Consider the following 115,343-nt stretch of genomic DNA (forward strand, 5'->3'; position numbering starts at 1 on the left):
ACAGGCAGGAGTAAATACAGATAAGGTAATTATCGGAGAAATAGGGTATTACAAAGATTTCGATAAACTGATCAATGCTCAGAACCTTCCCGTAATCAAAGATTATCTGAAATTCCACATGATTCACGGAAGTGCAGCTTACCTAAGCGAAAAGCTGGGAGATATGAGATTTGCTTTCTATGGCAAATATTTAAGAGGCCAGCAGGAGCAGAGAGCTTTAAACAAAAGAGGTTTCGAGCTTATCAATGGAACTCTTGGTGAAGCTTTCGGAAAATTATATGTTGAAAAATACTTCCCGGCAGAGGCAAAAGCCCAGATGGTGGAACTGATCGACTATTTAAAGAAAAGCTTTGCCGTTCACATCAATAACTTAGCATGGATGTCTTCTACAACAAAGGAAAAAGCAATGCAGAAATTGAACAAATTCACTGTAAAAGTTGCTTATCCGGACAAATGGAAAGATTATTCAAAATTAGATATCGTTCCTGAATCCAAAGGAGGAACATTATACTCAAACCTTCAGAATATCTCTGGATGGCAGTACAACAAAGATTTAGCGAAAATCGGGAAAGCTGTTGATAAAACAGAATGGGGTATGACACCGCAAACGGTTAATGCTTACTACAACCCGGTAAACAACGAGATCGTATTCCCTGCCGCTATCCTTCAGCCGCCTTTCTTCAATCCTAAAGCAGATGCTGCTGTGAATTTCGGAGGAATCGGTGCTGTTATCGGTCACGAAATGAGCCACGGATTTGATGATTCAGGTGCCCAGTTTGATGCAGACGGAAACCTTGTAGACTGGTGGACACCGGAAGATAAAGCCAACTTCGAAAAAGCTACAAAAGCGCTTGCCGCTCAGTATGATAAATATGAGCCTGTAAAAGGAACTTTCGTAAATGGTACTTTCACAAACGGTGAAAATATCGCTGACTTAGGCGGAGTAAACATTGCTTACGATGCCCTTCAGATGTATTTGAAAGATAAAGGAAACCCGGGACAGATCAGCGGATTCACACAGGATCAGAGATTCTTCCTAAGCTGGGCAACCGTTTGGAGAACTTTATCCAGTGAAAAATATATGGTCAACCAGGTGAAAACAGACCCGCACTCTCCGGGATATTTCAGAAGCTTCGGTCCGCTCATCAACGTTGATGCCTTCTACAAAGCATTTGATGTGAAAAAAGGAGATAAACTGTACAAAACTCCGGAAGACAGAATCAAAATCTGGTAATCATTACCAAGAAATAACAAAACCGTTCAGCAATGAGCGGTTTTTTGTTTTACTATGGCAGGTTGCAAATGGTTGATCATAGGCTATAGGGATTTAAATATTTAAATAATTAATTTTAGTTTGAATAACTGTTCTCTGCACTCCCAAGCTCTATTACACTCTAACCCTAAAACTCTCCAACCCGTAGTTATTTATCAATTATCGTTAATCACCTATCATTAAAGTTCGTATATTTGGTAAGTTTGTATACAATCAAAAATTATCTTTAATGAAAAAGCTAAATATTGGAATACTTGCCCTTTCCGGCATTGTATTTTTAAACTCATGCGGAACGGCCAAAACGGCAGGTACAGAAACCAAAACTGAAACTACGGCAGCTGTTGCAGAACCTGTAAAAGAAGAAGTAAAAGAAGAGGGGATCAATTTATCATATATGGATAAAAGTGTTCGTCCGCAGGATGATTTTTTTAGCTATGTGAACGGAAATTGGGTGAAAACTACCCAGATTCCTTCAGACAAAGCGAGCTGGGGTTCTTTCAATGCTTTGAGAGAAAATGTAGATGATGCTTCTCTGGATATCCTGAACAAAATTTTATCAGAAACGTATTCTGCAGGATCTGAAGGACAGAAAATCCAGAATCTGTACGCATCTTTCATGGATGTAAACAAAAGAAACGCAGAAGGATTAGCTCCGATTAAAGGAGACCTGGCAAAAATTGATGCCATTAAAAACCTGAATGACCTTCAGAAATACCTTCTCGAAGCTACAAAATTAGGCGATAATTCATTTTATGGATGGAGAGTAGGAGCAGATATGAAGAATTCCAACATGAATGCCGTATACCTTGGAGGTCCGGATCTCGGATTGGGAAGAGACTATTATCAGAAAGTAAATGAGGCCAATACCAAAACCCTTGCAGAATATCAGACTTATGTAGGAAAACTGTTTGATATACTGGGAAATAAAAATTCGGTACAGGCTGCTCAGAATGTGGTAAACTTTGAAAAACAGCTTGCCAATTACTTATTGACTCTGGAACAGAACAGAGATGCCAATTTAAAATACAACCCTAAAAATGTATCTGAACTTTCAGGACTGGTTAAAAATATTAACCTCGCAAAATATCTCAAGGATGCAGGTGTAAATACAGATAAAGTAATTGTTGGCGAATTGAAATATTACCAGAATATGGATCAGTTCATCACAGAAAAGAACCTTCCTTTGTTAAAAGATTACCTGAAATATCATTTAATTAACGGCAACGCCAGCAACCTGGATGATAAACTTGAACAGATCAGGTTTGATTTCTATTCAAAATACCTTCAGGGCCAGAAAGAACAGCGCCCGATGGACAAAAGAGGTCTTACCCTGGTAAATGGTGTTCTTGGTGAAGCTTTCGGGAAACTATACGTTGAAAAATACTTCACTCCTGAGGCAAAAGCCCAGATGGAAACCTATATCGATTACCTTTTGAGATCATTCAAGCAGCATATTAATGATATCGACTGGATGTCTCCTGCCACAAAAGTAAAGGCTCAGGAAAAACTGTCTAAATTCACCGTAAAGATTGCCTATCCGGACAAATGGAAAGACTATTCCCAGTTAAAAGTAGAATCTCCGAAAGAAGGAGCAACATTATATTCCAACCTTCAGAACGTATCAGCATGGCAGTACCAGAGAAGTCTTGATAAAGTAGGAAAACCGGTGGACAAAACAGAATGGGGAATGTCTCCGCAAACTGTAAACGCTTACTACAGCGGATCAAACAACGAAATCGTTTTCCCTGCAGCCATTCTTCAGCCTCCTTTCTACAACCCTAAAGCTGATGCAGCCGTAAACTTCGGAGGTATCGGGGCAGTTATCGGTCACGAAATTTCTCACGGCTTTGATGACAGCGGTTCACGTTTTGACGGAGACGGAAACCTGAACAATTGGTGGACAGATGAAGACCGTAAAAACTTTGACGCAAAAGTAGGACAGCTGGCTGCCCAGTACAGCGCTTACGAGCCGGTAAAAGGAAGCTTTGTAAACGGTAAATTTACAAGCGGTGAAAACATCGGTGATCTTGGTGGGGTAGCAGTAGCTTATGATGCCCTTCAGATGTACCTCAAAGATAAAGGAAACCCTGGAAAAATTAGCGGATTTACCCAGGATCAGAGATTCTTTATGAGCTGGGCAACAGTATGGAGAACAAAATCTACAGACCAGTATATGATTAACCAGGTGAAGACAGATCCTCACTCTCCGGGAGTGTTCAGGGCATTCGGTCCACTGGTGAATCAGGATGCATTTAATAAAGCATTTGATATAAAACCTGGAGACAAAATGTATAAAGCCCCTCAGGACAGAATAAAAATTTGGTAGAACAGCCAAAAATTGTTAGAAAAGAAAAACGCATCAGAAATGATGCGTTTTTTATTTATTTTTTCATAGTTTAGTGATATCGTAAAGTCATGATTTTACGTTACATATATTAAAGGTTAAATTAAATATTTCAAGAAAAATCTTTACAAAATTTTGTATGTTACAGTTTTTTTTTAAATTTAAACATTGGATTGGTAATTTATTCGAATCATCGGTAAATTACTCAAAAACAGATCCAAACCAAAATCAAAAATCTCAAAATAATAATAATATGGCAATGTTTAATTATGGTGTTGGCGGCAACGAGGTAAAAGTGGACGCTAATGAAGCGATTCAGGAAATACAGGAAAATAAATCGCTGATAGTGAGCCAGCTTACAACAGAGGAATCTTATACCCCTGAAATTGTAACAGGTTTAAAAACAGTAGATGATGTCTTCAGGCATTTTCAGCCTTCTGTAGCTGTACAGCACGAAACAGAAGACGGTGGTGTAGTAGAGGAAGAATTCCGTTTTCAGAATCTTGCAGACTTTACACCAAAGAATCTCACTCAGAAATCAGATTATTTACAGCAGCTCAGCATGGAGCAGGAGCAATATAACAAAATTGTACGCCAGCTGAAAACCAATAAAATTCTGCGTAATATGCTTGAGAATGAACAGACAAGGGCTGCATTCATCGAAGTATTGAAAGATGTGGCACAAGAACTTGAAAAATAATTATTTACACTAAATCAAATCATGGATAGCAAATTACAGGCACAAGAAAGCCAACAGCAGGGTCAGCAGCAACACTCAGGGCAGCCGAAAGGTAACCCGCTTGCAGAGCTTAATAAAATGGGAGGTTTTGGCTTTGTTGAATCCGTTGTAGACGGTATCGCCAATATGAACCCAACAAGAAAAGCAAGGAAAGAAATTTTCCTGACTGATAATAATAAATCTGACGAAAGAAAAGAACTCCTTCAAAAAATAAACCTTTGGGTAAGTCTTTTGGAAGGAAACGAATCTGCAGATAAAATGGCAGATACATGCAAAACCAAAGCACAGGCTGCCGATCAGAATTTAAAAACCAATCTAAAAAATACACTTGACTCAGTACGTTTACTGGAAACCAACTACAGAACTGTAGCCCAATTCTATAAAAATACGGAACTGGACAAAGTGGATAACGTAAGCATCGTTAATGCAAGCCTTGAACAGGTTTCGGATCTGGATAACCCATTATTCATCGATGCTATTTCCGAGGAATTCAAAAATTATTATGACCGTTTAGATCTTAGAGATAACTATTCCATCCTGGCAATACCCGGATATTTAGGCTCAAACAAAGTCATTGAAAAATGGGCTAAGATCTGTAACGAGAACAAAGTAATGATGGTTACCGACTTCGCTAACCTTGATAAGCCGGATGACGTTGTAGATTTATTCCATTCCGCAAACCTTACCGGAGGAGAGCTGCATAGAAGTAATGTTATTATGACATGTAACTGGCTTGTAGGCAGAGGAAAAGCTGAAGAAGTAGGAGAAGAGGAAAACGTAGAACTTCCGCCTTCCACTTCACTGGCAGGAAAAATCCACAAAACTTTAATGTCCCAGGTAGCAGCAGGTAAAAAGCACGGGAACATCAACGAAGTGGACGCAGTAAAATTCGAACTGAAGAAAAGCGAAATTTCCCAGTTGGAAAAAATGGGTCTTGTTCCGATGGTTAACGAATACGGTAAGATCATGGCATTCTCTGCGAAAACATTGTTTACAGGAGATAACATCGGTCTTCAGACTTATTCCGTAGTACGTGTATTCGACTATGTAACCAAAGTTTTACTGGACTTCCTGAACAGAAGAGCCTTCGAAAACTGGAATGCCAAAAATGAAGACGATTTGAGAAGACAGATTGTAACCTTCCTTGACAATATCAAAGGACCGGATAAACTGATTGAAAAATTCAAGATCGTTCGTTTCGAGCAGGACAGAGTAAATAAAGACAGAGTATGGCTTGATATCCGTATGACCCCTTATTTCCCTACAAAAAGCTTCGTTATTAAATTAGACGGGCACAAAGGAGATGACGGTAACGAATGGGATGCACAATATACTCAGGAATAATAAGAAACCAAATTTAAATAAAAAAACCGATGCATTTTTACATCGGTTTTTTACTTCCAAATCATATGAAAATTAATGTGATCAATAAAAGATTAAGCTTTATTCTGCCCTTATTCCTGCTCATTATCTTATCAGCATGTGAAAAAAAATACCAGGCACCGGATCACTATGCTGTAGATCTTTTTAAAGACGAAAGGCAGCAGGGAACAGCCTATATCATGAATGAAGAAGAGTGTTTTGATGGCAGCGAGCTGGTTATTGCAAGTTCAGAGGTAAAGCTGGCCGACAGTTCAAAAGGAAGAGGCAAAAACTTCTTTCTCTATAAAGTAAGATCCGGAAAAGTTCTGAAAACGATAAGAGATTCAGTGGCAGATTATCCTTTCATGTTCCTTTCCGATCAGAGGCTTAAGCTTAAAAATGATTCAGTTTACCTTTACCTCAAAAAGCTTGAAGGTTTCCGGTTCATTGCGGCAGAAAGAAATCTCAAATATCAATGGCTGAAGGCAGCTCCGGTGTATTCTGTTAAAAAGGATAAATAATTTTATCTTTGCATATTGTGAGTCCGGAGTCTATCAACTTTTTTAAGAATAGGTTGTAAAGAAAAATATGCTTCGACTCCGCTCAGCATGACAATCTTTAATCATACCGTTGTAAAACTGTTAGTATTAGGCTTGTCATGCTGAGCGGAGTCGAAGCATTTGAAAACCATTCGTTGAAACTCCCGCAACCATTTTAAACAGATAATTTTTTTGAAAAAAGATAATAGAAGCTCAGATTTTCTCCATATAGGAAACAAACTCCTGAGCTGGTACGGAAAAAATGCAAGAGATCTGCATTTCAGACAGACAAAAGATCCCTACAAAATCTGGATCTGCGAAATTGTTTTTCAGCAGACAAGGATTAATCAGGGGCTTAATCACTATAATAATTTCATTAAAAGGTTTCCCGATGTGAAGACTTTGGCTGAGGCTGAAGAAAATGAAGTTTTGCTTTACTGGAAAGGGCTGGGATACTATTCAAGAGCCATTAACATCCATAAGGCTTCACAACAGATTATGAATGATTATCATGGCGTTTTTCCTGTTGAGTATGAAGAGATTCTAAAATTAAAAGGAGTGGGGAAATATACGGCAGCAGCAGTTTCAAGCATCTGTTTCGGAGGCAAAATGCCGGCTGTTGACGGGAATTTTTACAGAGTTTTAAGCCGTATTTTTGCTGACGATTTTGATATTTCAAATTCAAAAGCCTTTTCTTATTTCTCCCAGCTTGCAATGTTGGTCATGCCGGAAAATGTAGGTGATTTTAACCAGGCTATGATGGATCTTGGTTCAGAAATCTGCAAACCTAAAAATCCTCTCTGCGGCGAATGTCCTGTAAATGATGACTGCCTCGCATTCTCACGGGGAAAAACATCAGAATATCCTGTAAAAACAAAAAAAGTGAAGACAGAAGACCTGTCGTTGAAGTATTATTTTGTGTGCAGAAACGGACAGTTTTTAATCAGACAGAGGAAAGATGATTTCATCTGGAAGAAATTGTTTGAATTCCCTACCACTATTTCCAGGGAACTTGAACCGTTTATCACAAATGTTAAAACCTTTACCCATAAGCTTACCCATAAGAATCTTACCATAGAAATTTTCAGGGTTGAAGTTGATTCAGAAGCTATTTGGAACACTTTTACAGTTAAAAACCAATACATCATTACAGACTTTGAGGCTTCTCATGATAAATCTTTTCCCAAGCCTTTGGAAAACTATATCCAAAACTCACTGAAAGACTGAAATTTGTCTCCCAAAATCTGAAATCTAATTTGTACTTTTGCAAAATGATAAAAAACGTCATTTTTATTTTTGTATCACTGCTTTTAATTTCGTGCGGAAAAGACCATGTTCCGAAACCTTACGGGGAACTCCGCCTGGAGTATCCGCAACCGAAATATCAGAAGTTTGAGAATAACTGTGCCTATACCTTTGAATATTCAGATTTTGCATCCATTTCTGATGCTAAAAAGCCTTGCTGGTATTACATAAATTATCCGAAAATGAAAGCAAAGCTCTTTGTGACCTACTATCCGATACAGAATGATTTTGCAGATCATATCAAAGAAGCCGAAAAAATGGTCTACGAACATACCATTAAAGCGAGTTCTATAGATACCAAATCATTTGAATACCCGGACAAGAAAGTATACGGGAACTTCTATGAGCTGAAGGGGCAGAGCGCTTCCAATCTTCAATTTTACATTACAGACAGCACAAAACATTTTGTGACTGCTTATTTATACTTTAATACAAGGCCAAAACCGGATTCTCTGGCCCCGGCAGTAAACTATATCAAAAATGATATGAAACACCTGCTGGACACTTTTGAATGGAAAAAATAATTGACTTTAAAATACATTGAAAAATATATGAAACTTTTAGTTGTAGGAAGCGTTGCATTTGATGCAATCGAAACGCCATTTGGTAAAACTGATAAGATTTTAGGAGGAGCAGCCACTTATATCGGTATCACTTCTTCTGTTTTAGGCGTTAAATCTGGTATTGTTTCCGTTGTTGGAGGAGATTTCCCGCAGGAGCACCTTGATATGTTCACAAACAGAGCAATAAATATTGAAGGAATTGAGATCGTAAAAGAAGGAAAAACATTCTTCTGGTCCGGAAAGTACCACAATGATCTGAATACCAGAGATACTTTGGCTACAGAAGTGAACGTTTTAGAGAATTTTGATCCGAAAATTCCAGATTCCATGCAGGATGCGGAAATCCTTTTGCTTGGTAACCTACACCCGGGCGTTCAGTTGTCCGTACTGGAAAAAATGAATAACCGTCCTAAGCTGGTAATTCTTGATACCATGAACTTCTGGATGGATTCAGCATGGGATATTCTTATGGATATGATTGCTAAAACTGATGTGATTACCATTAATGACGAAGAAGCAAGACAGCTTTCAGGAGAATACTCTTTGGTAAAAGCAGCTAAAAAGATCCATACAATGGGTCCTAAGTATGTAATTATTAAGAAAGGAGAGCACGGAGCTTTACTTTTCCACGACAATAAAGTATTTGCTATTCCTGCACTTCCGCTGGAAGAGGTTTTCGATCCAACCGGAGCAGGGGATACTTTTGCAGGAGGTTTTGCAGCTTACCTTGCTAAAAAAGGTAAAGTTGATTTCGAAACAATGAAATCCGCTTTAATTGTAGGTTCTGCAATGGCTTCTTTCACTGTTGAAAAATTCGGAACAGAAAGAATTGAAGAAGTAAACGAATCCGATATGTTCAACAGATTGAGACAATTCAAAGAATTAACAACATTCGATGTTGAACTGCAATAAATAAGTCTTTTTAAGAAATATTTATAATAAAAAATTTAGACTGATTCGTTAAGAATTCTAAATTTGCAACTTGTTTAAAATAGTAAAATGACAAATAAACTAAAAATCACTTTTCTTCTTGGGATTTTCATGATGATATTCTCTTCAAACATGAATGCTCAGCTAAAACCGGGAGAATTAGTGGATGGTATTGCTGCTGTTATCGGGGATGAAATTGTTTTGGAATCAGATGTAAATGAGCAGATGAACTATGCCAAACAACAGGGAGCCTCCGAAACTGATAAATGTGACTTCCTTGAAAACCTGATCAGTAACAAACTTCTTGTTTACGAAGCCAAAAAAGATACATTAATTGAAAACCGTTCTGCAGCTATTAAAGAGCAGGCCAATGCAAAGTACCGTCAGCTGCTTTCCCAGTTTCCGGACGAAAAAACAATGCTTGCTGCCTATAAGTTCAGAAACGGGTATGAAATGAAAAATGCTATCGAAAAGATAGATGTAGACCAATACTACGGACAGGCAAAATACCAGCGTATTACTGAAAAAGCAGACGTAACCCCTAATGAGGTTACCGACTTCTACAACCTGTATAAAATGCAGCTTCCGGAAGTAAAAGATGAGATCTCTTTAGCACAGATTATGATCTATCCTAAACTTACAGATGCCCATAAGGAAGACCTTATCAAAAGACTGAAAAAAATAAAGGCAGACATTGCTGCTGGAGAAACTTTTGAAAGCCAGGCCAGGATCTATTCAGAAGATGAAGGATCTGCTGCGAACGGAGGACTTTATAAAAACATTTTCAAAGGGCAGATGGTAAAGCCATTTGAAGCAGCTGCACTCAACCTTCAGGAAAATGAAATTTCAGATCCTGTTGAATCTGAATTCGGATATCACATTATACAGCTGATCAAGAAATCAGGGAAAGTGTACGATGCAAGACACATTCTGTTAAAAGCTACCCCTACCGATGATGAAATCAAAACCGCAAAAGCAAAACTAGACAGTATCAAAGGTCTTATTATTGCCGGAAAGATTACATTTAAAGATGCGGCTTTTAAATTTTCAGATGATAAAAAAACAAAATTCAACGCGGGAATCATTTCCGGTGCAGACGGTTCTGATAAAATTGAAAGAGAAAGTATTCCGGGATCTATCACTTACGAATTAGCAGGTCTGAACAAAGGAGATATTACTTCTCCCTTTGAAGACGATGATAATAAGAGAAAAGTTATAAAGATCATTAAAATGGAAGATGTTATTCCTGCACACCAGATCACACTGGAAACAGATTATAACAGGATCAAGCAGATGGCTCTCAATAAAAAGCGGAATGAAATGATTGAGAAATTTGTCAACTCTAAACTGCCAACAACATTCATATCCATTGACGGACGTTACGACAGCTGTAATTTCAAAGCCAACTGGAAAAAAGAATCAATCAAAAAATAAATACAAAACCTTCAGAATTTCTGAAGGTTTTTTTGTGCTGAAATTTAAGAAAACTTCTTATTTTTGATAGAAACGATAAAGAATGGATTATCATTTTTACAGGAAAAACTTTGAAGAAGCGGCAGAAGATATTTTCTTCAGGCAGTTTGAAGATCTTGGTCTGAAATTATCCGTTGAAGAAGTTTTGCAATCCGTTGCATTGAAAATTTATAAACCTGAGTGGTCAAATGATTTTAAATCTCAATTAAACTCAAAAAGCAGAATATTTTTTTCGGTTTGGGTAAATGATAAAAGCATTAAAGAAGGAAAACTATATTATAATATTCATGCTTTAAAACTTCGTGAGCTGAAAGGCTATAAAATTTCAAGCAGAAATTTCGCCGGAATATTCAGAAATAAATTTATTGAATATCAGAAAGAATGGAAAAACGTAGATGTAAATTTCGGCCCGTTAACTTTAATGGAAGGCTGGATCCATTTGAATATCGAAACCATTCAAAATGATATTATTGATCTGGCCCGGAATTTTTTAAAAATAAGTCCTGTTATTGATGATACTCTGGATATATTTAAAATTTAGTAATCCTTTATTTAAAACGATTTTACACATTTTTTATTCATTAAAAACAGCTGTTTTTAGTATTTTTACGCATGAGCAATTTTATAGATTTCAATTCGGCAAAAAAACTTCATGACATGAAGACAGATCAAAATAGAATTACAGAGCTTTTCAACATACAGTATCCTATTATTCAGGCCGGAATGATCTGGCATTCAGGATGGAGGCTGGCTTCGGCGGTTTCTAACTGTGGCGGATTGGGACTGATCGGGGCAGGAAGCATGTATCCTGACATCTTAAGAGAAAATATTCAGAAATGCAAGCAGGCTACAGATAAGCCTTTTGGCGTTAATGTACCGATGTTATATCCTAACCTTGAAGAAATTATCCAGATTATACTGGAAGAAGGGGTAAAGATCGTTTTTACGTCTGCCGGAAATCCTAAAACCTATACGGAAACCCTTCAGAAAGAAGGAATAAAAGTAGCCCACGTAGTATCTTCTACCAAATTTGCGGTAAAATGTGAAGAGGCCGGAGTAGATGCTGTTGTAGCTGAAGGTTTTGAAGCTGGGGGGCACAACGGAAGAGATGAAACCACTACCTTCTGCCTGATCCCGAATGTGAAAAAGCATATTTCCAAACCATTGATTGCTGCAGGAGGAATTGCATTAGGCTCACAGATGAAAGCCGCGATGATTTTAGGTGCAGACGGCGTACAGATTGGTTCCCGTTTCGCTGCTACCGTTGAAGCAAGTGCCCACGAAAACTGGAAAAAGAAAATTACAGAGCTGAATGAAGGAGATACCCATCTTACCTTAAAAGAACTGGCGCCTGTAAGAATGGTCAAAAACAGGTTTTTCAATGAACTGGAAGACATTTACCTGTCAGGAAGAAATAAAGAAGCTTTGGTAGCCTCATTGGGAAGGGCAAGAGCCAAACGCGGAATGTTTGAAGGAGATATGGAAGACGGTGAGCTGGAAATAGGTCAGGTTTCTGCTTTGATCAACGATATATTACCGGTAGAAACCGTTTTCAGTAATTTATTGAAAGAATTTAAAGAAGCAAAAGAACCGGGCTTATAGAAATCTGAATTACATGGAAGAGAGAATAATTGAAGTAAGAAATCAGAAACTTTATATAACATACAACAATACATTTGAAGGAAAGCCTGTTATCATTTTCCTCCACGATTCCCTGGGCTGTGCACAGCTTTGGAGAGATTTCCCGTTAAAATTGTCAGAAATGACGGAATGTAATGTTCTGCTGTATGACAGATTGGGATATGGAAAATCCGGGCCGATGCTTACCCACGAAAGACCGGTGAATTATATGGAACTGGAAGCCGATCTGCTGAATGATCTGTTGACCGAACTGAATATAGATAACGTTATTCTGTTCGGGCACAGTGATGGCGGAACCATTGTCCTCATCACCGCTGCCAAATATCCTGAAAAGATAAAAGCCGTAATCTGCGAAGCAGGACATATTTTTGTAGAAGATGTTACTTTAAAGGGCGTTTACGATGCCTGGGATGCCTACAAAACAACCAGCCTTCCCGAACGGCTGGCAAAATATCATGGTGATAAGGTGGAAGTACTTTTCAGAGCCTGGACGGAAACCTGGACCCGTGAAGATTACAGAAGCTGGAATATTGAATACCTTTTAAAAGATATTCAATGCCCTTTATTTTTTATTCAGGGAGATGCTGATGAATATGGTACTCTGGATCAGGTTGAAAAAACAGTTTCTCAGGTAAGCGGCGCGGCAGAAAAATTTATCATTCAGGAAGCAGGGCACACACCGCATAAAGAGTTCCCGGAACTTGTTCTCGGTAAAGTATCGGAGTTTATTGGAAAAATATATAGTTCAAAATAGTACTAGCATCTTGGTTTAGCAGGGTGCTTTTTTAGTTGGAGTAATGAAGAATAATAGCTGGAAATTCTATACAAATTGTACAGCTTATTTTTTTAGCATATAAAGTGTACATGTTTTTATTTTGATAAGCTTCAGTTTCAGATGCCTGTCATCAGATTAATGTAGTTTTTATATTGCATCATGTACAAGTTTTGATGAAAATATGAAAATAAATTGTTTATTTTTTGGTAAATTTTAAAGTAATTATTTTAAAATTATGAACCTTTTTTGATTAGGTTTTTTTCATGGACTGCAGATATTGTTTGCTCATATTTTTCCATAAAAATTGCATGAAAATTACATTCAAAATCACTGTAATGTGATATTTTATTATCTATTTTTGAAACATCAAACAGGGATGCAGAAGATTCTAAAAACAGATTTGATGAAAACATTCCCCACCCATAAGAGATCTCTGAAGTTCCCCTTATGTTTTTAGTAATGAATAAGTTGTGTTTGAATGAATGGAATGATTCCATGTGGAGATGTAGCTTGGCTGCATCTCCTTTCTGTATTAATGAGTTACAGAAGCTTAAGTTCGGCAGTTAAATTCTCCTTTGCCTGTTTTTCATATAATTCCTGGAAAGGTTGAGTTTTAAAAATAGGTTCAAGTTCCAGGAAATGTTTCAGTACTTTTTTTCTTCCAGGCTTGTAAAGAATATCAGGATATATGGAATATTCCTTCCTGATTTTCCGTGTATAATCAAAATAAACTGCAGAATCTTTCCCCAGAACAGAAAGGTCCGCATCCAGCAGATAGTTCGTGTCTTCGTCATCTGATTTCTGGTGGGATTTTGTTGCCAGGATCCTGCTTTCTGTTTTTGAAATCATATCCTGACTCACATTTATTTTTTTAAGTCGCTCCGCAGCATATAATGCACTTTTCTCTTCATTGGATTTTGAGGTAGCATCATAAATAACATCATGATAAAAAACAGCGAATGAAATACTATGATAATCCTCAATATGTATTTTCACATTTTCCAGTTCTGTGAACATATTTTCCAGGTGCAAAAGATCATGATAATATCTGCCTTTCCCGGAATATTTTGTTTCAATTTCCTGCCACAGGCTTTCAATAAGAATCTGGTCCTTTGTAAAATGAAGACAGAGATCCGTAAACTTTTCCTTTAAACTCATGATGGGGTAAGTAAAAAAGGAACTTTTAAAAAGTCCCTTGATTTGCTTCCAGTACTGCTTTCAGTTCAGCCCAGCCTCCGCCGTTATAGCCTTCTTTCAAGCCTTGTCCGTTAAGATATTCCAATGCTTTTCCGCTTCTGTTTCCGCTTCTGCAGAATAAGATAACCGGCTTTTCAACAGATAAAATCTCTTCTTTTCTGTCCTCCACTTCTCCTAAAGGAATATTTTGCGCACCTTCAATATTTCCGTCCATTTCAAGCTCCATTGGCTCACGAACATCAATTAATTCATAATTTCCAGACTTTATAACTTCTATTAAAGACATAACTGTTTAATTTATTTAGATTAAAAAATAATAACGAAAATACGTAATTTTTTCCTTAAAAAATACCCTGTTAAAACTTAAATTTTCACAAAAATGCTTAAAAATTACGATCTGTCCATCTTTTATCCAAAAACAGAAGATTGGTAAATTAATCTTAATTTTGCAGAATGGAAATCCTGAATACCGGTGCCGAAAAATATTCCCAGCTCATAAAGTCCAAAGCAGAACATTTTGGATTTCAGAGCTGTGGTATCTCTAAAGCAGGATTTTTAGAAGAAGATGCTCCAAATCTTGAAAAATGGCTTAAAAATAATTTCCATGGCAAAATGAAATACATGGAAAACCATTTTGATAAAAGACTGGATCCCAGATTATTGGTAGAAGGATCAAAATCTGTTATTTCATTATCCTATAATTACTTTCCAAAAGAAAAGATATCCACACTGGACAATTATAAGATCTCAAAATATGCCTATGCAGAAGATTATCATGAAGTGGTAAAAGAAATTCTCCGCGAAATGGTTTCTGAGCTTCAACAGGAAATAGGAGAGTTTGGGTTCCGGGTTTTTGTAGATTCTGCGCCTGTTTTGGAAAGGAGCTGGGCAAAAAAATCAGGAATTGGCTGGGTAGGAAAAAATGCCAATCTTATTACCAAACAGAACGGTTCCTTCTATTTCCTGGCAGAAATTATCTGTGATCTTGAATTAGTTCCCGACCATGCCACTACAGATCATTGCGGGACGTGCAGAAAGTGTATTGATGCCTGTCCTACAGATGCCATTGTTTCAGAGAAGATTATTGACGGGAGCCGTTGCATCTCTTATGCAACCATAGAACTCAAAAACGAAATCCCGGACTACTTTCAGGACAGGATGGAAGACTGGATGTTCGGATGTGATATCTGCCAGGATGTGTGTCCCTGGAACAGGTTTTCTTCACCCAATCTTCAGAACAGGTTTATTCCGAACGAATCATTGAAAAACTTTAAAAAAGAAGAATGGAAGGAAATTACCCAGGAAATATTCTCCGAGATCTTCAGGAAATCTCCTGTAAAAAGAACAAAATTTGCAGGTTTGAAACGAAACATCGAATTTCTGGAACGTTCTTCGGATAAACTTTAGGATAAATTTTTGGTGACAAATCCTTTTCTGGAATTGTAGGGTTCCAAAACTTGGGAGGATAATCAGCCATCCTTTAAGTAGCAAGCCTTAAGGAGGATAAGATTTAATTCAATAATAATTTTCTGAAAACTTTTCCTAAAAGAAAAATTGACTTTCAGGAGACCAATGTCCCACAGAAAATCAACGTTTTTTTTGTACTCTTTTTGGAGCTGTTTTTACTCTTATTTTAAATCTTTTTTGGGATTTTGTATTTTTACGCATATTTGTGAATATTTCGTAACTAAATTTAATCATTTTTTCGATTAAAACAAATACTTTTACAGAAAATTGAAGATTAAATTTTATTAAAACATGACTGTGAAAATTGCATTATTATATGTCCTGAAAACCATAGGAATTATCCTGGGAATTGTTGCCTTATATGTTATTATGGCGCTTTTGTTGCCGCTTATAGAAGTTTCTGCGGATCATACTACACAACCGAAAGACATCCCGATTTATATTTACACCAACGGCGTGCATACAGATATTGTCATGCCTGTAAAAAACGACCTTCAGGATTGGAGCACAAAAATTCCGTTTTCCAATACAAAATCAAAAAGTACAGATTATAACTATATAGGAATAGGATGGGGCGACAAGGGTTTTTACCTGGATACTCCAACCTGGGCAGATCTGAAGTTCTCTACTGCCTTTAAAGCCGCATTCTGGTTAAGTGATTCAGCAATGCACTGTTCTTATTACAAGACCATGAAAGAAGCTGAAGACTGTAAGATGATTATGATCAGCAGGGATCAGTATAAAGATTTAGTGAAATTTGTAGAAGATAAATTCGACAGGGATCAGAACGGAAACTTTATTCTCATTCCTACCAACGCTGTTTATGATGTAAACGATGCATTTTATGATGCTAAAGGAAAGTACAGCTTCCTGAATACCTGCAACACCTGGGCAAACGATGCACTGAAAGCTGCAGGACAAAAAGCCGCATGGTGGACCCCCTCTGATGTTGGGATTTTCAGACATTACAAATAATTTTTAATGAAATTTTTCACTGTAATGCTCTCAGCTTATCTTGTGCTTTCATGCAGTAATGAGACTAAAAAAGTTCATTATGCTGTAGAAAATTCTGTGGTTCAGGCAAAAAGGCCGGAAGCGGATTTGCAGGAAGTTAAGGTAAAAGCAGAGGAAGCTCTGAAATTCTGCACTTCAAAAAAGCTCAGCACGGATTTTTGTATTCTGATTGATATGAGCCTTCATTCCGGTATTAAAAGGTTTTTTGTATGGGATTTTAAAAACAGGTCCGTCAGCAAAAAATATCTTGTGGGACATGGCTGTGGCTCAAATCCGTGGAGTTCAGACGGTTCAAGGGACAATCCGCAATTCAGTAATGAAGACGGAAGCCATCTTTCATCCTTAGGAAAATATAAACTGCAGGGAAGAGGCTACAGCGAATGGGGAATTAACGTAAAATATCTCATGCACGGTCTTGAGGAAACAAACAGCAATGCTCTAAAAAGATATATCGTTTTCCATTCCTGGGATAAGATGAGCGATGATGAAGTTTTTCCCAAAGGTTCCCCGGAAGGCTGGGGCTGTCCTACCATTTCCAATAATGCCATGAAGGAAATTGATCCAATGATTCAAAATTCTGAGAAACCGGTTTTGATGTGGATTTATAAATAATTTTCAAAAAACTGTTATATAAAAAAATAAGGAGCCGCGAGGGAAACGGCTCCTTTACTTTTCATCTTTTTTTCATTTGTGTTTTTAGAATCGTATGTCGAAAAATGAATAAATATCAATTTTGTTTTTACGTAGATGAAAAGAATTAACAATTATAAAATAATCCTTCTAAATAGGAAGAGAATCCTGAAATGGGAGTTAAGTTAGGATTGATCGTTCTTATACCTACCGGTGCTTGGAATATATCTGGAAAATATATTTCGGTTGAGAATAATTTTTTTCATTGGATAAGGTATTTATTTTTTTTGTTTGTGTTTTATTTTAATGTATGATCCGGAGAAAACTCTGCTGAATCTGATTCATATGCCAACAGGCATTCAATCCGTTATTCATTATTATCTTTGTCAATCATTTTGTTTTTTAATCTAAATTTTATATCAGATTTTAATCTTTAAAATTTTAAGAAGCGATCATTTAAAAAGAATGAATATATTTTATCATGCTAAATGTGAATTATTCTCTTCTCAAATTCTGGTGCAAACTTATTTTATTTATTTTTTTTACAGAAAAAATCAGATATGACATAGATATTACATGTGCTTAACTATTTGTTTTTCAATGATAAATAATTTAATACAAGCTGGAAATATTTTATCCGAATTTTAATGTAACATCTATTTGAATATATTTTGATTGTACAGGTTATGTTTTTTTTTATTTGTGAATAAATAGAATATTATAAATGAAATAAACTAATTGTTAGATTAAAATACATTAATGCTCTTTTGAAAAATATGTATCATTATATTTAAATTATATAAAATTTTTAATGCTGAATTGAATGTATGTTTATCAATTCCATCCCAACTTTATATTAATAATTCAATTTTGTATGGAAAAACAATGAATTGGTACTCTTTCTGATATACTATTTATATGAAACACCGCCTTTACCGCGAGCAGCAGCTCCACTGCAATATAGAAACCGCATGGAATTTTTTTTCCTCTGCCAATAATCTTTCAGAGATCACCCCAAAAGACATGAACTTTATTGTACTGACGGCAATGGAAAATGATAAAATTTACGAAGGAATGCTTATCGATTATTACGTTTCACCATTATTGGGGATAAAAATGAAATGGCAAACAGAGATTCTCAAAGTGGATTTCCAAAAGAGTTTTATAGATTTTCAGAAAAAAGGCCCTTACAAACTCTGGCATCATCACCATGAATTTATTCCCAACGAAAATGGAGTTTTGATGAAAGATACCATAAACTATGAGCTTCCAATGGGGTTTTTAGGGGAAATAGCCCATTCCCTTCTGGTGAAAAAGAAGCTGGAACATATTTTCAATTACCGGTTTGCGGTACTGGAAAAAATATTCGGTGAAAAATAGATGTAAGGGAATTCAGGAAATCGGGTAATGTTTTTTTAAATTCCGGTTCCTGATTCATCTCAAAGATAAAAGCCACCCTTACGGATGGCTTTTTTTATTGTTTTACAAAATCTGTGATTATAAAACAGATCTGTTATTTTATCAGTTCAATATTAACTGCGGAAAATCCTTTTGGAGATTTTTCTTTCTCGAAAGAAACTTTGTTTCCTTTTTTTACAGGATGTGCACAGCTGTTGTTGTGAAAGAAAACATTTTCTTTGGTATTGTCTTCCGTAATGAATCCGTATCCTTTTTCACTGTGGAAAGTAATGATCCCGGACTTTCGGATATCTTCCTCAATAATCGGAGCTGCACCAAGCTGAATCTCATCAAGGCTTACTTCCTGTCTTTCCCTATCTTCAGGAGGTGTAGAGGTAAGTCTTCCGAACTCATCCACATACATGAAAACATCTTCCGATCCTTTATTGTTGTTCGTTTTACGTTCTTCGCGTCTCAGCGCTTTTTCTTTTTGCTTTTCGATTTTTTTCTTGAGATTTTCTTTTTTAGAAAAAGAGTCTGCCATAAATTATTGTAGTATTTAATTTTAAATTGTAATATCTGTTTGTCTGATCTGCCTGTGTTTTTACTGCAGTTATCCGTCCGCTCTTCTTTATGAGATCAAATATAAAAACCAGTTTGTTTGGTTATTCATCAGTAAAAAAGAAGAGATTTTAAAAAATGAGGCGGCTGAAAAAGCGGAAACTGAAAAGAAAGAATTACTATACTATTACAGATGGCAAAGCCAGTGACCTATTAATTAATATACAAATATACGAAAATAAACCGGATAAACCTATTTTAAATCATTGATTATCAAAAATGTATTTTCTTACATAAGGCAGAATAATCATTTATCATTCGGGATATAATAAAAAAATCCCCAGCGTACTGAGGATTATGAAAAATAATATATTATAAAAATGAAGTGGTGTATAATATGGTTCATAAAGCAGCAAATGCTATGCCTAAAACTCACTTATTTTGGATTTTCTTTACGAAAATGCCCAATTTCAGAGCCTTTTACGGCTGTATCCGGCTGGTATGTAACGGGATATATCTATTATGTGGTAGGACTGTTTTTTTTAATTTAATTTCGGGTTTTAAAGAAATAAATGCAGGAATTCCGGAATTTATAACAACTTCCGTTTCTGGCTCCGTTCTTTTATATACACTTTCAAACCTTTTATATGTAAGAATTACGCTTCTTTTTTGTGAATCTTTAATTTAGATTCATGAAAAAGAATTTCTACCTCCGTTCAGCGCTTTCAGTTATTTTACTGATGCATAGTGTGATATCTGTTTTCAGTGGGGATGTCAATAATTTTGGGCGTCTTTATCTTGATACCATTGGTTTCAGGCCTTTCGGGCTTTACCTGGCCTGGGCTGTGAAACTTATTCATCTTTTTTCCGTATTCCTGATCTGGTCGGACCGGTATATTAAAGCAGTTTCCATCTGCAATATGTTCATCCTGATTTTAGGAATTTATTTCATCCACTGGCAAAATGGCTGGTACGTAGTAGGAGGGGGTACTAATGGCATCGAATTCAATGTTCTTTTAATATGCTGCTTTCTTCAGCTTATCTTTACTAAACAGGAGGAAAAGTGCTGTTCATAGACCATTATAAGGGTTTGGCTGCCTGAATTTTTATTTTCCGCCGAAAGATGGTATTTTGCATAGCAAATCCTATTACCCTTGAAGCCAGGCAGAAAATCAAAGTTATATGTCCATCTGCTCTTTTGGATACTGTACTATATTCTGGAAGTTTATCTGGACTTTTACTGGTCAAGGTATCAGTTTCCTGATGTAGAATGGGGAATCAGACTCCGGAATACAATTATTCTGGAACTTGGATATCTTTTGGTTAAAATTCCACTGGCATATGCCCTGCTGTATATATACGAGAGAACAGATATAAAAAGAATCCTTACTTATTTTCTCTCCGTTGTTATTATCATTGCTGCCGTTCTTGAGCACAGATTCTTCACCCATTACATAATCTATCCTTATATTTATGATATTGCTGAAACACTGGACGGAAAACAGTCTTCAGGATTTATCAACGGGCTTGTAGCATTCAATTCCTTTATGGATCTTATCTTTATGGCAGGTCTTATTTTTGGAGTCGAAATTACGAGGCAGAAAAATTTGCTGAAAGAGCAGATATCACAGTTAAAATCAGAAAAACTGGATCAGGAGCTTACCATGCTCAAAGCCCAGATCAATCCTCATTTTTTATTCAATACGCTGAATAATATTTATGGAATGGCCCTCAAAAAAGCTGATGAAACACCAGATGTAATCCTGCAGCTTTCCAAAGTGATGAGATACAACATTTATGAAGCGTCTGAGCGGTATATTTCCATAGATAAAGACATAGAAAATATTAAAGATTTTCTCCAGATTCAGAAGATCCGCCATTATAACCTTGTGATACGGTTTAATGAAGATATTGATCATCCTTCTCAGGAAATTTCACCGCTTATTTTGATTCAGTTTGTTGAAAATGCTTTTAAACACGGAGTATCTGAAACTTTAGGCCAGGGTTTTATTTACATTGATATTAAACTGAATAACGGAGTTCTTCGTTACCGTATTGAAAATTCAAAAGAAGAAAAGCCCCACGGAAACTCCACAAAAATAGGATTAAAAAATATCCGCAGACAGCTCGAACTGCTTTACCCGAAGCATATTCTCACCGTTGAAAGTACAACCGAAAAGTATATTGTAACCCTAATTATTGACCTTAATGACAACTTCCGCATCTAAAAAATACAGCTGTATCATTGTAGAAGATGAACCGATAGCAGCAGAAATCCTGGAAAATTTTGTTTCAAGGGATGAAGAACTTCAGCTTATCGCAAAATGTTCCGATGCCGTTTATGCCGGAAATCTCCTGAACAGACATACTATTGATCTGATGTTTCTGGATCTGCATCTTCCGGTTATAAAAGGTTTCGACTTCCTTAAAAAATTAAAAAATCCACCTCTGGTCATTGTAACTACTGCTTATCATCAATATGCTGTGGAAGGCTATGAGCTTGATATTGTGGACTATCTAATGAAACCTGTTCCTTACGACAGGTTTACCAAAGCCGTTGAAAAATTCAAATACCTCATGTGTGCTGAAGAAGCATTGCTGGAAGCTGCGGACCGTGAGCATATTTTTATCAGCAGCGGTAAAAAGCAGATTAAAATTGTTCTTCATGACATCTTTTTTATTGAAAGCCTGCGGGAATATATCCACATTCACACCAAAGCCGGAACAATTACTGTAAAAATGGCGATCAGCAGGATAGAAGAAAGCCTGAATCCCGAAATGTTCGTGAGGATTCACAAATCCTATATTATTTCCAAACCGAAGATCGAAGTACGCTCTGCCGGCATGGTACAGGTAAACGGTAAAAAACTTCCGATTGGCAGGACCTATAAACCGTCTATTGAATTATAAACCTTCATAGACCAAAAGCCTTATTTGATAGCTGTTTCTTTTATCTTCATTTAATTTTAAGCAACTTTGGTTTGTTAAACATCAGTACATAAAAATTTGAAAAAAGAATAACCGATTACGATAATTAGAATATATGTGGATGTTAGTATTCTGGCTGTAGAATACGGATTGGCTTAATGATCTTAAGCCAGTTTTTGTTTAGTGTAATTCAGGAAAAACCCTCTGAAATTATTAATTTCAGAGGGTTTTAATATTATTTTTTAGTGTCAGGAAACTTTTATTTCCCTTTTGTCCCGGATACTTTTAATAATAAAGAACAGTCCCAGGAATAAAAACGGAATACTTAAGATCTGTCCCATGTTCAGGCTCATTCCCTGTTCAAAATCAACCTGGTCTACTTTTATAAATTCAACAAAAAAACGGACAATGAAGATCAGCAAAGTGGTAATCCCGAAATAAAAACCTTTTCCGGCTTTGAAGATATTTTTCTTATAAATAGAATATACCAGAAAGAAAATGATCAGATAAGAGATTGCCTCATATAGTTGGGCCGGATGTCTTGGAATATCGTCAACATGCCTGAATATAAATGCCCACGGAGCATCAGAAGGTGTTCCTATGATTTCAGAATTCATCAGATTGCCCAGCCTGATAAATGCTCCTGCCAAAGGTGTTGCAATAGCGATAACGTCCAGAACAGTCATGAATTTAATAGAGAATTTTCTGGCATAGATCAGAAGCATGATAATGAGCCCGATTCCGCCACCGTGGCTTGCCAGGCCCGCATACCCTGAAAAATGATAGGCTCCGTCTGGCCCTTTCTGAATGGGAAGGAGTATTTCAATAGGATGCTGGGAATAATATTCAAAATCATAAAAAAGACAATGCCCCAATCTTGCACCCACTAAAATCCCAATGAAGGCATAAGAGAAAAGAGCTTCATGAGCCTGACTGCTCAGATTTTCTTTTTTATAAATAGATTTTAAGATCGTGTAGCATAAAACCAGACCGGCAAGAAACAACATTCCGTAATATTTCAGGGGAAACCCGGCAATATTGAAAATTTCAGGACTTACGTCCCAGTTAACATATAATAAGTTCATTGAAGATAATTAATCGAATTATTTTTTCAGGCAAATATAGCGGGATATAGCCGTTTTTAAGGAACAGAAGTGAAACTTTAGGATATTTTAAGGGAATATATCATGTTTTGACATAATTTTCATTTTAAATCTGAATAAGGATAATGTGATAACTTTCGTAAATTGGGATAATTTTGTTCTGTACAATTTTCCCGGAACAGTAATATGAAACATTATGCAAACAATACTAGGCGCCAACGGACAGATTGGTGAAGAATTGGCAAGAGAACTTAAACGGAACTATACATCAGATATCAGGATAGTCAGCAGGAATGCTGCAAAAGTGAATGCTACGGATACTGTATTTTCAGCAGACCTTTCGGACAGGGAGAAGGCGATTGAGGCTGTAAAAGGGAGCGAAGTAGCTTATTTTACCTTAGGATTACCCATGAATTCGGATGTATGGGAGAAACGGTTTTCAGTAATTTTAAGGAATGTAATTGATGCCTGTAAGATCAACGGAACGAAGCTTGTGTTTTTTGACAATACTTATATGTATCCTCAGAACAGTACGGTTCTTACGGAACAAACTGCTTTTTCGCCTGTCGGAAGAAAGGGAAGGGTGAGACAGGAAATGGCAGATATGCTCCTGAAAGAAATGAAAACAGGACAACTGGAAGCCGTCATTTGCCGTGCCCCTGAATTCTACGGACCGGGCAAAACGCAAAGCATCACCAATACTTTGATCTTTAATAATATCAGGGATGGGAAAAAATTAAAAGTTCCCCTGAAAGATAACACACTGAGAAGCCTGATCTGGACACCTGATGCCAGCAGGGCAACTGCGTTGATCGGAAATACTCCTGATGCATTCGGGCAGACATGGCACCTGCCGGTAGATCAGGATAAACTTACTTATAAACAATTCATTGCCTTAGCATCCCGGATTTATGGCAGGGAGCTAAAGTACTCTGTCATTCCGGAATTTATATTTAAGATAGGTGCTTTCTTTAATAAACAGGCAAAAGAACTTCAGGAACTGCTTCCAAGGTATGGCTATGATAATATTTTTGATGATTCTAAATTCAGAAAACGCTTTCCGGATTTTAAAGTCACATCTTACAGGCAGGGAATAGAGCAGATAAAAGAGGAACAGCGGGCAAAAATGCCATAATTTTATTATAAACAAAAACCTCTTACAACGGGGTAAGAGGTTTAGCGGGTATCATCAAAAATAGAAAATTGTTCTGTTTAAATAAGTGCCCGTTTAAACGGTATATTCAAATTATGCCAACTTTACGTTAACTGCATTTAAACCTTTGTCGCTTTTTTGTACTTCGAAAACTACTTTATCGTTTTCACGGATAGATCTTGTGTCTAATCCTGAAGAGTGTACAAAAATATCTTTCCCTCCGTCTGCTGGAGAAATAAATCCGAAGCCTTTTGCTTCATTGAAAAATTTTACGGTGCCTTCTTGCATTGTAATAAGTATTAAAAATTATTGTATTAATTATTGAGGATTTTTTCTGAATTTTTTTAGAGAAACAATCCGTCTATATGATTTCTATTGGGTTTTTCAACATGGTATCCGCAAACTTCCGTATGTTGAACGACATGGTTGCGGAAAAAAATAGAGTTTGTCTTTTTAGGGGAACCAGTTTTAAAATTTTTTTTACATCTTCTGAAAATCCCATATCAAGCATTTTGTCAGCCTCATCCAGAACCAGTATTTCTATTTTGGACAGGTCGATATGTCTTTGGCTTACTAGGTCCAGTAATCTTTCGGGGGTTGCGATAAGGATATCCACTCTCTTTCTCAGGGCTGCCAGCTGGCTTCCCGATAATACGCCTCCAAAAATGGAAAGCTGCGATAATGGTAAATATTTACTGTAGATTTTAAAACTTGCTTCCAGTTCTAAAACAAGCTCCCGTGTTGGAGCTAATATTAAAATTCTTATTTCTTTATGATCTGATGTATTTCTTTTTAGAATCTGGAGTATGGGCATTGCAAACGCCGCCGTTTTTCCTGTACCGGTTTGAGCGTATCCTACAATATCCCTTCCTGCTAAAATGTGTGAGACAGCCATGTACTGTATCTCCGTAGGTTTGGAATATCCGGCTTCTGTAACAGCCCGGACTATGGGATTTATTAAATTTAAATTTTTAAAACTCATTGTATTCTACCGGATATCCGGTTCTGAGTGGCCAAATCGGTTAGGATCTGAATTGTTGTCCTGTATTAAGAATAATGAATATCAATTCAGATAATCTCTATTTTTAATTTGTTATTTTACTTTGCATTAACCTGGACAATAAATTCAGCTGGGGAAAATATTTGCTGAGCTTTGCAATATCATATCGTTCTTGTTCTCAAGCAGGATCTTTACAAACCCATACCGTTTTTGAGCTTTATAATTACTTTTTTACCCTGAAAATCAGGAAAGTAGTACTAAAAAATATTTTAAAATAAATTTTAATCGGGTAGCTGGAAAAGCAAAACTGAAAGAGAAAAATGATGATTTTAAACTATGACAGAATAGCAAAAGGCAGAGACCTGTTTTTATAAATGCATTGCAAAGCTACAATAAAGAAACTGAATAATAATGGGTTTAAATTGTTGATTATCAAAAATTTATTCGTAAATACCGCACGCTTATTCATTTAATCAGCAGTTGTATCTGAAAATTAAAAGAGAACAGGTCTGTTAAAGGATAAAAATATATGAACTAGATTTCGCCCATTACATACATGTTTTCCATGGTAGGAACTGCACTGCCGCCCTGTTTTTCCAGGGTTATGGCAAATGCCTGTGCTTTCGGAATACTCGCAAGGGCTGTTCTGCTGTCTTTTTCTTCCGTATACATTCCGGCACTTACAGGTTTTCCGTCTGCAATAGCCCATAACTGGTACTGCATGCCTTCCGGTGCTTTTGGTAAACTTTCGGCATTGAGATAAACTTCTTTTGTTTTTTTATTCCAGAAAACCATTGCTTTGGAATCCGTGTGCTTTTCCACACCTTTCAGCATCACCATCTGCATATCAGGATTGGAGAGCATACTGATTTTCTGATTCATTTTTTGAATAGCAAGTTCCTGTGAATTTTTATCAGCCTGTATTTTTGCAATTTCTTCTTTCGTTTTTGCCTGACTATTCATCCAGAAAAGATTTCCGGCAGCACTTACAAGGAATAATACTGAAGCAGCAACCGCATACGTTTTCCAGTTGCTTTTTCCTTCAGTCCTCATTTCTTCCTGAGGTCTTACGACAGGAATATCAGGAATAATTGGCTGTTTTACTTCGTCAGTCTGCTCCTTTTGGATCTTATCCCAGATCTTAGACTTTAAATCTGGTGGTGGTGCTACGGCCTGGCGTGATGCCAAATCTTCCAAAGTTTTTTGCGCTTCTTCAAAAGCTGCTTTTACCTCTGCATTGTTTTTCATCACACACTCCAAAATCCCTGCTTCTTCGGGAGAAGCAAGACCTAGAATATAAGATTCTATAATTCCGGATGATATGTATTCTTTTGTGTTCAATTTATTGATAATCTTTTAACAAATCCTTTAATTTCATAAGTGCATTCCGCATTTTGGTTTTCACCGTTCCCAGGGGTATCTTCAGCTTTTCAGATATTTCATTCTGGGTATATCCCTGGTAATAAGCCAGGTTAATAAGTTCCTGTTTATCAGTTTCCAGACCTTCAAGCACATTGTTGAATCCGATAAAGTCAGAAGAGTTATTGGTCGTTGAAAGTTCTGCAGAATTATATACGAAATCCGGAAGCGGCTGGTTTTTAAGTTCGTTTTGAAAACCTTTTGATTTTAAATAATCTATTGCCGTATTTCTGGCAATATTAATCATCCATGTGTAAAACCTGCCTTTTGATGAATCATACTGGTGAACAGCATTCCAGATTTTAACAAAAACATCCTGAATAATTTCTTCCGTATATTCTTTTGACTGTACAATTCGGAGGACTACACCATACAGTGCCCCTGCATAATGATCGTATAAATAATGAAAGCCTGATTCGTTTCTTTCTTTAAGTAATACGATAAGCTCTTCTTCCGAATAGGTTGTTTTAATAGCGTGATATTTTCATGTCAAATGTAATAAAATAAAACATATTACAAATAACATCCGAAAAATCTTTTATATCGTAAATGTTTTTATGGATTAAGTTAAAATTATCCAATACAAAAAGATCATACACTTTTTATGCGGTACTAAAATTCAAAACAAATGAGCGGTTTTAAAATATTTAATAAAAAAATCAAATTTTTAAATCTGAAACAAAACCAACCTCGTAAATGGTAGATAAGAACACAATTCAAATAGATATTAATTTAAAAAATCAACACATGGACACAAGATCAAAAATCGCAGTTCTGGCAATGATAACTTTATCATTTGCTTTCAGCGGGAAGGTAACTGCACAAACGATGAAAGAAAAAACAGTGATGGTAGGCGGTGCAGCAATGTATCCCTCCAAAAATATTATTGAAAATGCGGTAAATTCTAAGGATCATAAGACTCTGGTAGCTGCTGTAAAAGCCGCAGGTTTGGTAGAAACCTTGCAGGGGGCAGGACCTTTTACCGTATTAGCTCCTACCGATGCAGCCTTTTCAAAACTTCCGAAAGGAACCGTTGAAACTCTGGTAAAGCCTGAAAATAAAGAAATGCTTACCAAAATCCTGACATATCACGTTCTTGCAGGAAAATACAGTGCAAAAGATATCTGGGCTGCTGTAAAAGCAGGAAACGGAAAAAGTATGATGAAGACTGTGGAAGGCGAAGGATTAACATTTTGGACCAAAGGAAAAGACCTTTATGTACAGGATGCCAAAGGAAAGAGTGCAAAAGTGACGATAGCTGATGTGAATCAGTCAAATGGTGTAATCCATGTGATTGATACGGTGCTCATGCCGTAATGTTTTAGTTTTCAAACAGCATAAATCTTTATGCTGTTTTTTTTCTCCTTTTTAAATAATCCTAACACTTAAATCTATAGTATTATGAAAAAAACTATTAGTGTTTCTAACCAGGGAGCAACCCTGGATACAAGCAGAAGAAATTTTTTGAAACTGGGAGGTATAGGCCTGGCTATGGCAGGGCTTACACTCATCGGTTGTGATGATGATAATGACTTCGAATTCATGGATGATAAGATTTTTGATCTTGGAGCGGGAGACGTAGGAGTTCTGAACTACGCCTATGCACTGGAACAGCTGGAAGCTGATTTTTATACCAAAGTAGTCAATAATTTTTATTCCGGAATCTCGAGTGCTGAAAAGCAGGTCTTTACAGATCTTTATCATCATGAAGTCATTCACCGGGACTTTTTTAAAGCAGCTATCGGCGGAGTAACCGCGAATATTTTGCCCACTCTTGAATTTCAATATCCCAGTGTGAATTTTAATGACAGAAATTCTGTTCTGGCTACAGCAAAAGCATTGGAAGATACAGGAGTAGCCGCATACAACGGTGCAGGAAAGTATATTACCAATCCGGCTTATCTGGTAATTGCCGGAAAGATTGTTTCTGTAGAGGCAAGACACGCTTCTGCAATCAGAAATATCATCAACCCGGGATCAACAGATTTTTCAGGTGATGATGTAATTGATGCCAACGGACTGGACCTTGCCAAAGAGCCTAAAGATATTGTTATGGCGGCAGGAGGGTTTATAAAAACTCCTTTCACATGGAAAGAAAGAGGAATCAGCTAATTATTCATTTTCAAAATCTACAGTTATGAACATTCTTAAATTACTCGATAAGCTTTCTAATGATAAATTTTTTACCAAAGAAGCAACAAGATTAGAAACCCTTACCAATATTTCAACATTTGGAAAAAAAACTGCCGTGGCTGCTATTCCGTTAGGATTGGGAGCGCTAATGACAACTCCCGCCAAAGCGGAAACTTTAGACAGTACAGTTTCCGGAAGCGTTTTTAAAAATGCCCTTACAGATGCCTTACAACTGGCATTGGTGCTGGAATATCTGGAAAATGAATACTATGCAATGGGACTGGCAGCAGCAGGGTTGATTCCCAATTCAGACCGGCCTGTTTTCATGCAGATCTCTAAACACGAATCGGCTCATGTTGGATTTCTGAAAAGTACACTGACTTCTTTAGGAGAAACTCCGGGAGCAAAACCAACCTTTGATTTTACCGCGGGCGGAAGTTTCATGCCTTTTACAGATTATAATCAGTTCCTTATCCTTGCCCAGGCCTTTGAGGATACCGGCGTTCGTGCCTATAAAGGGCAGGCTGGAAATGTAATGGCTAACAAAGCTGTTTTGCAGGCAGCACTGCAGATACACTCGGTAGAGGCAAGACATGCTTCACAGGTAAGAAGAATGAGAGCAAATAAAGGCTGGATAGAATTGGCGGATGGAGGAAATATGCCCTCTGCAACCAATCCTGTGTATGCTGGTGAAGATAACGTAAATCAGGCCGGATTCAATACTGGAACTGCCTTTGGAGCAGCAGCAGGATCTGCGGCCTATGATGAAATTTTAACAGGAAGTGAAGCTCAGGCAATTGCAGGCCTGTTTATTGTCTGAAGTGATTTTTTTATTATTTTAGGTGTGAATCCTATCCTTAGACTTTTTGAGGATAGGATTTTTAGGATACAGTGATTTTTAATCTAAGAATAGTGCCTAAAAGTTTATTTACAGAACAAACGATCTTTTGGATTAAATGAAAAACCTCTGAAAATCAAATGATTTCAGAGGTTTTTTGTACCCGGAGCCGGGCTCGAACCGGCACGGTTTCCCACTGGTGTTTGAGACCAGCGCGTCTACCAATTCCGCCATCCGGGCTGCTTTAAATTGGTGTGCAAATATAGAAACTTTTTTTAATGTTCAAAAGCTTTTTAAGAGAAAAATTTTAAAATTCTATCTCCAGACCGTCGTAAGCCAGATGCATTCCTTCCGGAAGATCCTTATCTTCAATATCATGCAGTCCGAGATGGTGACTGATGTGTGTTAAGAATAGTTTTTTAGGCTTAAGCTCTTTAAACAGGGCAATTACATCAGGAAGAACAAAATGGGCAGGATGCGGATCGAATTTTCTGATGCAGTTTAGAATCAATACATCCAGATTTTGGAGTTTTTCCTTTTCCGTATCCGAAATAAAATTGGCGTCCGTAATGTATGCCAGGTTTTTAAACTTATATCCGAAAACTGTAATTTTGTAATGAATCACTTCAACAGGAGTGATTTCCGTATCTAAAACTTTAAAAGGTTTATTCTCAATTTCGTGAAGCTCAAAAGCGGGGGCTCCGGGATATCTTACATCAGTGAAGGCATAGGGAAAACGTTTCTTGATCTCTTGTCCGACTCTGTGATAGCAATAGATAGGCATGTCTTTTCCGCTTTTAAAGATCAGAGGGCGCATATCATCAAGCCCGATCACGTGATCATTATGTTCGTGGGTGAGAAGCGCAATATCAACATTATTTTCATGGTTGAGAAGCATCTGTTCCCTGAAATCAGGTCCGCAGTCGATCAGTATTTTCCGGCTTTCCTCTGTAGTAATCATTACTGAGGAGCGGAAGCGTTTGTCTTTGGGATTTTCGGAAGTACATACTTCACATGTACAGCCTATAACGGGCACACCCTGGGAAGTACCGGTTCCTAAAAATTTCAACTTCATTTTCTTTTGAGGTTGGTTTAATTTTGGTAAATTTACGAAAAATTTTACGTCCTAATGTATCAGAAACTTACTCCGAAACAAAAAGCATTGACAATTAATCTAGATCCTACTATTTATGGTACTTTCGCGGAAATTGGAGCAGGGCAGGAGACTGTTCGTCACTTTTTTAGAGCAGGAGGGGCTTCCGGTACAATTGCTAAGGCAATGTCTGCTTATGACAAAGATTTCAGTGATGCCATTTACGGGAAAGAAGCAAAAAACAGGTATGTTACCCAGAACCGTCTCCGTAAAATGCTTCGTTATGAAGTAGCATTGATCGAAGAAAGGATTTCAAGGGACAATAACCCGAACAGAAAATTTTTCTCTTACGCGAATACGGTAACCACCATTAATTTTGATAAAACATTAAAGGGCCACGGCTGGGTAGGAATCCGTTTTCAGACAAAGGAAAATGAAGATTACAATGAGATCGTGATCCACGTAAAATTCAAAGAAAATGATGCTACCTTACAGCAGGAAACTTTAGGAAACCTTGGAGTAAACCTCATTTTCGGAGCTTTCCATTACTACGACAACCCAAGAAATTTAATTGAATCTTTATACGATGACATTGCAAAAGACGGTCTTGAAATTGACATGATCGATTTCAGCGGTCCTGCCTTTGACTATGTTGACAACAGGTTAATGTCTCTACAGCTTGTAAAGCATGGAATGACAGATGCAGTGATCTTTAATTCCCAGGGAAGCAATATGCTGCCTGCCGATGTTTTATACAAAAAAAATATATTTGCGGTAAGAGGAAGCTTCAGGCCGGTAACGAAAGTGAATATCGACATGCTTAAAAATGGCCTTGAGATGTTCCAGAAAGATGCAACATGCACTCATGAAGAGACGGAAGTGCTTATTGAAATTACTATTTCAAACCTTAGGGCAGATGGAGATATTGATGAAAGGGACTTTATGGACAGGGTAGATATCCTTGGCAAACTTGGTTATACCGTAATAATTTCAAACTTCTCGGAATATTACAGGCTGATCGATTATTTTGCGTCCTATACAACCGAAGATATCGGTGTTGCTATGGGGGTGAATAACCTTTTGATGGTATTCGATGAAAAATATTACCAGGATCTTTCAGGCGGTATTCTTGAAGCATTCGGGAAATTTTTCAGAAACGGAATGAGAGTTTATCTTTATCCTTATAAAGATCCTGAGACCCATGAATTGCTGGATTCTTCAAATCTTAAAGTAGAAGAAAATTTAAAAGAGCTTTATAAATATTTCAAACACAATAACCGTATCGTAGACATTATCAACCATAATCCGGAGTTCCTGGAAATTTACTCAAGAGAAATCTTAAGAAAAATTGCAGGTTGCATTAAAGGTTGGGAAAATCAGGTTCCCGAAGGTGTTGCAGAAATGATAAAAGAACGTGGAATGTTCGGCTATAAAGAAGAACTTTCCTTTAAACAATTCTCCTAAAAATAAATAAAATGTCAGAAATAAAGAAAAGACTTTCTTCCATCCTTGAAAGTCCAAAGCATAATACAGAAGAGAAGCTTGAAAAAGTTTGTCACTTGCTGGATCAGGAAATCTCTTACTTCAACTGGACGGGTTTCTACTTTAAAAACGGAGACAAAGACGAGTTGATCCTGGGCTCATATGCAGGAGCGCCTACAGATCATACCATTATCCCTTACGGAAAAGGAATCTGCGGGCAGGTGGCTGTTTCCAATGAAACATTCGTAGTTCCGGATGTTCATCAGGAGAGCAATTATTTAAGCTGTTCCATTGATACAAAGGCCGAAATTGTTGTGCCAATTTTCAAGGACGGTAAAAATATTGGCCAGATTGATATAGACTCCCATACTATAGATCCGTTTACGGCTGAAGACCGTGAATTGCTGGAGTGGCTTTGTAATGAGGTTTCTAAGATTTTATAACTGAATTTTCAGATTAAAATATAAAAAAATAGCTCCGGTTTCAGACCGGGGCTTTTTATTTTAATCTGGTGGCTGAGGCTCTCGAAGCCACCAGTTGAGTGGGTTGAAGTGTTTTTTTTCAAAGTTGGGATTTTTTTGACCACCCCGTCAAATCTTCGATTTGCCACCCCTCCACGGGAGGGGAATTCTGATCTGCGAATGTATATCGGTGTGAAAATCTTTGATTTTGGAAAAATTAAATACTCCTCTTCTCTTGCGGTAAAATTATCGCTGCATGGCATGAATATCAGCCAATAATTCCCTAAAATAATCTCCACATTTTGCAATATGTGTTCCGTACCATGAAAATGCTTCTCCATCCACGATTATGATTTTTTTGTCGGGATAAAAAGTTTTCATCTCTTCAATATGTTTTTCTTTAAAAGGAAACGGTTCAGAAGAAAGCATAATAACATCTGCATCAGCAAGATCTCCCATCCGGATTTCAGGATAACGGGTTTTATCTTTACATATATTTTCAAAGCCTATTTCTGTTAAAATTCTATGAATAAAAGTATCCGAACCGATCGTCATATAGGGATTTTTCCAGATGAGGTAAGCTGCCTTTACTGTTGAATGAAGTTTAGCCTGCTCCAGAACATCATAAATTTTGAGGTTAAACTGTTGTGCTCTTTCTTCTTTGTTAAACAGATTTCCGAGTGCTTTAAGAAGGTAATAATTATCTTCAATGGTTTCAATATTGGTTACCAGAACTTTGAAATCTTCCATCAGCATTTCCACCTGCTCTTTGATGTTTTCCTCTTTATTGGCCAGTATGAGATCCGGTTTTAATGCTTTGATCTTATCAATATTGATATTTTTTGTTCCGCCGATAACCGGTACGTTTTTTACTTTATTTTCGGGATGAATACAGAATTTTGTCCTGCCGATGACTTCATTTTCGGTAAGACCTAAATCGAATAAAGCTTCTGTAACAGATGGAACCAATGAAATAACCCTCATGTCAGATTTAGAATGTTTTGCTATGTATCCCAAATTTAAAAATAAAAAGATAAAACAATTCATTCATAGGTTAAATCTTTAGAATGATTATTTGTTTTCTATAATCGCAGGCTCATTCTTTTTATTAAAAATAAATTTTTCTCTAAGATTCGTTGTAGGTACTTCAAAGAATTTATAAAGGATGATTGAAAATGTAATCGTAAGTGCCCAATACAGAAAATAGAAAATAGGGGATATAATATTATAATTGGTTGTAAAATCTCTCCACGGGATATTTTTTAAAATAATTCCTTTTATAAGGGCCATGTGCGTCAGGTACATTGAATAGGAAATAAGGCTGATAATGGTGATCAGATTTCCGATTTTGTACTTTGATTTTTTTAAATTGGAAAGGTAAGGAAGCAGCAGTAATGTAGCTATTGAAGTCAGGCTGTAATCAAAGACTACATTGTAAAGGTGTAGTGGTTCAGGGAATATTGCCGACAAAAAAATCCATTTTTGGATCAGGAATATAGAAATACCGGATATTAATAAAATAATTGGGATGGATTTCCACAGTTTTGAATAATAATAACTTAAATACGCGCCGATAACTCCATACATAATGCTGTCCAGTCTGAAAAGTACCTGGTGATTGAAAGTCAGCGCCTTTTGAAGATCTTTTTCAGCATGAATAGTATATCTTAAAAAAGTAATGAAAAACAGAACGGCCAAAGCCGTGATCAGTACTGAAGTTTTAGGTTTTAATTTAATGAAAATAGTCAGAATGAAAATTAAAAAAGGAACGGTAAGATAAAACCATTCTTCTACACTCAGGCTCCAGGATTCTGTAAAGTAACCGGGAGTAGGGTAATACAGGTTCTGACAGAAAATATAATAGCTTTTTATAGTCCCAAAAGAAAATGCGGGATCTGTAAGGCTGTAGCAAACAGTGAGGATGCTTAAAATTAAAAAATAGGCAGGTAAAGTTCGGAACCATCTCTTTACCCAAAAATCCAGCAGTAACGAAAATTTAGGGGTATTGTTTTCTAACTGTTTAATTAAAATACCGCCGATTAAAAAGCCGCTTAACACAAAGAAAATAGTAACACCGTCAAATACGATATAGTTAAGAAAACTGTCTGCCTTTTCAGAAAATATAAATCTGCCGTGAGAGATAATAACCGTAGTGATTGCAAAAAATCTGAGTATATCCAGTCCGAAAATCCTGTTGTGATTGAGCTCTTTAGAGAATAGAGAATACAGTTTATCCAGTTTAATTGTGTTAAAAAAACTATTCATCATTCGTATTTGTGAGTTATTAGTAAATAAGTTACAAATTAACTAATTTTTTGATAAATATCTATTTAATTTTAATGAATATTAATTAATTGTAAATGTTTATTATTGTACCGGTTCCTACAGTTGCATATTATGATTGATTAATCATAAATTATTCAATTGATTGTGTAATAATTTAATAAAAATTAAAATTATAAAAGTTTCCCGGTTAAGAAAAGCCCGGCAACGGAAAAATAAATAATAAGCCCGGTAACATCTACAAGGGTTGCTACAAACGGAGCAGAAGAAGTGGCAGGGTCCAGGTTTAGTTTTTTCAGAATAAAAGGAACCATAGAACCGGACAGTGTTCCCCAAAGAACGATCATCACAAGAGAAACGCCTACGCTTAAACCTACATAAGGCCAGTATTCTCCATAATTGAAAAAACCTGCCTCATGCCAGATCATAATTCTTAAAAAGCCGATAACTCCAAGAATACCACCGAGGAATAAACCGGTGAAAATTTCTTTTTTCATCACATACCACCAGTCTTTAAGGCCAATTTCCTGAAGCGCCATAGCCCTGATGATAAGGGTTGCAGCCTGGGAACCGGAATTCCCTCCACTGGAAATAATAAGCGGTACAAATAAAGCAAGTACCACAGCTTTCTGAATTTCATCTTCAAAATAGCCCATTGCAGAAGCGGTCAGCATTTCCGAGAAAAAGAGAATAATCAGCCATGTTCCTCTTTTTTTCACCATCTCCATCAGGGAAGTCTGCGTATAAGGATCATCCAATGCTTCAAGACCCCCGAATTTCTGGATATCTTCCGTATTCTGCTGTTCAATCTGGTCAAGGATATCGTCAATAGTCACAATACCTACAAGAACACCTGCTTCCGTAATAATGGGAAGGGCAGTTCTGTCGTATTTTTCGAAATAAGTTACCGCATCTTCTTTTGAGGTAGTGGTGGTTATGGCAACAAAATGATTGTCTGTTATATCTGATATCAATGTGTCTTCTTCAGCTAAAAGCAAGCTTCCCAAAGCAATATCATCAATCAGGCGGTTTCTTTCATCCACTACATAAAGGTGGTTCATGGTTTCCACTCTTTTACCAACCTTTTTGATCTGCTGGAGACACCTTTTTACCGTCCATTCCTTACGGATCTGGATATAATAAGGGGTCATCAGACGGGCAATAGAGTCAGAATCATACCCTAAAAGCTTCAGGGCGATCCTTCTTTCCTGCGGGTTAAGATGATTGATGGAATATTTAATCAGTTCATCCGGAAAATCTTCAAAAAGAGAAGTTCTGTCGTCCGGAGTCATTCCGTTCAGGATTTCAGAAACTTCCTCACTTCCGATACTTCTGATGGTATCTTCTTGAAAATCAGGATCAAGATGGGAAAAAACTTCCGCTTTGTATTCTTTCGGAACCTTTAAAAACGCCAGTAGCCTCTCGTCAGCAGGAAGGTTGCTAAGAGTTTCGGCAATATCGGCAGGATTAAAGATAAGTTCGTCTCTGGAATTCAAAACGTGAAATTTTAGGATATGCAAAAATAATCCAAAAATTTAAGACTGTAAAGGAAAGCGGTAAAATTAAGGATTAATTAAAGTCTGAAACAGGATATAATGTTCTCATGAAATAAAAAACACCCGCTGGTGCGGATGTTCAAAAATTAAATTTAGTTCATAAATACCTATAGCCGGACTGGCTCTAAACATTTAAATGGGGAGCATTTCCCATTACAACAAAATCCGACAGAACAAGGTCTTGTTGGTCCGCATTGGCTATAGTCAACTCCGCCATTGATCTGTCTTTGTTGCTCTCTGTTGAGTTTCTTCAAATTTTTCATTATGTAGTTTTAAATTGTAGAATTAGGAAAGAACATTATTTATCATAAAGTACCTATATTAATCTTGAATAGGTCCGCATAAAGGATAGGGGGAAGGTAGACATGTTTTTCCTTCACAACATTCACCTGGCCAGCATTGTGATGAAGTGTCACATCTTCTTTCGATTCCACTTCCTTTGATTGTTTTCTGTTGCTTTCTGCTAAGCTTTTTTAAATTTTTCATATTATATAAGTTTTAATTTGTAGAACTAAAGTAATAAAATTAATTTAATTATTCACCAATTGATGAAAATATTTATTCAATAATTACTACATTTTGAGTGAGTTACGTGAATAGAATGAAAAAATACAGTTAAATAAAGATTTGAATGAATGCTTTACACTTCTGGAATGCCGCAATCTTTTACACGACTAATTTCTTTTGATTATATTAAAAAAATAACCAAAATGTATTGAGAAAATGGGTCGTTAAAAACGGTTAATGTAAGCAGTGAAATGTGAATTGCCAATTTTATAAACAGCTATAAATTGGCTTGTAAGGCAAAATTAGTTCTTAACTTATAGTTCTGCCCCGGTTGAAGTCTTAAGCTTTCTGAGTTTTTTCAGAATATCTTTTATTGCACCCTCGGTTCCTATTTTAATGGAATTTTCAGTGGAGCCCAGAAGACGCATATTTTTCCGGTACGTATCATAATCTGCTTCTGTAATCAGGTTTCCTCCTGAATCAAAAAGCTTCATGCTTACCACCACCTGATTGGAAAACACATATTTGCCGATTCCTACCTTGAAATATCTTACTTTGGGAACAACGGCAAAATCTGCATCGTTATTCATGCAATAATCGGTAATGGTTTGTTTTTCAATACTGTCGAAAGGGATCTGTACTTCTGCTCTGAGCATTTTATTCTTTCTTCCGCTGAAATTATCCGAAACGGCAGTGAAAAAAGCAAGATTGGTAGGTTCCTTAATTTCTTCAATATCAGGTTCTACCTCAGGATTGAAGTATAGGATTTTTTTTGTTTTACTGTCTGCATTTTTCTGCGCTTTCACCGAAATAGCACCGATAAGTAAAAAAGTGCTGACAGTTGTAAAAAGTATAATTTTTCTCATTGTGTAATTCGTATGCAAAATTACTGCCTTTTCACCGGATGACATACAATTTATTAAGAAATTTTTAACATTTTTTTCTATCAAATTTGATACATGGAATCAATAATGTTTTGCTGAATAAAAAAATAGTTGTAATTTTGCAGCCGTTACATAATAATCATTAAACAATATTGGAATGTACTTAACAACAGAAAAAAAGCAGGAAATTTTCGCAAAACACGGAAAATCTGCAACAGACACAGGAAGTGCTGAAGGACAAGTTGCACTTTTCACTTACAGAATTAACCACTTATCTCAACACCTGAAGGCTAATCGTCATGATTTCGCTACAGAAAGATCTTTGGTAAAATTGGTAGGTAAAAGAAAAAGTTTACTAGATTACCTTAAAAATAAGGATATCGCAAGATACAGAGCGATCATCGCTGAACTAGGTTTAAGAAAATAATCTACAAAGATTGTCAAGATAAAGCAGCTTCGAAAGAAGCTGCTTTTTTTTATTTGGGGAAATCTTCTATATTGGAAAAAAAAATAATAACTATGAAAATACGTTTTAAAGATGAAAAACGGACAATATCGGGAAAATTGCTCAAGGATGAATATAGAGTTGTAGCCAGAGAGGAAGATCTCGAAGGTGGCTATACCTATGTTTTCTTTGATGAAAACTTTCAGGACATGAGAGTTAAAGATATTGCGGTGGAAATTATCGATAATGATATGTCCGACATGGTTCAAAGAAATGATCTTTCATATGGAAGAGATCTGTATGTTAATGAATTTTTGGCAGAGCTCCTGGAACTGAAAAGAGGACATATTATCAGCGTACAACATATTCGGGCGGCAAGTAAAGCCTTCAGGTATTTTGAAAAATATAATTATGAAATTCCCGATCATTATAAGAATACAGCCCTGAATGAAAACTATAAAATGAATCTGATTGAAGGCTTTCTGATGGCAGTAAACCCCTATATTGAAAGAAAGTTTATCGGCGGAAATTATTTTGAAAGCTTTGAGTTTTATAAAGGAAATGCAGTTTCAGAAATAGAGCTTAAGCCGGGGGAAACTATTACTGAGCTTGATGTTACCGGATACAAAATGCTTTTGAAAGACTTTATTGAAAGTACTTTACATGATACAGATTCTAATGAAATAAACTCTAAAATGTTTTCGAATACACTTTTTGGTTTAATTGATTCTCTTTTTATATACGATATCAGCCGGATTTTTTCCTATAAAACTTTCTATAATAATTTTTTTGTGATAGAGCACAGAAACGAATATTATTACCTGAATCAATTTTGGTGGGGATAAACAAAAAACCTGTTAGAAATAACAGGTTTTGTATTTTGTAAAGGTTAGCCGTAATTAATGTCCTGATTTGGATTCAGTAGTTTCTACATGTCCTAAATACTTACTGCAGTAGGCCCCAAAAATCAGAATCACCAGATAGCAGAACACCGGAATGATAAACGAATGCTGTACCCCAAACTGGTCCGCCAGGTATCCCTGGAAAATAGGAACAATAGCGCCCCCTAAAATAGCCATTACAACCAAAGATGATCCCTGGCTGGTATATTTGCCCAAACCTGAAATAGCAAGTGTATAAATATTGGAAAACATAATAGAATTGAAGATCCCGATTCCCAGAATACTATACATCGCCAATTCACCATGATTAACCATTGCAGAAATAAGAAGTACAACATTTACAGCTGCAAAAATAGATAATGTTCTTGCCGGAGCCGCTTTACCGATAAAGAAAGCAACAAAATTAAGCGCAATAAATACAAGGAAAAAACTGATCTGTGCAAAACTCAGATCTACAATACTGAAAATAACAAGGAAAACAGCTGTTGCTGCACCCAGCATATATATTGCCTTTTTCCCTTGGCTTAAGGACTGATTTAACGAAATAGCTCCAAGAAAACGCCCGATCATAGCGCCTCCCCAATATAGCGAAAGGTAGTTTTTACTGATCGCTTCATTAAAATTCATCGTTTCTTCAAGAAAACTGATGATAAAACTTCCCACTGCCACTTCGCCACCCACATAACAGAACATGGCAAAAACCCCGAATTTCAGATGATTGTACTTCAAAGCACCCCAGCCCTGTACAGTTTCTTCAGATTCCGTCTGGAATGACGGTAATTTCACTCTCGAGATTAATAAAGCTACCAATAAAAGGATTCCGGCAAAAATAAGATAAGGAATTCTTGTTGCTACCGCGCTGAAAGTTCCGTCCGGCTCAGAGAAAAGCTCGAAGATCAGATGGCCTCCCAAAACCGGAGCTATTGTTGTTCCGAAAGCGTTGAAAGCCTGAGTCATATTAAGGCGGCTGGAGGCAGACTCTCCGCTGCCAAGCAATGAAACATAAGCATTGGCCGTAATTTGAAGAACTGTAAAGCCCAGTCCAAGAATAAATAAAGCACCTAAAAATAACGGATAATAAGAAAAAGTTGCTGCCGGATAAAACAAGACACAGCCAAAAGCTGCAAGGAAAATACCGAACATGATTCCTTTTTTGTAACCTGCTTTATTAATAGGGTCTCCCTTTGAGATCGAGATCAGGAAATAAATAAGCGAACCTATAAAATACGCTCCGAAAAAACAGAACTGCACCAGCATTGACTCGAAAAAGGTGAGCTTAAAAAGCTGTTTCAGATAGGGGATCAGAATATCATTCATACAGGTGATGAATCCCCACATAAAAAAGAGCAGTGTTATTGTCATTAAAGGAACCGTGTAATTCCTGCTCTGTGTTTTTACTTCTTTATTGATCATAAACATTTATTTATTTTGAAAAGAATTATTAAGCTCTTTCGGTTATTTTCGTGTGCTGTATCTGTAGTTTGAGAAGCAGGGCAAATAATAAGACAGCGACCCGCTTTTCTGCAAACAGTATCCTTTATTTAGTATAAAGATTCTATTTTCACTTTTTGAGACAATAATACGAAAATGACCGGGTTCTTTGATGAATTTTCTTTGAAAATAATTTTTATCAGTAACGAAATTGGATAAATAAGAGGAATGTTCTGTAGATAATGTTTACATCTTTGATAATAAAGTGCCCGATCTCATCATCCGGAATGCTATTTCTGAGGCTGAAAATTTAATATTTCATTATTATATATTACCTTTGCAGACGAAAATTTAAAGAGTTTAAATATTAATTCATACTCAATACGGAGTATTAAGACGACAAATTTATGAGTATACCTCAAGCGTTTACAGAAACGATTACTCTTGCAGACGGCAGAGAAATCACTATTGAAACGGGGAAATTGGCAAAACAGGCTGATGGATCTGTGGTAGTAAAAATGGGTGGAACAATGCTTTTAGCAACTGTTGTAGCCAATAAAGAAGCAAATCCTGGTGTAGATTTTTTACCGTTAACGGTAGATTACAGAGAAAAATTCTATGCAGGTGGAAAAATTCCCGGAAACTTCTTCCGTAGAGAAGCAAGACCTTCCGATCAGGAAATTTTAACAATGCGTTTGGTAGACAGAGTTCTGCGCCCGCTTTTCCCTGAAGACTTCCATGCTGAAGTTCAGGTAATGATCTCCCTTATCTCTTACGACGGAAAAGCAATTCCGGATGATTTAGCCGGTTTGGCTGCTTCTGCGGCAATTGCTATTACAGATATTCCTTTCAACGGACCAATGTCTGAAGTAAGAGTGGTAAGATTTGACGGTAAACTGGCAATCAATCCAACCTATGAGCAACTGAAAGATTCTGAGCTTGATATTATGGTAGGAGCTACCAAAGACTCTATTGTAATGGTAGAAGGAGAAATGAAGGAGATTTCTGAGCAGGAAATGCTGGAAGCCATCATCTTCGGTCATGCTGAAATCAAAAAACAGATTGAAGCTCAGGAAAGATTAGCTGAAAAAGTAGGTAAAGCTTTCCCGAAAAGAGAATACAGCCACGAAGATCACGACGAAGCTATTCGTGAGAAAGTTTGGAAAGAAACGTACGATAAAGTATACGAAGTAGCAAAAACTCCATCCGGAAAAGATGAAAGAGGAGAAAAATTCAAAGCGGTTCGTGAAGAATTCCTTGCACAGTATGCAGATGATGCAGAAGAACTGGAAAGAGTAACCCCTTTCGTAAAAGTATATTATCATGATGTAGAAAAAGAAGCAATGCGTCAGATGATCCTTGAAGACAATATCCGTCTTGATGGCCGTGATCCTCAGACGATCCGTCCGATCTGGTCTGAAATTGACTATCTTCCGGGAGCTCACGGTTCTGCAGTATTTACAAGAGGTGAAACCCAGTCCCTGACTGCCGTAACACTTGGTTCCGTAAAAGATGCAAACATGGTGGACAGCGTTATCTCTCAGCACGACGAAAAATTCTTCCTGCATTATAACTTCCCTCCATTCTCAACCGGTGAAGCAAGACCTTTAAGAGGAACTTCAAGAAGAGAAGTAGGACACGGAAACTTGGCTCAAAGAGCATTACAGGCAGTTATTCCTGAAGAAAACCCATATACCATCAGAATTGTTTCCGATATCCTTGAATCAAACGGTTCATCTTCAATGGCAACAGTTTGTGCAGGAACACTGGCATTAATGGATGCAGGTGTACAGATTACAAAACCGGTTTCAGGTATTGCAATGGGGCTTATTACAGATACAAAATCAGGTAAATTTACCGTACTTTCCGATATTTTAGGAGACGAAGATCACCTTGGAGATATGGACTTCAAAGTTACAGGTACTGCAGACGGTATCACAGCTTGTCAGATGGATATCAAAATCCAGGGACTTTCTATGGATATCATGGAAAAAGCTTTGATGCAGGCTAAAGACGGAAGATTACACATCCTGAATAAAATCACCGAAACTATTGCTGAGCCAAGAGCAGATGTGAAACCTCACGCTCCGAAAATGGTAGTAATGGAGATCTCTAAAGACTTCATTGGTGCAGTAATCGGACCTGGTGGAAAGATCATTCAGCAAATGCAGAAAGATACGGATACCATTATCGCTATTGAAGAAATCGGAGAGATCGGACGTATCGAGATTGCAGGAACAGACAGAGAGAAAATCAATGCTGCTGTTGCTAAAATCAACGAAATTACCTTCGTTCCTGTAGTAGGAGAGGTTTACAAAGGAAAAGTAGTGAAAGTAATGGATTTCGGAGCTTTCGTAGCCATTGCGAAAGGTACTGAAGGACTTCTTCACATCTCTGAAATTGAGTGGGCCCGTCTTGATAAAGTTCCTTATGCAGAAGGGGATGAGGTAGAAGTGAAATTCATGGGTTATGATGACCGTAAGAAAATGAAGCTTTCAAGAAAAGTACTTTTACCAAGACCTCCAAGACCGGAAGGAAAACCAAGACCGGAAGGCCAGGGAAGACCTGACAGACCGGCAAGAAATGAAGGAAATGCACAGCCGGAAGGTGAAAAACCTGCCGTAGATCAGCAACCATCAAATGAAGCTTAAGATTAATTCTTATATATAATAAAATCCCTCAAATTGAGGGATTTTTTTTGTCAGGCTGAGCGGAGCCGAAGCCTTTTCAGTAGTATTATTTACCAGATTTTTACCCTTTCTTCAGGTTTCTTATAAAGCTTATCACCGGCCTTTAAGTCAAAAGCTTTATAGAACGCTTCCGTATTCACTAAAGGTGCAAAAGCTCTGTACATCCCTGGTGTATGCTCATTAGTTTTGATCTGGTTTACCAAAGCTGCTTCCGTATAAAGCGATCTCCAAACCGTTGCCCAGCTCAGGAAAAATCTCTGATCCTGACTGTAACCACTTATCTTTCCAGGGTTTCCTTTATCCTTTAAATACATCTGCAAAGCATCATATGCTATGTTTACACCTCCCAGATCAGCAATATTTTCCCCGTTGGTAAAGGTTCCGTTTACAAAAGTTCCTTTTACAGGCTCATACTTGTCATATTGTGCTGCAAGAGATTTTGTAGCTTTTTCAAAGTTGGCTTTATCCTCGGGAGTCCACCAGTCCGTAAGATTTCCCTCTGCATCAAACTGTGCTCCGGAATCATCAAAGCCGTGGGTCATCTCATGTCCTATTGCCCCTCCGATACCTCCAAAATTCACCGCAGGATCCGCTTTTGGGTTAAAGAATGGCGGCTGAAGAATAGCGGCAGGGAAAACAATCTCGTTGTTTTGTGGGTTGTAATAAGCATTTACCGTTTGCGGAGACATACCCCATCTGGATTTATCAACCGGCTTTCCTACTTTGTCAAGAGCCTGCTGGTACTGCCATTCGGAAATATTCTGAAGGTTTTTATATAAACTTCCGCCCTGTGCTTCAGATAAGATAGTAAGCTTGGAATAATCTTTCCATTTGTCCGGATAAGCTACTTTTACAGTGAACTTATTAAGTTTCGTCAATGCTTTTTCCTTTGTGGTGGAAGACATCCATGTTAAATTATTGATATGCTGGGTAAAACTTTTCTTCAAATAATCAATCAGTTCCACCATCTGTGCTTTGGCTTCGGCAGGGAAATATTTTTCAACATATAACTTCCCGAATGCTTCTCCCAAGCTTCCATTAATTAGTTCATAGCCTCTTTTGTTTAAAGCTCTCTGCTCTTTCTGGCCACGAAGATATTTGCCATAGAAACCGAATCTCATTTCATCCAGCTGCTGTGTCAGGGAAGCTGCATTTCCGGATAAGAGATTGAATTTTAAGTAATCTTTGATTACATTGATGTTCTGTGGTACAAGAATGTTGTCAAGATTTTTATAATAATTAAGTTCCTCAATAATTACTTTATCTGTCTGTACCCCGACTTTTTTAAGGTAAGCAGGAAGGTCTGCATTTTTAACCAAAGCAGAAAGTTCAGCCATTGTTCTCGGATTGTTCTGAAGATTGATATCGCGGATCTGTTCGTTAGTGAGCAGAGTTTTGGCAATGGATTTTTCAAAATCAACGATTTTTCCGGCGGCTTCCTGGGAATTTTTATACCCCAGAACATTCAGCATTGAAGCTATATATATTGTATATTCTTTAATGGCTTCCGTATTCTTTTCATTGACTTTCTGATAATAGTCACGGCCCATTCCCAGGGCACCGCCACCAAGATATACAGCATTCATTTTAGAGTCTGCAAGATCTGCGCTCACTCCCCAGCCGTAAAAAGGATTGTCACCCTGTTTTGTAGCTGCTGTAAGATATTGGTTCAGATCTGCAACAGTTTTAATGGCATCTATTTTAGAAAGATTCTCTTTTAAAGGAGAGATTCCGTCCTTATTTCTTTTATCCATATCCATATAGGTCAGATACAGATTCTGTATCTTTTTGCCTTCACTTCCATCTGCAAACTTATCTTTCAGAAGCGAATTTAAAATAGAGATTGCATTATTGTCCGTACTTTCTCTAACCTGGTCGAAACTTCCCCATCTGGAACGGTCGGAAGGAATTTTGGCTGTTTTCATCCACTTTCCGTTTACAAAATTATAGAAATCGTCCTGCGGACGTACCGATGTATCCATAAAGGATATGTCCAGTCCCGGATCATTTCCGGCAGAGGCTACCGATGTTGCATTAGGCCCGGATTTTTGAGCCTGAACTGTTTCAAAGGCTAATAAAGAGGCAATAGCCAATAAGGTGATGTTAAGTTTTTTCATAATGCTGTTCTTTATTGTTAATTTTTATTTTTCCTGAGCGATTTTATTATCAATTATGCTCCGATTCTCTGTTTCAGATCATCTGCGCCACCGGTTTTTCTTGGCTGCCCGTTTTTAGAAGAACCGAAATTGTAGGTATAAGAAATGGTTGCTACACGGGAATCCCTTTTCACCACAAAGTTTTCCACATAATTATTGAAGGTTGTCTGTGCCTTCGGATTGCTTGTGAAGAAAATATCATTGAAAGAGAATTTCAGTGTGCTGTTATTTTTAAATTTCTTCTGAGCCCCGATGTTCAGGTACCAGTTCGGTTTTACATCCATATAAGCATATATTTCCCTTGCCTGGTAATTTCCGGTAAGCTCTGCGCTGAAACCGTTTCCAAGTTTAAAAGAATTGATGCTGTTAAGGCTAAAAGTAAAATTCCCTTTATTGTTGATCTGTGTTCCCGAAACATTTCCTGTATAAGACCCGTAGTAAAAATTGGCGCTGTTGTTCATATCCCACCACCTGGCCACTTTTACCGGAGCAATCAGGTAAAGCCCGAAATACGATGCAGAATTTAAGTTTTCATTCGTCTGAACTGTGATATTTTCCCCGTTTTCCGTAACGGGTTTAATCACGTCTGTAATGTTGTTTTTCGTTTTACTGTAGCTTAATGTCGCAAAATATTTACTGTTCATGCTGTAGGTCAGCTCATAATTCATTGTTGTCTGCGGGTTCAGATCAGGATTTCCTGCCTTATAGGTGGTAGGGTCCAGGTAAAATTTGAAAGGATTCAGCTGATTGTAGCTTGGCCTTGTAATTCTCCTGCTGAAATTGATTTCCAGGTTGCTTTTATCAGTTACATCATAAGAGAAAACTGCACTTGGAAACAGTTGCGTGTAATTCTTTTTGTTCACCTGGCTGGTGGTGAGCTGTGTTCCCGTTACATTGGTATTTTCAGCCCTTAAGCCGAATGTAGCACTGAACTTTTCCCATTTTTTAGAAACATTTCCGTACAAAGCATTAATATTTTCCTCGTAGATAAAATGATTGGTTTTGTTAAGATCCAGTTCCGGAACGCCTGAACTTGCATTGAAGAATTTCAGGTCATTATCTGCTTTTACAAAACTCGTTTTGATGCCGGCTTCCAGTTTCCATTTGTCTTTAAGATTTTTCGTTAAATCAGATTTTAAAGAATAAATATTCAGGTTTCCATCAATATCACCCTGCAGAATATCAAGGGTCTTCAGATTTGCGGATTTTTCATAATTCCTTGTTTCAAAATTCTGAAGTGAAGCATTTGAGTAGTTGATATAGTCAAAATCCGTGGTGATTTCTGATCCCAGAGAATCAATTGTATATTTATGATTCAGGTTGAATGAAATATTCTTCCAATGGTCATGAGAACGGTTCTTTGTGGTAAAACTGCCGTCAGGAAGATGATCATTCCCCAATATTAAGCTTGAATTATCACCTTTCGGATCAAATTTATTGCTTACAAAACCTATGGAAAAGCCTAAGACATTTTTATCATTCATATAATAATCCATTCCTGTTTTGGCAATGTGATTCCTGAAATTGAATTTTAAAAAGTTATCCTGCAGATAGGCTTTGTCGAAAGTATCACCGGTATAAAAATTCCTGTCCAGAACAAGATGATTATAAAATTCCCTGTACGCAAAACTGTAATTTGCAAAAATGTTCACCTTTTTATTTCGGTGGTTAATGCTGAAACTGTTATTATTTTTGATGAATTTTCCCGTTCCCAGGGAAGTTGAGATACTTCCGTTTGTTCCTTTCCGCTGGTCTTTTTTTAATTTGATGTTAATGATGGAAGTTCCGGCCGCATCATATTTTGAAGACGGATTGGTGATGAATTCTATTTTTTCTACGGTTGATGAAGGAATTCCGCGCAGATACGCTGCCAGATCAGTTCCCGTCATCGGTGTGTTTTTTCCATCGATCTGTACCAGAAGGTTTCCTTTTCCCCTGAGGCTGATGTTATCATTGCTGTCCACATTAACTCCCGGGGCTTTCTCAAGTACCTCAAAGGCAGAGTTTCCGGTACTGGCAATGCTGTTTTCAACGTTAAGGATCATTTTGCCTTCCTGACGTTCAATATAAGGCTTTGTTTTTGTGATGGTTACTCCTTCAATAGATTTTACATTAAGATCAATAGGAGCGAGCGTTTTGTTTTCCGCTATCTGGATATTATCCGATTGATAGACTTCGGTTCCGTTTTTACTGATCTTTAAACGATAGCTTCCTTCTTTAAGATCATTAAAGGTGAATTTTCCATTCTGTTCCGCAATTTCTGTTTTTACCAGTGCATTTCCGGAATCAAACAGGTTGATTTCCATTTGCTCGGTTTTTTCTCCGTTAATATTTCCCGACAGTGAAAAATTTTGTGTACCCTGTGCTGAGAACAGGCTGCTGAAAAAAGTCAGTGTCAATGTTAGTAAAAGTAAAAATATTCTGACCATTGTGTTTATTTTTTAGGGTTGATACAGTTTTCGGATATTTTGAGCAAGGCATTATTCATAATTTCCAGCTCTTCTTTTGTTATGTTGTCTAAGGCTTTTTTTCTGTTGCCTTCTACAATTTTTTGCACATCTTTAATGATCTTTACTCCGGATTCTGTTACCTCGAGATTGGTTTTCCTCCGGTCTTCAGTATGGGTTTTACGGATCACATATTGCGATTTCACCATGATGTCAATAATCCTTGTCACCGAAGCATTATCCTTAAAAACCAGATCTCCTATCTCATTCTGAGTAATCCCCGGGTTTTCCAAAATTGCTTTGATGATCAGCCATTGGTCAATTGTAATAGTAAAACCGTTAGCTTTAAGCTGGCGCTGTGCATAATTTCTGTATGATCTGATTGCTTTATCTATATTGTAGAATATGATTGAATTTAATTTCTCCATTTTTTTATTTAAATTAAAATGATTAATCAATAATTGATGTATCAACTAATTTGTAATAGATTTTTTTACTTTGTTACAGATTATTAAAAATATTTTTTTGAAAAGCAGAAAAAACTTGAAGCCGCTCAGCTTGAATAGTAGAAAAAAGAAATCTGCTCCATCTGCTTAATCCGCGAGGAAATATTTAACCTTTCGCAGATTAAGCAGATGGAGCAGATGTTTGTGTAGAATTTATTTGAATGATTTTATTGATGAATCATCTATATTGTTTTAAACAATATATCAACCTGTTTTCTTGTATTCTCATCAGGGCAGACTTTATAAAATTCTTTAAGAAGATCCAATGAGGATGGTTTTTTAGGATACTGATTGTTTTGGAGAAAATTTTTCAAAGCTTCATTCACTTTTTCTTCCCCAATCAGTTCGCTTAATTTTACCATAGCCACAGCTCCTTTGGAATAGGAAATATGAGGGGTATCCCCTATAGCTTTATAGATCGGGCGGTTCTCAGAAAGTCCTTTTTCGTTATCATAAATCTGTTGGTGTACTTTTATTCTTTCCATCATTTTTTCCTTGCTGTGCATTTTTTTGTACAGCATCATTTCAGTGTACATAGCAAGAGTTTCTGTAAGCATTACGGCACCTTCTCTGTCATCAGGATTAATCTGACTGTTTCCCCACCACAGGTGAGAAAGCTCGTGCCCCGCAAGCTCATTAATTACATCCTGTTTCTTATCTGCATGAATATTGGCATGGAAAACCATATCTTCAGGCATAAAAACCGCAGATGGGTAGGCCGTTGCAGCAAATCCCCTGGTAAAAGATGAGATTTCAGCAAAATTGACGGTTTTAAATGGATATTTTCCAAAATTCTGAGTACAGTAATCCAGTGTGATTTTTGCATTTTCAAGCAGGTGGTTTACATTTTCAAAGTGCTTTTTGTGATAAAATACATTCACTGCAATGCCTTTGTAGAGAACACTTTTTACCTCATAATCTGCCGAAGAAACTGCAAACCGGAATGGGATGCTTTCTGCTTTATACTGAAAATAATTACGTCCTGATTTGGTCCATTTTTTAACCAGATCTCCGGTGCCTATGGCGGTTTGGCTTCCTTCTGTGGAAACAGTCATGTCTAAATTGATAAAATCTTTTCTGAAAACTTCCGGGGCTTCCGGTTTTTTCAACTTTTCCAATATTCTGATGTGATTGTCTTTACGCAATTTTTCATCCTGAATTTCTTCATCTTTCTGATATCCTATTACCGGATAATACCTGCTGATCCTCATAAAAGAACCATTTTCTATAATAGCATTAAAAGACTGGTGCCCGTTTACAGCATACCATTTATATGATAGTTTGAAATCAAGATAAGCGGTACCGTTGGGTTGCATGGGTTGCCTTAGTTTAATTTCTGACACATCTTTACTTATTTTTATTGTTTCAGAATTAGCTTGCAGAGAAGCGGATTCCATCTTAAGGTCAGGATTGAAATGAACCAGGATTTTATCAATCGGCTGATCTGTAACATTGGTCAGCATATATTTCCCGGTAATCTCATATGAGTTTTTGGAAGGGTATAACCTGATTTCGGTAACAACATCTGAAATTTCAGGGTGAGGCATATTTTCATATTCCTTAAAATTCTTTTCGTACCGAACAGCTTCTATGACTGCTTTTTCTTCATTCTTCGGAATATATCCTTTCATAAAGAAAGTTCCGGCAAAAACTCCTGAAAGAAGTAAAAAAAAGCTGGAAATAAGTAAAATAGGATTTCGTTTTTTTGTTCTGAAAATTTTATGAATCATCCATAAAAATGTAATGATTCCGGAACCAAACAGAAGTCTTTCCACGAAAGCAAAAGCATATGGTCCATATCCATTAAAATCACTGTAGGAGCCTTTGAAATCTGAAAAAATTCTTAACAGCGGATAGGGAAGTATTTTCCCCGAAGCGGGACCTGTCAGAAGAAATACGGCTAAAACGGAAACTCCCAGAGCGATAAATTTATTTCTGATATTATGATTGACCAGCAGGATAAACCCTGAGAAAAGCATCAGCGGAAAAGTATTAAAAAGGAAAACGGGCAGATAAGCTTTCCAGTCGATATGAAAATATTGGTAAACTGCCTGAAATATAATGCCTTCAGTAATTAGAATTCCGGTAAAGAAAAAAAGAAGGATACTAATGGAAATAAAATGTCCGGTAAGTTTACTTTTCGAAAAAAAAGTGGTGTTTTCGATCATGGAAAATCCTGATGAGTGACTTCTCCAGTAAAGATCATTAATAAAATATGCCACAAGCAAAAAGCCGAACAGAGGGAAATTTTCTGAAATTGTAGTGGCCATAAGACCTGACCCTGCATATTTCTGGGGAAGCCGGATTCCCTTCTCTATCTCAGCAAACATTTCCATCCCGATGAAAAAGAGTAACAGTATAGAAACCGCAGGAATAGTAATGCTTCTGAAAAGATAAATAAGATCAACCCTTGCAAAGGATAAGATGGATCTGAGTATGTTTTTCCAGCCAAAATCTGTCTGCGATACCCTATAAGTAAAAGTTGGAATACGGATAACTTCAGATTCTGGGATGGCTTTTTTGCTCTTTCGCTTTGAAATATCGGAGAAAGAAAACAAACGATAGGTAAATAGCAGAAATACTGCAGAAATGATCAGGAAAATAATACGGTTAAGCAATAAATAACCTGAAAGAGGTATAATTAAAGTGTTTTTTTGTTGAACAGAAAACGCTCTTGCCTCAAAAAAATAAGCTGATAACCCGAACGGATCCAAAACAGAAGAAATATGCTGTGTTTCTACTGATTGTGGTAAGCTTCCGGCCATAAACGGTGAATTGGAAAAAACCAAAACCACCATATACAGAACATACAAAAGCAATCCGCCTACTACAACCATAAGCTTTTTCTTAACAGCCAGCGAAACGAAAAACAGGAAACTGCATACAAAAAGGCAGTTGATAAACCCAAAAATCAGCATTGGATACAAATAGTATCCTATATTGAAGTAAGACTGCATTTCACTTCCTGTCCGTAAAATCTGACCAACAAGAAATCCTGTCATTAAAAGGGAAAAGCTTAAAAAAGTCTGCAGGAAATAAGTAATGAATTTCCCGCTTAGATAAGTCCATGTAGAAAAGGGAAATGAGAATAGAATAAGATCAAATTTTGAATCCTGATCCTTAAAAAGCAACTGTACAGCAAAAATTACAGCAATAAACAGGATTGAAAGACTTAACATTCCTGTCATAAAACCGATGGTATAGGGAGAGTTCAGGTAAATACCATCTCCTGCCGTAAGATTGAACTGATTACCGCAGAAAACACCGATGCTTACTAAGATAAAAGCAATAAGATAAGCAGGCCAGCGCTTGGAAATGCGTCCGGCTTCAAATAAAAATATAGCGTTCATGATTAAGGTTTTTGTGTGAGAGTATGGAAATAAACGTGCTCCAGAAGTGGATTTACAGCATCAAAACCCTCAGGCTTTTCTTTTGAAAATACCGTAATGTTAAGCTCTCTTTCAATCAGTTGCCGGCTGATGATCTCGTGGCTGGACTGATAATTTTCCAGTTCACTTTTATCTATCGGTTTTGACCATATTCTGTTTTCCAGTTCAGAAATCAATTCTGCCGGTTTTCCTTTTCTGAGGATCTGCCCTTTATTCATAACTGCCATTTCTGAACATAGATTTCTGACATCTTCCACCAAATGGGTGGAAAGGATAACAATAACGTCCTGACTGATTTCGTTCAAAAGGGAATTGAAGCGGTTACGTTCCTCAGGATCGAGGCCGGCAGTAGGTTCATCCACAATAATGATCTTGGGATTTCCCAGCAAGGCCTGAGCGACACCAAAGCGTTGTTTCATTCCCCCGGAAAAAGTATGGACCTCTTTTTTCCTGAATTCTGAAAGATTGACTTTTTCAAGCAGGTTGAGAATCTGATTTTTACGCTCGGTTTTATTGGTAATTCCTTTTAATATGGCAATATGCTCCAGAAGATCATAGGCTGAAACTTTAGGATAGACCCCGAAATCCTGTGGAAGAAAACCCAGATTCCGCTTGATGTGGTCAGGATCTTTTGAAACGTCTGTCCTGTTAAAAATAATATTTCCGGAAGTCGGTTTTTGCAGTCCTACAATGGTTTTCATTAATGAGGATTTTCCGGCACCATTCGGACCAAGCAGGCCGAACATACCGTTTGTGATATCAAGCGATATATCTTTAACCGCCTGATAACCATTTCTGTAAGTGAGGCTGAGGTTGTTGATTGTTAAGGTATTCATATGATGAGGTTTGGATAATAGATGGATAAGGCAGACCTGTATGGCTGCTTAAAAGAAGGAAGTTGGAAGAAGGAGGATGAAAGTTATTGAGGAGGAATCAGGATTTTAGATTGAGGTTAAGATTGATATGTTTTCAAATTTTAGACCTCGAAACCGTATCCCGTAACTCAAAAACTATTCCCGGTACTCAAGAATATCACCCGGCTGGCATTCCAGGATTTTGCAGATGGCTTCAAGGGTATCGAAGCGCACTCCTTTGGCTTTGCCGGTTTTAAGAATAGAGAGGTTAACGGGTGTAATTCCCAGTTTTTCTGCCAATTCTTTACTCTGCATTTTTCGTTTGGCCAGCATGACATCTAAGTTGACTATAATTGGCATGTTATATAAATAGGTCTTGTTCGTTTTGCAAATGTAGTCCTTGCTTGAAGATATTCGCAAGAAACAGACAGAAAATTCCAAGCATGAAATGGATAAAAACCAGTCCCCAGATAATACTTTCAACTTCCACAAAAAAGCTTGCTGTAACTACCACAGGCAATGGAATGAAAATATTATACATGTAAAATCTCTTAAGCTGAAGTATATTTTCTGTTGTAAACAGTTTTGACTGAAAAAATACTTTGAAAACTAACGCCGAAAGCCAGAAAAAAATTCCATAGGAAATTAAAACCAGTAAGAATGAGAAAATGATATACGGATAATTATTTTCAATGTTCAAAAATGGTTGCTCCGTAAAAGGATAATTGATGTGAAGAAACTGACCGTTCTTGTAAGGTGTAACAGCAAAACCTGTAATCAAAGAGAACATGGAGTACGCTAAAGTAATCAGGTAACCTGCTGATAATACGATGCAGATATAGTACAGGATTCTCGAAATAATTTTGGTCTGGTTCATGGCAATAATTATTTAACTATTGCAAATGTATAATTAATTATCGTAAAACAATAATTATTTTAAATAAAATTTTATTTTTGATATAGTTTCAGAAGAAATTAAATCTCTCGAGAATTGGCATTTCCAGTTAAATTTAGTGATAAAATAAGGAAACATTTGTGTTTCAACTTATTGCTGTACAGTTTCTTGATAAACATTCGGTTACAAAAGATGCATTTTATTATATTTACCATTATAAAACTGAACTTTTCATGAAAAAAATACTTTACTTTTTATTATTTACACTATATTATACAAGTCTTCACTCCCAGGCGCCTTCCATTCAGTGGGGAAAATCATTGGGAGGAAGCCTTGGTGATTGGGCTTATTCTGTAGAACAGACTTCAGACGGCGGTTATATTGTTGCCGGAATGTCTAACTCCGTAAATGGAGATGTTACAGGCAATCATGGAGGTTCCGATTATTGGGTTGTAAAGCTTGATGCTTCGGGAAATATGCAATGGCAGAAGTCTCTGGGTGGAAGCGGTGCTGATACAGCACAATCTGTCCGGCAAACTTCAGACGGCGGATATATCGTAGCCGGATATTCTCTGTCTGCAGATGGGGATATTACAGGAAATCACGGAAATTTTGATTATTGGATTGTAAAGCTTGATACTTCAGGAAATATACAATGGCAGAAATCGCTGGGTGGAAGCAGTAATGATTCAGCACAATCTATCCAGCAAACTTCAGATGGCGGATATGTTGTAGCCGGATATTCTATGTCTGCAAACGGAGATGTTACGGGAAATCATGGAGGCTCTGATTACTGGATTGTAAAGCTTGATATTTCGGGAAATATACAATGGGAAAAATCATTTGGAGGAAGTGGTGAAGATGAAGCCATGTCTATTCAGCAAACTGGTGATGGCGGATATATTGTTGCCGGCTCGTCTGTTAATTCTACAGATGGAGATGTTACAGTTAACCATGGGAATTATGACTACTGGATTGTAAAACTGGATACTTCAGGGAATATACAATGGCAGAAATCATTAGGCGGAATAGGCAATGATATTGCACGTTCTATTCGGCAGACCTTTGATGGAGGCTATATTGTTGCCGGAATCTCTTCTGATTCAATAATTGGAGAAACTCCCACTTATCCGGGCATTCCTGATTACTGGGTTGTAAAATTAGACGGAGCAGGGAATGTACAGTGGCACAAACTTTTCGGCGGAAGCGGGCACGATAATGCAGAGGCTGTCCGGGAGACGGTGGATGGAGGATATATTGTTGCAGGCTGGTCAGTGTCTACAGACGGACATGTTACCGGAAATCATGGTAATCGTGATTACTGGATTGCAAAAATTGATAATCTGGGCAATCTTCAGTGGCAAAAATGTCTGGGAGGGTCCAATGTTGAATATTTAAGCTCTATTGAGCAGACTAATGATGATGGTTATATTATTTCAGGAGGTTCTTTTTCTACCAACGGAGATGTTTCGGGAAACCACGGATCGCTTGACTTCTGGATAGTAAAATTACATCCGGCTCAACTGGGAGTTTCTGAAAATACTCTGATTGATAAACCTCTTCTGTACCCGAACCCGGCAAAAGATCATGTGTTTCTTGACCGCCTTCCGGGTGAAACCGTTGTAAGTATTACCGATAGGTCCGGAAGAAAACTTTTCAGTCAAAAATACAATGATGAAAAGATAACTGTGCATACTGCGCAATTTATAAACGGAGTTTATTTTGTTCAGGTTCAGCATAAGGGAGAAATCATTCTGTCTGAAAAAATAATTATAGAGAGATAATCTCAATACATCAGGTTACATTTATAAACAAAAGCACTACAATGGCTTATAGTATTGAACTGGCGGACAGGATTTGTGAACGGCTTTCAGAGGTTTCTGGTATTGATATTCAGGAAAAGAAAATGTTCAGCGGATTGTCCTTTTTGGTTAATGGCAAAATGTGCATCAACGTAAGCCATGATAACATGATGTGCCGTTACCATCCCGATCTGGAAGAGGAGGTTTCAGAGAAAACAGGATTTCTTCCGATGATGATGAAAAGGAAACAGCTTAAAGGATACTGCTATGTGGAACCTGCGGGATTTCAAAAACGGGATGATTTCGAATACTGGATTAAAATATGCCTGGATTATAATATAGTTGCCAAAGCTTCAAAGAAAAAATAATCTTACTATTCTTAACTAACTTCTGATATTTTGAAATGTAACCATTAAGGTCAGTTGAGTTGTTAAGAATACTAAGATTAACTGTACAATTTTTCCCGTATTTCTATTAAGATTTTCTCTGTCTTTTCTGCATCCGGATAATCGGGAAGAGTAGAAATGGAATGATAATATTCTATAGATGCTATCAAATCCTCTGCTTTTTGCATAACGGATTCATAAGACCAGTTTCCGGCTTTGATTTCCAATAGTTCATCCCTGTTATCTACACGGATCTGCAAAGAATTTGTTTTGAATATCTGTTCACAGGACTGCAGTAAACGGATGGTATGCATCATGTTTTTACTGTCATAGTTCTGTCCGTGCTCCTGATTGACATTGTAACGGTCTTCATTACGTTCGGAAACCCATTTCCAGTATTCCCTGTAGTCTTTGCAGTAAGTGGAGTAGGCATCCAGATTGCAGAAGAGATACGCTGCCGGCTTTTCGTCTTTCGGAACGGATGATACGGAAACCTGGTTGGCTTCTTCATGCTGTATAATTCCTTTATAACCAAAATTTCCGGATTCATCATAAAACAGGGCATACATTCCTTTGGTATTCCCGATATTGGTGAGTCCACATTTTTCCTGTATTTTACCATTCTCTGAAAGCCATTTTTTCAATGAAACCGAACCCTGATCTTCAAGAATATAGCAGAAATCAAGCACAGATTTTCTTTCTTTTTCTATTGGATTAAGGATCTTTTTGTTGAGTCCTTTGGCTTTCCTGATCTGTGAAACAGCGTATCCGGCAAAGGTATCTTTACATAATTTTGATAAGAAATCTTCAGTCCGGAGAAGATTCATCAGGGGATTTTTATAAATAATACAGTCTTCCGTACTCGCCAGCACTTCCAGGATATTAGGATTGTTTTTTTGTAACAGTTCCACAAATCTTCCGATCTCGTAATAAGTAATATCATTCGTTTCATTGGAGATCTGAGGAATATAATTCAGTCCGAAAAACTGATCTTTGGGAAGATAATAAACCCCACGTATATCCGTGTCGGAATTTTCCGTTGCAAGTCCGAAAGATCTGCTTCCAGAAATGGTTTCGAGGAGGATGAGGTTATTGTTTTTTAGAAATTCAATAGTCATAGTTTCATTTTTATAGATTCTTCACACAACTTTCCACAATCACTTCCAAAGCCTTCTCCGCATCACAGGCATATAAACCTGAACACCATGCCGGATTCGCTTCAATTAAAGCCCAGCCTTTTCCTTTGATCATTCCAAAATCAAGAACGATGGCTTTTGGAAGAGTTTCAGAATATTGCTTAATGAAATTATTGAAAAATTCAGACAAATCTTTTTGCTCGGTTTCAGAGAGCGGACCTGTGTTGAAACTGTTGTTTCGCCAATATGAAGAATGGGTCTTTATTTCATTGTTTAAAACAAAGCATCTTACTTCCAGTTCCCATTCCACAATTTCTGATGTGAAGACCATGCTGTTCAGATCCAGGGAATCAAATCCTTTGATATCCGTTATTTTTTCATAGACACCGGCTTTGAAGCTTTTAAAATCAGAACACTTGATAAAAATATTTTCCTGATCGATATTTTGCTTCAACTGACCATAAGAAATTTTGCGTTTTGTAAATGTTTCAGAAATTAAGGAAAGCCAGTTGTCATCAGGTTTCAAAAGCGTCAGTCCACACTGGTCCGAAACAATTTCCGCATAAATATCTTCGCCATACACAGCAATAACATCATCCCGGAACTCTTCCGGAACATTCCATTTGGCATTGAAACGATTCAGCTCGTAGGGCGAATTAATCGATGCTTTTTTCAGGTTATTGCTGTCTTCCGTATACATAGGCGAAAGCGCTATTATATTTTTCATTGGATGTGTTTTTACATGGTATGTTTTTTTAGTATCAGTTCACTTACCAAACGGTAATGATTTAATATTTTATATTGTATTTCCGCTCCGTTGAATACTATTTTTTCACTCATTCCATGATAGCATCCTCCGGAATATCCCTTTTTATCGCTGGTAAGAATCAGGTATTCTGCGCCTCCGCAATCAGAATAAACATCCATTACGATCATGAGTTCCTCCTGATTTCTGCCGCGTTCTTCATAACATTGATCAAGGAATGACAAATCTATATGTTTGGCTTCGAATTTATTTTCTTTAATCATAAACTCGCATTCTCCTTCTTCCATTATTTTCTGAAGCCATTCATAATCTGCTTCTTCTCCGAATGTCTCATAGAATCTTTTGACTATATAATTCACAAAATCTTTTGTATAAAAGATGATTTCATAAAGATAATCATGTCTTTCTTCCCAGAAAACCCGGTAATAAAAATTAGTTTCAGGAACCTTGTATTTGGTGAAAAACTCTTTATAAACGTCAGGCACAATCAGTCCGTATTCTTCCTTAAGATATTCACATCTTTTGATGAAAGGATGATTTGAAAAATCTGGAACAGTAATTTTTCGCTCAGGGATTGAAGTGTTTTTCTTTTTTAAAAAGTTAAATAGTTTCATCTTTTTTATTTTATTATTTCCCGGAATATCCTCTCCATTTCACTCTTGTCGGCTTTTCCTGCGGTAAGGTTTTTAGACCTCTCTTCATTTTCCAGAACAGTTTTTTCCAGGAATCCAAAGAGTTCCCAATCGTTCGGATGGTAATAAGATTCTCCTTTGGTAGCTTTCAGCGCGACCAGATTTTCTATCTTTTTTCGGGTATAATCATCTGTCAAAACTAATAATTTACTGAATAAAACCGGTGGTACACTTCCTTTTTCTATGATCCATTTTCCGGTCAGTGCCGTTCTGAGGCAGTAAAAATAGCTTTTCAGTTTTACTTCATCGCTTCTGCAGGCTTCCAGATACTTTTTGCTCATGCTCAGATAGTGATAAGAAACTGCTATGGGTGAAAAGCAGGCATCTGCCAAAGGCCTGAAGAGTTCAACAAATTTTTTATTCTCTTTATACACGATAGGAGAATAAAACCAGCTCAGTAAGGCTGCGTTAGATTTCAGTAACAGATGAAAAGTCTTACGGAGATCCCACCCGGAACCGTCCAGATCATCTTCAGTCATGAATTCTATGGTTTCATCTTTATCCCACGGAGAAAGGTACCAGTCTTTTTCATGCCTGTAGATAAAGCGTATATCATAATCGCTGTCCGGAGATGCAAAACCCCAGGCTCTGCTTCCGGATTCTACTGCCAGAAGGATTTCCACGCTGCGTGTTTCCTCTATTTCTTTTATTTTGTCCAGTATTTTTGGTGTCATTTTGTTTTAATTTTAATGCAAAGTAAGAGGGTAAGTGCGTAGTCTTTTTGCGTAGAAAAATAAGCTGTGGAGATTTTAGGATTGAAGAATATCGAAACTTAAAATAAAAGCTATAGATGAACAACAAAAGCAATTATATATAAAAAGAGACTGCACATATCTATGACAGTCTCTTTTCAATAAAATTAAATTCTAACTACTTCTACGTTTAAGCAGTAATCTGCTTGGGTTCTTTTCCTTTATCTTCTTCTTTTTTATCTAATTTCTCAGATATTTTTTTTACAATGTATTCTATTGCAATAGGTGCTATAATGGCAATCAATGCTTTAAATATTCTTGATTTCATAGTATGATTTTTTTAATGTCATAATTAATACAATTTCCAAGCCATTTTGAAAATACTGCTGGTGGTGGGTGTTGCAGAGGGCAGGAATGATGAGGTTTGATTTTTTTATCACCCCGCCAAATCTGCGATTTGCCACCCCTCCTGAGGAGGGTAATTCCGATTCTATTGCTTTTAATCATTATGGAAATCAGAAATCTTCACAAAACTTATATGATCTTCTTTTCACAAATTTTGTCACTTAAAATAACTTAAGTGCTAAAAACTTTTGTGCCTTTTGTGGTTAAAAAATCAGTTTTCATCCGGAACAATTAAATTCTCATAGTTCCTGTGTCCTGCCTTGAATTTATCCTGCAGCCTCAATCTCAGATTTTTAGGCTTATGAACAATCAGGCAGTCTCCAAAGCCCAGAAACAGTCTTTCCAGTTCAAAATTAATTTGAACGCAGATTTTAAACAGGGTACCTTCTTCACTTTCGCTTATAATTTCCTGGCTTTTGTGAAGCGGTTTTGTTTTTACATAGGGTGCATTTGAGGAATCTACAAAAAAGACAACATTCCTCGGAGCCATAGTTTCGGAAACTGTAACACCAACAATATCTTTAAAATATTCATCGCCATCCAGGTCTTTGTCAATATACTGGATATTTTCCTCTACATCAATCTTTTCCATCCTGTCCAGGGCTAAATTATACATTTTACCCTTATGCAGGCAGATCAGGAACCATCTGTTATTAAATTCCTTCAAAAGCTGCGGATGAACAATATAATTACTGGATTCTCTGGCGGTAAAACTGCGGTAAATAATATTCAGCACCTTTTTATTTGAAATGCTTTCATACAGGATATCAATATGTTCAAGTCCCTTCAGCTGCTCATTTTTATCCAGATGAATGATAGATTTCTGTCCTGTGGAATGGATGGAATCTTCCAGTTTCTGAATCACTCCGTTCATCTCTTTGAACATGGAGAAATCTTTAAACTGCTTCAGGATCTGAACTGCATTATTCATGGCTTTCAGGTCGCTTTCGTTCACAGAGATATTATGAATGCTGTATTCCGGGTCGCTGTATCGGTAATATTTTCTTTCATATACCTCAATGGGAGCTTCATAGCCGAATTTTTCACTCCGCATATTCTGCAGGTCGAGCTGAACTGTTCTCCTGCTTACATAAGATTCTTTGCCTTCAAATTCAAACAGGGCATCGGAACATGCATCGATGAGATCTTCCAGGGTATATTTCCGGTATTTGTTCTTAAGACATTTATCTAATGTTTTGTAGCGGATCAGGGCATTTTTATTGGATGACATGGCGTTTGTGTTTTGGATAAAGTGAATGGTGAGTAGTCACTTGCGCAGCAAAAATTCACCATCGATTTATATTATTTCTCTTTCAATGCTTCTCCTTCAAAGGAAATTCCTTCCCATCCGTATGTTATAAAATTTCTGATATTCTGATGGTCTGTTCCTTCAGGATTATTTAAAACATCTTCCCTGTAAAATTCTCCAAAAAGAGAAAGCGCCTCTTCTTTTGATAATTCCTTAAGTTTTGCAAAACTGAAAACCTTACATGAACCGTTATTCTGACCAGCTTCATTTACTGTATCTCCATTTTTAAATGAAGTTGGTTCAAAATCATAATGTTCATCAATATAACTAATAACTTCTTTGAATTGAATAGTTTCAGGATTGCTTTTTAATTGTTCTAATAACATATTTTTTTAGTTTAAATAATTGTGTTATAAAATAAATAGGGTTAATTCTGCTGGAAATCAAATGAATAAGTCGGTTTGTGCGTTTCGGCTTCCTTCATTTTTCCACTTTTTTACAAAAATAATTAAAATAATTTTATCTGCGCAGAAATATTGCGTACTTGTACTCTTACTTTGCACTATCAAAAATGAAAAGACAAATGGAATTTAACGGAAATCACTTAATTGAATTAGGATACAGGCCAGCCAAATGGTTTAAAGATGCTATTACCCATATCAACGAAAATAATCTGGATGAAATTCAGATCAGAGAATACCTGGATCAGTTCAGACAACCGGATATTATCCCGCTTCACGAAACAGCAAAAGATTTTATCATCAACATCAGAGCTGAACACGAAAGTGAAAACGATAACGTAGAGAAAGTAATCAATACCATGAAAGTGCTGATGAAAACACCTACATTAACTAAAGGAGCCTTGATGCCGGATGCTTGTCCGACAGGGCCTGAAGGATTGATTCCGGTAGGTGGAGTAGTTGTTGCAGAAAATGCAATTCATCCGGGATTTCATAGCGCAGATATCTGCTGTTCTGTGATGCTTACAGATTTTGGAAAAACAGATCCTAAAGATGTGCTGGATGCAGCTCATTCAGTAACGCATTTCGGATACGGCGGAAGACCGAGAGGAGAGCAGATGCCAATGTCTCAGGAACTGATGGATGCATTCAGAGAAAATGAGTTCTTAAATGATGAAAAGTTGATCAGTATTGCCCGTTCTCATATGGGAACACAGGGAGACGGAAATCATTTCCTGTTTGTAGGTAAATCTAAAAATACAGGAAATACTATGCTGGTGACTCATCACGGTTCAAGAGCTCCGGGTGCAGCGCTTTATGATAAAGGAATGAAAGTGGCTAACCGTTTCAGACAGGAAATTTCCCCTGAAACTTTAAAAGAAAATGCCTGGATCCCTTTCAATACGGAAGAAGGAAAAGCATATTGGGAAGCACTTCAGTTAATAAGAGCATGGACCAAGGAAAATCATACCAATATCCATGATGCTGTTTTGAATAAACTGGGAACGGAAAAACAGGATAGATACTGGAACGAACATAATTTTGTTTTCAGGGATGGTGATCTGTTTTATCATGCGAAAGGAGCCACTCCGCTGGATGAAAAATTTATGCCGGATATCACAGGACCAAGACTGATTCCTCTGAATATGTCAGAACCCGTTTTGATTGTTCAGGGAAAAACCAACGGAAGAAACCTGGGATTTGCCCCTCACGGAGCCGGAAGAAATTTCAGCAGAACACAGCATAAAAGATCATTGGCCCATAAAACGGTTGAAGAAATTTTCAATGAGGAAACCAAAGGACTGGATATCCGTTTCTTCTCCAATGAAATTGATATTTCCGAGCTGCCAAGCGCCTATAAAAGTGCTAAAAACGTGAGAGCACAGATAGAAGAATATGGACTTTGCGAAGTTCTGGATGAAGTGATGCCTTACGGATGTATTATGGCAGGTGATGTAGGGAAAAATGCACCCTGGAAGAAAAAGAAGAAATTCAGAAAAGCATAATTTTTAATTTAATATAAATCTTGAAGGCATAAAACCTGAAAGATTATCAAAAAAACTAATAACCCAACCTTACAGGTACAAAAGCCTGTAAGGTTAATGAAAACTATTTCATAACGGAAGGGGCAGTAGCTCAGATGGTAGAGCAACAGAATTACTTTTCGCTGCAGGCAAATAAAGTTCCTATGAATCCCAATTGTGTGTCACAGGTTCGAGTCCTGTCTGCTCCTCAAAACAAAGAAAATGCTTATATTCACGTATCAGTCATTTTCATATATTAAAAAATTAAAGGCAAAGAAAATTCCTATAATTTAGAATTACTTTCCGCCTTTTCACAAATTATAAGGCAAAGGGAGTTCCTATATTTTTTGGATAAATTACTCCCCGCTTTTTATAAACTATAGGTAAAAGGAGTTCCTGTATCCTTCACTTTTAATGATTTTACTCCTCACTTATTTTTTAAACTTAAAACAATGAAAACACTACAATTATTCAATGCTGTAATAGCCAGAAAATCCGGTGAAAAGCCATTCATCTCTAATGAAGGTTTTATCATTGAACCAGATGCTGTATGGGCGAAAAATGAGATCATATCTTATTATGCAAAGGAAAAATTAAACGGAAATGATCTGAACAAAACCTTTCATAAATCCTGGGAGAAAATAAAGAATACCTCCAGAATTGAGTTGCTTTTTGAACAGATCAGACATTATATTTCAACGTATGGAAGCAATTTCCAAAGTGAAATCTATATTCCTGATGAAATACTGAATGTTCCTGATATGAAGCTGGTTTTTAAAGTTATAAAAGCCTATTCTGCAGAAGAAATGCAGGAAAAGTGCCTTTCTCTTTTGAGATCAGGAATTGCCTTAAAAGAAGAAACCATTGATGAACTGCTTTATATTTTACATACAGAGCTGGAATACGATTTTACAGGAAAAGAAAACATCAGAAATAAAGAAGCTGTTATAAAAATAGCCGATCTGTACGATATCTACCCTGAAAATCCTGTTGAGTTTTTCCGTTACGTTATTTATAAAACGACCAATACTACACTTTTAATCAAAAGTGATGATCTGATTGATTTGATCAGGCAAAGTAAATTTAACCCAACCTATCTGTTCGAAAGCTTCGGAATGGAAAAGATGGCGGAAATTTTTAACAGATTCAAGCCGTTATTCCTTGCTTACAAAAACAGGGCGCCTAAAGCGATCAATAAAATTTCAAAGCTGTCTAAAGTACATCATAAACCATTGATTTCAAATCCGTTGAATGATGCTACGAATACACTATTGGAAAACAGCGATTGGCACTGGCTGGACAATGCGACACCGTTTGCATTATTCAAAGCACTGTCAGCATGTTATTCAAGAATGTATGGCCAGGATACGTTTGTTTACAGGGTGAGAAATGGAAAGTCATGGGTTAAAAAAGGTAAGGAAACTTACGTGAATCAGTTCAACTATGATTTTATTCTGGATTATCTGAAGCTGAAATATGAAAACCTGTCCGGAAAGAAATTCTATTTCCCTGAGAATGTAGAATTTGCATTGCCAACTTCTGAAAAAATGTTCGTTGGAAATATTCCTACCGGAACCCGTTTTTATGGTGAAAGACTGGCTGTAGGTATTTATTGGGAAGATCAGTGGGGTGCCCGTGACCTTGACCTTTCAGGATTGAATATTGCCGGAAAAATAGGCTGGAATGCAGCCTATAATTATGGTGACGGACAATTGATGTACTCCGGAGATATGACTTCCGCTCCTAACGGTGCCGTTGAATATCTTTATGCCAATAAAGGACTGTCTACACCAACCCTTATCATGAATAACGTTTTCAGCGGAGATGCAAACTGTGGATATAAAATCGTAATTGGAAAAGGAGATAATATTTCCTATGATTATATGATGAACCCTAACAGTCTCTTTGCCGAGGCCAGATGTAACTCCGTCCAGAAGCAAATGATCCTGGGAATGCTGGTGGCAAAAAACGAAAAGCAATGTTTCGTACTGTTGAATTTTGGGGCCGGACATTCTCATGTGTCAGGAAATAGCCAGGTTTCCATGATGGCAACAAGTGCATTGTATCAGCAATGGTACGAAGCCATGTCGTTCAATAACCTTATAAAAGAGCTTGGAGCGGAGATTACAACGGAAAAAACAGAAGCCGATTTCGATTTCTCACTGGAAAGCCTTGAAAAAGATAGTTTCACAAAGGCTTTTAAGTAGAATAAAATATGAAATAAATAGTATAATGATATCTACTTAAACAAGCATTTAATTTTTATATGAATTAACATATTGATATTCATCAATTTATAAAACTTCTAAGTGTTAAAATCAAATAAAATGCTTCTCTTGGCACGATTTTTACAGCCTATTGCATTAGTAAAATTTAAAATTAGAGTTATGAAAATGTTAAAACAAGCAATATTACTGGCTGGAATCTTAACAGCAGGTATCGCAAGTGCACAGAGCTCAAAGATGAATAATATGATCAAGGTAGGTGCAAATGCTGGTTTGGCAGTTCCTGCGGATAATCTTTCTGCAGCTGTAGGGGTAGATGTATCTTATCAGAATTTGATCACTCCGGGATTTGGGTTAGGTATTGCAACAGGATATACTCATTATTTTGGGAAAAGTAACAACGGTTATGATAACAATGATGTAGGAGTAGTTCCTGTAGGAGCTTTAATAAGAATTTATCCTAAGCAAACCGGTTTCTATTTTGGAACAGACCTTGGTTACGGGTTCCTTGTAGGAGACGATAAAGTGGCTTCCAACAGTTCTGTCGCCAGACCGGACGGAGGTTTCTACATCAAGCCGGAAATCGGGTACCACAACAGGGATTGGAATTTCTTTGTACAGTATCAGAAGGTTTTCGTAGGTGATAAAGGAGATCTTGCCGGACAAGACTATAATGTGGGGAACATCGGAGTAGGATTCGGGTACAATATACCATTAGGAAAGTAGTTAGATTTATATATAAACAATTATTAACCAAACCTTTTTATGAAAATAAAAAGGTTTTTTGCTTCCCTGCAGGATTTACGAAAACTATTATTATATTTGATAAAATTTGAGGTTATGATTTTGAATCCAAAATTTCCGCTTTATTTACCAGGAGTAGAGAATACCAGTAATGATAATGTTACGATTATTGGTGCGAGTCTCCGTGAAGATATAACAATCTTAGGCTATTTTGTTTCCGGTAGCGGAGGCCTGGAGATAAAAACTCAGAATGAATATGTTACCAAAGAGTACACTTCATTTTCTGAAATATTGAGAAAATTCATTCAGGATAATCAGCTTGCCGGTGTGAAGCGCCTGGCTGTGGCTGTTCCCGGACCTGTAATTGATGGTAAAAGTAGTCCTGCAAGATTAGGCTGGGACTTAGATATTGAAGAATATACCAGAGAGTTTGGATTTGAGAAAGGAGATATGCTGAATGACCTTGAAGCATCCGCTTACGGAATGGCGCTTCTTGAAGACAGTGATCTGGACCCGATCTATACCAGCGGGCATCTTGAAAAAGGAAATGTAGCGATCCTGGCTCCCGGAAACGGACTGGGTGAAGCAGGATATTTCTTTGACGGTAAAAACCTGAGGCCTTTCGCAACAGAAGGAGGGCATTCGGAATTCTCACCGAGAACGAATGTTGAAGTAGAATTTTATCAGTTCCTGAACAATATTTACGGTATTGTGAGCTGGGAAAATGTACTTTCCAAAACAGGACTTTTCAATATTTACCGATTCCTGAGAGATGTGAAAAGGCATCCGGAGCCGGAATGGCTTGCAGAACGTTTTGCAGGAGGAAACTTCGTTGAAGAGCTTTACAAGGCTGCTGTAGAAGAAGATGTACTCATCTGTAAAATTGCTTTGGATACCTTCCTGGAATTCCTTGCAAGAGAAGCAAACAACCTTGTGCTGAAGCTTAAAGCTACCGGAGGGCTATTGATTGCGGGAGATATTCCGCAGGCAATCAGGGAATATATAGACAAAGGAAAATTCTACGACAAGTTCAAGATCAGCGACAAGATGGAAGGACTGCTGAAAAGCACACCGATTTATCTGATTAAACAGAACCACACCGCATTAAAAGGTGCCGCACTGTACACCGCTTACTATCAGAATTAAAATACAGAACTCCGGAACTCCGGAGTTTTTTTATAGGATGATATTATTCATGAAAATAATTGGTTTTATTGATATACATCAATGAAATCTATCAGATAAGTTGGCTACATTTGCACCATTAAACAAGTAAATAACTTTATTCAAATGAAAAAAATATTCTTATTAGCAGTTTTAGCTGGTGGTCTTGCATTCGGACAGTCAAAAAAAGTAGTGGCATCTGATGTTCACTGGTGGGGATATAAAGTGGCAAAATCTGAGGCCAGCTCTCACGACGGAACAGTGAAAGTAAAGTCCGGAGACATGGTGATGAAAGGAAACAACCTGGTAGGGGGAAGCTTTGTACTGGATATGACTTCTATCAACTCAACTGACCTTTCAGGAGAATATCAGCAGAAACTGAACGGGCACCTTAAGAACGGTGACTTCTTTGAAGTTGAAAAATTCCCGACTGCTTCTTTCAAAATCACTTCTGTAAAGAAAAACAGCGATAAGATCTATAATTCTTTAGTAACAGGAAACCTTACCGTAAAAGGAAAAACAAACACAATTACTTTCCCTGCGAAAATTGCTTACAGCAAAGGTGTAGTAAGTCTGGTTTCAGATAAATTCTCTTTCGACAGACAGAAATTTGATGTTGCTTACAAGTCTACAATGCAGGATGTTTTTGTGAAAGATGACATCGAAATGCTTGTAAAGGTAACTGCTAAATAATTTAATCAAAAAAAGATTATTAAAAGTGTAGAAGTTCTACACTTTTTTTTATTTTTGTTGAATTGTAAATAAAAAAGAATGAAAAGATTACTATTGTTTGCTATGATGTGCGTAAGCATATCATTTGTTTCTGCACAGAAGAAATTTGATAAGGTTTCAAAAGTCACTTCATCAGAGATCAGGTGGTGGGGATATAAAGTTGTAAAAACTGAATCTTCTTCACATTCAGGGACGGTAAAGCTGAAAAGTGGAAAGTTCAATTTTGATAAAACGGTTCTGGTAGACGGAGAATTTGTTATTGATATGAGAAGCATGATGGCAGGAGATGTTTCAGATGAAGATCAGGTAAAGCTTACCAATGATCTGAAAAGTACCAATTTCTTTGAAGTTAAAAAATTCCCGATTGCGAAATTTCACCTGACTAAAATTATTCCTTTAGCAAACAGTGAGTATAATTCAACGGTATACGGTGATGTAACTATCAAAGGCGTAAGAAAAACAATCACTTTCCCGGCGAATGTATACGTAACTCAATTTACAGTAGTGGTAGAATCTGCCAAGTTCTCACTGAACAGAAGAGACTTTAAGGTATTCTACCAGTCTTCCCTGAAAGATTACTTTATCAAGAATGAAATGGATATCCAGTTCAAAGTTTCTACAGAAAAGCTGGATAACGATAACAGAGTTCCTGTAAAGAAAAAGAAATAAGTAAAATATACTTTAAAATATGATGGACGGTTTTTATAAATCGTCCATTTTTTATGAACGAATACCAGGTTTTTTATAAATTAGTACTATGAAAATTTATGTAGTAAGCGGTCTCGGAGCAGACTTTAAAGTATTGGAAAGACTGGAATTTCCCGAGAACTGTGAATTAATTTTTATAGACTGGCTCATTCCTGAAAAAAACGAGCCCTTTCATTCCTATGTTGAAAGAATGGCTGAGAAGGTAGATATTTCCGAGCCGTTCAGTCTGCTGGGGTATTCCTTTGGCGGTATTATGGTACAGGAAATCAATAAGCTGAAACCTGCACAAAAAGTGGTGATCATGGGAAGCATCAAATCAGATAAAGAAAAATCTAAATTTATCAAGACCGGTGAGATCACAAAAATACCCAGAATATTTCCTGTAGGGATGTTCAACGATAAGGCTGCAAACGTATATTCCGTGGTCAGAAAGCTCTTTGACCCTAAAAATCCTAAGATTCTCCAATACTTCAGGGTAAGAGATCCTTATTACCTGAAATGGTCCGTAGAAAAGGTTTCAGAGTGGAAATTTGAAGAAACGCCGGAAGTCATCCAGATATTGGGAGATAAGGATATTGTTTTTCCTATTAAATATTCAAAGCCCGATTATGTGATCAAAGGGGGTACCCATCTTTTTCCTGCCACAAAATATAAAGAAGTATCCAAAATATTGAAAGAAGTATTTGTTTAAAGTGGTAAATTTGCATTTTGATATAATTTTTTAAGGGGTATTTTGTAAAATTATACGTTTTTATAAAATTTATATTTAATTTTGATAGGGTTAAATGTAAATTATATGAAAGTTGGTTTAAAATGGGTCGTTTCATTCTCCGTTATTACCCTTGTGGCATTTGGAGGATTATTCTGGAGTCCTATTGCAGATTTTCCCAATACGGGAGAATTTCTCAGTGAAGATAAAATCGTAGGTGCAGATGTAGCATGGATTCTTGCCGCAGCTGGCCTTGTACTTCTGATGACACCCGGACTGTCATTCTTCTACGGAGGAATGGTGGGGAAGAAAAATGTGATCTCTACCATGTTGCAGAGCTTTATTGCACTCGGGGTTATTTCTATTTTGTGGGTTGTTATTGGGTTTTCCCTGTCATTTGGAGATTCATTAGGCTTTGAGATCAATGGAGTACACTACGGAATTATCGGAAATCCTTTGAGTTATCCGTTTTTTAGCCGTGTGGGTGTACTGCCTCATAAAATGATGGCCTCTACTATTCCTTTCGTGCTTTTTGCCCTTTTTCAGATGAAATTTGCCGTTATTACCCCTGCGCTTATCACCGGTTCTTTTGCTGAGCGGGTACGCTTCATCTCTTATCTGCTGTTCATGGTACTTTTCAGCCTGTTCATTTACACGCCGCTCTGTCATATGGTATGGCATCCGGACGGTCTTTTGAATAAATATTTTGGCGTAAAGGATTTTGCCGGAGGAACAGTAGTTCACATGAGTGCAGGCTTTGCTGCTTTGGCAGGAGCTTTAGTCCTTGGAAACAGGAAAAATCCGCATCATGAGCCTTCCAATATTCCTTATGTTCTTCTTGGAACCGGAATGCTTTGGTTTGGATGGTTCGGGTTTAATGCAGGATCTGCTTTAAGTGCCAATGCCTCCGCGGCTGTAGCTTTCGGAACTACTACCATTGCTTCCGCCTCTGCCATGATGACCTGGATATTCTTTGACCGTATCAACGGAAGAAGCGTCTCTGCACTGGGAGCCTGTATCGGAGCTGTAGTAGGGCTTGTAGCCATTACTCCCGGCTGTGGTTTTGTAAGCATACCGGAAAGCCTTTTTATTGGTTTTATAACCGCTATAGTTTCCAACCTGATGGTCAACTGGAAAGCCCTGAAAAAAATAGATGATACCCTTGACGTCTTTGCCTGCCACGGAGTAGGAGGAATTATGGGAATGATTCTCACCGCCATTTTTGCCCATGGTGAAAATGCCAGCCTTCTGCATGGAGGAATTGAAGTTTTTGCCCATCATATGGCTGCCCTGGTACTTGTTTCAGCTTTTACATTCTTTGGCTCGCTGCTTTTATATAAAATTACAGATTCAATGATCACTCTCAGAGTTTCGGAAGAGTCTGAAAATAAAGGGCTTGATATTTCCCAACACGAAGAAAGCTTAAAATGGTAAATACCAATCATTAAATAAATGATAAACCTGATTCCAGACTGGTCCTATTAATATTTTATCACGTATCTTTGTTAATAGAGGAAAATGTGCTATGATTTATGGAATCAATATCGGTTTTTGAGATTATTAAAGTAGGAATAGGTCCATCCAGTTCACACACGATGGGGCCCTGGAATGCGGCTTCTGCATTTATCAGAATTATAAAAAGAGAAAGATCAATCGCAGAAGTAAAGGAGGTTTTCCTTGAATTTTTCGGTTCTTTAGCTAAAACCGGAATTGGTCATGGGACGGATATTGCCGGAATGCTGGGACTGAATGGTGAGGATTTTAAGACCATCAATACTTCAAAAATTGATGAGAAAATAGAAAAGATAAAAAAAGACCAGACCATTAATCTTGGCGGAGAAAAAGAAATCCCTTTTATCTATGGATACCATTTGGTTCTCAATATGCAGAAATCCCTTGATTTTCATCCTAACGGAATGATTTTTAAGGCTGTTTTTGAAGACGGAACTGAGCTGGTTCAGGATTTTTATTCTGTGGGAGGAGGTTTTATTGCAAGCCAGGAAAAAAACTCCATACAAAAGCAATGTGTACGAACGTTGTATCCATGCCACCACGGTTCGGATATTATAAAATACTGTGAAAAATTAGGAATTAAAAGGTTTTCGGATCTGATCCTGATTAATGAAGAAAGCTGGAGATCCCAGGAAGAAACCAAACAGGAAGCACTGAATATCTGGCAGAATATCAAAGAATGCATCTACAAAGGTGTTAATAAGGAAGGAATTCTTCCAGGAGGCCTGAATGTAACCCGAAGAGCAGCTGGAATCAACAGGAAGCTTCTGGGAGACAAGATCTATAAAAATATGGATGAATGGTTTCAGCTCGTTGTGGACGCTGAGGAAAACTTCACCAATATCAATAAATGGATTGCCTGTTTTGCACTGGCAGTCAATGAAGAGAATGCAAGCTTCGGAAGAATTATCACAGCGCCTACCAATGGGGCCAGCGGTGTGATTCCGGCAGTTTTAATGTATTCCCAGGCATTTACAGAGTTTACCAATGAGGACGATATTGTAAGATTTTTATTGGTAGCCGGTGAAATTGGTACACTGTTTAAGAAAAATGCAACCATTTCTGCTGCAATGGGCGGATGTCAGGCTGAAATAGGAGTTTCATCGGCAATGGCGGCGGCAGGGCTTACGGAAATTTTGGGCGGAAGCATCGGTCAGGTACTGATGGCGGCAGAAATTGCTATGGAACATCATTTGGGACTTACCTGTGATCCGATCAAAGGACTTGTGCAGATCCCATGCATTGAAAGAAATACAATGGGAGCCATGAAAGCAATTACAGCGGCCAATATCGCTCTGGAAAGTGATCCTGCAAAAGCAAAGGTAACACTGGACGAGGTGATCCAGACGATGTGGGAAACCGCTTTGTCAATGAGCGACCGCTTCAAGGAAACTTCAGAAGGAGGACTGGCGATTGCGGTAAACGTTCCTGAATGTTAAAATAAGAACATACTTTTTAAAATAAAAAATCCTTAGATGTAAGTCTGGGGATTTTGTATTGAAAACCATTAAGATTTGAAGAAAATAAAGCTTCTCTGGTTATTATTTCGGGTAAAATAATATTTGAAGTGTCAATAAAAACAGATATTTTTACCAAAAAAATAAATACCATGAAAAAAATTATTACACTATTGTGTATAGCTGCTTCTTTAGCGGTCTATTCACAAGTCAGTATTCCGGAAACTTCACAGAAAGGAACAATCACTACTCAAAACGGAATGACTATACAGTATAAAGATCTGAAATTCAGTAAAGGAAAGGTTACCTATAAAAATGTTGAAAATGGAGCTGAGGAATTTCTATATGAAAATTCTGTAAAAGCAGTTCAGGAAGTCCATGCAGGTGAAATTTCAGAAACTCCGGCTGAAACCCCGGTGATATCAACTGCTGAACCGGAAAAAGAAAACCTAAAGTTTACCGATAAACATGATATCAAAAATTATCTTCTGCAACAGAAAGATTCTGAATATATGAAAGGAAGAGCAACCAACAATCTGGGAACAGCATTTGTAGCGGGAGGAGCAGCATGTTTCCTTGTAGGCGGACTTTTAAATCTTTCCCAAGCAAACAGTACCAGCGTAAAAAACGGCGAATCAAAAGGCTCTCCGGTTCCACTGATTATTGGCCTTGTTGGAGCAGGAGTGGGGGTAACCTTAAAACTGGCAGGGCACTCTCAAATGAAAAATGCGGTCAATAATTACAGAAATGCAAACAATTCAAAATTCACTCCAAGCTATTACGTGCTAAATGACAGTAATGGGGTAGGGCTGATGATGAAGTTTTAATATACCAGTAAAAAGTTGAGATAAAAACTACGAACCGGCAAAACGATTGTTTTGCCGGTTCGTAGTTTATTCCTGATCTATCTTAATATTCCCCTGATCCTGTTCGCATTACTGATCAGTTCTTCAAGGTATTCATAGTTTTCTTTTTCCAATGCAGCCTTGAATTTTCTGAGCTGGGTAATGTGCTCATTCAGAACATCAAGCACATTCTCCTTGTTTTGCTTAAATATGGGTACCCACATTTCCGGATGCGATTTGGCAAGACGTACAGTACTGGAAAAACCGGAACTGGCAAGCTGGAAAATAGTTTCCTCTTCACGCTCTTTTTCCAGAACGGTATTGGCCAGCGCATATGATGTAATGTGGGAAATATGTGAAATATAGGCGGTATGAATATCATGCTGCTCGGCATTCATATAAATCAGGTGCATATCGAGGCTTTCCGCCACTTTTTCTACCAATTGAAGAGCGTCTGCAGCAGACTCTTCCTTATTGCAGATGACTCCTGCTTTTCCTGAAAAACTGTCTGAAACGGCAGATCCGGGACCATTGTTTTCCGTACCCCACATCGGGTGGAATGCTACAAATCTGGAACGGTTTGGGTGACCTTTTACAGCGTTTACAATTCCTGCTTTGGTAGATCCGGCATCCATTACTGTCTGCTTATCAGTTATAAGGTCCAGAACACTTGGTAATAGCTTTCTGGCTGCATCCACAGGTACGGCAATAATGATGAAATCAGCATTTTTAACGCCGTATTCAAGATCTGTACCTGCATCAATAATATTTAAATTCAGTGCTTCAGCAATGTGCTGCTGATTATTATCGATTCCGTAGATGAAATCTGCAATGCCTTTCTGTCTTAGTTTTAAAGCCATTGAACCCCCGATTAAACCTGTACCAATAATACTTATTTTCATCTTTTTAAATTTTTAAAATAAAAAACCCCGTCCCAGGACGAGGTTTTAAGTTATGTTCATAAGAATCCCTAGCCCAGATCTGAGTTAAAAATTCCGTAATAATATGTTCCGTTATTGAAATTCACGAAGCGAAGGTATAAAATATTTTTTAAACTCAGGATATTTTCGGGTTAAATTATCGTTTGAATCCACATATGGCTTTCATTACTAATCTGCACTGTGGATGATTATTCTTTTTACATCTTTATCCGTTTGTTCCAGGCTTAAAGTTGTAACTCCGCCTGCAAACAGGAATTCAATTACAGTTTTTTGTGGAGAAACGGTGTAATCTATGGATATTAGACCGTTTTTATTTATTTCTTTTGTAATGTTTTCTTTTGGAAGATCAGTTAGCAGAAGTTCTGATTGTTCTATTTCCTTGTCTTTTATTGTTCTCTGGTAAACTTCGTCAATATCAGCATTTTTAAAGGTGCAGATCTGCTCCGTTTCATATTCAATTTGCTTTTCAGTACATTCTTTAGATGCTGAAGTTTTTTTTGCGTTTGAAGATGTGTTTGCTGTTACAGCTTTTTTTGTTGGAATGCTGTCCTTTTTAATTATCAGGGCTTCATTCACTGTTTTTTCTGATTTGTTTTTACAGCTGGCAAGCATAAGAAGACTGAGGCAGACGAAACTTACTTTTTTCATAGATGAGATGTCGAATTTATTTTTAAATTACTTTTAAGATTGAAAGAATGCTTTAAAAATAATGAATATTCCTTTGGATTGATAAATTATTCTGCAGATTCTCCGGCAGTGTCACCCTATGCAGGAAGGTTCAACCGCCGGTTCTACAGTTCCATCCCGTTACTGGTTATGCGTGTATTGAGTTGGAGTTTTTAACCAATACGGAAATGAAAGTTAATATGGACTGTGTGGACTGTTTTTATGGGTTAGAGATAATAAGGGTCGAGGGAATATCAGATAACCACAGGCTTTTGGTGTCGATAAGGTTTTTCCAGCTTTTGCTGCTGACCAGCATCAGATCCTGTGAATTCAGGAATTCCTTTTCTATTTTTTTCTCGTTGTATAAAGTGATATGGTTAGGGGCTACCTGCTCAATACTTCTGATAAGTTCCTTTACCTCAATATTGTTACGGATCTGTCCCGCAGCATCCAGAATAATGATCTGTGAATTGTTATTGTTGATCAGTCTTTTGGCATATTCAAGCAGGTAAAAATCGCTCAGGTTAAAAATAGGAACAAAAACTCTGTCTGCAGATTTGAAGTCCTTTTCTACCAGAACTCCCACCGGAATATTGGTTTTATCAAGAATCTGAAGGGTGAAATCATCAAAAGGAGAATTGTTGAAAATATTTCCTTTGCCTTTTACCGTATTCAGAAGCTTTTCCGGGTTAATGATCTTGGTGGTGAATCCTAGCAGTCTTCCAAGCAAACTTCCTTCGTACATAGATTTTCCCAACATGATGAGAAGTAGATCGTAATTTCCTTTATTTGAAATACCGGCAAGATCATTCTGAATATCTGTAGAAGCTTTGAAAAGGGTCGTGACTTCCAGTTTCAGGTCGTGAGAAGTTTCAATAACGTTTTTAAATTGTGCATCTTCATATTCATTGATGTCATAGGCATGCATTTCATCTACCGGAGCAATATTCATCGCAGTAATGCTTTTATTGCCGTTCATTTTGTTAGTGAAATCATGGGCTAGTTTCAGAAGTGTACTTCCGGATTCAGGTTTGTCAAAAGAAAGAAGGACCCGGTATTTTGAATCATTATTGTCGTGAACTTCTTCATCGGAACCTTTTTTGGATTTAAAAACAAAATTGATAAAGTCTAAAGCAGGCCCTGTCATAAAAGTAGTGAACAAAGCCATAATAACCAGCATGGCAAATATTTCCGGACTTAATACTCCCAGATCATATCCGATATTCAGTACAATAAGTTCCATTAAGCCTCTTGTATTCATCAAAGCGCCAATTGTTAAGCTTTCTTTCCAGTTGATGCCGACGAAGCGTGCAGTAAGGGCACTTCCTGCAAATTTTCCTGCTACAGCTGTTATTATAATTAAACCTGCGGTCATCCATAAATGCCCGTCATTCAACAGTCCGATCTGTGTACGGAGCCCTGTAAATACAAAGAACAGCGGAAGAAGAAGAACCAGGGCCACATCTTCTACTTTATCGATGAAAAGGGTACGAAATTTTGCATTTTCCGGCATGATTGCTCCGGCCATAAACGCACCGAATAAAGCATGAATACCAATTACTTCGGTTGCATAGGCGGAAAGAATAAGCGTCAGGAAGAAAATAGCTACCATTGGTTTACTGATGGTATTTTTTCCTGCCTGCAAATCCCCGATTCTTTTCAGAAAAGGTCTTACGATTTTGATCATGAAAAATACATAAGCTATTGCCATAATGATCACATAGATAGAACTTGTGAATGATCCTGCTTTTACAATGGCGATAACCGCTGCAAGGATACACCAGGCTGTGATGTCGTCTGCTGCGGCACATGTAATCACAATTGTTCCCAGCTTGGTCTTCTGGAGGTTTCTTTCCTGCACAATTCTTGCGAGTACCGGGAATGCCGTAATACTCATTGAAATAGCAATAAACAGGGCAAATGATGTAAACTGAATACCTTCCGGTGCAAATTCCTGATACACGAAATAAGAAAGTCCTATTCCCAATGCAAAAGGAATAATGATACTGGCATGGCTGATGACCACTGCATCATGGGCTTTTTTTCTTAAAACACTGAGATCCAGCTCCATTCCTACGATATACATAAAGAGGATAAGACCTATCTGGCTCAGAAACTGTAAGTTACCCAACGATTCTTTAGGGAAAAGAAAAGCTGAGAATTCAGGGAAATACATGCCTACCAACGATGGACCCAAAACAATCCCGGCAATCATTTCACCAATTACTGTAGGCTGTTTGATCTTCATACAAACCCATCCGAAAAGCCTCGCAACAAGGATAATGGTGACAATCTGTGCAAGAAGAAGTGCGAGGGGATGATGAAGATTTGTTTTAAAGGATTCCTGGAAATTTTCCCATGTGGAACCTGTATTGGTTTTCGTTACAATATTTTCCTTGATTTCCAATGTTTGACCTTCTATGATGAAGAAGTACATCAGGCAGGAAAAAAAGGCTATGGTTGCTATGTAAAAAATTAAATTTCTGTATTTTCCCCAGTTCATGATTCCTAATATTTTAAATGCAAAGTTGATAAGAATATATGAATGTTAAATACTATTCTTTCTAAAATGTAATAAATGTTCTGAAAAATGTAATAAAAAACTGATGGAAGAATAATCCGGTCCGGATTTGAAAATTCCTGCTGCATACAAAACGTTTTTCATGATAAAATCATTTAATCGGCAACAAAAACAGGCTGTATAATTAATGCAAAAAGATCAGGTATAATGAAACTGGCACATTCTGCAGTGAAACCGTAAATGTCTGAAAGATTTACTTTCCGAACAGTTCCATTAATGAATGTTTATAAGCTTCTCCAATCTGAAGCTTTAGAAAATGATCCCCTTCCGCCTGAATGGTAGTAATAATTTCATTGGTTGAAAATATTTTGATAGAAGACAGGGCAATAATTTCCTTTTTGTTTACCTGTGCGAAGTCTTTTTGGGGAAGCATTTCAAGAAGATTCTTAAAGCTGAGGTTTTTCAGGACAATTGTAGTTCCGTCATTCAGGATAATATCTTTGTCGCGGCTGTCGATTTCCGATGTTTTAATGTAGGCAATCTGTTCTGTGAAAATCACAGTTCTTCCGATATTGGTGTTCCATTCAATCAGATCCTTTTTATGGGGAATGTCTACGAGTTCTTTTGCTTTTTCGAAGGCTTGGATGAGTCTTTCCTTTTTGATGGGTTTTCTCACATAATCTACCACATTCAGGTCGAAGGCTTCTGCTGCATATTCTTTGTAAGCGGTGGTAAAAATGATCTTTTTGGAACCGGAAATAAGTTCTGCCACCTGAAGCCCTGTCATTCCGGGCATTTCGATATCAAGAATACAGAGATTACAGTCGATATCATCTATTTCATTCAGGAAAACTTTGGGATCATTGAATGCTTTTACCACTTCTACACTGTCAATCTGTTCGCATAGAAGCTTTAAGTAACTGATTGCCAATAGTTCATCATCAAGAATAACGCATTTTATCATAGAATTCTCCTAAATTGATTTTTAATTCTGCTGTGAAAATACCGTTTTTAGAGCTTTTTTCAAGCTGATAATGATTGCTGTAGATCATCTTAAGCCTTTGATCCAAAGATTGGCTCCCGAAACCGCTGTTTTCCTTTTCAAGAATATTTTTTAATGATGCCTTGTTGCTGACTTTCATGATGAATATTCCGTTTTCAAGCTCCATATGGATTGAGATGAAAGAATCCTGTGCCAGAAAATCGGTATGTTTAAAGGCATTTTCAATAAGGTCAACAGAAATCAGTGGGGCAAAGACTTTTTCTTCATACACTGCGTCAGATTTATTGATCCTTGATTTAATCCTGAAATCAAAAAGAGGGTTGATCTTTATTTTATTAATTTCTATTAGGCTTAAAGCGAAATTCAGTTCTTCTTTCGGGCTTACGAATTTATTGTTGCTTTCATACAGGATATAATCCAGAACATTTGCAAGTTTATCCAGGGACATATAAGTCTGGTAAGCATGAGACTGTACGGAGTTCAGTATATTTTTAAAAAGGTGGGGATTCAGTTTTGTACCGATATGTTCCAGCTGAACTTCATTCAGTTTCTGTTCGATGATTTTATTTGCTTCGGAAAGTCTGGTATTTCTCTGCCTGATCCTGCTGTTCTGGCTGAACAGGTAAATGCTGACCGTAAGCAGAAAGAAAATAGCAAAAACTCCAATAAAGATCAGGTAATCGTGGATCATGTAGTAATTGCCTCCCATAAAAATAGCTTTTAATGATCTTTATATAAATTTAGCAAAAGATCTCCAGGATCATTTAAGTTTTTTAATACTGTTTAAAGTTGCTGTTTCCTCACATTTCTCAAAGGTGATCTCGTAAGAAGGATTCTTCTCAGGATAGGTCAGAACATAGTCAGGACAAGGTTTTTTCTGTGCATGACTTTTATCGAAATCTACTTTTCCTTTGGTAATGATACTGTCTTTTACAAACTTTTCATCAATCTTATAAGTACTTATTCCGTTTTTGAAGTCTTCCGAATATTTGAATTCTTTAGACAGGGTTTCGGCTATTACACGGCTGTTGGGAAGATATCCGCTGCAGCTTGCCCCTTTTTTGTTTAAGATAAAAAATACGAGGAGGAGTCCCGGAACAAGGCCTATTAAATAGAATTTAAGTTTTTTCATTAGAAAATTAAAAGATTGATATCGTGGTAAGTAAGTCCGAAACGGTCACAGATCACTTTTTTAGTATGCCTTCCTTTGTACATATATAAACTCTGTTTCATTTCATTTTTGCGGATCAGCATATTTTCAAAGCCGCCTTCTTCATCGTAATTCAGGATATAGGACAGGAAGAAATTGGAAATGGCTTTTGTTGTGGTTCTTGGCATTCTTGACGTAAGGTTGGGAAGTCCGCAGTGGATCACGCCATGTTTGATAACATACGGGTTATCCATGGTTGTAAGTTCGGAGGTTTCAATGACCTTGCCGTTGTCTATCGTAATATCAATGATGACACTGCCTTTTTTCATTTTCGAAACCATTTCTTCGGTAACAATCGGGGTCATATTCAATCTTGGAAGCGCACCTATCACAACATCTGCACGCCTTAATGCTTTGCTTAATTCTTTAGGATCGATAATGGAAGTAGGAACACGGCTGTCTACAAGGGTATGAAGCCTTCTCAGCTTTGAAAGTGAATTATCGAAAACCCTCACGCTGGCTCCAAGTCCGATGGCTGCTTTTGTGGCAAATTCTCCCACGATTCCCGCTCCTAAAATAACAACTTCCGCAGGTCTGACTCCTGTAATGCCGCCCAGCATCAAACCGTTTGATAAAGCAAGAAGTTCTGATGCATATAAAATAGAAACGGTACCTGCAATTTCACCTATCAATCTTACCAGAGCAAGCTGCTTGTATTCATCCACGATAAATTCAAAAGCGATGGCATTGATCTTTCTTTCGGCGAGCTTCAGGAAATAATCTTTGTCTCTCAGGTTGATCTGAAGTGCTGAAACCAGGTAAGTATTAGGTTTCATGTACTCAATTTCTTCTTCTGTGGGAGGGTTGACCTTTAAGATAAGATCCTGTCCGAAAGCCTCTTTGGGATCATTGGTGATCTTTGCCCCGGATTCGGAGTACTGAAGATCTGTAAAAAAAGAACCTTCTCCGGCCCCTGCTTCTATGATAAGCTCATGGCCATGTTCTACCAGTACCTGTACTGCATCCGGAGTAATGCATGTTCTCCTTTCGTTAAGACAGGTTTCCTTTGGAATTCCAATACTGAACTGTTTTCCTTTCTTGATCACTTCCAATTTTTCTTCCTTCGGCATCAATTCTTCTTCAGTGAAAGGAGTAAAAATATTTGTAGTACTCATTCTTTAATTAAATTAGGTCTTACAGGTGGTTATTTTACTATGAATTAATAAGCAAAGATACATAATATTTACTCGAATGACACTTCTCTTTCATCTCCTGTATTCACGATGCTCATTGTGTGGTAGTTAAGCCCGTAGAGCTCTTCCTCATACACTTCCGGCCATTCTATGATGCATAAAAAAGCATTATCGAGGTATTCTTCGATGCCAATGTCATATACTTCTTCAATATTTTTTAGGCGGTAGAGGTCAAAATGATAGATTTTTCCCTTCGGTGTATTGTATTCGTTCACAATAGAGTAAGTAGGTGAGTTCACTTCATCATCACTTCCGAGATTTTTAAGGAGAAACTGCGTGAAAGTGGTTTTCCCTGCACCAAGGTTTCCTTTTAAAAGAAGGATATTATGTTTTAAGCCCGGAAGTATGTTATTGACAATTTCCTGCCAGTCTTCAATCCTGTTAATAATGAATTGCATAAAAGTAATTTGTGCAAAAATAGTAATAAAAATACTTGAAATATATAAGTAAACATTATATGATTGTAGTTTTTAAAGTTTGAAATTTCTTATTTTTACATCATGATTTCCAAGCAGACCATAGATAAGATTTTCTCAACGATACGGGTAGAAGAAATTGTAGGAGAGTACGTTCAGCTTAAAAGAGCAGGGTCTAATTTCAAAGGGCTCAGTCCTTTTCATGAAGAAAAATCTCCGAGTTTTGTCGTTTCACCAAGCAAGCAGATCTGGAAAGATTTCTCAACAGGAAAAGGAGGTACCGCCATTTCTTTTTTAATGGAGATCGAAAATTTTACTTATCCGGAAGCCCTTCGTCATGCTGCCAAAAAATACGGAATCGAGATTGAAGAAGATCAGCGTGAATTTTCTGAAGAAGCAAAACATGCCCAGACCGAAAAAGACCAGCTGTATAAAATTCATGAGGTTGCCAACTCTTATTATCAGGATATTCTTTGGGATTCGGAAGAGGGGAAAAGCATTGGTCTGGCTTATTTCCGGGAACGTGAGCTTAAGGATGATATCATAAAGAAATTCCAGCTGGGATATTCGGCGGAAAAGAAAAATGCCTTTACTGTTTATGCCGAAGAAAAAGGATATTCCAAGGAAATTCTTGAAAAATCCGGCCTTTCCATATTCCCTGAAAATACACCCGCCGGTATAGACCGTTTCCGTGAAAGGGTTATTTTCCCGATCCACAGTTTTTCAGGAAGGGTTTTGGGTTTCGGGGCCAGGATTCTTAAAAATAATGTAAAGACCGCCAAATACCTGAACTCTCCGGAAACGGAAATTTATCATAAATCTAATGTACTTTACGGTTTAAACCAGAGTAAGCAGGCCATTTCCAGAAAAAATATCTGTCTTCTTGTGGAAGGTTATATGGATGTTATAGCACTTCATATGGCCGGAATCGAAAATGTGGTAGCCAGTTCCGGAACATCCTTGACAACAGAGCAGATCAAATTGATCAAAAGACTTACAGAAAATGTAACGATTCTTTTCGATGGTGATAATGCAGGAATCAAAGCCAGTTTCAGAAGTATCGACATGCTTCTGACCGAAGGAATGAATATCCGTGTCCTGCTGTTTCCTGATGGTGACGACCCGGATTCCTTTTCCAGGAAACATCCGCAGGAATATGTTGAAAAATTCATTGAAAATGAGGCAAAAGATTTCATTGATTTTAAGGCTGAAATTCTTTTAAGGGAAGTTGGAAACGACCCGATTAAAAAAGCTGAAGCCATCCGGGATATTGTAAAATCCGTAGGTTTTGTTCAGAATGCCTTGAAGAGGGAAGTTTACCTGAAAGAGGTTTCCAATAAATTCGGCTTATCCGAGCAGAGTCTTTTCAATGAGCTTGATGTTCAGAAGCAGATCACACAGAATCAGCATCAACATGTTCAGCAGCAGAAAGAAAAAGTTCAGCCAAAACTTGAAATCGTACCGTTAGATGAGGAGAAAGAAGATCCTTACCTGTATGATGTGCTGTTCATGGAGAGCAAACTTGTGGATCATATGCTGATGTTTGGAGATATCGTGCTGAAAAGAACAAATGAAAAGAACGAAGAATACCAGATCACAGTTATTGAAGAAATCCTGCTGCATTTTGAAGAAGAGCAGTACAGCTTTTTGGTAAAAGGCAATGAGATTATCATTAACCAGGTGAAAGAAGGCATTCAAAAAGAAGAGCTGAGAAGCGGGAATTTCTTTGTGACTTTTATGGATGAAGAGATCAGTTCGAAGGTTGTAGATGCTTTAATGCCTCTGGACGAACTGGAAAACTGGGGTTCCCGAAATATTTATCCTCCCAATTACGGCGATAAAATAGCAGAACAGGTACAGGGTGACGTACTTTTGCATAAATACAGATATATTGATTACCTGATTAAGGAAACAGCAAGACAGCTGGATCAATACAGTGGCACTGATGAGGTAAAATATTATGAACTGATCAAAAAGATCACCCTATTGAAACAGGCTTCCATCAGACTGAGCGATATTATTGAATATTCACCGATCAAAGGGATCTATATCGACAGGAAAAGATAAGTTTGCAGACATACGGCTGATCATCAGGCAGGTATTCTGTGACAAAAAGTCCTATAAAATTTTAGGAATAAAAGTTGTAATTTAAACTTCGAAAAAAATATTTAATAATACATAATAGAAATATGGACATTAAAAAAGACTTCAGAGATTTCTCTGTAAAACATTTAGGAAACAGCGGTCTGGCTACCGATCAGTATATGGGAATGTACGGCCCAACAAACCTTACACCATATATCATGGAAGAAAGAAGATTGAACGTTGCACAGATGGACGTATTTTCACGTCTGATGATGGACAGGATTATCTTCTTAGGAACAGGAATCGACGATCAGGTTGCCAATATCGTAACAGCACAGCTTTTATTCCTGGAAAGTGCTGATCCTTCTAAAGATATCCAGATCTACATCAACTCTCCAGGAGGTAGCGTTTATGCAGGCTTAGGGATCTATGACACTATGCAGATCATCAAGCCGGACGTAGCAACCATTTGTACTGGTATTGCAGCTTCAATGGGAGCAGTTCTACTGGTAGCAGGAGAAAAAGGAAAACGTTCTGCACTTAAGCATTCAAGAGTAATGATTCACCAGCCTTCAGGAGGTGCTCAAGGGGTTGCTTCTGATATGGAGATCAACCTGAGAGAGATGTTAAAGCTTAAAAAAGAGCTGTATGACATTATTGCCCAGCATTCAGGCCAAACCTACGACTGGGTTGAGAAAGCTTCAGACAGAGATTACTGGATGACTTCTGAAGAAGCAAAAGGCTACGGAATGGTAGACGAAGTTTTACAGAGATCCACAGAGAAAAAATAATTTCATTTTGGAATATTGAAAAACGCACCGGTAAGGTGCGTTTTTTTATTTTAACCACAAAAGAAACAAAAATTCTGAAAAAAAGAAAGTTGCTTAAGCTTAATGAAAACCTTAATCGATATTCAATAATTAGATTGTTAGAGAAACCGGCGGCCTCGAAGAGGCCGCCGGTTTTGATTGTATATTGTTTGCTAAATTCAATAAGAATGGGCTTTAGCCCATTTACTGAAAATAATATTCCCCCATTGGCTTTAGCCGAAATCTATGAATTGAATCCCTCAATAATTTTAGAAAAATCCTCCAGTTTTAAAGCTGCACCTCCGATCAGTCCACCGTCAATATCAAGCTGGGAGAAAATCTCTTTGGCATTATCCGGCTTCACAGAACCTCCGTAAAGGATAGAAACTTCGTCAGCCACTTCCTGTCCGTATTTTGCAGCAATGATGCTTCTGATATGTGCATGAATCTCCTGAGCCTGTTCCGGAGTAGCCGTTTCCCCTGTTCCGATGGCCCAAACCGGCTCATAAGCAATAACCACTTTCTTGATTTCTTCAGCAGAAAGGGTGAAAAGAGCCACCTCAGTCTGGTTTTTCACTACTTCAAAATGCTGCCCTGCTTTTCTCTGCTCAAGGGTTTCGCCGTTACAGTAAACAGGGATCAGGCCTTTATCAAGAGCTAATTTGATCTTTCTGTTGCAGTGAGAATCCGTTTCACCGTGATACTGTCTTCTTTCCGAATGCCCGATCAGTGAACCGGTAGCATCAATAGACTCAAGCATATCGGCTGAAATTTCACCGGTATAGGCACCGCTTTCATGCTCGCTCATGTCCTGGGAAAATACACCGATTTCATCTTTTTCGAAGATATCTTTAGCCATCATTAAATATAAAGAAGGCGGTGCAATCCATACTTCGCAGTTAGTGGTGTTGCTATTTTTATAGCTTAGTAATTGAATCATCAACTGTTGTGCGTCAATGACATTTTTATTCATTTTCCAGTTTCCTGCAACTATTTTTCTTCTCATAGTTTATGTAAAAATATTTATTGATTTTATTGATCACTGTGAACTTTTCCGGAAGCCTTCTTGCTTCTCTGCGGTTGGCCCTTTTTATGCCAGATTCCACAGATTTTTCAAAAGCTTGTAGAAAGTATGTTCCTCATCAGTCACCTTATTATCAGCTTTAATTAATGTTTTAGCGAATTCTGCAAACTTCACACGTTCATCCTCCGTAGAATCATCGTGGAAGCATCTCGCATGAAATTCAAAATGATCCTTCCATTCCTCGGCCTGTAAAAGAGCCAGGGTTTCCAGCTCATTGTCAAGATTCATTCTGAAAGGAAATTCATCAGCCATATATTGTTGAACCAGCATTCCTTCCTCAGGAGCAAACTCTCCGTCTACGGAAGAAAGAATCATTAAAAGATGATAACCGGCGATTGATTTATTTGATTTTTGCATTTGTAAATGTATGTTTAAGTTTAGTGTTTAAATTTGATAGTTGATAATTGCGGGTTCCGTGTTTCGGGATTGATGGTTTTTTACAATCTACCTGTTCACAGTATCTATTCTAATCGATATAGTCCTTCGCAGGCTGTTTGTCCACAATTTTTCCCTTTTCCAATACCAGCACAAACGGATTGCTTCTCGCTATCGTTTTGATTGCAGTTCCGTCCATCATAGCATTTTTAATGGTTTTAAAAGTATTCGGATCCGTAGAAACACCATAAATAACAGCTCCTTTCTGAGCATTAACCTTGGCTTCAACTTTCTGAAAAAGATCAGCGGAAACTTCTTTCGGATGATAAGAGAAAACCAGGATTGCTTTGGGTGCATTGATAATTTCATCTGTAAGTTCCAGCCCTGTAGGATCTTCAATTTTGAATTTTACGATCTCGGATTTATAACCTTCTTTCGTAAGGACAGATTCATTCTTTCCTTCCTCTATTTTCCATGGGGAACCTTCTGACCAGTATTTTGTTTCCTTAATATAATCATCCTGGTTCACCTTTAAAACTTCTCCTGTTTTCTGATTTTTAAGCGAATAAAAAGTCTTGTACTCAGAAGGATTTTTATTGATCTTTTCCTTTTCAGCCTTTATATTGGTCCCGATCTTATAATCACGGAAATCAATCAATGGTTCATGCATAATGCCTTGAGCCATAATGTAAATCATGATCAGTGAGAAAAGCCCTAAAATAGAATATCTTATTTTACTGCCAGACTCTTTTGTTGTACCGCCATAAGTATCTTTTTTACTGAATTCCTTTCTGTAAAGGATAAACAGGATAACAAGACCGGCAAGAAGCACAATATCTTTGATAAAACTCTGCCAGGGAGTAAACTTCACGGCATCTCCGAAACATCCGCAATCCGTCACCACATTGAAATAGGCAGAATAGAAAGTAAGGAATCCAAAAAAGATACAAAGGGCAATTAACGCCGAAAGGGTAAACTTCAGTTTCAGCTTCAACAGCAGCATAAATCCTAAGAAAAGCTCCAGCACAACTACAATGACTGAAAACAGAAGCGCAAACTTTTCCAGGAACGGCATATTGAAAACCGGGGGAGCAAAATATTCTTCCATTTTGAAAGAAAATCCTACCAGATCCAAAGCCTTAACAAAGCCTGAAAGAATGAAGATAACAGCAATAATAAAGCGTAATAAACCTTTGACCATATGAATTTATTTTTGAGGTTCGGAAATATTTTCTTTTTCAGAGAACTTGATCAGGCAGAAAACAGCATAATTCAGCATATCAAAATAGTTGGCATCCAGCCCTTCAGAAACAATAGTTTGCCCTTGATTGTCTTCAATCTGCTTCGTTCTCAAAACTTTCTGGTAAATAAGATCAGTGATGGAGGAAATTCTCATATCTCTCCAGGCCTCACCGTAGTCGTGGTTCTTTCTTTCCATTAAAGCCTGGGCTTCATCAGCATATTTATCGTAAAGATTTAAAACCTCTTCCTTATTTTCATTAAAATCATTGGAAAGTCCCTTTTCAAGCTGAATAAGGCCAATGATAGAATAGTTCACAATCGCAATAAATTCGCCCTCCTCACTTTCATCCACCATTTTTTTATCCGTCATCTGAAGCGTACGGATTCTGTTTACTTTAATATAAATTTGATCCGTAATGGAACTGGGTCTTAATACCCTCCATGCAGCCCCATAATCTTGTAATTTCTTGCTGAACAGATCACGGCACTCACTAATAACTTTCCCGAACTGTACTGATGTTTTTGACATAAATTCTCTTAATCTTTCAAATATACGAATTAGGTTTTAGGTAGCAGGAATCAGCGGTTGATTTTTGTCAGAGTTTGGGGTTTTGAGTTGGAAGGTTTTAGGGTTGCGGGGTGTAGGCTTCGGGGTAGGAGTGTTAAGAGTAGGAAAGTTGGTTGCTGGTTTATTATAGGAAAATTTTAAAATGAAGAGACTCTAAGTTTGACATTTACCTAAAAAAATATTCGTTTCTACCCAATCCTTTATCAACGAATAATAAACCAGCAACACTACATTTCGCAATAAGTCTTAATTTTGCAGAATATCATCACCTATCAGTCATCATTTATCAATCATAAACAAAGCATGCTTTCAAATTCCCAAACCCTCAAACCCTCCGACCCTCAAACTCTCCAACCTTTCCATTCCATCAACTGCAACGGAAAACTGGTAGAACTGAGCACTCCAAAGATCATGGGTATCCTCAATCTTACCCCGGATTCTTTTTCCGATGGAGGAAAATTCAATAATGAAAAATCAGCATTGGAGCATGCAGAAAAACTACTGAAAGATGGGGCAGAGATTATCGATATCGGGCCGCAATCTACCCGCCCGAATGCAGAATTTTTGAACAGTAAAGAAGAAATTGAGAGAATAGGAAACGTAATTTCCAGAATAAAAAAAGAATTTCCGGAAGCATTGATTTCCCTTGATACATTCTATGCGGAAACTGTAAAATTCGGATTTAATGAAGGTATCGATATCATCAACGATATTTCGGGAGGGCAGTATGATGACAAAATGTTTGACACTGCAGCTGAGACAAAACTTCCTTACATTCTCATGCATGTAAATCCCTCTTATAAAACCATGCACGATAAAATAAAATTCGAAGACATTACACTTGAGATCAACCGTTATTTTTCCGGAAAGACGAATGAACTCCTTGAAAAAGGGGTAAAAGATATCATTCTTGACCCCGGTTTTGGTTTCGGAAAAACAATAGAAGATCAGATGAAAATGATTGATGAAACCGGATATTTAGGTTTGAGCAAATTTCCCCTGTTGATAGGCATTTCCAGGAAATCATTCATCTATAAACCGCTTGGAAAATCTCCTTTGGATATCAACCGGGAAACTCAGAAACTTCATATGAAAGTGTTGGAACAGGGAGCCAAAATTTTAAGGGTACATGATGTAGCTGAAACAGCCGTAACAATCGGGGGATTTTGCGAAAAAAATAAAAAGTGTTAAAAAAACTTGCGCAATATTAAAAAATCAATACATTTGTATCATGAATTTTACGAATCAGAAAAATATTATGGTCATTTCTAATATTATTGTTGTAATTAACAGCAGTAAAGAGACGGCCTTATAAAATATTTTAGATTAAATTATATAAGCCGTTTCATATGTTGAAACGGCTTTTTTATTTCAAAAAATTATGTATCAGTTATTAACCGTAATTATTGTCATTATTATTCCCTTGCGTTTGTGAGAAGGATAGACTATGACTGTACATATTCAGGCCCTCTCACACTATGAGAGGGCTTTTTTTATTCCCGTTTGTTAATTTTTTAAACCCTATACAATGTATTACAGCGACAAAACTATCGTGTATTTTGATGGAAAATTCCTGAAGGCAGAAGAAGCAGGAACAGATCTTTACGGACAGTCCCTTCATTACGGTTACTCCGTTTTTGAAGGCATAAAGTCCTATAAAACAGATCACGGAACCAGAATATTTAAAGCAGAGGAACATTATGAAAGACTGAAAAAATCAGCAGAACTGATGCATATTCCATTTGATTATACGGTCCGCGAACTTACAGATCTCACCTATGAACTTTTAGAACGAAACGGCTTTAGTGATGCTTACATTCGTCCGCTAATAACCTGTTCTCCCAACATGTCCCTGTCAAAAGGCAAAAAATCTTACTTATCCCTCCTTGCCTGGGAATGGAGCAATGGCTATCTCGCAGATAAAATGAAAATCATGACTTCCGGTTTCCAGCGCCCGAATCCCAAAGCTTTTAAAATTGAAGCCAAAGTAGGCGGACATTACGTTAATTCCATTCTTGCCTGCCAGGATGCAAAAGACAGAGGATATGATGAAGCCTTGTTACTCGATGAAAACGGAAATGTTGCCGAAAGTTCAGGAGCCAATGTGTTCTACGAAAAAGGAGGGATGTTATTTACCCCGGCAAAAGGAAACATTCTACCGGGAATTACAAGGCAAACCGTTTTTGAAATATGCAGTGAACTTAATATTCCCGTTAAAGAAACCCTCTTTAAACCTGAGGAAATGAGAGGAGCTGATGCCGCTTTTTTCTGTGGTACGGCAGCTGAAATTGTAGCATTGGATTCTTTGGATGATGTTCCTTTCACCAAAAACTGGGAAGATACAGCAGGTAAAAAGATACAGCAGGCCTATTTTAAACTGGTAAGAACAGATAAGAGTTCTGTTGTTGTAAATTTTTAAAACATAAATGATTAATTATCAAATTGATATGTGCATTTTTCAAACAGTTGGATATTGTAGTTTTCATAAAAATGAAAATGAAAGAAATATTACAAACTGTAGTTTTGGATCGAAATTAAGTAAAAAACTTTATTGATGTCTTCCGGAAATTAAAATTTTTTATACAGCACCTGAGATATCATAAGAACAGCAAATGCAGGATAGTATGTTAAACAAATATTCAAAAACATTTACACAAAACAGAGAACAGCCCGCCGCAAAAGCAATGCTTTACGGAATAGGCTTTACAGATGAAGATATGCAGAAAGCCCAAATCGGAATTGCCAGTATGGGCTACGATGGAAATACCTGCAATATGCACCTTAATGATCTTGCAAAATTCGTAAAAAAAGGAACCTGGGATCACGGACTCGCAGGATTGATTTTCAATACAATAGGTGTAAGCGATGGGATGAGTAATGGTACAGATGGCATGCGTTACTCACTGGTAAGCCGTGACGTTATTGCAGACAGTATAGAAGCAATCTGTGGAGCTCAATACTATGACGGAATCATTGCATTACCGGGGTGTGACAAGAATATGCCGGGAACCATCATTGCTATGGGAAGACTGAACAGGCCATCCATCATGGTATACGGAGGAACCATAGCTCCGGGATGTTACAAGAATGAGCCACTTAATATCGTTTCAGCTTTTGAAGCTTTGGGAAAAAAGATTGCCGGAGAAATTTCAGAAGAAGATTTTAATGGGGTTATTAAAAATTCCTGTCCCGGGGCAGGGGCATGCGGAGGAATGTACACTGCGAACACCATGTCTTCAGCCATTGAAGCATTAGGAATGAGTCTTCCGTATTCATCATCAAATCCGGCATTGAGCAAAGAAAAACAAAAAGAGTGCCTTGAAGCGGGAAAATATATCAAAATATTGCTGGAAAAAGATATCAAACCTTCAGACATTATGACCAGAAAGGCCTTTGAAAATGCCCTTCGCCTGATCGTTATTCTAGGAGGAAGCACCAATGCGGTTCTTCACTTTATAGCAATGGCAAAAAGCGTTGGTGTTTCTGTAACTCAGGATGATTTCCAGAAAATGAGTGACTGCACGCCCGTATTGGCAGATCTTAAGCCAAGCGGGAAATATCTGATGCAGGATCTTCACGAGCACGGGGGAACACCTGCTGTAATGAAATACCTGTTGGAAGAAGGTTTACTGCATGGCGACTGTTTAACAGTTACCGGAAAAACTATCGCTGAAAACCTTGAAAATGTTCCCAGTCTGGATTTTGCAAAACAGAAGATCATCAGACCTTTATCAAATCCTATCAAAGAAACAGGACATTTAAGAATACTCTATGGAAATCTAGCAGAAAAAGGAAGTGTAGCAAAGATTACCGGAAAAGAAGGAGAAAAATTTTCAGGAAAAGCCAAAGTATTTGACGGAGAAAAAGATCTCATCAAAGGCATTGAAAACGGAAGGGTTCAGCACGGAGACGTAATTGTAATCCGCCATGAAGGACCTAAAGGAGCACCCGGAATGCCCGAAATGCTGAAACCCACCAGCGCACTGATCGGGGCAGGCCTGGGCGGAAGCGTAGCTTTAATTACCGATGGACGCTTCAGCGGAGGGACTCACGGTTTTGTGGTAGGACACATTACTCCCGAAGCCCACGAAGGCGGCCTGATCGCTTTTGTGAACGATGATGATCTTATTGAAATAGATGCAGTAAACAACATCATCCAGTTAAAAGTGTCCGAAGAAGAAATAGAACAGAGAAAAAAAGGATGGCAAAAACCTGAACTTAAAGTTAAAAAAGGACTGCTATACAAATACGCACTCACCGTATCATCAGCGGCAGAAGGTTGTGTAACAGACGAAATCACTCAATAAAAATATAATGAAGAATCTAAATGTATCCACAGAAACAGAAATAAGCGGCAGCCGGATCATCCTTGAAGCATTTCTTCAGGAAGGGGTAAAAACCATATTCGGATATCCGGGAGGGGCCATTATCCCCATTTATGATGCCCTTTACGATTATAAAGATAAGTTGGAACATATTCTGGTCCGCCACGAGCAGGGAGCGGTCCATGCCGCACAGGGACTGGCAAGAGCCTCCGGAGAAGTAGGGGTGGTATTGGCTACCAGCGGCCCCGGTGCCACCAATCTGGTAACTGGATTAGCAGATGCATTATTGGATAATACTCCGGTTGTATGCATCACGGGGCAGGTTTTTGAACATCTTTTGGGCACAGATGCATTTCAGGAAATAGATGTGATGAACGTTACCAGTCCAGTTACCAAATGGAATTACCAGGTAACCGATGCCGAAGAACTTCCTGAAGTATTGGCAAAGGCATTCTATATCGCAAGATCGGGAAGACCTGGCCCGGTACTGATAGATGTAACGAAAAATGCCCAGCTGCAAAAGGTTTCGGATAAAGGGTATACACCTTGCGATTCTTTAAGAAGTTACAGGCCGGATCCTGTTCCCGATATGAAAAATATTGAAAAAGCAGCCACTCTGATCAATAAGGCGGAAAAACCATTCATAATTGCAGGGCAGGGAATTATGTTAGGAAAGGCAGAAAAGGAATTTCTACAGTTTGCTGAAAAATCGGGAATTCCTGTTGCATGGACTGTTCTGGGAATGAGCGCCATTCCAACAGATCATCCTCAGGCCGTTGGAATGGTAGGAATGCATGGAAATTACGGTCCCAATATCCTCACCAATGAATGTGATGTCCTGATTGCCGTAGGAATGCGCTTTGATGACCGTGTAACCGGAAGACTTGATCAGTATGCAAAACAGGCTGGTATCATTCACCTTGATATTGACAAAGCAGAGATCAATAAAAATGTAAAAGCTGATGTTCCGGTTCTTGGAAATTGTAAAGAAACATTACCGCTCCTTACTGATCTGATAGAGCCAAGAGAACATACAGACTGGCATCAAAAATTTAAAGATTGTTACAAAATTGAACATCATAAGCTGATTAGCCTTGAATTATATCCTTCAGAAGGAGAAATTACCATGGGAGAAGTAATCCGGCACCTTAACGAAATGACAAAAGGAGAAGCAGTTATTGTAACGGATGTAGGACAGCATCAGATGGCGGCTTGCAGGTATTCAGATTTTAAACATTCCAGAAGCAATATTACCAGCGGAGGATTGGGAACCATGGGATTTTGCCTGCCTGCTGCTATAGGAGCCGCTTATGCAGGAACCAGACGTCCGGTCATTGCGGTAATGGGAGATGGAGGCGCCCAGATGAATATTCAGGAATTGGGAACATTGATGCAGTATCAGCCGGATGTTAAGATCTTGATTCTCAATAACTGCTATCTGGGAATGGTAAGACAGTGGCAGGAGCTGTTTCACGAAGAAAGATATTCATCGGTGGATATCCAGAGTCCTGATTTTGTACAGGTTGCCAAAGGATATAATATTCCGGGAAGAAAGGTAACTCAGAGGGAAGAATTGGAAATAGGTCTCAGTGAAATGCTTCATCATAAAGGAGCTTTCCTTCTCGAAGTAATGACAGGAAAAGAACACAATGTTTTCCCCATGATTCCACAAGGGAAAAGTGTTTCCGAAATTGTACTGAATCATAATAAGGTTTAAGTTCATATGGAAACTTACATTTTAAAATAAAATCAGTCTTTTATTTCGGAAGTATGTGTAGAATTTTTTTACCACAGGTTTCACTGATTTGCACAGTGGATTGCACATAATTTTAACAACTTCAATAAAGTATACCATAAATATCTGTGAAAATCAGTGAAATCTGTGGTAAATGAGAAAAATAGATTAAGGCAAAATAATATATAAGGATCAAGTTTAAAATATAAAATAGGAAAGAAATGAAATCAGAAAACAGAGAATATACCATCACTGCTTATACGGAAGATTATTTAGGACTTATCGGCAGGATCAATGCTATTTTTTCAAGGAGAAGAGTTCCCATTGTGAATTTCAATGCAGGGCCTTCCGAGATGGAGAAAGTGAAAAAATTTGTGATCGTTATCAGAGAAACGGAAGAATCTGTACAGAAAATCACCAGGCAAATAGAAAAACAGGTAGATGTTCTGGAAGTTCACTATCATAAAAATCCATATCTGACAGTGGTAGTACATGCCAGCTGATCAGAAATACAATCAAAAAAATAATAATTGACAACAAATAAAAATTTTAAGAAATGGCAAAATTGAATTTCGGAGGAGTAGAAGAAAACGTAGTGACAAGACAGGAATTTCCATTGGAGAAAGCACAGGAAGTATTGAAGGGTGAGATTGTAGCAGTGGTAGGATATGGAGTGCAGGGACCAGGGCAGGCACTCAACCAGAAAGACAACGGAATCAATGTGATTGTCGGACAGAGAAAGAACTCAAAATCCTGGGATAAGGCAGTAGCAGACGGATTTGTACCCGGAGAAACCCTGTTTGAAATAGAAGAAGCCCTTCAGAAAGGAACCATTATCTGCTACCTTTTGAGTGATGCAGCCCAGATTGAATACTGGCCCAAAATAAAAAAATACCTTACTCCCGGAAAAGCATTATACTTTTCCCATGGTTTTGGAATAACTTTTAATGAGCGTACAGGGATTATTCCTCCCGCTGATGTTGATGTTTTCCTGGTAGCGCCTAAAGGATCAGGCACTTCCTTAAGGAGAATGTTCCTTCAGAACCGCGGACTGAACAGCAGTTTCGCCGTGTATCAGGATGCAACTGGAAAAGCAAGAGAAAGAGTAACTGCTTTGGGAATAGCCATAGGGAGCGGGTATTTATTTGAAACGGACTTTAAAAAAGAAGTATTCAGCGATCTTGCAGGAGAAAGAGGAACATTGATGGGAGCTGTACAGGGAATATTTGCGGCCCAGTATGATGTGCTGAGAAAAAACGGGCATAGCCCCTCCGAAGCGTTTAATGAAACAGTAGAGGAATTAACACAATCCTTAATGCCGTTGGTAGCAGAAAACGGAATGGACTGGATGTACGCCAATTGCAGTACCACAGCCCAAAGAGGAGCATTAGACTGGTGGAAACGTTTCAGAGACGCTACCTCTCCTTTGTTTGAGGAACTGTATGATAGTGTAGCTAAAGGAAATGAGGCTCAACGGTCCATTGACAGCAACAGTAAGCCGGACTACCGGGAAAAGCTTGAAGTGGAGCTGACAGAGCTCAGAGAAAGTGAAATGTGGAGAGCAGGCAAAACCGTCCGCAGTCTAAGGCCTGAAAATAATTAAAAACAAAATGAACGATGAAGCAAACGTATCCTTCAGTTTTAACTAATATCTATAAGGCTGCTGAAAGACTTAAAAGCGTCATTGTAAGAACACCTTTGGCCGTAAATAATAATCTTTCCGATCTCTATGATGCCAGAATAAGCTTTAAACGCGAAGATCTGCAGCGTGTAAGATCCTATAAAATCAGGGGAGCTTACAACAAAATGGCTGTGATGTCCTCTGAAAGCCTTGCGAAAGGTGTAGTCTGTGCCAGCGCAGGAAATCATGCCCAGGGAGTTGCTTTTGCCTGTAATACCATGAAAGTGAAAGGAACCGTTTTTATGCCTTTACCCACACCGGGACAAAAACTGGAACAGGTGAAAATGTTTGGGGGTGACTATATAGATATTATTCTTTACGGGGATACTTTTGATGAAGCGAAAGATGCAGCAGTGAAGTTTTGTAAGGATCATCAGGGAGTATTCATTCATCCTTTTGATGATCAGGATATTATTGACGGCCAGGCTACAGCAGCACTGGAAATTCTCGAACAGTCGGATGAGCCTGTTGATTATCTTTTTGTCCCGATAGGTGGTGGAGGTCTGGCGGCTGGTGTTTGTACGGTATTCAGGGAATTGTCTCCGCAGACGAAAATTATAGGAGTGGAGCCTTCCGCAGCAGCAAGCATGAAAAAAGCACTGGAAAAAGGAAAACCGGTGCTTCTTGAAAACATCAGCCGTTTTGTGGATGGAGCTGCTGTACAAAAGGTCGGGAATCTTAATTTTGAGCTTTGCAAAAATGTACTGCATGATATGGCTCTGGCGGATGAAGGTAAGGTATGCGAAACCATTCTTTCACTCTATAATAAAGATGCCATTGTGGTAGAACCTGCCGGAGCTCTTTCTGTAGCTGTGCTTGAAAAATACAGGAATGAGATCAAGGGTAAAAATGTGGTATGCATCATCAGTGGAAGCAATAATGATATTACACGTATGGAGGAGATCAAAGAAAAAGCTCTTCTGTATGCAGGTTTAAAACATTATTTTCTGGTAAGATTTGCCCAACGCCCGGGAGCTCTGAAGAATTTTGTTCTGAATGTCTTGGGACCTAATGATGATATTACCACTTTTGAATACACCCAAAAAAATTCAAAAGAAAAGGGAATAGCTGTCGTAGGCATTGTTCTGAAACAGAATCAGGATTTTGATCCGCTGATTAATAATATGAAGAAATATGATTTTTTCGTTACCTATCTGAATAATGATCCGTCTCTGATGAATCTGTTCACCTAGAAATATTTTATAGGTAATTGATTTTTGTAACGATTAGAGAATCGACATAGGAAAATGGAGCGTTAAGAAAATAAACCCTGTGAACGTTAAGAAAATTCTACTGAAGCGTGGGACAGCTTTTGATCCTAAACATACAGTGTTTCTGCGCAAGTTTTAGAATTTTTAGAGAACATGATTTATTTTTAGCGGAAGTTTCCCAGTCTTGAATTTTTGATTCTTTTGTTTCAAGACAAAAGAACAATATTATATATCTCGCATATTTTGCAAATTTTGCAGATTTTTAATAAAAAATGGGTATCTATAACTGTTACAAACCGACATTGGAAAATGGAGCGTTAATAAAATGAATCCTGTGAACGTTAAGAAAATTCTAGTGTCCGAAGCGCGGGACAACTTTTGATTCTAAACATACATTGCTGCCGCGCAAGTTTTAGAATTTTTAGAGAACAGGATTTATTTTTAGCGAAAGTTTCCCGGTCTTGAATTTTTGGTTCTTTTGTTTCAAGACAAAAGAACAATATTATATATCTCGCATATTTTGCAAATTTTGCAGATTTTGCAGATTTTTAATGAAAAATTGGTATCTATAACTGTTACAAACCGACATAGGAAAATGGAGCGTTAAGAAAATAAACCCTGTGAACGTTAAGAAAATTCTACTGTCCGAAGCGCGGGACAACTTTTGATCCTAAACATACAGTGCTGCCGCGCAAGTTTTAGAATTTTTAGAGAACAGGATTTATTTTTAGCGAAAGTTTCCCAGTCTTGAATTTTTGATTCTTTTGTTTCAAGACAAAAGAACAAATAAATTCTTTGCTATGCTCCTCGCAATGGCGGGAAAAGCTTCGGCGGCCCATTCGGGCCGCCGAAGCTTTTAGTTATCTCTCAAGCGTAAAATTCGGAATAACCTTCGGACGTTCAGCCTCATTGGCTACTTTCCACGATGTTCTGTACATCCATTCCGTCATTTTATAGAGCTTTTTATAATTGATGTTTTCAGATTCATCCTGTGGTGTATGGTACTGATCATGCAGTACGCTGGTAAAAAACACCGCAGGAATTCCGGCTTTGGCATATGGAAGATGGTCGCTTCTAAAATAGAAATACTCTGCATGATTAGGGGAATCCCAGTCTTTTAAATATTTGAATTTCGTACTTTCATTATTAGCATCTTCGGCCATTTTTACAAGCTCTTCAGAGTTTTTATGCGGAGCATTTCCTCCAAGAAGGGCGGCTTCATTGTTATCATTTCTGCCGATCATATCACCGTTCAGTACTGCTACAATTTTTTCTTTCGGAACAACAGGATGTGCGGCATGCCATCTTGAGCCCAGCAACCCCCTTTCCTCAGCTCCATGAAAAACAAACAGGATGCTTCTTTTTCCGGGCTGCTTTTTATAGGCTCTGGCCATGGCAAGCAAAGCAACACATGTACTGGCGTTATCATCGGCACCGTTGTAGATCGTGTCATTTTTTACAGGATGCCTTATTCCGTCGTGGTCCTGATGTCCGCTGAGTAAAACGTATTCTTCTTTAAGCGCAGGATCTGTACCTTCAATTTTTCCGATGATATTCACGGATGGATATTTGTAGGTTTCTGTCATCAGGTTCAGAAAAATTTTAGGATTGTTCTTTACCCAGCCGGCATTTTCTCTTTTGATCCATAATACGGGAATGTTGTCCGTAATCTTTTCTCTCAGGCCTTCAACACCATAGGTTCCTCTGGTCATTTGGGGAAGAACTTCCACCCAGCTGTTTTCAGAAATATCGTCAGTGATAAAAATAATTGCTTTTGCTCCCAATTCATAAGCTTTGCTGTAATATTTTGTCCTTACGAATCCCGGATATCTTCTCACAAAAAGCGTCATTTCCTGGTCAATATTTTTGTCAGATGCATTAACTGTAAGAACTTTTCCTTTGATATTCAGTTTGGAAAGCTCTTCGGGCTCGGTATTTCCTGCGTAGACAATTTCAGAATCAATGGAAGAATTGACAGGTTCTGCTACCAGGAAATCTTTCCACAGTTTAAGACTGCTGTTGCCAATTTTCAGGCTGCTTTGAGGTGTCACCTGATGTCTGTACATATCAAAAAACTGGAAAAATGTACCGTTGTCACCGGCAGGTTTCATTCCGGCTTCTTTTGCTTTGTCGGCAAGCCACATGGAAACTTTTAATTCGTCCAGAGTTCCTGCTTCACGGCCCCAAAACTGATCTGCGGCCAATTCATACATATCTTTTCTCAGATCCGTTTCTTTAATGGCTGATACCAGAGGTTTTTTATAATTCTGTGCATGTCCGAAGCTGAACATGAGCAATCCTATTAAGGAAAAAATATAATTCTTGTTCATCAGGTTTTTAATTGAAGTTAGCCAATTTATCAGAGAACTGTTTGGAAAACTCTTTTCTGTCTTCCTCTAGTTTTGCCTGTTCTGAAGGCAGGATATAGTTGAAAAGGATTTTATCTTCATTATCCAGGAATATAATTTCCTTTTCATTACCGTCAATCATCTGGGAGAAAATTTCCCACATTGAAGTATCTTTTAATTTTAATAATTCAAAAAACTGTTCCGCTTTTATTTCGATTCGCTGCATGTTTCGTTTTTTATGTATTTATGTTATTGGTTAAAATTCCAGCAGTTTCAACTTAAACTGGATGGCAAAATTTTGTTTGAAATTGGGAGTAGTATAGTATCCGACCCTGTAAAACAAGCCCAAATTGAAGTAGCTTGATAAAAAATTATTCCATTCAAGGCCTATTTCCTGATAAAGATGATCCAGCTTTCTGAATTTGAATTCATGATATTCAGGATGTTTCATATCTCCGATGGTTCCTCTCAGCACAAAATCAAAGCTGGAAATATTCTGCCCGAAACTTTTGAAATACAAAGGAAGTTTATGGGTAAAATAATAGGCAACAAATCTGTCATTGTAATACTTTCCGCCTTCCAGTGTTGCAAAACCGAGGTATGAAGTAAGGTTGAAATTGAAATCTTTTTTCGGAGATGCCAATCCGTTCATGGTAAAGTGTTTCCAGATCGGAGCTTCCCCGATTACCATTCCACCGTAAAGCCTGAATCCGGTAGTGCCGAACATTGTTTTAAAATTGTGTACAAATAATGCATCAAAACGGGTATAATTGAAATCTCCGCCTAAAATCTTGTAACTCTGCTCATAGTTGAAATACAGTTCAGGGTATTTCTGATCAATGATGGATTTTCCCTGTGGAGTCATGATATTGGTAGAATTCGGGGAGTATTTCAGGGTAAATAAAGTATTGAAATTATCAAATTCACCGCTTCTTCCCCTGAACACATAATCAAATTTAGCTTCTTCAATATTTCTTTTTGCTGCAAAAACCAGGGTCAGTCCGTTTGTTATATCATTCAGATAGGAGAGGGAAGCGCCCCGGAAATGATAATATTTATCATTATTAAGGTTATTTCCATAATTCATCATTCTCATCTTGAAATTCCAGAGTCTTCTGTAAAATTCGCCTGATGCTGTTACATCATTATAATATTCAGCCCTGAAAAATGAATTTTTGTCAAGAGAGGTTTTTATATCAAGGCCAATTCCGTATTTCCATTTATCATCCTTGAAGCCATACGCGAAATAATAATCCGGCGAGAAATAAGGGTTGAAAGTTTCATTCAGTTTTGCCTTTAAGCCTAGCCTGAAACCTTCATATAAGTTATAATTCACAATTTCATCCACTGCAAAATCTACGATTCCCATGCGGATCTGTCCGTTGATAAGTCCTGTCAGTACTTTTGCTTTACTGTCAATATCATACTTTTTGCCGAGGCTGTCTATCGTAGTGTATGTATTACTTTCCCGTTCCGTCAGAGGATCAGTCCTGTATTGATCTAAAAGGTGTCCGTCTGCATTTTTTACGGAGAAAGTGTAGCCTTTGAAATCATTGCGGTTTTGCTCAATGGGCGATTTGAAATCAAAATAGGTGGAGGTGAGGAAAGCATAGGTCCCGAAACTGGTTTTGTCCTTTTTTTCATGGTGCTCCTTCGTTTTCTCCTTTTCATCCTCTTCCATTGCCACCCGGCTCATTCTGAGCTTTACTTTTTCCTGTGCCAGAAACCATTTATTGTTATAAAAAACCCAGGTACTTGTAATGATACCGTCGTTTTTGTTCTTGCTGAAGTTTTCAATTTTCTGAATGCCGTAGGTTTCCGTATCCACATAGATGGCTCCGTTGTATTTCCTTCTTTTGTCCGGCTTTTTGTAATTCACTTCACGGAAGCGGATCACAAAGGTTTTTCTTCCGTTTACCTCAATGGTATCCGAAAGGAAAAAACGGTAAAGGCCTCTGTTTTCCTGCTTGATCTGATTGGGAACTTTATCTCTGTTGCTCTGCTGCATGGCAATCATTTCATAGATGGGCTGCTTAAGACCGGAAATCCTGTTGTCCAGAATATTGATCTTTTCACCGTACTGTTTGGAATATAAAAATTCCTGAGCCCTTTCCCACAGGAAGAGCTTGCTTTTTGAAAAGATCTGTTTTGCGGAAATATCATCCAATGAATCTTTTTCCCTTTTTTTCTTAAAGAAATTGGAGTCGTTGAAAAACTTATTAAACTGGGTAATGCTGTCCTGATCTATATCCATAGAAACCTTTTCGTAAGATTTGAAGGAATAGGAGTCTAAGCTTTTCGGTGAATTTTCCCGGAACATCTTGTTGACCTTTTTAAGGATCTCCAAAGCTCTCGGGTCACTGCGGTCTTCAATGACTACCGTTTCAATATCTGTAGTTTTTAAAACTTTTTTCAGCATTGAAATCTCCATATCTGCTTCTACAGCTGCTGTTTCTTTCTGATATTTTTCTGCCTGAATTTCAATGGTTCTGCAGGATGACTTAAATTCCAGGCTGCCCTGGATATCTGTAAAGCCTAAGACTTTTCCGTCACAGGATATTTTGGCATTGGATATAGGTTTTCGGTCAGTTTCGTCAATAACCCTGATCTTTGATTGGGAATAACCAAAGAAATACATCAGCAAAAACAATAAAACTAAAAACCTTTTCATGCAAAAACTAGATCAAAAGTAATAATATTTCTTGTTTAAAGAAAGTTTTTATGATTTGTTAATACATTGATTTAATCTAAACTTTTGATAGAGAAAATATAGAAAAAAACTCCCGGAGATCCCGGGAGTTTAATGTTTATTATATTAAAGAATATTAATTCTAGATAGTTAAGGCTTTCTGGTAAGCATTTTCCAGCCCGTCAAGGTTTTTACCGCCGGCTGTTGCAAAACCCGGATTTCCACCGCCGCCGCCCTGGATCTCTTTTGCAAGATCTTTTACGATGGTTCCGGCTTGGTAATCTGAAGCTAAATCATCAGAAACTCCTACTGTGATCATAGGTTTTCCGTCTGCATCAGAAAGAATAATGGTTACTGAGTTCGGGATTTCTCTTTTCAGCTGGAATACAATGTCTTTAACGGAACCTGCATCCAGAGAGGTTTTCTTTACCAGTAACTGTTTGTTTCCTTTTTGTTCATAAGCATTTTTCCAGTCTCCGATTTCGCCTTTTGCTTTTTCTTTTTTGAATCCTTCAACTTCAGCTTTTAATGAAGCATTTTCTTCGATCAGTTTTTCAATAGATCTTACAACGTCTTTGGATTTCAGCAATTGGGAAAGTTCAGTAATCTGGTTTTCTAAATTTTTGAAATATTCCTCAGATTTATCTCCGGAAATAGCTTCAATTCTTCTGATTCCAGCCGCTGCAGAACTTTCGGAAACAATCTTGAAGTGACCGATTTCGATGGTATTTTTTACGTGGGTCCCTCCGCAAAGTTCCTTGGAGCTTCCGAACTGGATCATTCTAACATTATCACCATATTTTTCACCGAATAAAGCCATCGCCCCTCTATCCAGAGCCTCCTGAATCGGAATGTTTCTGAACTCCTGTAATGCAATACTTTCTTTAATTTTCTGGTTTACTTTTTCCTCCACTAAAGCCAATTCCTCCTCAGTCATTTTATTGAAATGAGAGAAGTCAAAACGTAGATAATCCGGACCAACGTAAGAACCTTTCTGTTCAACGTGAGTTCCCAGAACTTCTCTTAAAGCCTCATGTAAAAGGTGGGTTACAGAGTGATTAGCCTGTGAGTTTTTTCTGTCAGCTGCATCAACTTTAGCATAGAAAACAGCTCCGGCATCTTTAGGAAGGCCGTTGATTAAAGAAATAATCAGTCCGTTTTCTTTTTTAGTTTCTAAAACTTCAAAGCTTTCAACAGCATTTTCCAGAACTCCTTTATCTCCGATCTGGCCTCCGCCTTCAGGATAGAAAGGAGAGTTGCTTAATACCACCTGGTAAAATTCCCCGTCTTTATTTTCTACTTTTCTGTATCTTGTAATATAGGTATCAGCTTCAATCTGGTCGTAACCTACGAAGTTTTCAGCTCTTTCCTCCAATGTTACCCAATCGTAAACTTTCTGGGCAGAATCAGCTTTTGAACGTAGCTTCTGCTTTTCCATTTCCGCTTTAAAACCTTCTTCATCAATGGTTAAGCCTTTTTCTTCCGCAATAATTCTTGTTAAATCATCCGGGAAACCGTAAGTATCGTACAATTCAAAAACCTCTTCGCTAGGCAATACTTTTGAGTTGTCTGCAATGGTCTGCTGAATTAATTTTTCAACTCTGATCAGTCCGTTTTCAATAGTTTTCAGGAATGAATCTTCCTCACTTTTAATTACTTCAGCAACCAGTTTACCCTGTTTTTCAATTTCCGGGAAGAAAGGTCCCATTTGTTCCTGAAGTACAGCTACAAGCTTATAAAGGAAAGGTTCTTTCATACCTAAGAATCTGTAAGAATAGGAAATTCCTCTTCTTAAAATTCTTCTGATCACATAACCAGCTCCACCGTTTGAAGGAAGCTGCCCGTCTGCAATAGCAAAAGCAACGGCTCTGATGTGGTCTACCACAACACGGATGGCAATATCTTTTTCGTCTTCTAAAATTCCGGTATATTTTTTACCTGAAAGTTCTTCCACTTTTGCGATAAGCGGTGTGAAAACATCGGTATCATAGTTGGAAGATTTACCCTGAAGCGCCATGCAAAGACGTTCAAAGCCCATTCCGGTATCCACGTGCTGTGCAGGAAGTTTTTCCAGGGATTTGTCTGCTTTTCTGTTAAATTCCATGAAAACCAGGTTCCATACTTCCACCACTTGCGGGTGGTCGTTGTTGACCAGTTCAAGTCCGGAAACTTTAGCTTTTTCTTCCGGAGTTCTCAGATCAACGTGGATTTCAGAACAAGGTCCGCAAGGTCCGCTTTCTCCCATTTCCCAGAAATTATCTTTTTTGTTTCCATTGATAATTCTGTCTTCTGAAATGTGTGATTTCCAGAAATCATAAGCATCCTGATCTCTTTCAAGATTCTCGGAAGCATCACCTTCGAAAATAGTAACATATAAGTTTTCTTTTGGAATTCCGAATACTTCAGTCAGCAATTCCCAGGCAAAAGCAATAGCATCTTTTTTAAAATAATCGCCGAAAGACCAGTTTCCTAACATTTCAAACATGGTGTGATGGTAAGTATCTCTACCTACATCATCCAGATCATTGTGTTTTCCGGAAACTCTCAGACATTTCTGTGTATCGGCAATTCTTGGAGCGGTAGGTGTTTTGTAACCTAAGAAAAAATCCTTAAACTGCGTCATTCCGGAGTTGGAAAACATAAGGGTAGGATCGTCTTTCAGCACAATAGGAGCTGAAGGAACGATAAGGTGGTCTTTACTTTTAAAATAATCTAAAAATTTTTGACGTATCTCTTGTGATGTCATAGTATTGCTTTGCTTTTAAAACTATCAGATTTTTGATAAGATGCAAATTTAAGTTTTTTTTTTACGGGAAAGCGTAAATTATTACGGATTTCCGTAATAAGAAAAGTTTACACATTGATTACGAGAAACGAATTAACAAAGCAATCTCATATTTAAAAAAGCAAAAAGTTGAAAAAATTATTTAACTTTCTGAAAATTTTTTAATCTTGAAAACAAAAGCACATAAACTGGCTCAATGGGCAATAAGTATTATAATAGGATATCCTATTTTAGTTTTGCTTTTGATGATTTTTATTGAAGACTTTTCAGATTCAACAGGAGCTATTTTAATTAGTGGTGTTATTTATCTTTCAGTTCCGATACTTATTTCAACCTGGTTTTTAACAATCTGGAGTCTGAAATTGGAAAAAAGATTTTTAGGTTATGTATCACTTGCTTTTACACTTTTATACACTATTATTTCGATAGTGTTTTTCTGTGCAATTAAACATGTAAAGATGTGTTGATTTTTAAGGTTAATTAGGATTCAATATGACAAAAAATGAAACAATCAAAAATTGGATAGAACAATATTCCGCACCATTGCTGAGAAAAGCGGTTTATTTACTTTCAGATAAAATTGATGCGGAGGATGTAGTGCAGGACGTATTTTTAGCCGCATTTTCGTCCTATGATTCTTTTGAAGGAAAAAGCCAGCCGTTAACATGGCTTACGGGTATTTTAAACAGAAAAGCTGCTGATTTTTACCGCAAAAAATATAAATCGGAGCCGGAAATCAGGCTGGATCATTTTTTTGATGAAACAGGTTCCTGGAAAAACGACGGTGTTTTAAACGACTGGAATATTTCCGAGAAAGAACCGGAACTTTTAGACAATAAAGATTTTAATAAAACCCTGGAGGACTGTATTGAAGATTTGCCCTCCAGATGGAAGATTCCGCTGAAAATGTATTATCTTCAGGAAAAAAAAGCACCGGAAGTGAGTCAGGAATTGGAAATTTCCACGACTAATCTGTGGAAGATCCTTCAGAGAAGCAGAATGCAGCTGAGGGAATGCCTTGATATCAACTGGTTTGCCAACTTATAACCATATCATAAAAATGCTGAGAAAACTGATTCATATTCTGTTCCTGCCATGCAGTAAAGCTACGATGCTGATGGAAAAAAGGAATGCACAAACGATCTCCCGAAAGGAAGACTGGCGGCTTTCCATGCATCTGAAAATCTGTAAATGGTGCCGTGCTTATGAAGAAAAACTGAAAATTTTAGATGATATTTTAAAAAGAACGCTTTCTCAGAAAGAAAATATTGAAATTAATGATTCTGATATTCAGGGTTTTAAAAATAAAGTCTTGGAAAATTTAGATCTTTAGAAAAAATACTGTCAGGATTTTGAAATGGTTCCGACTATACTTTTGAAAACAATAAAGTATCATTCAAAATCTTAAAGACATGAACGGAACAACTCAACTTAACCTGGAATCGCGACTATATAAAACAGGATATTATATTTCGCTTTTCGGAGCTGCACTTATCTTATTCTGGATCGGGATATTCAAATTCACTCCTACCGAATCTGCTGCGATCAAACCTTTGGTGGAAAACCATTTTCTTACTTTTTTCGTATATAAAACAGCAGGGGTTCAGACGGTGTCAAATGCTATCGGAGCGATAGAAATTATCATTGCATTATTACTGATATTTAGTGTGAAATTTGCATCTCTGAGAAAGTATGCCGCAATCGGGATGATCATCACATTTCTGATAACACTGAGTTATCTTTTCACGACTCCCGGAATATGGAAAATAGTGGATGGACTTCCTGTTACAGATTTTTTTATTCTGAAAGATCTGATGTTATTGGGATTTGGGTTGATGATTGTACAAAATAATAGAAATAATGGATAAAAAGAAAAAAATGAAAAATATATTTATCGTGCTCGGAATTATTCTGGGTATTGCAGTTTTTGCTGCCGGATCAGGGCTTTTAAAAAAATCAAAGTCTAAAGAATTAACCAAAGAAAGAGAAAACCAGGAAATTATGGATAATAAGAATGTCAGAGAAATTTATTTTGCAGGCGGATGTTTTTGGGGTACGGAACACTTTTTCCAGCAGATCCGCGGAGTTGTAGGAACCGAAGTGGGGTATGCAAACGGAAATACCCAAAACCCTACTTATGAAGAAGTGGTAAGCCATACCACAGGTTTTGCAGAAACGGTAAAAGTGAAATATGATCCTGAACAGGTTGATCTTAAGCTGCTGATTGATCTTTATTTTAAAACAATTGATCCTACAAGTATTGATAAACAGGGAAATGACAGGGGAAACCAGTACAGAACAGGAATCTATTTCACCAATAAGAAAGATGAGACTATTGTAAAAAATGAAGTTTTAAAACTGGCCGGAAATTACTCTAAACCGGTAGTTGTAGAAACAGTTGCTTTGAAAAATTTCTATAAAGCGGAAGATTACCATCAGGATTATCTGGATAAAAATCCGGGAGGCTACTGCCATATTGAACCGGGACTTTTTGAAATGGCTAAAAATGCCAATCCTCTTCCTGAAGTAAAATACCAGAAGCAGGATAAAAAAGTCTTAAAAGAAAAACTGACTGCCGAACAGTATAATGTAACCCAGGAAAACGCAACGGAAAGACCTTTCCAAAATGAATACTGGGATGAAACCCGTGAAGGAATTTATGTAGATATTACTACAGGCGAACCATTATTTATTTCAACAGATAAATTTGAGTCCGGCTGCGGATGGCCAAGCTTTTCAAAACCGATCACCAAAAAACTGATCGAAGAAAAAATGGACAAATCTGCCGGAATGGTGAGGGTAGAAGTAAGAAGTAAAACCGGTGATGCCCACCTGGGACATGTTTTTACAGATGGTCCTGCAGATAAAGGAGGGCTTCGTTACTGCATCAACAGTGCTTCGCTGAAGTTTATTCCAAAGGCTGAAATGGAGAAAAAAGGCTATGGAGAGTACATCTCTTTGCTGGATAAAAAGTAATTATAAAGAGAAAGACCGCTGAAAGGCGGTCTTTTTTTATTTAATGGACATTTGAAATCTTTCCTTTATACTGAACATCGAAATATTCACCAGAAATAAAAAACCGAACATTATATAAAAAGACTCTTTTGGAAGTTGGGTAAGCTGCGATTCAAATACTTGAAATCCTTTTAGCCATTTGTTATTGGGGATGTAATTATCAATAAGTCCTGTACCACACCGGGTAAATGATGAAGCATCCAATTCCTGAATATTTGGGTTAATATAGTGATGGGGGACAAAAAAATGCCATGTTTTTTCCGCATCAAGTGTATGGGCTATCTGTCCTGCTAATTCTATATCATTAAACAATGCAATGAGATCATTATAGGTATTGCTGTCATCTAAAATAAATTCAATACCTGAATTTTTTTCATTCCTTCTTTGTAGATTTTTAATTTCTGTAACATACAGTTTTGTATTCTCTTTTGCTTTATTGGAGGGTACTTTTATTTTTTTATAATTCCAGTTTCTGTAGGGCTCAAAACTTAAAAACGATGTTTTTTCTCCCGGTTTTGTTTTGGGTGGAAGCCAGATATCCATAACAGTAAAATTAATTTCTTCAAATTTCCGGTTTCCGTAATACCAGAAAAGCAGCGGAATTAGTACTGCACTGATCAGTCCCGGGAAATAATAGATCTTTTTCATACCTGTCATTTTGATTAAAATTAATGAAAAAATAAATACGTGAACAGGCAGAACCTATTTTTAACATTATAATCAAAAACAAAAAAGTGATCCGGGGACCACTTAATTTTTCAATCTTTAAATCATTCAATCTTTCAATTCTAAAGCTTACCAATCCCTTTTTCTGAGGATCCAGTAAGAGCCTCCAATAAAGATGACACACCAGATAATGCATGCAATCATACTTTCTGTAGGATAATGGGTTTCAAATTTTACTCCCATTACTTTTATAAGATTCAGCCGCATTAACGGATTAGGAATTAAATTGGACATGCTTTCCAGCGGTAAAAGACTGGTGACAAAAAAATCATTTTCCAGTGCGGCCTTCCTTTGTTCACCCTGAATTCCACTTAGTTTCTGGTAGGTTTCAATGCCGGTAAGAATCTTTTCGGCAACCCAATAGGCGAAGAATCCCAGGAATACAAACATGGATTTTCTTAAAAGCACTGAAAGAAACATCAGGAAACAGAAAAAGGTAAACAGCTTCACAAAATAATTTCCGATATAATAAATCTCTTCATAAACTTTTGAACCATCGGTCACTTTAGAATATTGATGTCCCAAAAACATAGTGATCACAAATACGATCAGCGTGGAAACAGCAGTGAAAATAGTAATGGTTAAAAGCTTTGATCCGATGAATTCTTTTCTGTTCAGTCCGTCAATGGTATTCTGCTTGAACATCCTGTTCGTGAACTCCTGGGAAATCGAAAAAACAATGATGAGCCCCAGAAATATCTTTAATAAAGCAACAATCCATGTGGTGAAATTCCAGATTTCCGGGAAATTATAGATTCCCTGTTCTTTTAAATTGATCGTTCCTCCGAGAATATCCAGATCTACAAGTCCAATAAAAAGAAGTGCGATCAGGATGGCAAAATATAAGAAAGCAAAAATCCTGAACGGTCTGTAGTTCAGATTTTTATAATATTCCAGTTTTAATAATTTAAGCATGGGTATTCGTGTTTTTTACAAGTTCAAGGAATTGGGACTCAAGGGACAGTTTTTTCTTCGTTAAATGAGAAAGATAAATCCCTTTTTCGGTAAGTTTCTGGTTTAAGGCTGATGCAGAGACAGAAACATCTTCACGGATCTGTGCTTTGATGATCTCACCTTCGGTTTTCACGGATCTGAACCATTGAAGTTCTTCCAATGTGTTTATAAGCAACGCATTGTTATCAGCTTTTAACTCAAAATATCCGTTGTTGGCTGTCATTTCATCCACTCTTCCACAGTAAATGGAATTTCCTTCTTTCAAAACAATAACATGGCTGCAGATCTTTTCAATCTCGTCCAGAAGGTGGCTGGCAATGATAATGGTAATACCCTGTTTGGCAATATTACTGATGATCTCCCTGATCTGGATGATTCCTTCAGGATCAAGTCCGTTGGTAGGCTCGTCAAGGATCATTACCTCGGGATTGTTCAGCATGGCTGATGCTATGGCTAAACGCTGTTTCATTCCCAAAGAATAGGTTTTGAAAGCATCTTTTTTCCTTTCCAGGAGGCCTACTGTTTTCAATACTTCATCAATTCTTGTATAAGCAGTTCCTTTGATCTCAGCTACAATTTTAAGGTTAGTTTCAGCATCCAGATAAGGGTAAAAATTAGGCTGTTCTATAATAGCTCCTATCTTTTTCAGCGTATCAGGATCAGTGCCTTTCCTGCCAAACCAGTACCAGTCTCCGCTGGTAGGGTTAATTGTGGATAAAAGCATCCCGAATGTAGTGGATTTTCCGCTTCCGTTGGGGCCTAATAAGCCGTAAACATTTCCCTTTTCCACATCAAAGGAAATATTGTTTACTACAGTTCTCTTGAATTTTTTGGTTAAATTCTTTACTGACAAAATTTTTTCCATGTAATTTGTTTTACATAGTAGTAGTGTATGTAATTAAGAGATTGTTACAGACTTTTGAAATTTTTTTAAAATGATTTAAAACCAACTACCTCTGAATTCAATGTAATAAGATCCGGATTACCATTGTTTTATCAATGTAACTATTTGTATGGTAATAAAGACCAATTGACAAATATCTATAATCACATTACAAAAGATATGACTATGAAAATTATTAAATGGATAAAACGTTTAGTGATGGCGCTGTTTTTAATTGTCGTTCTGCTGCTGATTGCCGGATTTATCTTTGAAAAAATAGCAAGGGCAAAAGCAGAGAAAATTCAACCTGACGGGCAGTTTGCTGAGGTTGAGAACCATAATATGCATTATCTGGAAGAAGGAAAAGGCGGTCCGACAGTCGTTTTTGAAACAGCTTTCGATCCTGCGGGACATCTGCAATGGTATCACATTCAGAAAGATCTTCCTAAAGACTATACTACGTTTTCCTACGACAGGTCCGGAATTCTTTGGAGTGAGAGAGGAACAAATCCCAAAACAGGAGACAAAATTGCCGAAGAACTTCATACACTTCTGGAAAAATCCAAAGCTCCCAAACCTTATATTCTTGTCGGCCATTCTTTTGGAGGAATGCTTACCCGGTTTTTTGTGAAAAAATATCCGCAGGATGTTGCAGGGGTAATATTGGTAGACAGCCAATATCCCGCTGACGAAAAATACCTGTCCCCCGAATTACACAAAATGGTTAATCAGGGCTTACCCGGAGGATTCCTGAAATTTGCAAATACATTCGGAGCGGCAAGGCTGATGTTTAAAAATATGTTCCCGCTGGAGAAGCAATACAAATATCAGAATTCACTGATGCCTGTACTGCTCTATAAAAGTGCCGATGCTACACTGGAAGAGCAGGATCACATGAAATCTATTAAAGCGGAAGCGTCTTCCATCAACTCTTTTGGTTCAATTCCTTTGTACATTATTACTGCAGGGGACAAAAAAAGATACGACAGTTTCATTACAGATAAAAAAATAAAAGCCGAAATGCTTGATGCATGGGATAAAATGCAGAAAGACCTCCTGAATTTATCCACCGACAGCAAACAGATCATTGTACCTGTTGGCGGGCACTATATCAATCAGGATCAGCCGAAGGTTATAGAAGAAGCCGTAAATGCTATGGTTAAAAAAGTTACGGATAAATAAAAAATACCTTCCTTCCTGTTTTTTCCTTTACAGCATCAGACGGGTTCAGGTTAAACTTTACTGTATTTTCAATAGATTTTTAAGATTAAAATATTAAATTTGATAGAATTAATCGGTAGTTTATGAAGTTAATTGAGTTAGCTAAAGAGCTGAATGTTTCCGCAGAAGCCATCAAAAGGTTTATCCAGGATTTCGATCTTGAACTGGGTGTCTGCATCAGTACAAACTTTGAAGTGAAAGAAGATTTCGAGAAGTTTGCCCGTGAGAATCTGGATTTTTTAAAGCTTTATGAAAAAGATCTGGACAAAAATAAAACACTGGAACAGATTGCTGAAGTAATCAATCAGCCTAAAGAAAAAATAGAAGAAGCAATTAAGGAAAACAACCCCAATATCTTCGATAACGGTTTTTTCCGTTCATCAATTTCAAGTTATGGTATTGATAATAAACTGGGTGGAAATTACCAGTTCGTCTATGATTATTTCGGGCAGAAAACCAGCCTGAAACAGAGAGATTTTATCGGATACAGAGATTTGTTTTTCTATATATCAGGCGTTTTAGAACCCTTCTTAAATCCTCAGCAGATCAAAGACTGGGGTATTCATAAACCGGCAGGAATCGTTTTGTACGGACCTCCGGGAAGCGGAAAAATATTCTGGGCCACCAAAATTGCTGAAATTATCGGCTACCAGTTTAAGGAAGTTAAAAAACATTACCTGGGAACCTCTTTCATAGACGGAAATAAAACCAATTTCAATGATTTTCTCCTCACCATGATGAAAGAAGAAAAAGTCCTTCTTTTCCTTGAAGATTTTGATGAGATCATGATGGAAAGGAGGGCAGAAACCGATATTGCCTCCTGTAATCTGGAAACCCAGGAGCTGATCCTGCATTACATCGGGAAATTTGAAAAAGAAGAACTGCTGATGGTAGGGTCTGCAAACTCCGTTTCAGAGATTGATGAAGAAATTCTTGCTCCGGGAAGATTTGATGTAATGATTCCCATATTCCCGCCTAATGCTGCGGAACGTTCAGAGATCATTCTTTATGCGATGACCAGTGAACTTGAAGAAAATTCCCTTCTGTATAAAATTCTTAAAAAGAACAAAGCCGATAAAGTTCCGTTCTGGCATGAAGTCTCATCCAAAATGAAGGCATTCAGTAATACCATGCTGATAGATTTCACCCAGAGTCTTAAAAAACGCCTTAAAAATCAGTATCAGCGAACAAGAGATGAAAACCTGAAGATCGATCAGCACCTTTTGGAAGCAGCATTAAGAGATGCCGCAGGTAAACTCACCGAAGAATACCTTGAACAGGTCGCAAGATTCCTGGCAGATACTATTATCAATAATTTCGATGAATTTAAATTCAGGATTCAGGCCCTGAAAAAAGAGCTGGATACCTATAAAGCTGTTGAAGAGCCAAGAAGGGCAATCGGATTCCAGCATAATGGGGAAGAAGGTGAGGAAACCGGCCAGGGATAATTTTGGGCTGAGAAATTAAATATTACTTATTACTCATGAACAGCGTCTGGGAACTCGAAACCTTTTACAGAAAAAGAGATATCATCATTATCGGTGCCGGATTTTCCGGCCTTTGGACCGCCATATCCATCAAAGAGAAATATCCGGAAAAATCAGTTTTAATCATTGAAAGAAATACCATTCCGTTGGGAGCTTCAACCCGGAATGCAGGTTTTGCATGCTTCGGAAGCTTAACGGAAGTCATTGCAGATGCTCAGAAAATGGGCTGGGAAAAGACATTAGATCTGGTTAAGATGAGGTTTGAAGGACTTCAGAAGATCAGAAAATATTTTAAAGATGACGAAATAGATTTTGAACTGAGCGGAGGGTATGAAATTTTAAATGATGATAAACCCTTACAGGAATTGGATATTGTAAATGAAAAGCTGAAAACGGTAACCGGGCTCGATAAAACGTACTTTCTGAATCAGGAGAAGATCAAAGAATTCGGGCTTGGAAAATCTGAATTTCTCATTGAAAATCCCTGTGAAGGAAGTCTGCACTCAGGAAAGCTATTACAGAAGCTTTTGGAAAAGTGCCACGAACATAAAGTAGAATTTCTTTTTGGAACAGAAGTGAAAACCGTTGATGAAAACGCTGGCGAAATTGAAGTCCGTTTTTCAGGGAATCTTTCTGTAAAAGCAGATAAAATAATCTATTGCACCAATGCATTCAGTTCAGAATTTCTTGAAAAAGAGGAGATTATTCCTGCACGCGGACAGATTCTTTTAACAGAACCGGTTGTTGGATTAAAGCTTAAAGGAACCTTCCATTATGATGAAGGATTTTATTATTTCAGAAATCTGGGAAACAGGATACTTTTGGGAGGAGGCCGGAATCAGGATTTCAGAGCAGAAGAAACCACAGCTTTTGAAACCACGGAATTTCTGCAGAACCATCTGGAAAATTTTTTAAAAGAAGTTATTCTGCCCGATCAGGATTTTAAGATTGCACTTCGCTGGTCAGGAATTATGGCTATGGGCTCGGAAAAAACACCTATCGTAAAACAGCTCTCGGAAAGACAGTTCTGTGCAGTAAGGCTTTCAGGAATGGGCGTAGCGCTGGCCCCGAAAATAGGAGATATTGTAGCTGAAATGATTTGATATGCAACACAAACGATGAAAAAAACACTACTCATTTTTGGCTTGGCTTGTTCAGTCCTTTGCTTTTCGCAGAAAAAAGAAATGACTGCCGCATTTAAAGCCAAAAACTATAAAGAAGCCGTTTCCTTAGGACAAAAAGTGCTTGAAACCAATCCGTCTGATTTTGAAGCGAACCTTATCATATCCGCATCCTATAACAGTCTTGGAGATTTTCAGAATGCCCTTCCGTATTCAAAGAAGCTTGAAAGTACAGCAGAGAGTGATGAACAGAAAAGTTGGATGTTGATGCAGGTAATGATGGCGAATTATGGATTGGGCAATAAAGAAATTTCAAAAAAATATTACGATAAGGCAAAAAGCATTAAAGGACCTGAAAAAGCCGTGTTGGAGCTGGATCATTTAGGAAAATATCTTGGCTTCGACAGTTTTTATGATCAGTGGATTACGGTGGAAACTGAAAATATGATATTTCATTTTGATCCTTCCATCAGCCAGGAAACAAGAAATAAAATGGTGAAAAGCCGGCAGAAAGCCTTTGCAAAAGTCAATGAATTTTTTGAAGCAAAACTGCCAAAGAAAATTGATTTTTTTGTCTGGGGTTCCAATGAAGTATATAACCGGTTTTTGAAGCATAATCTAGGATTCACTCTGGCCAATTATTGCGTTTCCCATAACAGGCTGAATCAGACTGCCGGACATGAAATTGCCCATAATCTCAGTTTCTGGCGAGGACAAAGGGAAAAGACCACCACAGAATTTATCAATGAAGGAATAGGCGTCTGCTTCGATCTGAATGAGAATGATAAACTTGAAGCTGCCAGGCAGGCCCACAAAAAAAATCCTATAGACATAAAAAAAGTATGGGCAGAAAACCAGAAAGTTAGCAGTGAAGTTTTATATCCCGTTTCAGGAGCGTTTGTGCAGTTTTTAATTGACTATGATAAAGTCAAATTTATTGAACTGAATCATAACCAAACCTATGAGAATGCAAAGAACATCTACGGAGACAAAATAGATACTCTGATCGAAAATTTTATGGCCCGGTTAAAATAAAAGCAGTATGGATAAATACAAATACACCATTCTTTTTCAATAATAACAATTCCTCTGGCAGCTTTAGCAGTACTTTTTGGAGGAGGAGGGCATGGGACTTATTTCCCTTTACTGGCTATATTTCCATTTAGCCTGTTGGGAACTTTTTTTAATGAAAAAATATCTTTACTGATCGGAATCATACAGTTACCTGTTTATGGTTTTTTAATGGACAGGTTTAATACAAAAAAAGTACTTCCTTTTATTATTTCAGTGCATGTTATATGTATGTGTATTGTTTTTATATTGAAAAGAGAAGACTTTTTTAGTTAATCATTTTTCCACCAATTCATAATGTCATCTGTTATTTTATCCGAATCAAATTCATTTAAATACAGACCATAAGCCACTACAAGTTCCGATTCAATTATTGTTTTCATTTTTTCGGAACTGATATCATTTTCTAATTGTTGCAGCAGTTTTTCTGCCAAATAATTAAAGCTGTTTTTAGAAGCCCCTCCAATAAGGTTCATTGAATAGATAAGCTTTTCCAGTCTGGCTATACGTGCGTTACGTTCATTGATGATAATGTTCATTTCATTGATATCCTTATATAAATATATTGAATTATTCATTACTCATCAAACACTATTCATTACTCATAATTTTATCCGTATTTTTGCAAAAAACAATTTCGTGATCAACAACGACCAGATAAAAGAAGTTCAGTCCAGAATCGGCGACTTATATAAATACCTTCAGATAGAAAAAAAGAAGATAGAAATATCCAATGATGATGAAAAAACCGCTGCCCCTGAATTTTGGGATAATCCTAAAGAAGCAGAAGTATTTCTGAAGCAGCTCCGTTCCAAAAAGAAGTGGGTGGAAGATTATGAAGAAATAAGTACCCAGTTTGAAGATCTGCAGGTTCTTGCAGAATTTGCCAAAGAAGATCCGGACTCTGAAAAAGAACTTGATGAAACATTCCCGCAGCTTGTAGAAAAAATAGAAGACCTGGAATTTAAAAATATGCTTTCCAATGAAGGAGATGAGCTTTCCGC

Annotated in this window: 110 protein-coding genes and 2 tRNA genes (2 of these 112 running past the window's edge); 60 read left to right on the forward strand and 52 right to left on the reverse strand. The window is 37.5% G+C overall.

Going from position 1 to position 115,343, the window contains the following annotated elements; all coding sequences use genetic code 11:
- The 12 genes from HNP36_RS01305 to HNP36_RS01360 form a co-directional block, all read left to right on the forward strand.
- A protein-coding gene (locus HNP36_RS01305) for a M13 family metallopeptidase (RefSeq protein ID WP_184161447.1) crosses the window boundary here: on the forward strand, positions 1-1,234 show its 3' portion. 824 nt of this gene lie to the left of the window's left edge; 1,234 of the gene's 2,058 nt are visible here — the last part of the coding sequence; the start codon falls outside the window, past its left edge; it ends in the stop codon at positions 1,232-1,234.
- 268 nt (positions 1,235-1,502) lie between these two features.
- Positions 1,503-3,599: a M13 family metallopeptidase gene (locus tag HNP36_RS01310; RefSeq protein ID WP_184161444.1), complete on the forward strand. Its 2,097-nt coding sequence runs from the start codon at positions 1,503-1,505 to the stop codon at positions 3,597-3,599.
- 271 nt (positions 3,600-3,870) lie between these two features.
- On the forward strand, positions 3,871-4,317 hold the full coding sequence (locus HNP36_RS01315; protein WP_167443735.1) for a type VI secretion system contractile sheath small subunit: 447 nt from the start codon (positions 3,871-3,873) through the stop codon (positions 4,315-4,317).
- 21 nt (positions 4,318-4,338) lie between these two features.
- Positions 4,339-5,700 (forward strand): DUF5458 family protein, encoded by a 1,362-nt coding sequence (locus tag HNP36_RS01320; protein ID WP_184161441.1) that lies wholly within the window; start codon positions 4,339-4,341, stop codon positions 5,698-5,700.
- Between the two features lie 65 nt (positions 5,701-5,765).
- Entirely contained in the window at positions 5,766-6,239 is a 474-nt protein-coding gene (locus HNP36_RS01325) for a hypothetical protein (protein WP_228456211.1), read from the forward strand.
- Positions 6,240-6,449: 210 nt separating this feature from the next.
- Positions 6,450-7,484, forward strand: coding sequence for an A/G-specific adenine glycosylase (gene mutY / locus HNP36_RS01330; protein ID WP_184161435.1), 1,035 nt, complete (start codon positions 6,450-6,452; stop codon positions 7,482-7,484).
- A 44-nt stretch (positions 7,485-7,528) separates the two neighbouring features.
- Positions 7,529-8,086 carry a gliding motility lipoprotein GldD gene (gldD, locus tag HNP36_RS01335; RefSeq protein WP_184161432.1) on the forward strand — a complete coding sequence of 186 codons (558 nt, stop codon included), beginning with the start codon at positions 7,529-7,531 and terminating at the stop codon, positions 8,084-8,086.
- Between the two features lie 27 nt (positions 8,087-8,113).
- Positions 8,114-9,037 carry a PfkB family carbohydrate kinase gene (locus HNP36_RS01340; RefSeq protein WP_184161428.1) on the forward strand — a complete coding sequence of 308 codons (924 nt, stop codon included), beginning with the start codon at positions 8,114-8,116 and terminating at the stop codon, positions 9,035-9,037.
- Between the two features lie 87 nt (positions 9,038-9,124).
- Positions 9,125-10,489 (forward strand): peptidylprolyl isomerase, encoded by a 1,365-nt coding sequence (locus HNP36_RS01345; protein WP_184161425.1) that lies wholly within the window; start codon positions 9,125-9,127, stop codon positions 10,487-10,489.
- Between the two features lie 82 nt (positions 10,490-10,571).
- Positions 10,572-11,069: a hypothetical protein gene (locus HNP36_RS01350; RefSeq protein ID WP_184161423.1), complete on the forward strand. Its 498-nt coding sequence runs from the start codon at positions 10,572-10,574 to the stop codon at positions 11,067-11,069.
- A gap of 116 nt (positions 11,070-11,185) precedes the next feature.
- Positions 11,186-12,130 (forward strand): NAD(P)H-dependent flavin oxidoreductase, encoded by a 945-nt coding sequence (locus HNP36_RS01355; RefSeq protein ID WP_184161420.1) that lies wholly within the window; start codon positions 11,186-11,188, stop codon positions 12,128-12,130.
- A 13-nt stretch (positions 12,131-12,143) separates the two neighbouring features.
- Entirely contained in the window at positions 12,144-12,923 is a 780-nt protein-coding gene (locus tag HNP36_RS01360) for an alpha/beta fold hydrolase (RefSeq protein ID WP_184161417.1), read from the forward strand.
- Between the two features lie 254 nt (positions 12,924-13,177).
- On the opposite strand, the gene HNP36_RS01365 is transcribed toward HNP36_RS01360, so the two are convergent.
- Genes HNP36_RS01365 through HNP36_RS01375 form a run of 3 tightly spaced genes read right to left on the reverse strand, consistent with a single transcriptional unit; the run spans position 13,178 to position 14,427 of the window.
- Positions 13,178-13,441 carry a hypothetical protein gene (locus tag HNP36_RS01365; RefSeq protein WP_184161414.1) on the reverse strand — a complete coding sequence of 88 codons (264 nt, stop codon included), beginning with the start codon at positions 13,439-13,441 and terminating at the stop codon, positions 13,178-13,180.
- A 43-nt stretch (positions 13,442-13,484) separates the two neighbouring features.
- Positions 13,485-14,102: a hypothetical protein gene (locus HNP36_RS01370; protein WP_184161411.1), complete on the reverse strand. Its 618-nt coding sequence runs from the start codon at positions 14,100-14,102 to the stop codon at positions 13,485-13,487.
- A 25-nt stretch (positions 14,103-14,127) separates the two neighbouring features.
- Positions 14,128-14,427, reverse strand: coding sequence for a rhodanese-like domain-containing protein (locus tag HNP36_RS01375; protein WP_184161408.1), 300 nt, complete (start codon positions 14,425-14,427; stop codon positions 14,128-14,130).
- Between the two features lie 167 nt (positions 14,428-14,594).
- Between HNP36_RS01375 and queG the strand changes: the two genes are divergently transcribed.
- From queG to HNP36_RS01395, 4 genes are all read left to right on the forward strand, one after another.
- On the forward strand, positions 14,595-15,548 hold the full coding sequence (gene queG, locus HNP36_RS01380; RefSeq protein WP_184161405.1) for a tRNA epoxyqueuosine(34) reductase QueG: 954 nt from the start codon (positions 14,595-14,597) through the stop codon (positions 15,546-15,548).
- Between the two features lie 351 nt (positions 15,549-15,899).
- The gene (locus HNP36_RS01385) at positions 15,900-16,583 is read left to right on the forward strand and encodes a TIGR02117 family protein (protein WP_184161402.1); all 684 of its coding nucleotides are present in this window, start codon (positions 15,900-15,902) and stop codon (positions 16,581-16,583) included.
- A 6-nt stretch (positions 16,584-16,589) separates the two neighbouring features.
- Positions 16,590-17,234 (forward strand): murein L,D-transpeptidase catalytic domain-containing protein, encoded by a 645-nt coding sequence (locus HNP36_RS01390; RefSeq protein WP_184161399.1) that lies wholly within the window; start codon positions 16,590-16,592, stop codon positions 17,232-17,234.
- A gap of 936 nt (positions 17,235-18,170) precedes the next feature.
- Positions 18,171-18,632 carry an SRPBCC family protein gene (locus tag HNP36_RS01395; protein ID WP_184161396.1) on the forward strand — a complete coding sequence of 154 codons (462 nt, stop codon included), beginning with the start codon at positions 18,171-18,173 and terminating at the stop codon, positions 18,630-18,632.
- 133 nt (positions 18,633-18,765) lie between these two features.
- Here the strand turns inward: HNP36_RS01395 and HNP36_RS01400 are convergent, their stop codons facing one another.
- Positions 18,766-19,194, reverse strand: a complete 429-nt coding sequence (locus HNP36_RS01400) for a cold-shock protein (protein WP_184161392.1) — start codon at positions 19,192-19,194, stop codon at positions 18,766-18,768.
- Positions 19,195-19,903: 709 nt separating this feature from the next.
- Here HNP36_RS01400 and HNP36_RS01405 point away from each other — a divergent pair.
- The 3 genes from HNP36_RS01405 (at position 19,904) to HNP36_RS01415 (ending at position 22,121) form a co-directional block, all read left to right on the forward strand.
- Positions 19,904-20,287: a DoxX family protein gene (locus tag HNP36_RS01405; protein WP_184161389.1), complete on the forward strand. Its 384-nt coding sequence runs from the start codon at positions 19,904-19,906 to the stop codon at positions 20,285-20,287.
- A gap of 78 nt (positions 20,288-20,365) precedes the next feature.
- The gene (locus tag HNP36_RS01410; protein ID WP_184161386.1) at positions 20,366-21,439 is read left to right on the forward strand and encodes a sensor histidine kinase; all 1,074 of its coding nucleotides are present in this window, start codon (positions 20,366-20,368) and stop codon (positions 21,437-21,439) included.
- Positions 21,420-22,121 (forward strand): LytR/AlgR family response regulator transcription factor, encoded by a 702-nt coding sequence (locus tag HNP36_RS01415; RefSeq protein WP_184161383.1) that lies wholly within the window; start codon positions 21,420-21,422, stop codon positions 22,119-22,121. The genes HNP36_RS01410 and HNP36_RS01415 overlap by 20 nt, the downstream gene beginning before the upstream one ends.
- 266 nt (positions 22,122-22,387) lie before the next feature.
- On the opposite strand, the gene lgt is transcribed toward HNP36_RS01415, so the two are convergent.
- Entirely contained in the window at positions 22,388-23,224 is an 837-nt protein-coding gene (gene lgt / locus HNP36_RS01420) for a prolipoprotein diacylglyceryl transferase (RefSeq protein WP_184161380.1), read from the reverse strand.
- A 214-nt stretch (positions 23,225-23,438) separates the two neighbouring features.
- Between lgt and HNP36_RS01425 the strand changes: the two genes are divergently transcribed.
- On the forward strand, positions 23,439-24,377 hold the full coding sequence (locus HNP36_RS01425; RefSeq protein WP_184161377.1) for an NAD-dependent epimerase/dehydratase family protein: 939 nt from the start codon (positions 23,439-23,441) through the stop codon (positions 24,375-24,377).
- Positions 24,378-24,488: 111 nt separating this feature from the next.
- Here the strand turns inward: HNP36_RS01425 and HNP36_RS01430 are convergent, their stop codons facing one another.
- From HNP36_RS01430 to HNP36_RS01445, 4 genes are all read right to left on the reverse strand, one after another.
- The gene (locus tag HNP36_RS01430) at positions 24,489-24,683 is read right to left on the reverse strand and encodes a cold-shock protein (protein WP_034741125.1); all 195 of its coding nucleotides are present in this window, start codon (positions 24,681-24,683) and stop codon (positions 24,489-24,491) included.
- A gap of 73 nt (positions 24,684-24,756) precedes the next feature.
- Positions 24,757-25,377 carry a DEAD/DEAH box helicase gene (locus HNP36_RS01435; RefSeq protein WP_184161374.1) on the reverse strand — a complete coding sequence of 207 codons (621 nt, stop codon included), beginning with the start codon at positions 25,375-25,377 and terminating at the stop codon, positions 24,757-24,759.
- 552 nt (positions 25,378-25,929) lie between these two features.
- Complete coding sequence (locus tag HNP36_RS01440) at positions 25,930-26,736, reverse strand: anti-sigma factor domain-containing protein (RefSeq protein WP_184161371.1); 807 nt, start codon at positions 26,734-26,736, stop codon at positions 25,930-25,932.
- A 1-nt stretch (position 26,737) separates the two neighbouring features.
- Positions 26,738-27,286 (reverse strand): RNA polymerase sigma factor, encoded by a 549-nt coding sequence (locus tag HNP36_RS01445; RefSeq protein ID WP_317168967.1) that lies wholly within the window; start codon positions 27,284-27,286, stop codon positions 26,738-26,740.
- 275 nt (positions 27,287-27,561) lie between these two features.
- Here HNP36_RS01445 and HNP36_RS01450 point away from each other — a divergent pair, with 275 nt between their 5' ends.
- From HNP36_RS01450 to HNP36_RS01460, 3 genes are all read left to right on the forward strand, one after another.
- Complete coding sequence (locus tag HNP36_RS01450) at positions 27,562-28,131, forward strand: fasciclin domain-containing protein (RefSeq protein ID WP_184161368.1); 570 nt, start codon at positions 27,562-27,564, stop codon at positions 28,129-28,131.
- 84 nt (positions 28,132-28,215) lie between these two features.
- Entirely contained in the window at positions 28,216-28,926 is a 711-nt protein-coding gene (locus HNP36_RS01455) for a ferritin-like domain-containing protein (RefSeq protein ID WP_184161365.1), read from the forward strand.
- Positions 28,927-28,951: 25 nt separating this feature from the next.
- Positions 28,952-29,767, forward strand: a complete 816-nt coding sequence (locus tag HNP36_RS01460) for a ferritin-like domain-containing protein (RefSeq protein WP_184161362.1) — start codon at positions 28,952-28,954, stop codon at positions 29,765-29,767.
- A 178-nt stretch (positions 29,768-29,945) separates the two neighbouring features.
- Here HNP36_RS01460 and HNP36_RS01465 read toward each other — a convergent pair.
- Positions 29,946-30,025 (reverse strand) — tRNA-Leu (locus HNP36_RS01465).
- Positions 30,026-30,092: 67 nt separating this feature from the next.
- Positions 30,093-30,860, reverse strand: coding sequence for an MBL fold metallo-hydrolase (locus HNP36_RS01470; protein ID WP_184161359.1), 768 nt, complete (start codon positions 30,858-30,860; stop codon positions 30,093-30,095).
- Positions 30,861-30,914: 54 nt separating this feature from the next.
- Here HNP36_RS01470 and HNP36_RS01475 point away from each other — a divergent pair, with 54 nt between their 5' ends.
- Together HNP36_RS01475 and HNP36_RS01480 are read left to right on the forward strand one after the other, a co-directional pair.
- Entirely contained in the window at positions 30,915-32,342 is a 1,428-nt protein-coding gene (locus HNP36_RS01475) for a TonB-dependent receptor (RefSeq protein ID WP_184161356.1), read from the forward strand.
- Between the two features lie 11 nt (positions 32,343-32,353).
- Entirely contained in the window at positions 32,354-32,803 is a 450-nt protein-coding gene (locus HNP36_RS01480; RefSeq protein WP_184161353.1) for a GAF domain-containing protein, read from the forward strand.
- 264 nt (positions 32,804-33,067) lie between these two features.
- Here the strand turns inward: HNP36_RS01480 and HNP36_RS01485 are convergent, their stop codons facing one another.
- The 6 genes from HNP36_RS01485 to HNP36_RS01500 all read right to left on the reverse strand — a co-directional run bounded on the left by HNP36_RS01485 (position 33,068) and on the right by HNP36_RS01500 (position 38,033).
- The gene (locus HNP36_RS01485; RefSeq protein WP_184161350.1) at positions 33,068-33,805 is read right to left on the reverse strand and encodes an ABC transporter substrate-binding protein; all 738 of its coding nucleotides are present in this window, start codon (positions 33,803-33,805) and stop codon (positions 33,068-33,070) included.
- A gap of 87 nt (positions 33,806-33,892) precedes the next feature.
- Entirely contained in the window at positions 33,893-35,089 is a 1,197-nt protein-coding gene (locus HNP36_RS01490; RefSeq protein WP_184161346.1) for an acyltransferase family protein, read from the reverse strand.
- Positions 35,090-35,277: 188 nt separating this feature from the next.
- The gene (gene mgtE, locus HNP36_RS01495; RefSeq protein WP_184161343.1) at positions 35,278-36,600 is read right to left on the reverse strand and encodes a magnesium transporter; all 1,323 of its coding nucleotides are present in this window, start codon (positions 36,598-36,600) and stop codon (positions 35,278-35,280) included.
- A gap of 167 nt (positions 36,601-36,767) precedes the next feature.
- Entirely contained in the window at positions 36,768-36,923 is a 156-nt protein-coding gene (locus HNP36_RS19345) for a bacteriocin-like protein (RefSeq protein ID WP_410494140.1), read from the reverse strand.
- A 58-nt stretch (positions 36,924-36,981) separates the two neighbouring features.
- Positions 36,982-37,146, reverse strand: a complete 165-nt coding sequence (locus HNP36_RS19350; RefSeq protein WP_410494141.1) for a bacteriocin-like protein — start codon at positions 37,144-37,146, stop codon at positions 36,982-36,984.
- Between the two features lie 335 nt (positions 37,147-37,481).
- The gene (locus tag HNP36_RS01500; protein ID WP_184161339.1) at positions 37,482-38,033 is read right to left on the reverse strand and encodes a pyruvate decarboxylase; all 552 of its coding nucleotides are present in this window, start codon (positions 38,031-38,033) and stop codon (positions 37,482-37,484) included.
- Positions 38,034-38,208: 175 nt separating this feature from the next.
- Between HNP36_RS01500 and rpsO the strand changes: the two genes are divergently transcribed.
- Both rpsO and HNP36_RS01510 read left to right on the forward strand, forming a co-directional pair.
- Positions 38,209-38,478, forward strand: a complete 270-nt coding sequence (gene rpsO, locus HNP36_RS01505) for a 30S ribosomal protein S15 (protein WP_184161335.1) — start codon at positions 38,209-38,211, stop codon at positions 38,476-38,478.
- Positions 38,479-38,570: 92 nt separating this feature from the next.
- Complete coding sequence (locus HNP36_RS01510) at positions 38,571-39,341, forward strand: hypothetical protein (RefSeq protein ID WP_184161332.1); 771 nt, start codon at positions 38,571-38,573, stop codon at positions 39,339-39,341.
- A 54-nt stretch (positions 39,342-39,395) separates the two neighbouring features.
- On the opposite strand, the gene HNP36_RS01515 is transcribed toward HNP36_RS01510, so the two are convergent.
- Complete coding sequence (locus HNP36_RS01515) at positions 39,396-40,811, reverse strand: sugar MFS transporter (RefSeq protein WP_184161329.1); 1,416 nt, start codon at positions 40,809-40,811, stop codon at positions 39,396-39,398.
- Positions 40,812-41,236: 425 nt separating this feature from the next.
- Between HNP36_RS01515 and HNP36_RS01520 the strand changes: the two genes are divergently transcribed.
- Positions 41,237-43,480 (forward strand): polyribonucleotide nucleotidyltransferase, encoded by a 2,244-nt coding sequence (locus HNP36_RS01520; RefSeq protein ID WP_184161326.1) that lies wholly within the window; start codon positions 41,237-41,239, stop codon positions 43,478-43,480.
- 89 nt (positions 43,481-43,569) lie between these two features.
- On the opposite strand, the gene HNP36_RS01525 is transcribed toward HNP36_RS01520, so the two are convergent.
- The 7 genes from HNP36_RS01525 to HNP36_RS01555 all read right to left on the reverse strand — a co-directional run bounded on the left by HNP36_RS01525 (position 43,570) and on the right by HNP36_RS01555 (position 53,748).
- A complete protein-coding gene (locus tag HNP36_RS01525; protein ID WP_184161322.1) occupies positions 43,570-45,636 on the reverse strand; it encodes a M13 family metallopeptidase in 2,067 nt (688 codons plus the stop codon).
- Positions 45,637-45,689: 53 nt separating this feature from the next.
- The gene (locus HNP36_RS01530) at positions 45,690-48,104 is read right to left on the reverse strand and encodes a TonB-dependent receptor (protein ID WP_184161319.1); all 2,415 of its coding nucleotides are present in this window, start codon (positions 48,102-48,104) and stop codon (positions 45,690-45,692) included.
- Positions 48,105-48,109: 5 nt separating this feature from the next.
- Positions 48,110-48,550: a MarR family winged helix-turn-helix transcriptional regulator gene (locus tag HNP36_RS01535; RefSeq protein ID WP_184161316.1), complete on the reverse strand. Its 441-nt coding sequence runs from the start codon at positions 48,548-48,550 to the stop codon at positions 48,110-48,112.
- Positions 48,551-48,810: 260 nt separating this feature from the next.
- Positions 48,811-51,978 (reverse strand): M1 family aminopeptidase, encoded by a 3,168-nt coding sequence (locus tag HNP36_RS01540; protein WP_184161312.1) that lies wholly within the window; start codon positions 51,976-51,978, stop codon positions 48,811-48,813.
- A 2-nt stretch (positions 51,979-51,980) separates the two neighbouring features.
- Entirely contained in the window at positions 51,981-52,853 is an 873-nt protein-coding gene (locus tag HNP36_RS01545) for an ABC transporter ATP-binding protein (protein WP_184161309.1), read from the reverse strand.
- Positions 52,854-53,027: 174 nt separating this feature from the next.
- Positions 53,028-53,231: a helix-turn-helix domain-containing protein gene (locus HNP36_RS01550; RefSeq protein ID WP_040995723.1), complete on the reverse strand. Its 204-nt coding sequence runs from the start codon at positions 53,229-53,231 to the stop codon at positions 53,028-53,030.
- Between the two features lies 1 nt (position 53,232).
- Positions 53,233-53,748, reverse strand: coding sequence for a DUF2975 domain-containing protein (locus HNP36_RS01555; RefSeq protein ID WP_184161306.1), 516 nt, complete (start codon positions 53,746-53,748; stop codon positions 53,233-53,235).
- 251 nt (positions 53,749-53,999) lie between these two features.
- Between HNP36_RS01555 and HNP36_RS01560 the strand changes: the two genes are divergently transcribed.
- Positions 54,000-55,550 (forward strand): T9SS type A sorting domain-containing protein, encoded by a 1,551-nt coding sequence (locus HNP36_RS01560; RefSeq protein WP_184161303.1) that lies wholly within the window; start codon positions 54,000-54,002, stop codon positions 55,548-55,550.
- A gap of 41 nt (positions 55,551-55,591) precedes the next feature.
- Positions 55,592-55,936 (forward strand): TfoX/Sxy family protein, encoded by a 345-nt coding sequence (locus HNP36_RS01565; protein ID WP_184161300.1) that lies wholly within the window; start codon positions 55,592-55,594, stop codon positions 55,934-55,936.
- A gap of 77 nt (positions 55,937-56,013) precedes the next feature.
- Here the strand turns inward: HNP36_RS01565 and HNP36_RS01570 are convergent, their stop codons facing one another.
- The 7 genes from HNP36_RS01570 to HNP36_RS01600 all read right to left on the reverse strand — a co-directional run bounded on the left by HNP36_RS01570 (position 56,014) and on the right by HNP36_RS01600 (position 61,280).
- Positions 56,014-57,072: a DNA polymerase beta superfamily protein gene (locus tag HNP36_RS01570; RefSeq protein ID WP_184161297.1), complete on the reverse strand. Its 1,059-nt coding sequence runs from the start codon at positions 57,070-57,072 to the stop codon at positions 56,014-56,016.
- Positions 57,073-57,082: 10 nt separating this feature from the next.
- A complete protein-coding gene (locus tag HNP36_RS01575) occupies positions 57,083-57,817 on the reverse strand; it encodes an ATP-grasp domain-containing protein (RefSeq protein ID WP_184161294.1) in 735 nt (244 codons plus the stop codon).
- 11 nt (positions 57,818-57,828) lie between these two features.
- Positions 57,829-58,470, reverse strand: coding sequence for a hypothetical protein (locus HNP36_RS01580; protein WP_184161291.1), 642 nt, complete (start codon positions 58,468-58,470; stop codon positions 57,829-57,831).
- Positions 58,471-58,475: 5 nt separating this feature from the next.
- Positions 58,476-59,222 carry a DNA polymerase beta superfamily protein gene (locus HNP36_RS01585; protein WP_184161289.1) on the reverse strand — a complete coding sequence of 249 codons (747 nt, stop codon included), beginning with the start codon at positions 59,220-59,222 and terminating at the stop codon, positions 58,476-58,478.
- Positions 59,223-59,430: 208 nt separating this feature from the next.
- Complete coding sequence (locus HNP36_RS01590) at positions 59,431-59,568, reverse strand: hypothetical protein (RefSeq protein ID WP_184161286.1); 138 nt, start codon at positions 59,566-59,568, stop codon at positions 59,431-59,433.
- A gap of 288 nt (positions 59,569-59,856) precedes the next feature.
- Entirely contained in the window at positions 59,857-60,876 is a 1,020-nt protein-coding gene (locus HNP36_RS01595; RefSeq protein ID WP_184161283.1) for a helix-turn-helix transcriptional regulator, read from the reverse strand.
- A gap of 71 nt (positions 60,877-60,947) precedes the next feature.
- On the reverse strand, positions 60,948-61,280 hold the full coding sequence (locus HNP36_RS01600) for a HopJ type III effector protein (RefSeq protein ID WP_184161280.1): 333 nt from the start codon (positions 61,278-61,280) through the stop codon (positions 60,948-60,950).
- Positions 61,281-61,477: 197 nt separating this feature from the next.
- Here HNP36_RS01600 and HNP36_RS01605 point away from each other — a divergent pair, with 197 nt between their 5' ends.
- The 11 genes from HNP36_RS01605 (at position 61,478) to HNP36_RS01655 (ending at position 72,956) form a co-directional block, all read left to right on the forward strand.
- Positions 61,478-62,860: an RtcB family protein gene (locus HNP36_RS01605; protein WP_184162330.1), complete on the forward strand. Its 1,383-nt coding sequence runs from the start codon at positions 61,478-61,480 to the stop codon at positions 62,858-62,860.
- A 119-nt stretch (positions 62,861-62,979) separates the two neighbouring features.
- A tRNA-OTHER gene (locus tag HNP36_RS01610) sits at positions 62,980-63,087 on the forward strand.
- A gap of 243 nt (positions 63,088-63,330) precedes the next feature.
- A complete protein-coding gene (locus HNP36_RS01615) occupies positions 63,331-65,085 on the forward strand; it encodes a hypothetical protein (protein WP_184161278.1) in 1,755 nt (584 codons plus the stop codon).
- A 180-nt stretch (positions 65,086-65,265) separates the two neighbouring features.
- The gene (locus HNP36_RS01620; RefSeq protein WP_184161275.1) at positions 65,266-65,829 is read left to right on the forward strand and encodes a hypothetical protein; all 564 of its coding nucleotides are present in this window, start codon (positions 65,266-65,268) and stop codon (positions 65,827-65,829) included.
- Positions 65,830-65,943: 114 nt separating this feature from the next.
- A complete protein-coding gene (locus HNP36_RS01625; RefSeq protein WP_184161272.1) occupies positions 65,944-66,993 on the forward strand; it encodes a glucokinase in 1,050 nt (349 codons plus the stop codon).
- Positions 66,994-67,137: 144 nt separating this feature from the next.
- Positions 67,138-67,704: a YceI family protein gene (locus HNP36_RS01630; protein ID WP_184161270.1), complete on the forward strand. Its 567-nt coding sequence runs from the start codon at positions 67,138-67,140 to the stop codon at positions 67,702-67,704.
- A gap of 78 nt (positions 67,705-67,782) precedes the next feature.
- Entirely contained in the window at positions 67,783-68,412 is a 630-nt protein-coding gene (locus HNP36_RS01635) for a YceI family protein (protein WP_184161268.1), read from the forward strand.
- Positions 68,413-68,500: 88 nt separating this feature from the next.
- A complete protein-coding gene (locus tag HNP36_RS01640; RefSeq protein ID WP_184161265.1) occupies positions 68,501-69,142 on the forward strand; it encodes an alpha/beta hydrolase in 642 nt (213 codons plus the stop codon).
- A 105-nt stretch (positions 69,143-69,247) separates the two neighbouring features.
- Positions 69,248-70,594, forward strand: a complete 1,347-nt coding sequence (locus tag HNP36_RS01645) for an ammonium transporter (RefSeq protein WP_184161262.1) — start codon at positions 69,248-69,250, stop codon at positions 70,592-70,594.
- A gap of 98 nt (positions 70,595-70,692) precedes the next feature.
- On the forward strand, positions 70,693-72,111 hold the full coding sequence (locus tag HNP36_RS01650) for an L-serine ammonia-lyase (protein ID WP_184161259.1): 1,419 nt from the start codon (positions 70,693-70,695) through the stop codon (positions 72,109-72,111).
- Between the two features lie 170 nt (positions 72,112-72,281).
- Entirely contained in the window at positions 72,282-72,956 is a 675-nt protein-coding gene (locus HNP36_RS01655) for a hypothetical protein (RefSeq protein ID WP_184161255.1), read from the forward strand.
- 77 nt (positions 72,957-73,033) lie between these two features.
- On the opposite strand, the gene HNP36_RS01660 is transcribed toward HNP36_RS01655, so the two are convergent.
- The 8 genes from HNP36_RS01660 to tsaE all read right to left on the reverse strand — a co-directional run bounded on the left by HNP36_RS01660 (position 73,034) and on the right by tsaE (position 80,906).
- Complete coding sequence (locus HNP36_RS01660; protein ID WP_184161252.1) at positions 73,034-73,876, reverse strand: prephenate dehydrogenase; 843 nt, start codon at positions 73,874-73,876, stop codon at positions 73,034-73,036.
- Positions 73,877-74,083: 207 nt separating this feature from the next.
- Positions 74,084-74,563, reverse strand: a complete 480-nt coding sequence (locus HNP36_RS01665) for a hypothetical protein (RefSeq protein ID WP_184161249.1) — start codon at positions 74,561-74,563, stop codon at positions 74,084-74,086.
- A gap of 238 nt (positions 74,564-74,801) precedes the next feature.
- Positions 74,802-77,084 (reverse strand): cation:proton antiporter, encoded by a 2,283-nt coding sequence (locus HNP36_RS01670; RefSeq protein ID WP_184161246.1) that lies wholly within the window; start codon positions 77,082-77,084, stop codon positions 74,802-74,804.
- Between the two features lie 271 nt (positions 77,085-77,355).
- A complete protein-coding gene (locus tag HNP36_RS01675) occupies positions 77,356-78,066 on the reverse strand; it encodes a LytR/AlgR family response regulator transcription factor (RefSeq protein ID WP_184161243.1) in 711 nt (236 codons plus the stop codon).
- Positions 78,044-78,814 (reverse strand): histidine kinase, encoded by a 771-nt coding sequence (locus HNP36_RS01680; protein ID WP_184161240.1) that lies wholly within the window; start codon positions 78,812-78,814, stop codon positions 78,044-78,046. Before HNP36_RS01680 ends, HNP36_RS01675 begins: the two co-directional genes overlap by 23 nt.
- 51 nt (positions 78,815-78,865) lie before the next feature.
- The gene (locus tag HNP36_RS01685; RefSeq protein WP_184161232.1) at positions 78,866-79,237 is read right to left on the reverse strand and encodes a hypothetical protein; all 372 of its coding nucleotides are present in this window, start codon (positions 79,235-79,237) and stop codon (positions 78,866-78,868) included.
- Positions 79,237-80,430, reverse strand: a complete 1,194-nt coding sequence (locus HNP36_RS01690) for an alanine dehydrogenase (protein ID WP_184161228.1) — start codon at positions 80,428-80,430, stop codon at positions 79,237-79,239. Before HNP36_RS01690 ends, HNP36_RS01685 begins: the two co-directional genes overlap by 1 nt.
- A 68-nt stretch (positions 80,431-80,498) precedes the next feature.
- Complete coding sequence (gene tsaE / locus HNP36_RS01695; RefSeq protein ID WP_184161225.1) at positions 80,499-80,906, reverse strand: tRNA (adenosine(37)-N6)-threonylcarbamoyltransferase complex ATPase subunit type 1 TsaE; 408 nt, start codon at positions 80,904-80,906, stop codon at positions 80,499-80,501.
- Between the two features lie 102 nt (positions 80,907-81,008).
- On the opposite strand from tsaE, the gene dnaG reads away from it, so the two are divergent.
- Complete coding sequence (gene dnaG / locus HNP36_RS01700; protein WP_184161222.1) at positions 81,009-82,991, forward strand: DNA primase; 1,983 nt, start codon at positions 81,009-81,011, stop codon at positions 82,989-82,991.
- Between the two features lie 122 nt (positions 82,992-83,113).
- Positions 83,114-83,800, forward strand: coding sequence for an ATP-dependent Clp endopeptidase proteolytic subunit ClpP (gene clpP / locus HNP36_RS01705; protein ID WP_040995771.1), 687 nt, complete (start codon positions 83,114-83,116; stop codon positions 83,798-83,800).
- Positions 83,801-84,062: 262 nt separating this feature from the next.
- Here the strand turns inward: clpP and tpiA are convergent, their stop codons facing one another.
- The 4 genes from tpiA to HNP36_RS01725 all read right to left on the reverse strand — a co-directional run bounded on the left by tpiA (position 84,063) and on the right by HNP36_RS01725 (position 87,048).
- Positions 84,063-84,824 carry a triose-phosphate isomerase gene (tpiA, locus tag HNP36_RS01710; protein WP_184161220.1) on the reverse strand — a complete coding sequence of 254 codons (762 nt, stop codon included), beginning with the start codon at positions 84,822-84,824 and terminating at the stop codon, positions 84,063-84,065.
- Between the two features lie 84 nt (positions 84,825-84,908).
- Positions 84,909-85,259 carry a TerB family tellurite resistance protein gene (locus HNP36_RS01715; RefSeq protein ID WP_184161217.1) on the reverse strand — a complete coding sequence of 117 codons (351 nt, stop codon included), beginning with the start codon at positions 85,257-85,259 and terminating at the stop codon, positions 84,909-84,911.
- A 109-nt stretch (positions 85,260-85,368) separates the two neighbouring features.
- Positions 85,369-86,478, reverse strand: a complete 1,110-nt coding sequence (locus HNP36_RS01720) for a BT_3928 family protein (protein WP_184161214.1) — start codon at positions 86,476-86,478, stop codon at positions 85,369-85,371.
- Between the two features lie 6 nt (positions 86,479-86,484).
- Positions 86,485-87,048: a DUF1599 domain-containing protein gene (locus HNP36_RS01725; RefSeq protein WP_184161211.1), complete on the reverse strand. Its 564-nt coding sequence runs from the start codon at positions 87,046-87,048 to the stop codon at positions 86,485-86,487.
- A 450-nt stretch (positions 87,049-87,498) separates the two neighbouring features.
- On the opposite strand from HNP36_RS01725, the gene folP reads away from it, so the two are divergent.
- The 7 genes from folP to ilvA all read left to right on the forward strand — a co-directional run bounded on the left by folP (position 87,499) and on the right by ilvA (position 96,021).
- Complete coding sequence (folP, locus tag HNP36_RS01730) at positions 87,499-88,278, forward strand: dihydropteroate synthase (RefSeq protein ID WP_184162328.1); 780 nt, start codon at positions 87,499-87,501, stop codon at positions 88,276-88,278.
- 337 nt (positions 88,279-88,615) lie between these two features.
- Positions 88,616-89,506, forward strand: a complete 891-nt coding sequence (ilvE, locus tag HNP36_RS01735) for a branched-chain-amino-acid transaminase (protein WP_184161208.1) — start codon at positions 88,616-88,618, stop codon at positions 89,504-89,506.
- Between the two features lie 205 nt (positions 89,507-89,711).
- The gene (gene ilvD / locus HNP36_RS01740) at positions 89,712-91,394 is read left to right on the forward strand and encodes a dihydroxy-acid dehydratase (RefSeq protein ID WP_184161205.1); all 1,683 of its coding nucleotides are present in this window, start codon (positions 89,712-89,714) and stop codon (positions 91,392-91,394) included.
- A gap of 7 nt (positions 91,395-91,401) precedes the next feature.
- Complete coding sequence (gene ilvB, locus HNP36_RS01745) at positions 91,402-93,129, forward strand: biosynthetic-type acetolactate synthase large subunit (RefSeq protein ID WP_184161201.1); 1,728 nt, start codon at positions 91,402-91,404, stop codon at positions 93,127-93,129.
- A gap of 239 nt (positions 93,130-93,368) precedes the next feature.
- Positions 93,369-93,650, forward strand: coding sequence for a hypothetical protein (locus HNP36_RS01750; RefSeq protein ID WP_184161197.1), 282 nt, complete (start codon positions 93,369-93,371; stop codon positions 93,648-93,650).
- A 53-nt stretch (positions 93,651-93,703) separates the two neighbouring features.
- Positions 93,704-94,750, forward strand: a complete 1,047-nt coding sequence (ilvC, locus tag HNP36_RS01755; RefSeq protein WP_184161194.1) for a ketol-acid reductoisomerase — start codon at positions 93,704-93,706, stop codon at positions 94,748-94,750.
- Positions 94,751-94,764: 14 nt separating this feature from the next.
- Positions 94,765-96,021: a threonine ammonia-lyase IlvA gene (gene ilvA / locus HNP36_RS01760; protein WP_184161192.1), complete on the forward strand. Its 1,257-nt coding sequence runs from the start codon at positions 94,765-94,767 to the stop codon at positions 96,019-96,021.
- An 878-nt stretch (positions 96,022-96,899) separates the two neighbouring features.
- Here ilvA and HNP36_RS01765 read toward each other — a convergent pair.
- The 4 genes from HNP36_RS01765 to alaS form a co-directional block, all read right to left on the reverse strand.
- A complete protein-coding gene (locus HNP36_RS01765; protein WP_184161188.1) occupies positions 96,900-98,369 on the reverse strand; it encodes a M20/M25/M40 family metallo-hydrolase in 1,470 nt (489 codons plus the stop codon).
- Positions 98,370-98,376: 7 nt separating this feature from the next.
- Positions 98,377-98,613 carry a hypothetical protein gene (locus tag HNP36_RS01770; protein ID WP_184161185.1) on the reverse strand — a complete coding sequence of 79 codons (237 nt, stop codon included), beginning with the start codon at positions 98,611-98,613 and terminating at the stop codon, positions 98,377-98,379.
- A gap of 30 nt (positions 98,614-98,643) precedes the next feature.
- Positions 98,644-101,058 carry a hypothetical protein gene (locus tag HNP36_RS01775; protein WP_184161182.1) on the reverse strand — a complete coding sequence of 805 codons (2,415 nt, stop codon included), beginning with the start codon at positions 101,056-101,058 and terminating at the stop codon, positions 98,644-98,646.
- Positions 101,059-101,218: 160 nt separating this feature from the next.
- Positions 101,219-103,822 carry an alanine--tRNA ligase gene (gene alaS, locus HNP36_RS01780; protein WP_184161179.1) on the reverse strand — a complete coding sequence of 868 codons (2,604 nt, stop codon included), beginning with the start codon at positions 103,820-103,822 and terminating at the stop codon, positions 101,219-101,221.
- Positions 103,823-104,028: 206 nt separating this feature from the next.
- On the opposite strand from alaS, the gene HNP36_RS01785 reads away from it, so the two are divergent.
- The 5 genes from HNP36_RS01785 (at position 104,029) to msrB (ending at position 106,837) form a co-directional block, all read left to right on the forward strand.
- On the forward strand, positions 104,029-104,328 hold the full coding sequence (locus tag HNP36_RS01785) for a hypothetical protein (protein WP_184161176.1): 300 nt from the start codon (positions 104,029-104,031) through the stop codon (positions 104,326-104,328).
- Positions 104,329-104,353: 25 nt separating this feature from the next.
- Positions 104,354-104,908, forward strand: coding sequence for a sigma-70 family RNA polymerase sigma factor (locus HNP36_RS01790; RefSeq protein ID WP_184161173.1), 555 nt, complete (start codon positions 104,354-104,356; stop codon positions 104,906-104,908).
- Between the two features lie 13 nt (positions 104,909-104,921).
- Positions 104,922-105,194 (forward strand): hypothetical protein, encoded by a 273-nt coding sequence (locus HNP36_RS01795; RefSeq protein ID WP_184161170.1) that lies wholly within the window; start codon positions 104,922-104,924, stop codon positions 105,192-105,194.
- Between the two features lie 79 nt (positions 105,195-105,273).
- Positions 105,274-105,729 carry a DUF417 family protein gene (locus HNP36_RS01800; protein ID WP_184161167.1) on the forward strand — a complete coding sequence of 152 codons (456 nt, stop codon included), beginning with the start codon at positions 105,274-105,276 and terminating at the stop codon, positions 105,727-105,729.
- A gap of 10 nt (positions 105,730-105,739) precedes the next feature.
- Entirely contained in the window at positions 105,740-106,837 is a 1,098-nt protein-coding gene (msrB, locus tag HNP36_RS01805) for a peptide-methionine (R)-S-oxide reductase MsrB (RefSeq protein ID WP_184161164.1), read from the forward strand.
- Between the two features lie 36 nt (positions 106,838-106,873).
- Here msrB and HNP36_RS01810 read toward each other — a convergent pair whose 3' ends face one another.
- The 3 genes from HNP36_RS01810 to HNP36_RS01820 form a co-directional block, all read right to left on the reverse strand.
- A complete protein-coding gene (locus HNP36_RS01810; RefSeq protein WP_184161161.1) occupies positions 106,874-107,524 on the reverse strand; it encodes a hypothetical protein in 651 nt (216 codons plus the stop codon).
- A gap of 147 nt (positions 107,525-107,671) precedes the next feature.
- Complete coding sequence (locus tag HNP36_RS01815; RefSeq protein ID WP_184161157.1) at positions 107,672-108,517, reverse strand: ABC transporter permease; 846 nt, start codon at positions 108,515-108,517, stop codon at positions 107,672-107,674.
- Positions 108,510-109,421, reverse strand: coding sequence for an ABC transporter ATP-binding protein (locus HNP36_RS01820; protein WP_184161154.1), 912 nt, complete (start codon positions 109,419-109,421; stop codon positions 108,510-108,512). The genes HNP36_RS01815 and HNP36_RS01820 overlap by 8 nt, the downstream gene beginning before the upstream one ends.
- A 204-nt stretch (positions 109,422-109,625) precedes the next feature.
- On the opposite strand from HNP36_RS01820, the gene HNP36_RS01825 reads away from it, so the two are divergent.
- The 4 genes from HNP36_RS01825 (at position 109,626) to HNP36_RS01840 (ending at position 114,303) form a co-directional block, all read left to right on the forward strand.
- Positions 109,626-110,621: an alpha/beta fold hydrolase gene (locus HNP36_RS01825; protein WP_184161151.1), complete on the forward strand. Its 996-nt coding sequence runs from the start codon at positions 109,626-109,628 to the stop codon at positions 110,619-110,621.
- Between the two features lie 122 nt (positions 110,622-110,743).
- Positions 110,744-112,108: an AAA family ATPase gene (locus tag HNP36_RS01830; RefSeq protein ID WP_184161147.1), complete on the forward strand. Its 1,365-nt coding sequence runs from the start codon at positions 110,744-110,746 to the stop codon at positions 112,106-112,108.
- A gap of 35 nt (positions 112,109-112,143) precedes the next feature.
- Complete coding sequence (locus HNP36_RS01835) at positions 112,144-113,250, forward strand: NAD(P)/FAD-dependent oxidoreductase (RefSeq protein ID WP_184161144.1); 1,107 nt, start codon at positions 112,144-112,146, stop codon at positions 113,248-113,250.
- Between the two features lie 15 nt (positions 113,251-113,265).
- Positions 113,266-114,303, forward strand: coding sequence for a tetratricopeptide repeat protein (locus HNP36_RS01840; RefSeq protein WP_184161141.1), 1,038 nt, complete (start codon positions 113,266-113,268; stop codon positions 114,301-114,303).
- A gap of 308 nt (positions 114,304-114,611) precedes the next feature.
- Here the strand turns inward: HNP36_RS01840 and HNP36_RS01845 are convergent, their stop codons facing one another.
- The gene (locus HNP36_RS01845; protein ID WP_184161138.1) at positions 114,612-114,917 is read right to left on the reverse strand and encodes a hypothetical protein; all 306 of its coding nucleotides are present in this window, start codon (positions 114,915-114,917) and stop codon (positions 114,612-114,614) included.
- Positions 114,918-114,978: 61 nt separating this feature from the next.
- Here HNP36_RS01845 and prfB point away from each other — a divergent pair, with 61 nt between their 5' ends.
- Positions 114,979-115,343 carry the 5' end (the start) of a peptide chain release factor 2 gene (prfB, locus tag HNP36_RS01850; RefSeq protein WP_184161135.1) on the forward strand. It continues 748 nt past the right edge of the window, so only the first 365 of its 1,113 coding nucleotides appear in the window; it begins with the start codon at positions 114,979-114,981; its stop codon lies off the right edge, out of view.

The sequence above is a fragment of the Chryseobacterium shigense genome (assembly GCF_014207845.1).
Lineage (GTDB): Bacteria > Bacteroidota > Bacteroidia > Flavobacteriales > Weeksellaceae > Chryseobacterium > Chryseobacterium shigense_A.

What these genes read in the sequence shown, in the direction of transcription:
- HNP36_RS01390 (WP_184161399.1), top strand. Translation starts at nt 16,590, where the DNA reads ATGAAATTTTTCACTGTAATGCTCTCAGCTTATCTTGTGCTTTCATGC.
- HNP36_RS01455 (WP_184161365.1), top strand. Translation starts at nt 28,216, where the DNA reads ATGAAAAAAACTATTAGTGTTTCTAACCAGGGAGCAACCCTGGATACA.
- HNP36_RS01415 (WP_184161383.1), top strand. Translation starts at nt 21,420, where the DNA reads ATGACAACTTCCGCATCTAAAAAATACAGCTGTATCATTGTAGAAGAT.
- HNP36_RS01565 (WP_184161300.1), top strand. Translation starts at nt 55,592, where the DNA reads ATGGCTTATAGTATTGAACTGGCGGACAGGATTTGTGAACGGCTTTCA.
- HNP36_RS01425 (WP_184161377.1), top strand. Translation starts at nt 23,439, where the DNA reads ATGCAAACAATACTAGGCGCCAACGGACAGATTGGTGAAGAATTGGCA.
- HNP36_RS01385 (WP_184161402.1), top strand. Translation starts at nt 15,900, where the DNA reads ATGACTGTGAAAATTGCATTATTATATGTCCTGAAAACCATAGGAATT.
- HNP36_RS01470 (WP_184161359.1), bottom strand. Translation starts at nt 30,860, where the DNA reads ATGAAGTTGAAATTTTTAGGAACCGGTACTTCCCAGGGTGTGCCCGTT.
- HNP36_RS01320 (WP_184161441.1), top strand. Translation starts at nt 4,339, where the DNA reads ATGGATAGCAAATTACAGGCACAAGAAAGCCAACAGCAGGGTCAGCAG.
- clpP (WP_040995771.1), top strand. Translation starts at nt 83,114, where the DNA reads ATGGACATTAAAAAAGACTTCAGAGATTTCTCTGTAAAACATTTAGGA.
- HNP36_RS01795 (WP_184161170.1), top strand. Translation starts at nt 104,922, where the DNA reads ATGCTGAGAAAACTGATTCATATTCTGTTCCTGCCATGCAGTAAAGCT.
- HNP36_RS01560 (WP_184161303.1), top strand. Translation starts at nt 54,000, where the DNA reads ATGAAAAAAATACTTTACTTTTTATTATTTACACTATATTATACAAGT.
- queG (WP_184161405.1), top strand. Translation starts at nt 14,595, where the DNA reads ATGGAAATCCTGAATACCGGTGCCGAAAAATATTCCCAGCTCATAAAG.
- HNP36_RS01550 (WP_040995723.1), bottom strand. Translation starts at nt 53,231, where the DNA reads ATGCCAATTATAGTCAACTTAGATGTCATGCTGGCCAAACGAAAAATG.
- HNP36_RS01645 (WP_184161262.1), top strand. Translation starts at nt 69,248, where the DNA reads ATGAAAGTTGGTTTAAAATGGGTCGTTTCATTCTCCGTTATTACCCTT.
- HNP36_RS01395 (WP_184161396.1), top strand. Translation starts at nt 18,171, where the DNA reads ATGAAACACCGCCTTTACCGCGAGCAGCAGCTCCACTGCAATATAGAA.
- HNP36_RS01475 (WP_184161356.1), top strand. Translation starts at nt 30,915, where the DNA reads ATGTATCAGAAACTTACTCCGAAACAAAAAGCATTGACAATTAATCTA.
- HNP36_RS01460 (WP_184161362.1), top strand. Translation starts at nt 28,952, where the DNA reads ATGAACATTCTTAAATTACTCGATAAGCTTTCTAATGATAAATTTTTT.
- HNP36_RS01545 (WP_184161309.1), bottom strand. Translation starts at nt 52,853, where the DNA reads ATGAATACCTTAACAATCAACAACCTCAGCCTCACTTACAGAAATGGT.
- ilvE (WP_184161208.1), top strand. Translation starts at nt 88,616, where the DNA reads ATGTATTACAGCGACAAAACTATCGTGTATTTTGATGGAAAATTCCTG.
- HNP36_RS01500 (WP_184161339.1), bottom strand. Translation starts at nt 38,033, where the DNA reads ATGAGAAAAATTATACTTTTTACAACTGTCAGCACTTTTTTACTTATC.
- HNP36_RS01360 (WP_184161417.1), top strand. Translation starts at nt 12,144, where the DNA reads ATGGAAGAGAGAATAATTGAAGTAAGAAATCAGAAACTTTATATAACA.
- HNP36_RS01650 (WP_184161259.1), top strand. Translation starts at nt 70,693, where the DNA reads ATGGAATCAATATCGGTTTTTGAGATTATTAAAGTAGGAATAGGTCCA.
- HNP36_RS01630 (WP_184161270.1), top strand. Translation starts at nt 67,138, where the DNA reads ATGAAAAAAATATTCTTATTAGCAGTTTTAGCTGGTGGTCTTGCATTC.
- HNP36_RS01655 (WP_184161255.1), top strand. Translation starts at nt 72,282, where the DNA reads ATGAAAAAAATTATTACACTATTGTGTATAGCTGCTTCTTTAGCGGTC.
- HNP36_RS01340 (WP_184161428.1), top strand. Translation starts at nt 8,114, where the DNA reads ATGAAACTTTTAGTTGTAGGAAGCGTTGCATTTGATGCAATCGAAACG.
- HNP36_RS01570 (WP_184161297.1), bottom strand. Translation starts at nt 57,072, where the DNA reads ATGACTATTGAATTTCTAAAAAACAATAACCTCATCCTCCTCGAAACC.
- tpiA (WP_184161220.1), bottom strand. Translation starts at nt 84,824, where the DNA reads ATGAGAAGAAAAATAGTTGCAGGAAACTGGAAAATGAATAAAAATGTC.
- HNP36_RS01690 (WP_184161228.1), bottom strand. Translation starts at nt 80,430, where the DNA reads ATGAGTACTACAAATATTTTTACTCCTTTCACTGAAGAAGAATTGATG.
- HNP36_RS01620 (WP_184161275.1), top strand. Translation starts at nt 65,266, where the DNA reads ATGAAAATGTTAAAACAAGCAATATTACTGGCTGGAATCTTAACAGCA.
- HNP36_RS01790 (WP_184161173.1), top strand. Translation starts at nt 104,354, where the DNA reads ATGACAAAAAATGAAACAATCAAAAATTGGATAGAACAATATTCCGCA.
- HNP36_RS01725 (WP_184161211.1), bottom strand. Translation starts at nt 87,048, where the DNA reads ATGTCAAAAACATCAGTACAGTTCGGGAAAGTTATTAGTGAGTGCCGT.
- HNP36_RS01535 (WP_184161316.1), bottom strand. Translation starts at nt 48,550, where the DNA reads ATGGAGAAATTAAATTCAATCATATTCTACAATATAGATAAAGCAATC.
- HNP36_RS01685 (WP_184161232.1), bottom strand. Translation starts at nt 79,237, where the DNA reads ATGAAAAAACTTAAATTCTATTTAATAGGCCTTGTTCCGGGACTCCTC.
- HNP36_RS01555 (WP_184161306.1), bottom strand. Translation starts at nt 53,748, where the DNA reads ATGAACCAGACCAAAATTATTTCGAGAATCCTGTACTATATCTGCATC.
- ilvB (WP_184161201.1), top strand. Translation starts at nt 91,402, where the DNA reads ATGAAGAATCTAAATGTATCCACAGAAACAGAAATAAGCGGCAGCCGG.
- HNP36_RS01580 (WP_184161291.1), bottom strand. Translation starts at nt 58,470, where the DNA reads ATGAAACTATTTAACTTTTTAAAAAAGAAAAACACTTCAATCCCTGAG.
- ilvD (WP_184161205.1), top strand. Translation starts at nt 89,712, where the DNA reads ATGTTAAACAAATATTCAAAAACATTTACACAAAACAGAGAACAGCCC.
- HNP36_RS01315 (WP_167443735.1), top strand. Translation starts at nt 3,871, where the DNA reads ATGGCAATGTTTAATTATGGTGTTGGCGGCAACGAGGTAAAAGTGGAC.
- HNP36_RS01635 (WP_184161268.1), top strand. Translation starts at nt 67,783, where the DNA reads ATGAAAAGATTACTATTGTTTGCTATGATGTGCGTAAGCATATCATTT.
- HNP36_RS01325 (WP_228456211.1), top strand. Translation starts at nt 5,766, where the DNA reads ATGAAAATTAATGTGATCAATAAAAGATTAAGCTTTATTCTGCCCTTA.
- HNP36_RS01800 (WP_184161167.1), top strand. Translation starts at nt 105,274, where the DNA reads ATGAACGGAACAACTCAACTTAACCTGGAATCGCGACTATATAAAACA.
- HNP36_RS01350 (WP_184161423.1), top strand. Translation starts at nt 10,572, where the DNA reads ATGGATTATCATTTTTACAGGAAAAACTTTGAAGAAGCGGCAGAAGAT.
- HNP36_RS01515 (WP_184161329.1), bottom strand. Translation starts at nt 40,811, where the DNA reads ATGATCAATAAAGAAGTAAAAACACAGAGCAGGAATTACACGGTTCCT.
- HNP36_RS19345 (WP_410494140.1), bottom strand. Translation starts at nt 36,923, where the DNA reads ATGAAAAATTTGAAGAAACTCAACAGAGAGCAACAAAGACAGATCAAT.
- HNP36_RS01605 (WP_184162330.1), top strand. Translation starts at nt 61,478, where the DNA reads ATGGAATTTAACGGAAATCACTTAATTGAATTAGGATACAGGCCAGCC.
- HNP36_RS01670 (WP_184161246.1), bottom strand. Translation starts at nt 77,084, where the DNA reads ATGAACTGGGGAAAATACAGAAATTTAATTTTTTACATAGCAACCATA.
- HNP36_RS01625 (WP_184161272.1), top strand. Translation starts at nt 65,944, where the DNA reads ATGATTTTGAATCCAAAATTTCCGCTTTATTTACCAGGAGTAGAGAAT.
- gldD (WP_184161432.1), top strand. Translation starts at nt 7,529, where the DNA reads ATGATAAAAAACGTCATTTTTATTTTTGTATCACTGCTTTTAATTTCG.
- HNP36_RS01310 (WP_184161444.1), top strand. Translation starts at nt 1,503, where the DNA reads ATGAAAAAGCTAAATATTGGAATACTTGCCCTTTCCGGCATTGTATTT.
- HNP36_RS01375 (WP_184161408.1), bottom strand. Translation starts at nt 14,427, where the DNA reads ATGTCTTTAATAGAAGTTATAAAGTCTGGAAATTATGAATTAATTGAT.
- HNP36_RS19350 (WP_410494141.1), bottom strand. Translation starts at nt 37,146, where the DNA reads ATGAAAAATTTAAAAAAGCTTAGCAGAAAGCAACAGAAAACAATCAAA.
- HNP36_RS01590 (WP_184161286.1), bottom strand. Translation starts at nt 59,568, where the DNA reads ATGAAATCAAGAATATTTAAAGCATTGATTGCCATTATAGCACCTATT.
- HNP36_RS01825 (WP_184161151.1), top strand. Translation starts at nt 109,626, where the DNA reads ATGAAAATTATTAAATGGATAAAACGTTTAGTGATGGCGCTGTTTTTA.
- HNP36_RS01490 (WP_184161346.1), bottom strand. Translation starts at nt 35,089, where the DNA reads ATGATGAATAGTTTTTTTAACACAATTAAACTGGATAAACTGTATTCT.
- HNP36_RS01810 (WP_184161161.1), bottom strand. Translation starts at nt 107,524, where the DNA reads ATGAAAAAGATCTATTATTTCCCGGGACTGATCAGTGCAGTACTAATT.
- alaS (WP_184161179.1), bottom strand. Translation starts at nt 103,822, where the DNA reads ATGACATCACAAGAGATACGTCAAAAATTTTTAGATTATTTTAAAAGT.
- HNP36_RS01770 (WP_184161185.1), bottom strand. Translation starts at nt 98,613, where the DNA reads ATGCAGCGAATCGAAATAAAAGCGGAACAGTTTTTTGAATTATTAAAA.
- rpsO (WP_184161335.1), top strand. Translation starts at nt 38,209, where the DNA reads ATGTACTTAACAACAGAAAAAAAGCAGGAAATTTTCGCAAAACACGGA.
- HNP36_RS01525 (WP_184161322.1), bottom strand. Translation starts at nt 45,636, where the DNA reads ATGAAAAAACTTAACATCACCTTATTGGCTATTGCCTCTTTATTAGCC.
- HNP36_RS01520 (WP_184161326.1), top strand. Translation starts at nt 41,237, where the DNA reads ATGAGTATACCTCAAGCGTTTACAGAAACGATTACTCTTGCAGACGGC.
- HNP36_RS01845 (WP_184161138.1), bottom strand. Translation starts at nt 114,917, where the DNA reads ATGAATAATTCAATATATTTATATAAGGATATCAATGAAATGAACATT.
- HNP36_RS01600 (WP_184161280.1), bottom strand. Translation starts at nt 61,280, where the DNA reads ATGTTATTAGAACAATTAAAAAGCAATCCTGAAACTATTCAATTCAAA.
- HNP36_RS01715 (WP_184161217.1), bottom strand. Translation starts at nt 85,259, where the DNA reads ATGCAAAAATCAAATAAATCAATCGCCGGTTATCATCTTTTAATGATT.
- dnaG (WP_184161222.1), top strand. Translation starts at nt 81,009, where the DNA reads ATGATTTCCAAGCAGACCATAGATAAGATTTTCTCAACGATACGGGTA.
- HNP36_RS01485 (WP_184161350.1), bottom strand. Translation starts at nt 33,805, where the DNA reads ATGAGGGTTATTTCATTGGTTCCATCTGTTACAGAAGCTTTATTCGAT.
- HNP36_RS01835 (WP_184161144.1), top strand. Translation starts at nt 112,144, where the DNA reads ATGAACAGCGTCTGGGAACTCGAAACCTTTTACAGAAAAAGAGATATC.
- HNP36_RS01575 (WP_184161294.1), bottom strand. Translation starts at nt 57,817, where the DNA reads ATGAAAAATATAATAGCGCTTTCGCCTATGTATACGGAAGACAGCAAT.
- HNP36_RS01665 (WP_184161249.1), bottom strand. Translation starts at nt 74,563, where the DNA reads ATGAAAAAAGTAAGTTTCGTCTGCCTCAGTCTTCTTATGCTTGCCAGC.
- HNP36_RS01370 (WP_184161411.1), bottom strand. Translation starts at nt 14,102, where the DNA reads ATGAGTTTAAAGGAAAAGTTTACGGATCTCTGTCTTCATTTTACAAAG.
- folP (WP_184162328.1), top strand. Translation starts at nt 87,499, where the DNA reads ATGGGTATCCTCAATCTTACCCCGGATTCTTTTTCCGATGGAGGAAAA.
- HNP36_RS01365 (WP_184161414.1), bottom strand. Translation starts at nt 13,441, where the DNA reads ATGGAATCATTCCATTCATTCAAACACAACTTATTCATTACTAAAAAC.
- HNP36_RS01355 (WP_184161420.1), top strand. Translation starts at nt 11,186, where the DNA reads ATGAAGACAGATCAAAATAGAATTACAGAGCTTTTCAACATACAGTAT.
- HNP36_RS01615 (WP_184161278.1), top strand. Translation starts at nt 63,331, where the DNA reads ATGAAAACACTACAATTATTCAATGCTGTAATAGCCAGAAAATCCGGT.
- HNP36_RS01720 (WP_184161214.1), bottom strand. Translation starts at nt 86,478, where the DNA reads ATGGTCAAAGGTTTATTACGCTTTATTATTGCTGTTATCTTCATTCTT.
- HNP36_RS01530 (WP_184161319.1), bottom strand. Translation starts at nt 48,104, where the DNA reads ATGGTCAGAATATTTTTACTTTTACTAACATTGACACTGACTTTTTTC.
- HNP36_RS01435 (WP_184161374.1), bottom strand. Translation starts at nt 25,377, where the DNA reads ATGAGTTTTAAAAATTTAAATTTAATAAATCCCATAGTCCGGGCTGTT.
- HNP36_RS01765 (WP_184161188.1), bottom strand. Translation starts at nt 98,369, where the DNA reads ATGAACAAGAATTATATTTTTTCCTTAATAGGATTGCTCATGTTCAGC.
- ilvA (WP_184161192.1), top strand. Translation starts at nt 94,765, where the DNA reads ATGAAGCAAACGTATCCTTCAGTTTTAACTAATATCTATAAGGCTGCT.
- HNP36_RS01830 (WP_184161147.1), top strand. Translation starts at nt 110,744, where the DNA reads ATGAAGTTAATTGAGTTAGCTAAAGAGCTGAATGTTTCCGCAGAAGCC.
- ilvC (WP_184161194.1), top strand. Translation starts at nt 93,704, where the DNA reads ATGGCAAAATTGAATTTCGGAGGAGTAGAAGAAAACGTAGTGACAAGA.
- HNP36_RS01775 (WP_184161182.1), bottom strand. Translation starts at nt 101,058, where the DNA reads ATGAAAAGGTTTTTAGTTTTATTGTTTTTGCTGATGTATTTCTTTGGT.
- HNP36_RS01840 (WP_184161141.1), top strand. Translation starts at nt 113,266, where the DNA reads ATGAAAAAAACACTACTCATTTTTGGCTTGGCTTGTTCAGTCCTTTGC.
- HNP36_RS01510 (WP_184161332.1), top strand. Translation starts at nt 38,571, where the DNA reads ATGAAAATACGTTTTAAAGATGAAAAACGGACAATATCGGGAAAATTG.
- HNP36_RS01450 (WP_184161368.1), top strand. Translation starts at nt 27,562, where the DNA reads ATGGACACAAGATCAAAAATCGCAGTTCTGGCAATGATAACTTTATCA.
- HNP36_RS01540 (WP_184161312.1), bottom strand. Translation starts at nt 51,978, where the DNA reads ATGAACGCTATATTTTTATTTGAAGCCGGACGCATTTCCAAGCGCTGG.
- HNP36_RS01815 (WP_184161157.1), bottom strand. Translation starts at nt 108,517, where the DNA reads ATGCTTAAATTATTAAAACTGGAATATTATAAAAATCTGAACTACAGA.
- HNP36_RS01480 (WP_184161353.1), top strand. Translation starts at nt 32,354, where the DNA reads ATGTCAGAAATAAAGAAAAGACTTTCTTCCATCCTTGAAAGTCCAAAG.
- HNP36_RS01405 (WP_184161389.1), top strand. Translation starts at nt 19,904, where the DNA reads ATGAAAAAGAATTTCTACCTCCGTTCAGCGCTTTCAGTTATTTTACTG.
- HNP36_RS01430 (WP_034741125.1), bottom strand. Translation starts at nt 24,683, where the DNA reads ATGCAAGAAGGCACCGTAAAATTTTTCAATGAAGCAAAAGGCTTCGGA.
- tsaE (WP_184161225.1), bottom strand. Translation starts at nt 80,906, where the DNA reads ATGCAATTCATTATTAACAGGATTGAAGACTGGCAGGAAATTGTCAAT.
- HNP36_RS01750 (WP_184161197.1), top strand. Translation starts at nt 93,369, where the DNA reads ATGAAATCAGAAAACAGAGAATATACCATCACTGCTTATACGGAAGAT.
- HNP36_RS01820 (WP_184161154.1), bottom strand. Translation starts at nt 109,421, where the DNA reads ATGGAAAAAATTTTGTCAGTAAAGAATTTAACCAAAAAATTCAAGAGA.
- msrB (WP_184161164.1), top strand. Translation starts at nt 105,740, where the DNA reads ATGAAAAATATATTTATCGTGCTCGGAATTATTCTGGGTATTGCAGTT.
- HNP36_RS01640 (WP_184161265.1), top strand. Translation starts at nt 68,501, where the DNA reads ATGAAAATTTATGTAGTAAGCGGTCTCGGAGCAGACTTTAAAGTATTG.
- HNP36_RS01660 (WP_184161252.1), bottom strand. Translation starts at nt 73,876, where the DNA reads ATGAAAATAAGTATTATTGGTACAGGTTTAATCGGGGGTTCAATGGCT.
- HNP36_RS01595 (WP_184161283.1), bottom strand. Translation starts at nt 60,876, where the DNA reads ATGTCATCCAATAAAAATGCCCTGATCCGCTACAAAACATTAGATAAA.
- HNP36_RS01345 (WP_184161425.1), top strand. Translation starts at nt 9,125, where the DNA reads ATGACAAATAAACTAAAAATCACTTTTCTTCTTGGGATTTTCATGATG.
- HNP36_RS01400 (WP_184161392.1), bottom strand. Translation starts at nt 19,194, where the DNA reads ATGGCAGACTCTTTTTCTAAAAAAGAAAATCTCAAGAAAAAAATCGAA.
- HNP36_RS01585 (WP_184161289.1), bottom strand. Translation starts at nt 59,222, where the DNA reads ATGACACCAAAAATACTGGACAAAATAAAAGAAATAGAGGAAACACGC.
- HNP36_RS01675 (WP_184161243.1), bottom strand. Translation starts at nt 78,066, where the DNA reads ATGATAAAATGCGTTATTCTTGATGATGAACTATTGGCAATCAGTTAC.
- lgt (WP_184161380.1), bottom strand. Translation starts at nt 23,224, where the DNA reads ATGAACTTATTATATGTTAACTGGGACGTAAGTCCTGAAATTTTCAAT.
- HNP36_RS01680 (WP_184161240.1), bottom strand. Translation starts at nt 78,814, where the DNA reads ATGGGAGGCAATTACTACATGATCCACGATTACCTGATCTTTATTGGA.